The organism is Planococcus halocryophilus (assembly GCF_022489025.1).
GTDB classification, from domain to species: Bacteria; Bacillota; Bacilli; order Bacillales_A; family Planococcaceae; genus Planococcus; species Planococcus halocryophilus_A.
In genome coordinates this window covers 173015-265686 of sequence record NZ_JAKVTG010000004.1, presented here as the reverse complement: position 1 = coordinate 265686, position 92672 = coordinate 173015, and the positions used below count along the sequence as shown (strand labels likewise).

Genomic DNA, 92672 nt, shown 5'->3' with positions numbered 1-92672 from the left:
AAAGAAGGCTATTCTTATAAGTTACTTCAGAAAAGTGCTTGATTTATTTCGTATAACTGGTCACAAAAGAAGAACGCGGGAAAATATTTGGTTGCTTATCGATACCTTCTTCAGTACCGCGTTTTGCATGTGCTTGACCGTATGCTTGAGACTGTTGCCAATCTATGAACGATTGTTTGTCTTCCCATAAAGTAAGGATGACGTAAACATCCGAATCGAGTGGGCGCAATACACGAATTGCTGCGAACCCTGGTTCTTTTTCCACCATGCCTGCTCTGTTTTGAAACCGCGATTCAAAAAGCTCACGACCTTCGTCTGCTACCGGAATATTGTTAAATACCGCGTAATGTCCATCAGCAAAATCACCAACAGTATTTAATACTTCATACGCTTCAGACGCTTTTAAGCCTGGGCCCCCGTCTGTTTCGTAGAGCAACACGGTTTCGTCATCGTTTTTCAAGTAAGTGAATTGAGCATTCGACAAACTTTCTAATAAGGCTTCAGCTTGATCTTGTGGACCTGTCCATTTATACAATTGCATTGTCAGCACCTCTTCCTGATAACTCGTTTCTTTTATCTTATCGTTTTTAGAGAGAAGATTCTAATTTGGAGGACATGTGTTATAGAAAAGAATAAAAAAGTCGATCTGGATTTCCCAGACCGACTTTTAAAGATTTCAGTTGTGCAATAAAGTACGCTTATGCTTTTCTTATTGTCTAGCTCTAGCGGCCAGATTCTAGGGTCGTAAGCCACTCTAACTGTGCGGTAGAAAAACGCCACTTCGTCAGAGCGGCTTACGCCCGTCGAATCTACACGGCCGCTTCCGCTTTTTTATTTAATCCACCCGAGTATCATTTCACGCATTAATTTGCTTGCTGTGTTCGCTGTTTGGTCAGAATGGTCGTAAACTGGTGCTAGTTCTACAAGATCAAAACCAACTACGTTAACGCCTGATGCTGCGATGGCATGGATTGATGCAAGCAACTCACGAGACGTGATACCGCCTGCGTCAACTGTTCCAGTGCCTGGTGCGTGTGCAGGGTCTAATACGTCCATATCAATCGTAATGTAAACGCTTCGACCTTCAAGCGTTGGCAAAACTTCTTTTAAAGGCTCAAGCACTTCAAATTTCGAAAGGTGCATGCCGTTTTCTTTTGCCCAGTCGAATTCTTCTTTCATCCCTGAACGAATACCAAATGAATAGACGTTTTTCGGTCCGATGTGATCTGCGATTTTGCGAATTGGTGTCGAATGTGAGTATTCTTCGCCTTCGTAGTTTTCGCGAAGATCTGTGTGTGCATCAAAGTGAATGATTGCCAAATCGTCGTATTTGCTAGCGACTGCTTTCATTACTGGTAGTGACACTAAATGCTCGCCGCCCATACCCATTGGAATTTTTTCGTCCGCTAAAAGTGTGTGTACATACGTTTCGATTTCCGCTAAGCTTTTTTCCGGATTGCCGAATGGCAATGGAATGTCACCTGCATCAAAAAACTTAACGTCCCCTAGTTCGCGGTCAAGGTACGGGCTATATTCTTCTAGTCCAATTGAAACTTCGCGAATTTTGTTCGGGCCAAAACGAGAACCTGGACGGTAACTTACTGTCCAATCCATCGGCATGCCATAAAGAACCGCTTTTGATTCTTCGTAATTCGGATGACTTTTGATAAATACTTTTCCTGAATACGTTTCGTCAAATCTCATGTTTTATTCTCCTGTCAAATCTTTCACGAATTTCGGTAAAACAAACGCAGCGTTGTGTAACTCTGGCGTGTAGTATTTCGTGTCGATTTCATGGAAACGTTCTGCTGGTACTTCTAGTGGGTTGTACTTTTTCGAACCAATCGTGAACGCCCACAAACCACTAGGGTATGTTGGAATATTCGCCAAATACAAGTTTGTGATTGGGAAAATTTCTTTTACATCACTTTGAACTTGTTTGATCAAATCTGCTTTAAACCATGGGTTGTCAGATTGCGCTACGAAAATGCCGTCTTCTTTTAATGCTTTTGAAATCCCTGCATAAAAGCCTTTAGAGAACAAGTTTACAGCTGGTCCAACGGGTTCAGTTGAATCTACCATAATCACATCAAACTCGTTATCTGATTCTGCGATGTGCATGAACCCGTCTCCAACGATAACTTCCACACGTGAATCTTCTAAGCCTGACGCAATGCTAGGTAAGAATTTTTTCGAGTACTCGATTACTTTTCCATCGATGTCGACAAGTGTCGCTTTTTTAACAGACGGGTGCTTTAAAATCTCACGGATTACGCCACCATCACCGCCACCAACTACTAATACGTTTTCTGGGTTTGGGTGTGTAAACAATGGAACGTGTGCGACCATTTCGTGATAAACAAATTCGTCTTTTTCAGAAGTCATGACCATGCCATCTAAAAACAACATATTGCCCCATTCAGCTGTTTCTGCCATTTCAAGAAATTGAAATTCTGTTTGTTCTGTATGAAGGGTTTTATTGATTTTCATCGTAATCCCAAAGTTTTCTGTTTGCTTTTCTGTATACCAAAATCCTGCCATCTATAATCAAACTCCTTTTCATTCTGAATAAAATCCACTTAAAAAAGTATAAGTGTTTTCAAAAAAAGTGCAATATTTATTTCATACTCCTCTTTACCCGCTCAACACCGCACTACACTAAAAATAAAAAGGTTTTCTGCACAGGGAATCTTTTCCCTTCACAGAAAACCTTTTTAAATCCTGATGGTGCGGAGAAAGAGACATGAGGCATTGGGCTTGGGTTTTATCGCAATGGCTCACGGCACTTGCTCGCTATCAGGTGTCCTAGCTTTCTATTGAAAAGCTGTAGTTCTAGTGTACTGCCTTTTATAGACAACTTCAACTATCCGGTAGACGCAATTTGAAATGTCACATTCTGTTCAAAAAGCATTTTTTTATTACATAAACACGTTTTTTTATTATCTACCTAAATCTTGGTGAAGTTGCTCTGAGCTGTTGTTCCACATTTCTGCGTTATGCGATTCCAAATAGTCAGCCAGTATGCGTTTTGATGGCTCATCCATTTGTTCCACAAGAATTTTTCGTTTCATTGACTTGTCCATGCGGTTAACATGGTCAGCCAAAATCTTGTAGCCTCTTCGTTTTTCACGTTTAACCACCATTTCACACGCTGCAACTCCAGCGTAATAAGGTCCTATTGGATTAAAATCGATGGTGATCCACACAAGCCAATAATCTTTGCCACCTGCCGAATCTTCTCGGTTAGTTGTAAATTTAATGCCTCGCTCTACTTCACTGCGGGCATGCATTGCGCCGATATCGATAAAAGCTTCTTGCTCTTCTACGTCTATAAATAAGGGAGAAACGTTTTCTAAGGATAGAGAACCGATGCCGTACCCTTTATGACCACCCGTCGGATCATTTTTTATAATGGTAAATCCTACTTTTTGTTTTGGTTTTTCTTCATTCGCCATTGTCTGAATCCTCCGTTCTGCTATGATGATAGTATTCTTAAGAAAAAGGAGCTGCATCCATTATGCCATACGTCACTGTAAAAATGCTCGAAGGGCGCACAGAAGATCAAAAACGCGCGCTAGTCGAAAAAGTATCTGAAGCTGTTTCTGAAACAACTGGTGCACCTATCGAAAACGTCACTGTCTTTATCGAAGACATGAAAAAAAGCGATTACGGCACAAAAGGCAAACTCTTTAGCGATCAATAAAGAAAAGTGAAAGTGCCTGTTCAGCTCCGACAGGCATAAGACAGACCGGCAGTGTGGCGCTCTTTGCCACACAGTTGGGTTGGCTTATGTCCCGAGGAGCTAGGCACTTGCAACTGGATCAAAGAAAAGTGAAAGCAGCCGTGTAGATTCGACGGGCATAAGACACGCTGGCGAAGCGGCGCTTTTCAGCCGCACAGCTAGAGTGGCTTATGACCCTAGAATCTGGCTGCTGGAACTAGACAACTAGAAAAGTGAAAGTGCTGTTCCTCATTCAATATCCGAAAAACTCCCGTTACGGGAGTTTTTTTAAGTCCTTAATTCTTCAATAAAAGCAAAAGCTTCGTCGATTTCTTCTGCAGTAAAGTTCAATTTCCCTTTGACCACATGCAATTTATCGATTTGTTCTTGTTTATTCAACTGATCAAAATAAAGAAGTGTTGCGGTCAATTCCAAAAATCGACCACTTTTAGAATTAAGCTTTTCTGCAGTGAGTGGGTTATCTAAAATAGATTCTCCTAAAACTTTACGGAATTCCTGACCTTCTTCCGTTACGCTATATTTATATTGAACATACGAACCTTTGTCCTCTAATGCCTCCGACAAAAACCCCATGTCGCATAATTCTTCTACACGAGCAGTTAGTTCTTCTGAATACGGTCCATAAATATGAAACTCATACTTTTCCTGGAATGGAATGTCTAGCTTCTTCATGATGTAAATCATTTTCTGTAATTTTTTGCGGCCGGTTACGCCTTCCGCAGTGGCAATAAAGTCCACGATTTTTGCGTGTCCTTGGAGCAACTATACCCCTCCTTCTCGAAGCATTTCCAAAATTTGTTGCTTGATAGCGGTTTTCTTGCCGTCAATTAGTAACTCAGCTGGAAAATACAATTTATAATCCGTTCTGCGTTTACCGGAAATAGCATCTACGATTTGAGACAAACGCGATAATTCTTTAATATCACCGTTTGGCATCAATAAATGAATCGGCAAACGCTCCTCTTCTTCTCCTGGTCGGTAAAAATCATATGGCAAATCAGATGTAGAGTCATCGATCAAATAATATTCTGGGTCAATGCCAGCAGACTGGAACAGTTCGGCCAGTTCTCCAAGCTTTTTATAATCTTTGCCTGGGTCAAAATCGACATACTGGAACAAGCGACGATTCACAAAACGGTCGCAAAGATCCGCTAAAATTGGATCACGTTCAGTCATCCACAATTGGAAATACGTCATTAAAACGCCTTCGTCTAACGCCAAATACTCTTTCAACGTAAAGCTTTGATCAAAAAAAGACAGGAAATGAGTTGGCGGCTGTTCAAACTTATAGCCACTTGCACTCAACTCTTTTGCTCGTTGAAGAATTTTCCGCAAAATAACTTCTGCACTACGGGCAACCGGGTGGAAATACACTTGCCAATACATTTGGTAACGGCTCATGATGTAATCTTCCACTGCATGCATACCGCTCGACTTGATGACGACTTGATCATCTAACGGACGCATCACGCGAAGAATCCGCTCCATATCAAAATGGCCATAAGATACCCCTGTATAATAAGCATCTCGCTGAAGGTAATCCATACGATCCGCATCTATTTGACTGGAAATTAATGAAACGACTTGTTTATTTGAGTACGTTTTTGCAATCACTTCCGCCACTTTTGTCGGAAAATCTGTAGACACTTTTTGAAGGATTTCATTGACCTCTGTCTCTCCTAATAGAATTTTCCGCGTATATTCTTCGTGGTCAAGTGCAAAAACTTTTTCAAATGAATGCGAAAACGGACCATGTCCTAAATCGTGCAAAAGTGCTGCACATAATACAACCAGACGCTCACTTTCATCCCATTCCGGACGCCCATGAAAAATATCATCCGAAATACGGCGTACGATTTCGTACACACCAAGTGAGTGATTAAAACGGCTATGTTCCGCGCCATGGAATACTAAATAAGAGGTGCCCAATTGCTTAATTCTACGCAAACGCTGAACTTCACGCGAATTGATCAAATCCCAAATCACTTGGTCGCGCACATGGATATATCGGTGAACCGGATCTTTAAAGACTTTTTCTTCAGCTAATTTTTGTGTGGCGTAGCTCACTTGCGCACCTCCATTTTTTCATGTACCAGCTATTCTACACTAGGGTCTCTCTTCTATTCAAGGGGACGTTCTAGCATTTTACGGTTGCGTTCAACAACGCGATTCAAATAAAATCCGTATAACTCTGTCTCATCAGGCTGCAATGACATCGGTGCGGGTCCTCCCATTAAATCATGTAGGTCAATTACTACTTCTTGAACCGTAATTTTTCTACCGAGCAACTCACTGAGCGATGCCATCGTTTCAGGTTTTATTTCTGGGTAAGCGAATTTAGTTTCTTCGTCTTGTAGTCCCACATTGTAAAAATCACGAATAATTTCAGCACGTTTTGCACCGCTGCCTTCGACACATAAATACACTTGCACCGCGATTCCGCGACGAATTCGGCGTTGTGAGATGCCAGCGAATTTCTGGCCGTTAATGCTGAGGTCATAAGAACCTGGGCAATACGAACCGACAATTTCATACGCTTCTATAGTAGCTTCCGGGAAAAGTTCACGCACCAAATCGAGCATCAAGTCGTAACCCGCTGAGATATCGATGGCGTTGTCTTTTTCCGATAGCACGAGTGAGATGTTTAAAACGCCGGCATCCAGCACAACTGCCAGTCCTCCTGAATTCCGTACAATCGGCGTAAAGCCATGGTCTTTTAATACATCCATGCCTTTTTCAATATGCGGCAAACGATGATCTTGGATTCCTAACACTACCGTATCGTCGTGCACCCATGTTCGAACGGTTGGCGCGCTCTTTCCTGATCCCACCAATTCGCATAATGTGTCGTCTGCTGCAAATGATTCAAGCGCAGAGCGACTTTTCGCGCTTAGCGACTGATCCCAAAAACGCCAAGCTGTTTCTTCAAAAAATAACGGCATGCCCACTTCTCCTCTTTCTGCAATTCCTTATCTTCAGTTTACCCTTTTCATCATGCGCTGAAAAGCCGTGTGCGCTATGTCGAATTCGTGACAGGCGCTAGTTTTAAAGGAAGTTAGATGCTTGTTGTGCTAAACTGAAAAGTGAGAGATTTATATTAAAAGGAGTGTTTGAATAATGAATGAAGCAGCAATTACATTAGACGGCTGGTACGTTCTCCATGATTTCCGCTCAATGGACTGGGTTTCGTGGAAAATGCTAACGGACGAAGAGCGCCAATTTGCGATCGACGAATTCCAAGCATTTATGGACAAAATCAACCAAGCCGATGAAAATAAAACCGGCGCACATGCATTGTATTCAATTGTTGGCCAAAAAGCCGACGTGATGCTAATGATGTTGCGTGAAACAATGGACGAATTAAACGAACTTGAAACAGAATACAATAAGCTAACATTAATCGCTTATACGGTTCCTACGTACTCATACGTTTCAGTTGTTGAACTTTCTAACTACCTTGCTGGAAAATCTGATGAAGATCCTTACCAAAACCCGCATATTCGTTCGCGTCTATATCCAGAACTTCAACGTTCGCAGTATATTTGCTTCTATCCAATGGACAAACGTCGCGATGGCGATGATAACTGGTACATGCTACCAATGGATACGCGCAAAGAGTTGATGCTATCTCACGGTAAAATTGGCCGCGGTTATGCTGGCAAAGTAAAACAGATCATTTCTGGATCTGTCGGCTTTGATGACTACGAATGGGGCGTTACATTGTTCGCAGATGACGTTCTTCAATTTAAAAAATTGATTTACGAAATGCGTTTTGATGAAGTTAGCGCGCGTTACGCAGAATTCGGTTCATTCTATGTAGGTACACGCCTAGATGCTGAACGAACTGCTAAATTTTTAAAAGTTTAATTGAGTAAAGTCGCCTTCTGGGCGGCTTTTTTATTTGATTTGTGTGTGTCTGCAGTTCCTTTTTTTGGATATACTGTCGGGATGTAATGAAATACTGTCCGATTTGACCCAAATACTGTCGGAATCACATGGAATACTGTCCAAATCAACACATTTACTGTCCAAATGCTAAAAAAAGGGCAATCCGCGCAAAGCGGATTGCCCTTTTCCATATTACAGTGCTTTCACTGCCGCAACTACGATCATTACCCAAGCAGCGATAAACGCAACGCCGCCAATTGGGGTAATCGCACCAAGAATGCTAATCCCCGTTAAGCTTAGTACATACAAGCTACCTGAGAAAATGATGATTCCGGCAAGCATTAAATAGCCAGCCCAGTTTAATGAACCAAGCGAACCGAGTAGTGATGAGCTCATTAAGATTGCAACGACCATCAATCCAATCGAGTGGAACATTTGATATTGTACAGCGGTTTGCCATGTATCTAAATATTTGTCTGCCACACGACCTTCTAATAGATGCGCTCCGAATGCGCCAAATGCGACAGATAATAGAGCATTAACCGCTCCAGCAATTAAGAAAAACTTCATAGTCGACTTCCTCTTTCCATTTAAAATTCAAACAGCGAATCACCGTTTGCGTCTTCTTCTTTCAGCTTGTTGACGGCAGTTACTGTCTGCGTTTGCGGCTGAGGGGAAGAAAGCGGCACGGCACGTGGTGCTTGGATATCGCTCATTGGTTGATCGTCTTCTAACAACAAATCACACAATGCGCGAATGGCAGCGACCGAGTCACGAGCTTTTGCCACATCACCGCTACGAGCACGAGTTGTATGTTTGTCAATTTCATTTAAAATCCGCATAGTGTCGATGGCCATGTTACAGCCCCCCTCTCCGTTTTTGATTTCATTTCATTTTAACACGCTACTCTTCTACAGGTCAGTCTAAACAGAAATCGATTGGCGTTTGGCCGCTGCTTTGTAACAGACTGTTCACTTTTGAATACGGACGACTGCCCAAAAATCCGCGATGCGCGCTAAGTGGACTTGGATGGGGTGCTTCAAGTACATCGTGTTTATCCACATCAATTAAGCGTTTTTTCGTTTGCGCAGGCCTTCCCCATAATACAAAAATGATGGGCTCGTCGCGCTCAGATAATTTGCGAATCACCTCGTCCGTCAGCGTCTCCCATCCTTTATTGCGATGAGAATGCGCTTCGCCCGCTCTCACTGTCAAAACGGTGTTCATCATTAAAACGCCTTGGTCGGCCCATTTTGTTAAGGTGCCGTCTTTTGGATGGACGCAGCCGATATCTTCTTGTAATTCTTTAAATAAATTCCGTAAACTCGGTGGATGCTTTACTCCTGGTAAAACAGAAAAACTAAGCCCGTGCGCTTGGTCCGGGCCGTGATAAGGATCTTGTCCGAGAATAACGACTTTCACATCGCGATAAGCTGTATGTTCAAAAGCTGACCAAATATTTTCCATTGCTGGATAAATCGTTTGCTCCGCGTATTCTTTTTTTAGAAACTCGCGCAACTCGGTATAATACGGTTTCCCGAATTCTTCACCTAGGACGTCTTGCCAGTCGTTATGGAAAATTCGTTTTTCCAACGCTCTCACTCCTTAAATTTAACAGTTACATCGTAGTCGACTAAGCCAAACATTTCTTGAACAGAACGCACCGCATTGGTTTCTGCAGTTTGCAGTACCCCTTGACCTTCTGTTTCTTCAAGCATCATTTTCTTGGCTTCCTCAGCCAAATCAAACGCTTCAGAAATATCCGTACCACTACGGAACAAGCCTTCGTAGGAATACACTTCTACTTGGTCCATGAACAATTCCGGACCTCCTAAAAATTCCGCTGCTGGCAACGTTAATGTTGCTGTTTTCGCTTCCTCATCTACCACGATATCGCCTTCTGACACTTTGGAAAAATCAATTCCTGCACGAACCGACCCTGGAATGACAACCAATAATTGGCGTTTCGTGCCTGGCAAATCAAGTCCGATTTCTTTTCCAAATAATGCATTGTCTTCCCGTTCAATAATCACTTTTGAAAATGCTTCAGCTGTCGACAGTTCATTAAGTTCTTGAATTTGCTCTAAAAAAACGCCTTTGCTTTCAGTAGCTGTACTGCCTTGAATCATCCAAAAAGTACCGAGTGGCAATGCCACCAATAAGAGCAATAAAATCGCAATTAAGACTAGAAACGTATTACGCCATACTCCCACCAACAATTTCACGCTTTTCCAGAAGCCAGATTCTTTCGTTTCTCCTTGCTCTTTCATTTCTTCTAATAAACGTTCGATCTCTGTCAACTTTGGATCTTTCGCCATTATTTCCCCTACTTTCATATATTTTATTCGGCTCGGCTTCATGGTACGATTGCTTAAAGGAGCGATGAAGATGGCCGATTGGCGTGAAAAGATTACGAGTGTTTCAAAAACAAAAGGCACAACAGCTTCAGAAAGTGCTAAACGCGCAGGACTCGGCTGTCTCGGTCTTGTTATTGCAGTTGTTTCCATTCTAACATTACTTATTACGATTGGCCTTTTCAAAAGCGGCTTTGTTTTGATGGGCAGTTTCGCAACATTATTTTTACTTATTAGTATGGCTACTACGGTCTTACTTCTTGTGCCTCGCAAGCACAATCCGTTGTAAATGCTCGAATATTTGTTAAAATAGTGGCAAAGACAATCTCATTAGAGGAGCTAACCCAATGACACTCAAAAAAACATTAACTATCGCTGGATCCGATACTTCTGGCGGCGCAGGCATACAAGCAGACTTAAAAACGTTCCAAGAACACGGAACTTATGGCATGAACGCATTAACAGTAATTGTTACGATGGATCCTGAAAACGGTTGGAGCCACGGCATTCACCCGATTGCATTAGACACATTAGATGCCCAGTTAAAAACAGCATTCTCGACAGGCATTGATGCTTTGAAAACTGGGATGTTGCCTACTGTCGACATTATCGAAATGGCCGGCAAAGCAATTGCTGACTCTGGAATTAAAGATGTCGTTATTGATCCTGTTATGGCATGTAAAGGTGAAAATGAAGTCTTATTCCCTGAAAATGTTGATGCGATGATCAAGCATTTATTGCCAAACGCGAAAGTCGTTACGCCAAACTTAGTCGAAGCAGGTCAATTATCCGGTCAAGGCGCATTGCAAACAGTTGAAGATATGCAATCGGCTGCCGAAAAAATTCATGCTCACGGCGCTGAGTTTGTAGTTATCAAAGGCGGCAAGCAATTAAAGCACGAGAAAGCTGCTGATTTATTGTTCGATGGAGAAGAGCATTATTTGTTAACTTCAGATAAAACGGATACTACTTATAACCACGGTGCAGGCTGTACATTTGCTGCTGCGATCACTGCTAACTTAGCAAATGGTCAATCGGTTAAAGACGCTGTACTCAACGCAAAAGTTTTTGTTGCGACAGCAATTCAACACGGTTGGAAATTGAATGAATATGTCGGTCCAGTTATGCATGGCGCCGCATCGAAATTTACAAAAGCTGAAGTTGAAGTGACAAAATTATAAAATAAAAACGGTCATAGGAGGGGTTGAATTACTCTCCTGTGACCGTTTTTTATCGAAATTTGCTAGTTGGTTAATCTATTAGAGCAAGCTAATCGCATTCTCTCGCGCATTTCCTTATACTGATAGAATACCGATTTTATAGGAGGAACATCATGGAATTAGTTGAAGTGAAAAAATTACAAGTCCAACTGGATGCATTTGCAGGCAAAGATGTTTACCTTCATTTGGAAACAACAAATGGCTCTTACGCATCGCATTTTAACGAAGGTTTTTTCAACGCCGGTGCATTTATCCGCAACGTTGTGATAAATTACGAACTTGGAAAAGTTGTCGGTGACAGCCCACATCGTGTCGGACTGAAATTGCCACATGGTTGGGTATATGCGCAAGGCATCACCCATTACGAATTAGATGAACAAGGTCGACTGTTATTAGCAGGACACGATGGAACTGGAAAACTGGCGGTTGCGCTCGAAATTAGCGAAACACCGTTTAGTTATTAAAGGAGGAAAATGATAATGACAATTCAACAAGAACGTCATGTGTTGGTCGTCTTTCCTCACCCTGACGATGAAGCGTTTGGGGTTTCCGGAACGATTACCACACACATTCAACAAGGAACTCCCGTAACATATGCGTGTTTAACACTCGGCGAGATGGGCCGCAACCTTGGTAACCCGCAATTTGCTACAAGAGAATCATTACCCGCAGTTCGTAAAAAAGAACTTCTCGCTTCTGCAGAGGCGATGGGATTAACGGATCTTCGGATGATGGGATTACGTGATAAAACCATTGAATTTGAAGACGATGAAAAAATGGTTGGCATGATGACGGATTTAATCGAAGAACTAAACCCATCGAAAATCATCACGTTCTACCCTGGCTTTGCCGTTCACCCTGATCACGAGGCAACTGCTCGTGCAGTTGTTCGCGCAGTTCGTCGTATGAAAGATCGACCAACTCTTCATGGGGTGGCCTTTGCTAACGACACATTGGACAAACTCGGCAAGCCTAATGTTGTTTACAATATTAGTGAAGTACGCGAACAAAAAATGAATTCAATGAAAGCTCACATTTCTCAAACTGCTTGGATGCTTGAAGAAATGGAACATAAACTTCAGCAAGGTGACACTGAAACCGAAAACTGGCTAACACAAGAGCGTTTTTATAATTATCGCTGGGACGAAGATTTTGAAAAGTCCTTTTAAAAACACCCCTCAACTTTTTTTAAGTTGAGGGGTGTTTTTTATTGTCGTTTTCAGATAATATAAACATTGGCGATAAAGCGTTTTCACGGGGAAAAGCGCTGTATAATCAGTTATTATCGCGTGTAATCATGCATAGAGAAAAGGGGAATTAGTGATGAAAAAGTATTCAACTTCAACATGGTTATTGTTCTTGATTCCTTCTTTACTCGGAATCCTATTGTTCTTGGTTCCAATCCCAACTGAAGATGGTTGGCTGGTAACAATCGCAGTACTCGCTAACATCATGGCCGGAGCTATCGAATCCTTCGTACCGTGGATTATGATGGGCATTTTAATCGTGGCCGCACTTGGATCATTGCTCTTTAGCACGAAAAAAGTTAACGAAACCGAATATGTTTCATTTTTCGACAAGCTTTTTAACGTCAATCTCTTCTGGACGTTCGTTCGCGTTCTCGGCGCAATTTTCTCGATCATGGTCTTATTCCAAATCGGTCCAGAGCCTGTATGGAATGAAAATACCGGTGGACTTCTTTTATCTGGAAGTGGATTGCTTTCTTTCCTTTTCACCATTTTCTTTTTTGCCGGACTTTTCCTTCCACTACTCATGAACTTTGGATTACTTGAGTTTTTTGGTACGATGATGGTCAAAATTATGCGCCCACTTTTCCGTTTGCCTGGCCGTTCATCTATTGATGCTCTTGCTTCGTGGGTTGGAGATGGCACAATTGGTGTACTACTTACAAGTAAACAATACGAAGCCAATAAATACACACAACGTGAAGCAGCTATTATCGGAACGACTTTCTCCGTTGTTTCCATCACATTTGCGATTGTTGTTATTCAAGAAATTGGTCTTGGAACATACTTCCTTCCGTATTATGCAACTGTCATTTTAGCAGGCATAATCTTGGCATTAATCATGCCACGTATTTATCCTTTAACTAGCAAGCCAACTACTTTCATGGATGGTACGCCACAGGAATCTCAAACAGAAGATGTTCCAGAAGGCTATAATGTTGCGACACACGGACTTGAAAAAGCCTTATCAAAAGCTGACGACAACCGCTCACTCAGTAATTTCTTTAAAGACGGTTTTAAAAACGTTTTAGATATGTGGATAGGTGTTGCCCCAGTTGTTATGGCATTTGGTACAATTGCATTGATGTTAGCTGAGTACACACCAGTATTTTCAATACTTGGTATGCCTTTTGTTCCTTATTTGAACTTACTAGGCGTTCCGGAAGCTGCTGAAGCGGCTCAACTAATGGTCGTTGGATTTGCGGATATGTTCTTACCCGCTATTCTTGGCGCAGACATCGAGTCTGAACTGACTCGTTTCGTCGTTGCTACAATGTCTGTTACACAATTGATTTATATGTCTGAAGTTGGTGGATTATTGCTTGGATCTAAAATCCCTGTAAACATTTTAGATTTAGTTATTATCTTCATACTTCGTACAGTAATTGCGTTACCGATTGTTGTCGGTGTTGCACATTTATTGTTCTAATCTATAAAAAATGCCATCCGCAAATTGCGGATGGCATTTTTTTAATTTGATTTTGTTACACTAGTTGAAGCTTTTTTTTTAATTTTTCGAGCATATCGAAAGTCATTGCATCTAAGTCGTATGAAGTTTTAAAGCCCCATTCCGCTTTAGCAGCAGATGCATCGATACTATCTGGCCAGCTATTCGCAATTTCCTGTCTCACAGGATCAACCTCGTAAGACATTTTGAATTCCGGAATATGCTTTTGAATAGACGCTGCGATTTCTTCAGGGGTGAAACTCATTGCCGTTACGTTAAAGGCATTGCGATGAATTAATCGATCTGAATCTGCTTCCATCAAGTCAACGATGGCTTGTAACGCATCTGGCATATACATCATATCCATAGCTGTACCTTCTGCAATATAAGACGTGTAGCTGCCTTTTTCAATTGCTTGGTAATAAATATCGACTGCATAATCAGTTGTGCCACCACCTGGTTGTGCTACGTTTGAAATTAATCCTGGGAAACGAACGCCGCGTGTGTCGACACCAAATTTAGTGTGGTAATAATCACATAACAATTCCCCAGCCACTTTATTGACGCCATACATCGTTGTCGGACGCTGCAACGTATCTTGTGGCGTGTCTTTTTTAGGTGTTGAAGGACCGAACGCTCCAATAGAACTAGGCGTGAAAAATTGCATACCAAGTTTACGAGATGCTTCAAGTGCATTTACAAGACCACCCATATTTAGGTTCCAAGCAAGCAAAGGTTTTTCTTCAGCAGTTGCCGACAATAATGCGGCCATATGAATCATCGTATCAGCTTCAAAGTCTTCTGCTAAATCATGCATTCTCTGCGCGTCCGTAACATCTAAAATTTCAAAAGGTCCTGATTGATCGTCAGATTGACGAATATCCGTTGCCAATACGTTTTCGTTGCCGTATATGCTGCGCAATTTCCCGACAAGCTCCGACCCTATTTGTCCTAAAGCACCTGTAACCATAATTCGTTCCATTTTCAACACTCCTTTTCCACAAAAACATTTGTCCACTCTAAAAACACAAAAAATACGCTATAAACCTTGTTAATTTAAGCTTTAACATAAAGTCATTATAAGTTGTTCTCTTTAAAAACACAAATATTTTCTTTGGAAAAAGAACACTATTTGCTTATTCACTTTGTTAATTAGCCCGTTAATGTAGCTCTATATCAACTTCTATAAAAAAATTATATTTTTCTGTATATGCGGTTTGAGACTTAGCGAAATGCGTGCTATAATAAATCAGCTTTAGGATTCCTAGCGCTTTGCTTAGTAAACGCCATTTTTTTTATTTGTAAAACCAACTAAACAAGTAGGTAATGTAAACTATCGAATTTAGTTGATCGATTTACTTTATGGCAATAAAGGGTATAGAGCTAAAAAAGTAGAATAAAAGACAAAATACTCAAAGAAATGAGGAGATTTTCATGAAGAAATTTAATTTAACATTTTTATTAGTAGTAACAATGTTGGTGTTAGCAGCTTGTGGCGGGTCTGAAGAAACAGACACTACTAAGGATGAAGCTGGCGGATCGGATCTATTAACGACAGTACAAGAAGAAGGAACTTTAGTTATTGGGACAGAAGGTACTTACCCGCCATTTACTTTTCACGATGCCTCAGGAGAGTTAACAGGATTTGATGTGGAAATTGCACGCGAAGTCGCAGATCGTCTTGGTGTTGAAGCTGAGTTTCTTGAAACACAATGGGATGCTATGTTTGCAGGATTAGATGCCGGTCGTTTTGACATGGTAGCCAATCAGGTCGGGATTAATCCAGAGCGTCAAGAAAGCTATGAATTTTCTTCTTCTTATATCACGTCTACTGCTGTTTTAGTGGTTGCCGAAGACAATACAGACATTAAGACCTTTGAAGATTTAGAAGGCAAGCTTTCGGCACAGTCGTTAACGAGTAACTACGCGGAAACGGCTACTTCTTTTGGCGCAGAATTAGAAGGTGTTGAAGGATTTAATCAAGCGATCGAATTATTGAACTCAGGTCGTGTAGATGCGACAGTCAATGATAATTTAACGGTGCTAGATTTTATGAAACAACGTCCAGATGCAAAAGTAAAAGTAGTCGATAAATCAGAAGACGCTGCACAAAGTGGATTGCTGTTTAGAAAAGACAGTGGCGCAATTGTGGATGAGGCCAACAAAGCTTTGGCTGATATGATCGAAGACGGCACGTACGATGAAATTTCCGAAAAATGGTTTGGTGAAAATGTACTTGAATAGTATTTTTTCCGATCCGGTCAGAATGGAACGGCTTGTGGATATTGCGCAATCCTCATTTCTTCCATTGATCGAAGCTACGCTTCAATTCACTTTGCCATTATCCATCATCTCGTTTATTTTCGGATTGGCATTAGCGGTTTTGACAGCTTTGGCAAGAATTTCTACGGTTAAGATTTTCCAAATTATCGCTCGTGTTTATGTATCGATTATTCGAGGCACCCCTTTACTGGTTCAATTATTTATTCTGTTTTACGGACTGCCGACACTCGGCATTACGATTGACCCATTTCCAGCCGCTGTAATTGGATTTTCATTAAATGTCGGAGCTTATGCTTCTGAAGTTATTCGTGCAGCAATCTTGTCGATTCCTAAAGGTCAATGGGAAGCAGCTGGCACAATTGGTATGTCCTATACACAATCATTGCGACGCGTTATTTTGCCGCAAGCATCTCGTGTGTCGCTGCCTCCTTTGTCAAATACATTTATCAGTTTAGTGAAAGATACATCTCTCGCATCTCTTATTCTCGTGACTGAAATGTTCCGAGTCGCTCAGCAAATTGCCGCGACTAATTACGAGTTTTTGTTATTATACGGACAGGCAGCATTGCTTTACTGGGTCATCTGTTTTGCCTTGTCCTTGGTTCAAGGCAGGCTGGAAAATCGTTTTGACCGGTATATTTCTAGATAATAAAAGCAGTTTACTGATTGCAGTAAGGAGTCCACTATGATTTCAATAAAAAATTTGCATAAGAAGTTTGGCAAGCTTGAAGTATTAAAAGGTATTGATACGGAAGTAAAAAAAGGCCAAGCGATTGTTGTAATCGGTCCATCTGGTTCCGGAAAAACCACTTTTCTTCGGTGTCTTAATACATTAGAGACCCCTACTTCCGGTTCCGTCACGATTGATGAACAAACGGTTGATTTTTCTAAGCCGTTGTCAAAAAAGCAGATTATGGCTTTTCGTAAACAATCAGCGATGGTATTTCAACATTACAATTTATTTCCTCACATGACCGCTCTTGAAAACGTCATGGAAGGCCCTGTTACGGTACAAAAACAAGATAAAAAGTTGGCGAAACAAAAAGCCGAGCAATTGTTAACAAAAGTTGGACTTGGCGAAAAGATGAACGACTATCCGTTTCAATTAAGCGGTGGCCAACAGCAACGCGTCGGCATCGCCCGTGCTTTAGCACTTGAACCAAAAGTGATGTTATTCGATGAGCCAACTTCTGCGCTCGATCCTGAGCTCGTGGGTGAAGTGCTACAAGTTATGAAAGAACTTGCGGCTGAAGGCATGACGATGGTCGTCGTGACGCATGAAATGCGCTTTGCTAAAGGCGTAGCAGACGAAGTATTGTTTATGGACGAAGGTCGCATTATCGAACGCGGCAAACCAGAAGACATTTTCAATCACCCTAAAGAAGAACGAACACAACGCTTTTTGAGTTTGATTCAAGAGACAGAAGTTTGAGGAAAAGCGGAAGCTGCTAGTAGCAGCTTTCCGCGGGTACGGCCTCTGCTACTTCCCTCGCACTGCTCAGTCCAGTAGCTCCGGCCCGTACTGTTTCCGCAGGAGTCGAGTTCCTGCACTTCAAGCTAAAAGTGATATCGTCGACGTCTCCAATTTTTCATAAGTCTCTTCCAACTAAAAAAACTCGCATTCCTTTTTAGGAATGCGAGTTTTTTCAATTTCTATTCAATTACACATGATTTCACTGTTAGTTTGTCTAGCTGTGCTTGGTCTACTTCTATACCTAATCCTGGTTTTCCTGATAATAATACATATGGATGTTCGTAAGTTAAATCACCGATTTCTTCGCTGAATAATAGTGGCCCAGTCAATTCTGTGCTTTCGATATTGATGCGTGACATAGCCACATGATAGCCTGCTGCTGAGCCGACAGACGATTCAACCATAGAACCGATTTGGCACAGCATGCCAGCTGCTTCGGCTGTTTTTGCCATTTGGATGGCATGGAAAATGCCTGCGCATTTCATTAGTTTGATGTTGAGAACGTCAGCCGCTTGCAGACGAATAATCTCTAATAGATCTTCCATCGATTGAATGCTTTCGTCAGCCATAATCGGAACAGCTGTCTTTGAACGAATTTCTGCTAAGCCGCGAATATCTCCCATACGAATTGGCTGCTCGATCCAAGTGATGTTGGCTCTTTCAAGTTGTTTTATCGCCGCAACTGCAATACCTGGTGATTTCCATCCTTGGTTAACGTCGACGCGAATGGGCATATCTTTACCTACTGCTTCACGAACAGCTAAAATTCGATCAACATCTTCTTGCGCTTGCCCTTTTCCGACTTTAAGTTTTAATGATGAATAACCCATTTCAACGGCTTTTTTTGCTTTTTCCGCCATAACCTCAGGTGCTTCAATGCTCAGCACTTTCGGGTAATCCAAATGAGTGGTTGCTTGCCCGCCAATTAAATTATAAACAGGCTGGCCAACTGCTTTTCCCATCAAGTCGTAACAAGCAATATCAACAGCCGCTTTAGATGCTGGATTTCGGGACATTAACGCATTCATTTTCGAATGAATGGCTTCAATATCAAATGGACTCATTCCGATAATTGCCGGAAGAAATTGTTCTTTTAAAATTTCATAGGCAGAAGTGAAATACTCTCCTGTGACATGCTCATCCGGAACAGCTTCTCCGTAACCAACAAGCCCTGTATCCGTTTCCAACGCAACAATTAATGCGGGCATATCTGGATAAGTTGCATAGGAAATGATAAATGGTTCGTTGAGCGGAAATCTGACTGCATGCAATGTGGCTTTTGTGATTTTCATTTGAGTGCCTCCAATGGATTTAACTTATTGTATACTTATACTATAGTGAATTTTATGACAGATTAGTAACTTAATTTTAATTTAGGGAGTTTTGAATATGACAGTAACGAAACAGCTTGATTTATTGTATGAAGAAATGGTCGAGATGAGAAGACATTTACATATGAATCCTGAATTATCGCATCAAGAAATTGCGACGCCTGCTTTTATTGCAGACCGCTTGGAAGAAATAGGTGTTGAAGTTCGTCGCGGTGTAGGCGGACGTGGTGTTGTTGGTACGATACGTGGTGGTAAACCCGGCAAAACGATTGCGTTCCGCGCAGATTTTGATGCCTTGCCGATTGACGATCAAAAAGATGTTGCTTATAAATCTACTGTACCGGGGGTTATGCATGCCTGCGGACATGACGGGCATACTGCTGCGTTGCTTGGCTTTGCGAAAGCGATGGTCGCGATTCAAGACGACTTGCCAGGTACGATTGTACTGATTCACCAGTTCGGGGAAGAAGTATCTCCTGGCGGTGCCCAGGCGATGATTGCAGATGGCTGTTTAGATGGAGTGGATGAAGTTTATGGCGCTCATTTGCAGAGCACAATGGATATGGGGCGCGTTTATTTGCGTGACGGTTTTTTACAAGCTTCTGAAGATATCATCAAAATTGTGGTTCACGGTTCGGGAACGCATGGCGCTGAGCCACATCATGGCGTTGATCCGATTTTGGCGGCGAGCCATATTATGGTGGCACTGCAATCGATTGTCAGTCGCAATGCGGATCCGCTAAAAGAACTCGTCGTCACGATTGGTAAATTCCATGCAGGCGATGCGGATAACGTCATTTCGAGTAAAGCTGTGCTTGAAGGGACGATTCGTGTATTCGATCCTGAAATTCGCAAACTCGCGAGTCAACGGTTGCGCATAATTGTGGAGAATGTTGCAATTGCGATGGGAGCTACTGCAGAAGTCAGTATCGAAGCAGGTTATGACTCTCTTTGGAATCATCCCGCGGAAACGAATATTGTTCGTGCAGCTGCAGGGAGTGTGTTAGGTGCAGATCATGTTGTGGAAATCAACCCGGTTATGCCGGTTGAAGATTTTACGTATTATACGCAAGTAAAACCTGGTGCTTACTTTTTTGTAGGTGCAAAAATGGACAATCACGCATTGGTTTATCCACATCACCATGAAAACTTTGATTTTAATGAAAATGCTATGTTGGTGACGGCAAAAGTGTTCGCTGCGATTTACTTTAAAGCGCAAGAATCTGCTTCGGACAGTATTTCTGTTGATTTGGACAGTATTTGAGAAATTTGGACAGTATTCTACACGAATCCGACAGTATTTCACCCAATCTCGACAGTATCGCCTATATTTGGAAATAAAAACACGCCAAGCGGCATGCCGCTTGGCGTGTTTCATGTTTTATTAGTTGATGACGCCTAATTCTTTGCCGACTTTTTCGTAAGTCGCGATGGCTTCATCTAACATTTCTTTCGTGTGAGCCGCTGTTGGCATGTTGCGTACGCGGCCAGTGCCTTTTGGAACCGTTGGGAAGACGATTGATTTTGCATATACGCCCTCTTCAAATAAACGCTTCGAGAATTCTTGTGTAAGCTTCTCGTCGCCAATGATACAAGGTGTGATTGGCGTTTCTGAATGACCAATATTAAAACCTAAAGCGTCTAAACCTTTTTTCAAGTAGTCGCCGTTCTCCCATAGCTTGTCGTGTAATTCAGTTGAGTCGATAATCATTTGAACCGCTGCTGTAATAGCTGCAACGTCTCCTGGAGTTACCGCTGTTGAGAATAAGAATGGACGTGAACGAACTTTCAACCAGTCGATCAAGTTTTTCTTACCAGCTACATAACCGCCAACAACGCCGACTGCTTTAGATAAAGTTCCCATTTGCATATCGATTTCTTTTTCGAGGCCGAAATGTTTTACAGTTCCTTTTCCTTTGCCCGTTACGCCTGATCCGTGTGCATCATCCACATACGTAATCAAATCAAATTCTTTTGCGATTTCAACGATTTCTGGAAGTTTGGCAATATCCCCATCCATCGAGAAGACACCGTCTGTGATGACCATCACTTTATTGTAAAGGCCTGATTCTGTTGCTTCTTTTGCTTTCATGCGCAAATCTTCCATATCCGAGTGTTTAAATGCGATGATTTTTGCTTTCGACAAACGGCAACCATCAATAATTGAAGCATGGTTTAATTGATCTGAAAGAATCGCATCGTTTTTGTCCATTACTGCTGAAATTGCAGCCATGTTGCAGTTAAATCCTGATTGATAGGAAATTGCTGCTTCTGTTCCTTTGAATTCAGCAAGCTTTTCTTCTAATTTTACGTGTAAATCAAGTGTTCCGTTGATTGTACGAACCGCACCTGCTCCAACGCCATATTTATCAATTGCATCTTTAGCTACTTGCTTCAAGTTTTCATTTGTTGCAAGTCCTAAGTAGTTATTTGAAGAAAGGTTGATTAGGTCTTTGCCGCGCACTTTGATGATCGCGCCGTTTGGTCCTTCAACCGGGTCAATTTCATTGTAAAGACCTTGCTCTTTTAATTCTGTTAAGTTCTCATCTAAAAATGCATCTAGTTTTTTTGACAATGTCCTCTTCCTTTCAAAACGAAATTCTGTATCTATCTTAACATACGGCCATTTTTTCCAAAAGAAAAAGCGGACCGCGGTCCGCTTTTAACTTATTTCTTATCTTTGCTTGCTTTTGGATTTTTCGTTTTGTACTGTACTTCATACGTAAATTCTTTTGCTTCCCGTTGTCCAGCTTCTGCAGCATATGAAGTAATCATTTTCACATTGCCCTCGCGCAGAACTTGTTGAAGATCGAGTGCTTGTTTATCTGTCACGTTGTATGGGTCGACGTGGAAAACACGTTCTTTGCCATTTTTCTTCGTTTGAATGAATGTCGTTGTGAAGTCCACGTATTCACCTTTTAATTGGCCAAGAGATTGAAAGACATCTGTTGATGTTCCATCTGCCGAGAAATCACCTAGTTGAATATCTTTAACAAACCAGCCAGCCTCATTCGAACCCCAGTCCGTTAAGTTACGGAATGAAACTAGGACATCTTGTCCTGCATAAGCTGATAAATCAAAGGTTTCAGTTGTCCAATCCCCATTTGTGCCCGTAAATCCAGGAACGTTTTCTTTAATGGTCGGATAGCCCTCTTCAACTACATCACTGCGTGTATTTTCATTTTCAAGAGAAGTCCACGTATCTCCATTATCCGTTGATACTTGAACCATACCGTAATCCCACTGTTCTTCAATATCGTAGAAATGGTCAAATGTTAATGTTGCGTTGTCAGCAGGAACCGTTGCGCCAAAGATTAACGCTTGATCTGCTTCATCGCCATTATTGGCATGCAACACTTGTTCACCAGAACCTTTAGGGTCTGCTACTGATTTCCACTGTAAAGGAAGGAAGTCAACGCCATCAAATTCTAATCCTCGGACATCTTTGCCAAAGTTAAACTCTTTAAAGTCGCCACCCCATGCCGGAACGCCTTCTTTTTCAAATGTTTTTGCTTTTTCAAAGTCTACTGTTTTGCCTCTTACTGCTCCCTCGTTACCGACTGGCAGCTTACGTAAGTCAATGCTATCAAAATTGTAATCGCTGCTGACATTTGAATTATCTAATGTCAAAGCCGTCATGAAGTTTTGATACACTTCTGTAAACGTTTTGTTCGTAGCGTTATCTTGTAATACTTTTTCGACACTAGCAATTCCCTGACTTGTCCCGTCTGTAGCCAATTCACGGATAAATTCTTTACCGAACTTATCGTACATATAAAGCATAAACAAGTAGACTTGACCGTAGTCTGCAATCGTTTCTGGTCCTGTTGCTGCTGTTCCGTGTTCATCCCAGTTTACTAAGGAGTTTTCTGGGTGATCCAAATAAAAGTTGATAGACCCTTCTCCGTGTCCGTAACCTCCCAGATATTCAGAGAATGTGGACATCCCTTCATTTACCCAACTTTCTTCTGCACCGTCGTTATCGGCTTGGATCAAATGTTGCAATTCATGGATTGTCGTACCGTAGAATGTATTTTCTAAACGCGTATCCCATGAATTTGTATCGATTGTAACAATGTTGCGATCGATGTAGTTTTCGAGTGTTTGCCAAAAGAATCCGGCAACGAAAAATGGATAACTCGGATCATTCCAACCTTCGTCTTGCACATTATCAACTAGCATAATGACTTTGTCTGATCCTTCATAATAATCATCAGGAAGCCCTACCAGACCAGGAAGCGGTGAATTTGAACCATCTAATTGCTCTGGTGTTCCGAAAAATTCAGTGGCTGTTGGATAAATATTGCTGTCGAATTCGTCACGTAGTTTATCTACTTGTACTTGTGTAACTACGTCAGCCGGTTTCGGGTTGTCTGGTCCGTATGACAAATCATTAGCCACCCAAATTTCTACATTGTCTCCAACACTTCGAAGTGTAAAATCTTTAAAAGATAAGTTGCGATTTAAAAACTTTTTTGTACCGCCATTGTATGTAAATGTTCCATCAGCCTTGGCATCAGCGTCTCCGTTTCCTACTTCATCTGCTTGCGCTTTTATCTTTTTCTCTGCTTCTTTTTGGAAATCAGCATCTTGTGACAATTTATTTAGATTTCCGTCAATATCGATTCTTTCCCCATATCTTTCGCTGTTCCAATCATTTATTGATGGTACGGTCTCGCTTGGTGCCGCTATTGCTGCTGGTGCCATTAAAGATAACGTTAAAGCACTAGCAGATAAAATTGATACCCATTTGCTGTTCTTCATCGTATTTCCCCTCTCGAAATGTCAGAATATTATTACTATTAAAATCATAACATGAGAGCTTAACCAGAAAAATGAGAAATAAGATATATTTCGTGTCGCGAAATTACCTATAATATGTTTACATCTTTATCCATATAGTGGTCTTAAAAAGTCTAAATTTATTAAAAAAATAAAAAAACCGCCAATCATGGCGGTTTCTACTTATTTTAATGCATTTTCTAGATCTTCAATTAAATCTTCTACATCTTCAATCCCTACTGAAATTCTAACTAATCCTTCTACGATTCCTAGTTCTGCACGGCGTTCAATTGGAATGGATGCGTGCGTCATTTGTGCTGGCACAGAAATCAAACTTTCCACAGCACCTAAGCTTTCTGCCAATGTAAAGTATTTTAGTTTTGCTAGTAATTCTCCAGCTTTTTCTTTACTGCCGACATCAAATGAAATCATACCGCCAAAGCCCGTCGCTTGTTTTTGCATTAATTCGCGCCCTGGATGGCTTTCGAGCCCTGGGTAAATTACTTTCCCAACAGCGTCGTGTCCTTCCAAAAACTCAGCGATTTTTTGTGCATTTGAATTGGCTTCTTCCATGCGCAAACCTAACGTTTTCAGACCGCGTATCAATAACCAAGAATCTTGTGGTCCTAAAATAGCGCCGATTGAATTTTGCACAAAGTGAACTTCTTCAGCAAGCTCAGCTGAATTAACAACAACCAGTCCCGCCACAACATCACTATGTCCACCGATATATTTCGTTGCGCTATGTAACACGATGTCTGCGCCTAATTTAATTGGGTTTTGCAAATAAGGCGTCATAAATGTGTTGTCTACAATCGTCAACAAGTTTTTCGATTTTGCGAAAGCTGCAACGGCTTCGATATCTGTTATTTTCAACAATGGGTTGGTCGGCGTTTCAATGAAAATTGCTTTTGTGTTTTCTTTCACAGCGGCCTCTACTTCCGCTAGGTTTCCAGTATCCACAAAGGTAAATTCCAATCCGAAACGGTTTAATACTTTATTGATCACACGATAAGTTCCACCGTACACATCATCTGTGAGAACGATATGGTCCCCTGCTGAAAACAACATCATAACCGATGAAATAGCTGCCATCCCTGAGCCGAATGCAAATCCAGCATGACCGAATTCGACATCTGCAATCAATTCTTCCAGTGCATGACGAGTTGGGTTTCCGGTACGTGAATATTCGTAGCCTTTAAATTTTCCAACCGCTTCTTGCTTGTATGTGCTGACTTGATAAATTGGTGTGGATACGGCACCTGTTGCTTCGTCTCCGAAAATACCACCGTGTATTAATCTTGTTTTTGGTTTCATTGTTGTTCCTCCTCAAAACTTCTATCGTAAATTTGTTGACTCATATAGCGTTCACTTGAATCTGCAAACACCGTAACAATATGACTTCCGGGTTTAGCCGTCTCGGCTTCGCGTAACGCCGCTATAAATGCCGCTCCCGATGAACTTCCGACTAATAAGCCTTCTGTCTTGGCTAGTTCTCGAACAGCCATAAACGCTTCTTTATCGGTGATTGTGTGGATCGCTCCAAAATAGCTTTTATCCATGTAATCTGGCAAAAATTCCATGCCGATGCCTTCGGTTAAATGAGGTCCTGATGGTCCGCCGTTTAATATCGAGCCTTCCGGTTCCACAATGACCGTTTTAACAGCTTGCTTTTTGGATTTTAAATAACGAGCAGTCCCCATGAAAGTTCCACCCGAGCCTGCTCCTGCAACGAAAACGTCGATTTCTCCATCCAACGCATTCCATAATTCAGGTCCAAGCGTTCGGACATACGTATCCGGATTGGCCGGGTTGGAAAATTGAGAAGGCGAAAATGCATTTTGTTCTTTAACCAATTGCTCGGCTTTTTTGATGGCACCTTTAATGCCTTCTTCCGTCGGTGTGTTAATGACTTCCGCACCTAATGCACGCATCAAACCTTGTTTTTCTTGGCTGAACTTTTCTGGTACGACAAATTTTACGTGATAGCCTTTGCCGATTGCAGCAACTGCCAAACCAATACCGGTATTGCCAGCAGTTGGTTCAATTATTGTGCCACCTGGTTTGAGAACACCCCGTTTTTCAGCATCTTCAATAAGCGAAACGCCTAATCGGTCTTTGACGCTTCCGCCTGGATTGAAATATTCAAGCTTAGCAAAAATGCGGCAGCCGTTTGGGATTTTACTATGCGTTAATTCTATTAATGGTGTATCACCGATCAATTGCTGAATGTTCGTTACGTAATTCATCGATATTCTCCTTAGTTCGCTGTTTCAGCGAATACTTGAGTCCATTGATCTTTTTTCGCTAGCATTTCACGCGCCAATTCTTTTGCGCCTTCTAAACTATGGCTTGCAGCCCAACCACATTGAACTTCATTGCACGCCGGTACTTCGTCTGCTTCTAAGACATCTTTTAATGTATTTTCTAAAATGCTAAGAATTTCATCGTAATTATCCAAATTAATAACAGACAAATAAAATCCCGTTTGGCAACCCATCGGCCCGATATCGACGATGTCATCAGAATGATTACGGCTATGTTCAGCCATCATATGCTCTAGAGAATGTAACCCAGGCATGTCCATATGCTCTTTGTTTGGCTGTTTGAAACGGATGTCGTATTTTCGTATCGTATCGCCTTTAGCTCCTGTTTTTTCTCCTGCTAAACGGACATACGGTGCCACTACTTTTGTGTGATCTAAGTTAAAGCTTTCAACATTCATTTTTTTCATCTCTATCGCTCCTTATATTTTAGTTGCTTCTATCAAAAAGACGTAGTTGTTCATCTTCGACAACTTTACGATAAACCCTGCTTTTGTAATTAACTCTTTTAATTTCGGAACCGTCGTATAGTATTCACGGTTCAAGTCTTCTACTAAATTGATATGACCTCTTGCTTGTTCAAAAGCAATCATTTCTTTCTTACTTTGTTCTGAATTAAACACGGTATCTGCAAAAATCACTTTACCACCAGTTGACAGTTTTTCGGCATAAATCTGAAACGCCTGGGCTTTTTCAACATCTGTTAAATGATGAAATGCATATGAACTTACAAAACTTTGCGGGAAAATCGATGTTTCAAATTCTAAAAAATCGCCGTCTACCACTGTTAAATTCGGCATTTTTTGAGCGGTCACTTCCCGCATCGCTTGATTTGGTTCGACTCCGACTACCTCTAGATTTCGCTCAAGTAATTTTTTCGTCAAATTGCCCGTACCAACGCCAAATTCTATGACAGGTCCAATAGCTGCCTCGGCAACTGCCTGTAAGATTTCGTTATATTTTAAGAAGACATCTTTATACTCTTCGTCATTTCCATTTACTGATTCATCATAAGTATGTACCCATTCATCAAATATCTCTACAAATTCACGTCCCATAAAAATGCCTCCTTAGGGTTTTATACAAAACCAATAGACTTACTAGGTTTTATTAAATCATATTGCTTTGAAGGTTTCAAGTATTGTGGAACAAGTCGTTTACTCTTTTTCCACGAAAAAAAGCCTGGCTCATATGCCTGGCTTTGATTTTAAACTTTAAGAACGTGCGACTGATTTTCTTTATCGCCGATTAATATTACGAGCAGTTTTTCAAACTGAGGCAACGATTGCTGGACGATTCGGCCAGTCAATAATGCAACGGCAATCGTACCAATGCCAACAGGACCTCCGAGCAACCAACCAAGCAGGGCCACGCCTACTTCAATCCCTGCACGAACGACACTTATACTCAGACCAGTTTTATGAACGAGCAACATCATCAAACTATCTCGCGGACCCGCACCGATTTTGGGTGATACATAAAGACCAACGCCATAACCTGAAATGACAATACCCGCCGACAAAATTATTATTTGTCCAACTAGCGTATGAATATCTGGAATTAAAAAATTAAAAATATCGATAAAGATACCCACTAACACCATGTTCAAAAAAGTACCGATTTGTGGAACTTGTCGTGTGAAGAAAGCTGTGATCGCAATGATTGTGAATCCAGCAATCACCGACCAGGTACCAATCGTCAGTCCGAAATTCAAGTACAAACCAACATGTAAAACATCCCATGGACCGATGCCTAGTTTGCTACCTTTGATGGTCATCGTAAACCCAAGAGCGAGAACGATCAATCCAACAATAAAAAACAACCAGCGATAAAATAACGAACGCTTCATCCAAATCCTTCTTTCTATATGTTGATATGAAAAATCCATCCATTCACAAAGAATGGATGGAGGCATTATTGAATTGATGCGGTCAACTCAGCAAAATGGCCTTTTGTTACAGACACAAGTTCGGTTGGAGCAAGTTTTATTTGCATCCCGATTTTACCGGCAGAAACGATCAGTTCAGACAATTTCTCGGCTTCTGCAGAAACAAACGTTGGAAATGATTTTTTCATTCCGACAGGTGAACAGCCGCCTCGGACATAACCTGTTAAGGACAAAATATCTTTCACAGGAATCATCTCGATTTTCTTTTCACTGGCAGCTTTCGCTGCTTTTTTTAAGTCTAATTCTTGTGCTACGGGAATAACAAAGACATAGGCTTGTTTTGATGCACCTGATGCGACAAGAGTTTTGTAGACAAGTTCTGGAGGATAGCCGATTTTGCCAGCTACAGACACTCCATCCACTTTGCCGTCTTCCACTGTGTAGTGAAGCAATTCATAAAGAATTTCTTCTTTATCAAGCATCCGAGCAGCGTTCGTTTTTGCGATTTTCTTTGCCATGACATCTTCCCCTTGCGTTGAAAAGATTCGTTAATCACAGCATACCATTATCTGTAAGGGGATTCTATTCGCTTTGCCCTAATAATTTTTTTAGCGCTTCAGCCATTGCTGTATTTTGAGGTGCCTCGTCTTGTTGATTCAAGTATTTATTGACGTCTTTTTTATTGGCTTTTGATTGGCCTGATTTTTTGCGTTTTTCAAATGCCGATAATTTTTCGCGATGACCGCATTTACAAACGAAAATTTTGCCGTCTCCTTCGCCTTGTAGTTCCAATTTTTTATGGCAATTCGGACAGCGTGCATTGGTTTGCATCGCCACTTGTTTTTTATAGCCGCATTCGCGGTCTTGGCAAACATTCATCTTGCCGCGTTTACCGTTGACTTCAAGAAGCGGTTTCCCACAATCCGGGCACATTTTGCCGGAAATGTTATCGTGCTTGAATTTCTTATCGCTTTTTTTAATATCCGAAACCGACTTTTCAGCGAACGCGATCATTTCTGTAATAAACTGCTCTTTTTTCAATTGGCCTTTGGCAATTTTCGTTAATTGCTGCTCCCAATCGGCAGTAAGTTTCGGTGATTTCAAATCTTCTGGAACTAATTCAAGCAATTGACGACCTTTTGACGTAATCGTTAAATCTTTGCCTTTTTTCTCAATTAAGAACGTATTGAATAATTTATCGATCACGTCAGCTCGTGTTGCTACTGTACCAAGTCCGCCTGCTTCACCTAATGTTTGAATCACTTCTTTTGTTTCGCCGCTCATAAACTGCGCTGGATTTTCCATAGCCCCAAGTAGCGTTCCTTCATTGAAAAAAGCGGGCGGTTTGGTTTTGCCATCTGTTAACGCAATGCCTTTAAGCGTCAATTTTTGATCTTTTTCAAACGCTGGTAACGTCGTGTCGTTGCTATCGTCTTCGTCTTTGTAAATGCGTTTCCAGCCTTCATTGCGAACGGTATTGCCTTTAGCTTGGAACGTTTCTCCACCAGCCGTTAACTTGACCGTTGTTTGATCAAATTCGTATTGTGGATAAAATACAGCGAGGAAACGTTTGACGATCATGTCGTATAATTTATGCTCTTTGTCTGATAAATCGTGTAATGGTGGCGTTTCTTCCGTCGGGATAATGGCATGGTGATCGGAAACTTTGGCATCATCGATCACGCCTTTTTGCGGTGCCACTGGATTTTTCAATATCATTGAAGCTGCGCTGCGGTATGGTCCCATTTGTACCGCTTTGATGCGGTCTTTCAGTGTATCGCGCATATCGCTCGTTAAATGCTTCGAGTCAGTCCGCGGATACGTTACGATTTTATAACGCTCGTACAAATTTTGCAGCGTGTTCAGCGTCTCTTTCGCTGACCAGCTATAGCGTTTATACGCTTCTTTTTGCAATTCCGTTAAGTCGAATAAAGGCGGTGCGGGCTGACGTTTCGGCGTAATTTTAATATCCGTTACGGTGCCTTCATGCGTGTTTTCGAGTTTATTGAATAGATTATCGATTTTTTCTTTATCAAACGATTGGGTCGAGTTGCCATCTGTCCATGTAAATGTTGCTTGGTCGGTAATGGCTTGCATGCCGTAATAAGGCTTCGGCTGGAAATTGCGAATTTGTTTTTCCCGTTCGGCAATCATGGCGAGCGTCGGCGTTTGCACGCGACCTGTTGATAATTGCGCGTTGTATTTAACCGTTAGGGCACGTGTTGCGTTAATACCGACAACCCAATCCGCTTCTGCGCGCGCTACAGCTGCTGCATATAGATTTTCATAAGCGCGACCGTCTTTTAAGTTATTGAACCCGTCTTTGATGGCTTTGTCGGTAACTGACGAAATCCACAACCGTTTTACCGGTTTACGTGTATTGGTTTTCTCTAAAATCCAACGTGCGACAAGCTCGCCTTCGCGGCCAGCATCTGTTGCGATGATAACTTCTTTGACATCACCGCGCTGTAATTGAGATTTTACCGCATTAAATTGTTTCATCGATTGTTTGATTGGCACTAATTTGAATGGCTTTGGAATGATTGGTAACGTGTCCATTTTCCATTCTTTAAAGTCATTATTGTATTGCTCCGGCTGCGCATGCGTCACTAAATGGCCGAGTGCCCATGTGACGATATACTGTTTGCCTTCTAAATAGCCGTTGCCTTTTTGTTCGCACCCTAAAACACGTGCAATGTCACGCGCAACAGATGGCTTTTCTGCTAAAACGATTGATTTCATTTATATTCACCCTCATTTCTACTGTGATTATTGTAACATTTTCTGCTTGGACTGGCTTTTGAGAGAGGTTTTGGGCGTTGGACAGTATTTTGGTGATTTGGACAGTATTTGATGGAATTCGGACAGTATTCTAACCAATTCCGACAGTATTTCACCCATTCCCGACAGTACTTCCATTAACTTCAAATTCCTCTTGCACAGCACGCAAATTCTAGCTATATTTAAAGTAATTTCACATAAAGGAGAGGATCGATTGATCATTAAAACACGCACGAAACCTTCTGAAATTTTCCAGCTGGAAAGTTTGCTTCAACGAATGCCCACCGTCCACCCCCAATATCCCCACTGGACTGAAAAGCTCCGTCGCATCACCGCCGGATATCACGGCGAATTGCGCGTAGACTCCTTTTGGCACGAAATCGACCTCTCGTTACCGCATTATTTCATCCATGACTTATTCATCCAAAAAGAGAAGTCTTCCCATCAAATTGATAGTGTTCTTGTGACTAGTCGATTTGTATTGGCTTTGGAAATCAAAAGCATTTCCGGCTTACTCAATTTCGATCCTACTTTGAGGCAATTTTCCAGAACCAATAAAGACGGCAGCATTGATGGCATGAACAATCCAGACGATCAATTGCGCCGCCACGAAAAATGGCTGGAACAATTTTTACTCAAGCAACGCATCCAGCTGCCTGTTGTCGGCGCCATCATTTTTACGTACCCATCGTCTGTGATTCAATCTCGCGCAGGAAGTCGCATCATGATTCAGTCATCTGGACTACCACACCTCATGGAACAATTATTGATTCTTCACCCGCACGATGTATTATCTCAGAGAAAAACAGAGTCACTGGCCCAAAACTTACTTGCGCTTCATTCAATAAAACCATTTGCGTCACTTGGACTTACGGATTCATTTCCACCTGGCGTCTTATGCCCCAATTGTCCAAATTTCTTGCTCCATTATCGTGGTGGGAAATGGCGTTGCAATGCTTGCCAGCACTTTGATCCTCTCGCGCATCTTGATGCGCTGAGGCAATATCGCACTTTGGTCAAAACGACTATCAGCAGCAGAGAATTTCGCGACTTTACAGGAATTATGTCTCCCTCAATCGCTTCAAAGCTATTAGCGAGCTCGAAAATGGCATATCACGGCAGTTTTAAAGATCGGCAGTATGTGATTCCGGAGGCGTTTTAGCGCTCCGACAGTATTTTCGTGATTTGGACAGTATTTGATTGAATTCGGACAGTATTTCACCCGATTCCGACAGTATTTCGTCTCATCTCGACAGTAAGCCCTATTAATGGAATAAAACCTAAATCCATTTCAAATAAAATCCAAAAAGAAGAAACCTCCCGCATCCGGGAGGTTTCTTCTTTCATCAAATTAATGATTATCCAATGTTTCTTTCGATAAATGCTTGCTCATTTCAGCGTATTGCACGAAAACACGGGCCAATTCGCGCAGGCGGTTGTGAACGTCTTCGCTCACAATTGTATTAGTTCCATCAAAATGGCTCGTATGCGTGTAAACATAGTTTGGCGTTACGAGACAGCGGAAGTAATCTAGAATTGGCTTCAACTGATTTTCGATGACTAAGTGATGCTGATACGTGCCACCGTTTGCGACAATCGATACTGGTTTGTAACGCATCGTGCGTGGGTGAAGCATATCAAATGTATTTTTCAGCACACCCGGAATAGATCCTTGGAAAATCGGTGTTGCGATGATATAGCCATCTGCTTCTTCAAAGCGACGAACGATTTCTTGCATGCTGTCATTGTATTCACCTAGCGGACGCCCATCAACAAACTGATGATCGTAATCAGCTAACTTCATCAATTTCAATTCGATTTCGGGATTTGTTTCATTGATATAAACTTGGATCTGTTCTAGAATGGCACCGGTTTTGCTACCGATGATCGTGCCGTCTACTAATAAAACTTTCATACTCTCTTGTCCTCCTCAAAATACGTTCTTGCTATTAACTGCATTCTTGCAAGCAGCATCGCAATACCCTGTTTGTCTTCATCATAACAAACCCTGTTTCACAATACGTACCGAAATTACTTTTGAGAGAGAGATTTCATTCTTTAGTCTGAGAACCGTTTTTCGTACGCTTGCTTTCTAGACGTTCCTGAGTCCGCTCAGATTCTGGAGCAGTTGCAGTAAAGCTGACAATCGTGTCTCCAGCTTTTGGCTCGAGTTTATTGTTTTCTGCAAAAAATTCAATTTTCCCCTGCGAATAGTATACAAATAACGGAATGGTATCTTCCGCCCATTTCACTTTGAAATCTTCGTAACTAAATTGTTCCGTCAACTGGGTTTTTCGCATCGTGTAGCCTTCTTCTGCTTTCCACTCTAGCTCATGAATATTCCACTTTTCGCCAAATAAAGTTCGTCCGCTTAACGAAGCATGAAAATCATCCGGATCTCCTTCATGAATCGCAGTTTGATAAAGATTCGCACGCCCCATTTCTGGAACAAAGTTATTGACGACAAGTGCATTATAAGAATCCGTTCCTGTAGCAACAAGCATCGTCTCATACGGCGTTAAATCCACTTCATAATCCGTATGCTCTGAGAGAATATCTCCCGCATACGTTTTCAATCCATTTTGGCGCGCTTCTTGTAAACGACCCCAAGAAGAATCGATGATCAAGACGCCTTTTTCAAATTCTGCTAACACTTTTCCTAGTCTCGTTGCAAATCGGCTCGCTCCAATAATGATAACGCCTGGATCTTCAGCTGCAACAAGACCGAGTTTCTTGCCTACCCATCCAATTGTGAAACTATGAACAACTACTGTTGAGAAAACCAGTGCAAAAGTTAAAGCCGTCAGCAGTTCTGCATCCTCAAATCCAGCTTCAAGCAAGACACCTGCAAAATAACCTGACACTGTTAATGCCACAATACCGCGTGGCGCAATCCAACCAACTAAGGTTTTTTCTTGTATGGTCATGTCGGTACCAATTGTTGATAGCCAAATCGATAGTGGACGAACAATAAATAACATCGCCAATACGAATGAAACAATCTCCCAATTGAAAATTCCGATCAATACATCAAGACTTAAAGAAGCCGTCAGCATTACGAAAATACTAGAAATTAACAACACTGAAATATTTTCTTTGAAATGGCGCATGTCATTGATCGAAGCAATTTTCATATTGGCCATGACCATCCCCATTGCGGTTACCGCTAGCAAGCCTGTTTCGTGCATAACAATATCGGAAATAACAAAAATCAGCAAAACAATGCCAAAAACCATTGGCGCTTTTAGAAATTCAGGCACTTGCCCTTTCTCGAACATCATTCCCATTAACATTCCTGCCCCGGCCCCTAGTGCTACAGCAAACAAAGAAGCTAAGAAAAACAAGCCAAATGCGGCTGCGGTTTCATCGCCAATGGCAAACAACACAAACTGAAATGCAAATAATGCAAGCAAAGCGCCAAAAGGATCGACTACAATGCCTTCCCATTTCAAAATAGCGGCTGGACGTGATTTTAATTTTGCTTGACGCAGCATTGGTAAAATGACGGTCGGTCCTGTTACGATAAACAAACCACCAATTACAAATGCTACACCAAGCGATAATCCTGCGATGTAATGCGCGGCAAAAGAACCGGCAATCCAAGCGATAAATGCACCTAAGGTGACGATTCGTAAAATCGGCTTCCCAAACGTGCGGATTTCCTTAAAGTTCAAATTTAAACTACCTTCAAATAGAATGATGGCAACTGCTAATGAAATAAAAGGATTAAATAATTCACCGAAACTTTCAGCGGGGTGAATCACTTCAAAAATTGGACCAACAAGAAGTCCCGCAATCGACATCAGAACAATGGCTGGAAACTGAAGACGCCAGGCGATCCATTGGGAGAGCACTCCCAGAAAAATTATTAGCATTAAGTCGAACAATAAGCTGTCGATAGCGCATCACTTCCTTTAGTTTCTTTTATGGAATTATACAGGTATTATATACTGAATGAAAATCGTAAAGCATTCAATTTTTACGTTATTGTGTTACAATGATAGAAAATTAAGGGTGATTTTGTGAACAAACAGGAATTGGAGTATGCGATTGCTGAACTGAAAATGGATTACGTGCGCCATCAAGGTGATATCGAGAAACTAGAGACGACTGGACACGCCGGCATGGTGGAGAAAGCAGAATTACGGTTAGAAAAAATGGAACTACAACTTGCGGAATTAAACAAAAAACTCGCGGATCTGTAACCGCGGTTTTTTTTATGATAATGGAGGAATTTATTAAATGAGTTTATTAACAGTAGAAAATTTAAGTCACACTTTCGGGGATCGGACACTTTTTAACGATGTCTCGTTCCGTTTAGTCGAAGGTGAACATGTTGGATTAGTTGGAGCTAACGGCGTTGGCAAATCGACAATGATGAATATTATAACAGGCAAAATCATTCACGATGATGGACGCGTAGAGTGGCAGCCACGGACACATTATGGTTACTTAGATCAGCACACCCAGCTGCAGCCAGGACGCACGATTCGCGAAACTCTTCAAGATGCTTTCTTGCCTCTTTATAAAAAAGAAGCTGAATTGAATGATATCGCAATGCAAATGGGCGATGCGGACCCTGATCGTTTAGAAGAATTACTTGAGCAGATGGCTGAAGCGCAAGACGCTTTGGACGCTGGAGATTTTTACACATTAGACGGCAAAGTTGAAGAAATTTCTCGCGGTTTAGGTCTCGATGCAATTGGACTTGAACGTAACGTAGAAGCTCTTTCGGGTGGACAACGTACTAAGCTATTACTAGCAAAGTTACTTCTTGAAAAACCAAAAGTTTTGCTACTAGATGAGCCGACTAACTATCTGGATGAAGAGCATATTCAATGGCTCGTCAATTACTTGAAAAACTATCCGCATGCATTCTTATTGATTTCACATGATACAGAATTTATGAGCAGCGTTACTGACGTTATTTTCCACTTGGAATTCTCACGCCTAACCCGCTATACGGCGACGTATGAAAAATTCATAGAGCTTGCTGAATTGAGCAAAAAGCAACATTTAGAAGCATATGAAAAACAAGAAGACATGATTAAAAAAACCGAAACTTTTATCGCGAAAAATAAAGCTCGTGCGTCTACTACTGGCCGTGCTAAGTCACGCCAGAAACAATTAGACCGTATGGATCGCATTGAAAAACCCGAAATTGCAGCAAAACCGCAATTTGCTTTTAAAGAAACACGCAGCCCGAGTCGTTATGTTGTAGAAGCAGAAGCTCTATCAATTGGCTATGACAAGCCACTTTTACCACCGTTGACGTTTATGATAGAACGCGGTGAAAAAATTGCGCTTGTGGGCATGAACGGTGTTGGTAAATCGACGCTCCTTAAAACAATGCTTGGCAAAATCAAACCTCTTGAAGGCGATGTTCTTCGTGGAGAATATTTGACGCCTAGCTATTTTGAACAAGAAGTAAAAGCACCAACGCATACCCCACTTGATGAAATTTGGTCAGCTTATCCGAGTATGGACCAAGGTCAAGTCCGAGGGGCACTTGCTCGCACAGGATTGAAAAATGAACATATTTCTCGTCCGATGACACACTTGAGCGGCGGGGAACAAGCTAAAGTTCGTCTTTGCAAATTGATGATGGAAGAAAGCAATTGGCTAATTTTCGATGAGCCGACCAACCACTTGGACATCAATGCAAAAGCTGAACTTAAACGTGCAATGCAAGCTTACAAAGGCACGATTGTTATAGTAAGTCACGAACCTGATTTTTACGAAGGACTAGCAACGAAAGTCTGGAATGTAGAAGAATGGATTGCAGCTGGAAAACCAGAAGAAGCTTAAACTAGAAAAGGGCTATTCCTAAAGGTCATGAAAATGACTTTTGAGGATAGCCCTTTTTTTATTAATAGGTCGTCAATTTGAATAATTTTTGGAAACCGTAAATTCCACGTTGCCAAAAAGTAAAGTCATCTTGATATTCTTCCACATCTAATGTGTAAAGCGCATCTTCATTGTTCCACAGTCGGTCAAAATAAGTCGTCATCTCTCCTGTTAATTCGCTGTCATTCGGAGCTAAAATACGAATCGTACTTTCCATATTGTAATCATTAAATGCTCGTTCTGTGTAGTTCGTCGATCCACCCATAACCACCGTTTCGTCTGATGTTTGAATCATGATTGATTTGGTGTGGAATTGTCCAACGATTGCATTATACCAACGCACTTGTATCCGATCTTCTGACTCTGCTAACATTTCATGAACTACTGGTCGATTTGGCAAACCTGTTTTTTCAGTACCAAAGGCATTTTCATTGGCATCTAGTATTAGACGAACGTCCACTCCGCGATTAGCTGCATCCGTCAAAGCACGGACAACACTGCTTTCTGCAATATAGAACATAGCAAGGCGGATTGAATCGCCTTCTGCTGTTTTTTCGATATCTGATAGCAAGGCATCTAATACTTTGCGTTCGGTCAAGTATTGTACTTGATAGTCTCCTTGTTGTTCTGCAGCTTCAATTCTCGGGAAATCCGGTCCACCTGAATAGCGAGATACCGCTTCTTCAGCTTCAAGAATATCATTGATCACAGGTCCACTAACTTTAAATGCCATATTGCCATGCAAACCACTCGCATTATGAGGATTGGCTGAACTGATGATGGCTTCTTTTTCAGTAATAACTGCTTTTCGGTGATTGGCTTTAATGTTCATCATTTTGAGATAAGAAGATAAAGTTAAGTCAGATGCATCACTCGACATGCCGTTTGGTATCCACCCGTTACCTCCTGCATCAAACCATTGGAAAATGACACGGTAGAGACCGGAATACAGCGGCGTAGAATCACGCAATTTGTCCAAATCAGTAATGATTACCTCGACGCCTGCTTGTTCTAATGTATCTAAAAACTGGCTTTCGTAAGAGCCATAGCCGATATTAATGGGATCTGTAATAAAGTAAATTGGCATATCTGGATTTCCTGCTTTTTTGTCGAGTAGATGATTCGTCAACGTTTCCGCTACTGCAGGGAAATCCGTGTCCAAGTCGTTATAATTATCAAAAAGAAAAAGATCGATGACGATAAACTCTTCAGCTTGGTCGATCATGTTATAGATTTCTTTAAATATCCGCAATTCACTTTCAGTTTCTGTACCTTCTCTATCTTGTGCATAAGACAAATCATAAAACATGTCCACTTGTTCTACTTTATGAAGATCACCTTTACTTGAAACCCCTTCAGGCAAAGGTTTAAAAGTTTGCCAAACGATCACTAAGATATAAAGGAATGCAAGAATCCCAATAATACCCATAATAACCCTCTTTTTCTTACTCCAATTTTGAGATTTTTTCTTTTTCATAATCCTGCCCCCTTCAGTCCATTATAACCAGTAGAAGAACAAAACCGTCATAAAATTTTTAACACAAAAAAAAGACGAAAAATAGTTTTTTGTTAGAAACGAATCGCTCCTGCAAGAAGCCAGGAAGACCATTTATCTTCTAGCTTCGCCTACCCTATGGACGCGTCTCTGCTAGTGTAGAGTTCTGTTATCTCAAGTTTGGAAACAGCTTCTTATATTCTCGCCATAACCTTACCTAAAGCTGTGAGTTGATGAACAAGATTACAAAATACACTTCATTTATTCAAAAAAGAGGTATTGGAATAAACTCATTCCAACACCTCTTTTGTCTATGTTTTAAAGCAGCCGAAAAATCGGTTGCTTTTTTTACATTGCTACTACATATTCACGAGTTCGGTCATCGTCCATTAACATATCTTTTAACCGTTGTTTGCCTCGGAACAAGCGCGATTTCACAGTGCCAATCGATACTTTCATGACATCTGCAATTTCAATTAATGAATATTGATGGACATAAAAATACAAAATTGTCGTACGGTAAATCGTGTCTAGCTCTGCAATTTTATGGCGAATCATAACAGAGACATCTTGTGTTTCTAGTATTTCAGATACACCTGCTGAATCTGAAGGAATCAAGTCTAGCAACGAAACATCCAAGCCTTCTGGCTGTTGAATCAAGTGCTTGCTACGTCTTACATTTTTACGGTAACGATCACGGAATGTATTCATACAGATTGTTGTTAACCACGCTTTAACATGATCTACTTCGGCAATAGAAGACTCATATCGTACTACTTTCAACCAAACTTCTTGCATCAAATCTTCAGCTTCCGCTTTATTGCGCGTTAGTTTTAAACATAAATGGTAGATATAGCGATTGTATTCTGTATATAACGTTTCCATGATCGTGCCTCCGTCTATTATATTTATCGAGCGAAGCCAATGTCGCTTCCGCTTTCTCTTATAACCTTATAGTGACGGAGTTGCACCTTTCACTCTATCGCTTCTACTTTCATTCCCCTTACAATTGTGTAATAAAGGGAACTTTTTATTATTTACCAAAAAAAAATACCTGTCCGGAGACAGGCAAGTTACTAAGCTAATACTTCTTCTTCTTTTTCATCTTTTTTGGTAATGGTTAAACGGACAATTCGGTTTCGGTCCATTTCGTTGATTTCTACGTGAAGGTTTTCGTATGTGAACTCTTCACCTTCGTCTGGCACATGCCCTAACTGCTGCATGACAAAGCCGGCGATGGTATCGTGGTCATTAGGCACTTCTACGTTGAACATGTCGTTTACATCCTCGATTTCTAGACGACCGTGACAAGACAATACTTCGTCCGTCATTTCAAAAACTAGTTCATCATCTTCTTCATCGGTTTCATCTTCGATATCTTGACCAATCATTTCTTCAATAATGTCTTCATGCGTGACAATTCCGAGCGTGCCGCCGTATTCGTCGAGAATAACAGCCATATGTTTTTTCTTCGCCATCATCATTTTAAAGACTTTTTCAACGCTTACAGATTGCACAACGAATAATGGGTTATCGTCCATCAATTCTTCTAAGGTCAAGTTTGGATTCATCGACCATTCAATAAGTTTCTTCGAATAAAATAACCCAACGACATTGTCCATGCTTTCTTCATAAACAGGATAACGGGTATAAGAAGAATCCAAAATTAAATCCCGAACTTCCTCATATGTTGAGTCAATAGAAATCCCTACCGTATCTGTACGGTGAGTGGACATAACGTCTGATACATCTTTATGAGGAAAGTCCAGAACCCCTTTAATGCGTTCCGACTCTTCTTCTTCAAACGTACCTTCTGTAGAGGCAATATCAACCATCGTACGCAATTCTTCTTTTGTCATGGTCGCTTCTTTTACTGTACCTTTGGAAATGATGCGAATAAACACATTGGTGAATTGCGCCAATAGCCAAGTTAACGGCAATAAGATCACCACTAAAAAGCTGATGACTGGGAAAACGATATAAGCTACTTTGTCGGCAAATGTTGCTGAAATTGTTTTCGGCAAAACTTCTCCAAAAATAATAAGCACCACTGTTAATATGGCAGTGGCAACACCAACTTCCCATCCTCTCGAAATGGCAATCATCGTTACCAATGTCGGTAGCATGATGTTAGCAATATTGTTACCGATTAAAATTGTCGTAATCATTCGGTCCGGCTTCGCAATTAACTTCTGCAGTTTCTGCGCCTTGGCATCACCCTGCTCCGCGCGAAGATGGACCTTCATCCTATTTACCGCAGTTAATGCCGTTTCGCTTCCTGATAAGAAAAACGACATGATTAAAAAGATTCCTAATGCTATAAACAATTTTATTTCCTCCAGTGTCATAAACACATAATTTTACGAACTCTTTCCGTAGTAAACACTATACCATAGCCAATTTCCCCTTGTCGAAAACCAAAACCTGGTATGTTATAATTTTTTCAACCACAAATATACCGAATCGAGGGATCTTGATGAATGCTCAAGCAATAGACCAATATTTTAAAAACAACCGGGAAACGCATCTAGAAGAGTTAAAAACATTTTTACGCATTCCTTCAGTTAGTTCTTTATCCGAGCATAAAGAAGATATGCAAAAAGGTGCAGAATGGTTAGTCATCGCCTTAGAAAAAGCAGGACTAGAAAATGTGAAAATCGATGAAACTGAAGGACATCCAGTTGTTTATGCGGACTGGCTCCATGCAGAAGGCAAACCGACAGTACTGGTATATGGCCACTACGATGTGCAACCCGTAGATCCTCTTCACCTATGGGAGTCCGCTCCTTTTGAACCGCAAGTGCGCGAAAATAAATTGTATGCACGCGGCGCGAGTGACGATAAAGGACAAGTCTATATGCATGTTAAAGCAATTGAAGCGTTATTACAGTTAAACGGGGAATTACCGGTTAACGTTAAATTTATCATTGAAGGTGAAGAAGAGATCGGCAGCCCGAACCTTCCAAAATACGTAGAAGAAAATCAGGAATTATTAAAAGCTGATGTTATCGTTATTTCTGATACAGGGATGCAAGGTCCTGGTCGTCCTGCAGTATGTTACGGGTTACGTGGTCTTGCTGGTATCCAAATCGATGTTAAAGGACCAAAAGGCGATTTGCACTCTGGCTTATATGGTGGTGCTGTTCAAAATCCATTGCATGCCATCGTAGAAATTTTGCAATCGTTCCGCGATCAAGAGGGATTAATCCAAGTAGAAGGTTTTTATGACGACGTACTAGAAGTTTCCGACAAAGAACGTGAAGAATTTGCAGCGCTTGAGTTTGACTTAGAACATGAGAAAAAAGAAATTGGTATTTCTGAAGACTTTGGCGAAACAGGGTATTCCTTCGTCGAACGTACTTGGATCCGTCCAACACTTGAAGTTAACGGCATTACCGGTGGATTCTCAGGAGAAGGCATTAAAACTGTTTTACCTGCGGAAGCCAGCACAAAAATCACTTGTCGTTTAGTACCAAACCAAGACCCAGATGATATCGTCGCAAAACTAAAAGCACATGTTGAATCCCATAAACCTGTTGGTGTATCTGTTGAAATCACTGAGTTTGATAAGGGCAAACCGTTCTTAACACCTTTTGACCACCCTGCTATTCAAGCAGCTGGTCGTTCTTATGAAAAAGTATACGGCGTGCCGACTGCATTTACACGAATGGGTGGGTCAATTCCGATTGTTGCTGCATTCGATGAAATTTTAGGTTTACCTGTTGTCTTAATGGGCTTTGGTTTAGCATCTGAAAATTTCCATGCACCAAACGAACATTTCCACCTTGAAAATTTCGATAAAGGCCTTCGTGTTATTAGCGACTATCTTTTCGAAGTAGCTGAGTTAAACTAATCTTTCCTATAAAGGCCTTCCCATATGTAGGGAAGGCCTTAAATTTTGTTGTGATTTTAAAACTGGAGGCTCTTTATGATTGTTTACTGGTTAGTATCCTATTTTATCGGCAATTTACTGACGGCTTGGTGGATTGGTAGATGGAAAGGTGTTGATTTGCGGCAACAACGTAGCGGCAATCTTGGCGCCAGAAATGCGGGTGCCATTCTTGGAAAATCGGCCTTTCTTCTGACTTTTCTTGGAGACGCAGGAAAAGGAGCATTAGTTGTCTGGATTGGCTTCTTTTTCGACTTTTCCATTTGGGCAATAGCGGTTGCCGGTTTCGCTGTTATTATCGGCCACTTATTCCCTTTTTGGCTTAAATACCGCGGCGGCAAAGGAATTGCTACTTTTATCGGTGTAAGCTTTTGTTTAACGCCTGATCTGTTTTTAGCTATGTTCATCTTATTTTTCGCCTTTTATCCTTGGTTAAAAAGCGCAACCTTATCGATGTTAGCAAGTTTTGCTGGATTTATCATCATGGCGTTCATTCTTCAAGTTTGGATTGTCGTCTGGCCGCTTGTTATGGCAATTATTATTATTGTTATTAAACATAAATTCGACATCCAAGAATCATTCAATAGCCGGTTTCGTTGATTTCCCATTAAAGATAAACCGTTTACAAAGCTCACACTACCGCTAGAATATTATCCGTGGTATAGTTTTTGTATTCTAATTATTCTAAAAGATAGGGGTATTTTATGAAAAAACCAATTGCTTGGATTATCGATACGACCGGTTTCGTGACAGAAGAGTTTAAAGCTCATCCGGATGTGTATGTTGTTCCTTTGAACATTCATTTTGGTACAGAAGAGTTTATAGACGATGGTGTGGATTTAACGAACGAAGAACTTTATAAACGCATTAAAGCATCTACTACCTTTCCTAAGACCTCCCAGCCTTCTGCAGGAAAGTTTGCAGAGTTGTATGATCAACTAAAAGAAGAGTATGAATGTGCAATTGCTGTCCATGCTTCTGCAAAACTTAGCGGAACTATCGCTTCATCTACTGCTGGTGCTGAAATGAGCGAATTCAAAGTTTATACGATCGATTCACTAGCCTTGTCTTACGGCTTATCTGGCTTGATTGAACGGGGGCTTAAACTTCAAGAACAAGGACACTCAGCAGAAGAAATCGCGCAAAAGCTGGCGAAAGAAACGGAAAATTTCCGGAATTATATTTTAATCGGCAATTTGACTCAACTTTATAAAGGTGGACGCATGAGCGGTGCTCAATATTATTTAGGAAGTTTGCTGCAGATTAAACCTATTGTTCAACTTACTCCTGAAGGCGAGCTACAGCCTATCGATAAAGTTCGTTCACATAAAAAAGCCATTCAGTATTTAATCAATCACGCAAAAAAAGATCATGCAGAATTTGGAGTGCAACGCTTTCAAATTATGCATGGTAATGTATTGAAAGAAGCTGAAAATTTAAAACAGGAAGTATTAAAAGAAATTCCTGAAGCAGATATTTTAATCGGTGATTTAAGTTCTTCACTTGCCGTTCATGCAGGAGAAGGCACAATCGCATTTCTTTGGAGAAAAGAAACTTTCTAACACATATTAGAGACTTAAGACATATCACTTATTTTATTTTTCAGACTTTCAGCACGAATACAATGGTCCCAACGGATATTCTCGTTTTGTTCTGATACAATAAGAGGAGAAGATTAACCGTGAGGTGGATTTAATGCAACATGTTGAACGAGAGCTTACTGAATTTGTAAAACTTTGTGATGCAAAAGGCCAATTAAATCCGAATGCTATTGGGTATGCCAAGCAGCCATTGGTAGAAAGCAATTTGCGTGGAAACTTTATGCGTAAAAAGAAGTGGAATTATTGGTGCGTATTTGGAGATGAAATTTTGTTTTCGGCCACCATTTCTCACTTAGACTATGCGACCGTCTGTTTTGTTTATTTCTTAAATTATGAGACGCAACGTTTTTATGAGAAAACCGTTGTGCTTCCATTTACGAGACATGTGAAACTATCCGAAAACGTATTGGATCCTTGCTACTTCCGAAGTGATACAATGACAATCGAATCTGTATATAGTCAAGACGCCACACATTTAACTGTTAGTGTAAAAGAATTTGATGGTGAGGATTTAGAAGCCATACTGGTCATTTCTCACCCTCCAGATCACGAATCTTTAAATGTCGTTGTTCCTTGGAATCGTCAAACCTTCCAATTTTCCGCTAAGCATAACTCTCTTCCTGTAAGTGGCATGGTAAAAATCGGCACCCAACGTTTTGAGTTTGAGAAAGTCGATAGTTTTGCCGTATTAGACTATGGGCGAGGCGTTTTGCCACGAGAATCTCATTGGAATTGGGCCATGGCTTCGCAGCGTTCGCTTGGAAAAGTGATTGGTTTAAATTTAGGTGGAAAATGGACCGATGGCACTGGCATGACAGAAAACGCTTTTTTCGTTAATGGTAAAATGACAAAGATTCATGAAGATGTTTTGTTTCATTACGACCGGGAAAATTATAAAAAACCGTGGCTGATTCATAGCAAATTCTCTGATGATGTTAGACTGACTTTCTCTCCCTTTTTTGAGCGCACATCAAAAACCGATGTCCGCCTTATCAAATCAGAAATCCATCAATTATTCGGCTACTATAATGGCTATGTTCGTTATTCTGATGGTAAAAAGCTGAAGATTACACAGCTTCTTGGTTCTATCGATGATTATTATGCGAAATGGTAAAACAAAAAGACGCGTCGGAAACTCGACGCGTCTTTTCTATGCGAAATGTGCCAGCATTTTTTCTGGATAATCTGTAAAGATGCCATGAACACCAATTCTTTGTAGTTCTTCTGCATAATTAACGTCATTGACCGTGTAAACATAAACAATGGCGCCTTTTCGCAAAGCGTCAGTTGTCATTTTTCTAAAAGCTGATGGCAAAGAAACATGAATTCGCTTTGTCCCAATGACGCGTGCATAATCATAGACATCTACTAGCACTTCAAAGGTTAAAATAGCACTTTCCACTTGTTTGCCTTGTACGACAGATTGAATATCTTCGTGATTAAAAGAGGACAGTAAGATTCGATTTCTAAACCCGCGCTTTGCAGCCAAGTCGATTACCTTATCAGCCAAGCCATCGTACGGAAAGACATCTGATTTTATTTCGATGTTTAAACGATGGTTGGTATTTTCAAATACATCGAATACTTCATCTAGCGTAGGAATCCTTTCCTCGCTCCATTCTTCAGAATACCAGGAACCACAATCTAGTTGTTTTAACTCTTTTAATGTTAATTCTTTTACATAGCCTTTTCCATTAGTTGTCCGATTCACTTTTTCATCGTGCATAACGACAATTTCACCATCTTTAGTTAAGTGAACATCAATTTCCACACCAGTAATTGGCAATTCTGCCGCTGCACGAAAGGCTGCTAGTGTATTTTCAGGGTATGACCCCGAGCAACCTCTATGAGCATAAATTTTCACAAAACCCCTCCTAAATATCCGTTCGTATTTCCCATAGTTCCGGGAAGAAATATTGATCAAGCACTTTTTTCAAATAATTCACGCCAGAAGAGCCGCCCGTTCCTTGCTTAAATCCGATAATCCGCTCTACTGTTTTCATGTGACGGAAACGCCATTGTTGAAGCCAATCTTCAATGTCCACTAGCTTTTCTGCTAGTTGATACAGCTCCCAATACGTATCTACATCACGGTAAACGGTTTTCCAAGCTTCACGGACACTTTCATTGGATTCATAAACCATGCTAACGTCTCGCTCTAAAACGTCTTTATCAATAGTAAATCCACTTCTCGCCAGTTTTTGAATCGCTGCGTCATACAGACCAGGTGCATTAAATGCTTTCTCCAATTCTGCGTGAAGCGGGGCATCTTTTTCATAAATTTTCAAGACATGTTTTGTTTTATAGCCAAGCGCAAATTCAATCATTCGGTATTGATAAGATTGAAATCCACTAGCATTTCCTAAATCATCACGGAATTCCATATACTCTGCAGGTGTTAATGTCGACAAGACATCCCAGCCTTGAATAATTTGTGACTGAATGCGCGATACTCTTGCCAATTGCTTGAACGCGGGCTGAAGATCGTCTTTTTCAATGTGATCAATTGCCGATTGCAGCTCATGCAAAATCAACTTCATCCATAGTTCTGATACTTGGTGAATGATGATGAATAAAGTTTCATCGTGATGTCCGCTAACACCGTCCTGTGCAGTTAATAGCTTATCTAGATGAAGATAATCACCATACGTCATGCTTTCTTTAAAATCAGTACGAATGTTTTTTTCTGTTGCTGCAGCGATATTTTGACCATTTTCGTAGTTGTTCATTAATGTCACTCCGTTTAACCTCGGCTTTGCCTCTGCTAATCTCACTTTTACCTATTCTGCATACGGTTCATTTTGTTTAATCAATACTAGTTTGGTTTGATCAATCCGTTTTAGACTTCCAATAAGAAACGGTTTGTATTCGGACAAATCCAGATTTCTCGTATACGTGCAATGCTTGGTTATCCGTTTCAACATCAAGATACACCGAATTTAGTGCGCGTTCATGTGCCAATTCTCGGCACCATTTCAGTAGTTGTTTGCCATACCCTTTGCCTTGATGATCCGGGTGAACTGCAAATGCGGTAATCCATAAAACTTTCTCTTCTTCAACGAGTGTGGCCGTTGCGAGCAGTTGTTGATCTTTTTGAAGCAGCCATATCTCTCTTTCGGGGTCCACCATATTATGTTCTAAAATCGGTAAAATCGTGTCATCAAATGCAGATGTTAATAGCTCAGTTAATTTTTCAGCTTGTCCTGCGAAAGGAGCGATTGTTAAATCATTCGGCAGTTCGCTTTTTGATAACGGTTCTGCTGACAGAAGAATTTCATGAAAATCAAGATCGTACGCTAAACTCTCCATGAAACCTGAAATTTCAACATCATTAACAAACGCTACTAATTCACTTTCTGCCTGACGTTGCGCTAAGCCATGCGAAATGCCATCTGCTAAAGCCGTGCCAAGTGACAAACGTCTGTAATCTGGATGGACATATAGTGACCATTCGTAATGATGCAACCCCACCATATCTGCCGCTGATGCAAAACCGATTAATTCATCTTGTTCTGTATAAGCAAGTACCGCAAATCCTCTTGAATCCGCTCCTCTCCAAAGAGACGGATGCAGCACTGTTTTAGATTCAGCGGATAGCCCTACTAGCAATTCTGTCATATCGTTAACTGTTTGCTCATCTATCGGAAATGAACTGATTGATAAAGATAAATCCATTTTGCTACCTCCTATTAACTTGATCTTGTTCGAATACGTTTTTATCTACACGTTAAAATCATTCGGTATTTTTATCCTATCATACCGCATGAAAGAGTGGCGCTAAGAAAATAAAGAAAAAGGTCCGTTCCATATAAACTGGAACAGACCTCATATTATAATTTAGCTTCAGCTAGCATGGTAGCGTAAATCCCTTTTTTATCTAGTAGTTGTTGCTGCGTACCAGACTCTACTAATTTCCCCATCTCCATCACAAGCACCAAATCAGCTTTTCGAATAGTATTCAGTCGATGCGCGATAACGAAACTTGTCCGCCCTGCCATAAGTCGTTCTAATGCTTCTTGGATTTTCAATTCTGTGACCGTATCGATGCTACTCGTCGCTTCGTCTAGCAATAGAATAACCGGATCTGCGATAAGTGCGCGTGCAATAGACAGCAGTTGCTTCTGACCTTGACTAATCATCGAACCATCGCCTGTAAGAATCGTATCGTAACCATTTGGTAGCTTTTCGATAAATTCATGTGCGTTAGCACCTTTTGCAGCCTCTATCACTTCTTCATCCGTTGCGTCTAGTTTACCGTATCGAATATTTTCACTAACTGTCGCTTCGAACAAGAATGGATCTTGTAGCACAAAAGCAATTTGTTTACGCAATGTTTCACGTGGCATGGAAGCAATCGGCAAACCATCCAACCGAATCTCCCCTCTATTGGCGTCATAAAAACGTGCCAATAATTGCATGATGGTTGTTTTTCCCGCTCCGGTTGCTCCAACTAATGCCGTTGTTTGACCAATGCCAACCGTGAAACTAACATCGTGAATAGTCCAGTCTTCTTCTGCCCCTTCGTATTTAAATGAAACCTGGTCGAAAACCACTTCACCTTTCAATTCTTTTTCAACATTCAACACTTGATCATCTTTTTCTTCCGTTTCATCCATAATGGCAAAAACGCGTTCCGCCCCTGCAATAGCTGACAATACCGTATTAAACTGGTTCGCTAAATCATTTAGAGGACGTGTGAATTGGCGTGAATACTCCGTAAAAATAACGATAACGCCAATGGACACCGAGCCATTCAAAGCGAGGATCCCACCGACACCCGCGACAATTGCAAAGCTTCCGTTATTTAGAAAATTCATGACTTTTGGTATAAAACCAGCATAGGTCCACGCCCAAAATCCTGCCTGTCGAAGGTTTTCACTTTTTTCGCGAAACTCTTCCATCACACGCGGTTCTTGTGAAAAAGCTTTCACAATTTTTTGGCCAGAAATGGTTTCTTCAATCATGCCATTCAATTCACCAATGGCTTTTTGTTGTTCTTTATACAGTCTACTCGTACGTTTTGTAATCCATTGGATGGATACATACATGAGTGGAATAATAATTAACGTTAATAAAGTCAACAACGGACTCAGTGTCAACATGACGATCGCTGTACCTGTTAAAGTTAATATACTTGAAAACACTTGAATGAAAGATGTATTCAATGTAGAAGAGACGTTTTCAATATCATTGGTCATGCGACTCATCAACTCACCGTGCTGCCGCTTATCGAAAAATGTCACAGGCAATCGTTGAAGATGTGAAAAAAGCCGTGTCCGTAAACGGTAAATCACTTGTTGGGCAATCCCAACCATCCAAAAATTTTGCAAATACAAAGAAGCAGAATGGACAATATAGACGACAATTAGCCAGAGGATGACAATTCCCATACCATTAAAGTTTTGCGGAACAATATACTCATCAATGATAAAACCGATTAAATACGGTCCAAGCAATGCCATTGCGGAGCTGACAAATACGAGTGCTAAAACGACAATCAATAAAAAACGTTGCTCATCGACTAATTTCCAAATTTTGAGTAGTGTTGATTTCCAATTTTGCGCACGTTCGTCTTTTTTATCTTTCTTTTTTATTAAATCTTCCTTAGTCAAAATGGGTTCATGGCCAAATGGTCGGCGGATGGCATCAAACATATTCATCAACCTCCTCTTCTTGTTGAGACATTGCAATTTGACGATACAGTTCTGAATTATGCACGAGTTGTTCGTGCGTACCATACGCAGATATCTGTCCATCTTCTAGCAATATAATTCGATCGGCTCTCATCGCTGTTCGAATTTTTTGCGTAACCACAAGCATAGTCGCATGTTCATGTTCGAGTTCTTCCCACAATGCACCTTCTGTTTTAACATCTAACGCACTGGTGCTATCGTCTAAAATTAAAATTGACGGATTGCGAACTAAAGCTCGTGCAATGGATAAGCGTTGCTTTTGCCCACCTGATAAATTCACACCTTTTTGACCAACACGTGTGTAATAACCTTTCGGAAAACGCTCAACAGTTTCATGAATTTGCGCTTTAATCGCGGCATCCGCTAGCTCGTCTTGGACGACTTCATCTTTCCCCCAAGATAGGTTATTGGAAATCGTTCCTGTGAAAAGAAGCGATTGTTGAGGAACAATACCAATCGTTTTCCGCAGTTCACGCATTGACCATTCGTTCACATCACGGCCATGTAAAGAAACGGTACCTTTTGTTGCATCATAAAAACGTGGCAGCAATTGCAGTAAAGTAGATTTCCCGGATCCGGTCGCTCCCATAATTGCTAGTTTTTCATTTGGTTTTAATTCGAAGGAAATGTTTTTTAATACCGGTTCATCTGTACCAGGATACGTAAAGGACACTTTGTCAAAACGAACTTCTCCTAATTGAATAGCCTCTTTTTCTCCCACGTCTTCTTGCTCATGCCCATCATCTGCAAGTAGCACTTCTTCTAGGCGTTCAGAAGATGCTTTCGCTCGTGCAAAAATCATGATGATAAATGAAAACATAGAGAAAGCACCAGTCATGCGCATCGCGTAGTTGACGATTGCGACCAATTCACCAATTTGCGCTCCCCCTGCTCGAATTTCAAAAGCACCAAACCACAAAACTGCGAGCAACGAAACGTTCATTCCAAATAATAAAATCGGCAAAATAATTTCCATAATCCGAAATGCTTTAACAGTATCCATTTTTAAATCTCCAGCGACTTCAGAAAAACGGTTTGCTTCGTATTTCCCACGCAAATATGCTTTGATCAAGCGTACAGCTTGAAGGTTTTCTTGGACAATTCGGTTGACGCGATCGAGTCTTTTTTGAACAAAGCCAAAATACGAGACGCCTTTTTTAACCATGATATATAAAAATGCGAGCAAAAATGGAAAGACAATCACTAAATATAAAGCCAATTTTGGATTGACCACAAATGCCATAATCATACTTCCCACAACTAGTAGTGGTGCCCGCAACATAATTCGTAAGCCCATGTACAACACTTGTTGAACCAATGTCACATCACTTGTTAGCCTTGTAATAAGTCCGGACGCTGGAAACTTATTGAACATCGCCAATGAAAAAGACTGGATTTTCCCATAAACAGCTTGCCGCAAATCAAATGAAAAATTTTGAGATGCGTGAGCTGCAAAATAGGAATTGACGATTCCTGAAATAAAAGCTATTACCGAAAGAGCCATAAGGACAATCCCTAATTGGATGATGACGTCTTGGTCTCTTGCGACAATTCCTTTGTCGATGATACTTGCAATAACTAACGGTTGCATTAACTCTACCATTAGCTCTAACAGCATTAAAATAAGTGCAATCACAATATAAAATTTATATGGTTTTGCATAAGAGAAAACTGTTTTCATGAGCATGCCTCCTAAATGTTTCGAAACCCGAACCTTTGTACTAAATAGTATGCCACAATTTTCAGATATCGAATAGCATTTCTATCTCAATTCAAAAAAAACGACACCTGAATAAGGTGTCGCTTTTCTTCAAATCTTTATTTTTTAGTTGATAACTTGAGGCACTTTACTTCTCTTTTTCTTCTTTTTTGGATTTCCAGCAAGGGACAGCCACCCAACAAATACTAACATTGCCAGTGCGCCCACTAATTGAACTGGAGACAGGATTTGGCCAAACCAAAACATGGAGATGACCATTGCCGTCAATGGTTCAAAAGAGGACAAAATACTTGTCTCCACGGGTGTAATAAAGCGCATACTACTAAGGAACAATACAAATGCGGCAGTGCCAAAAATAATAATTCCTAAGATCGAACCACTGACTGCAGGTATTGCTAAAATCGCGAATTCATTAATAAATGTGGATGGATTTATCAATCCTATGAAAATTCCGCCAAAAAGCATAGACCATGCAACAATTAGTAATACGCCCCACTCCTGCATAAGACGCGCAGGATATAGCGTATAAAAAGTGAAAGCTAACCCCACCAGAACTCCCCAAAATAACGCTTCTCCGCTAATAATCAGTTGATCTGGTTTTCCATTCGTCAGTAGTAAAAACAAACCGGCCAACGTTCCTAACATTCCAACAACTTGGTAGAGAGGTGGTAATTTCTTATGCGTTATGGAAACAAAGACAATAATGTAGACCGGCGCTAGAAATTGCATTAATGTGGCCACTACAGCGTTACTTGCTTCGATCGCTGCAACAAAGCTGTATTGGGCACCCAACATGCCAAACAAAGAAAAAATCAGCAATGGCCGAATCCAAAATTTATTGCGGAAAATAGCTGTAATACGGACTCCTTTTAGCTTCAAGAACAAGAGTAAGAAAGCTCCCGCCACCGTTAGACGCAACGTTATGATAAATGGTACCGAAACAACGTAATTATTCATAACCCACTCCATTAAAGGTCCTGTGGCTCCCCACATGATAGCTCCAACCAATATCATAGAAACTCCTTTTAAACGCTCCATTCCCACACTCCTTCCTATAGAAAAACCAACCTTCAAAAGATTGGCTGGTTCTTTATTAAAATGAGAGATTCATCATCAACCCTATATAAAAGCAACAAATAAAGCCAATACTGAAAATGAGAGAAAACCAAGCATTTGCTTTTTTGAAAAAAGTTACTAGCATGACAATTAGTAGTAAAATACTTAGCGTCATTAGTAAAGTTCCGTTTAATGTCACATCTAACTCAGCAGTGATGGGAATATAGAAAGGTCCCGATAGCTTATCAATAAGCCAGCCACCACCTTCGATCCGCAGTGTATCGTTAACGTCATGAGGTGGTGCTTGTTTACTCATAAAAGCCGTGAAAACAAAAACAAAAAGTAACAGCAAACTTTCAATTTTTAACCAAGTTTTTTGAAATTCTTTTTGCTTATTAAGAAATCCGTTAATCATCGCCGCCAAAAGAACTGGAATAATGCTGATATGCTTTAACAACAGTAACTGACCATAAGGCAAGACCCATGAATTTGCATAATCTGCAGGCGCTACGAAAAAAAACATAATGACAATCCCGCTAGCAATTACACCTGCAACACAGATTACAGCCAGTGGGGTAAACCATGTTAAAAAAGGACGCCAATTGGCTTCGTTTTTTGCAAACCATGCGACATGAAGCAAAACGCCTGTCCAAATCGACATGAAAAGGATATGACTCGAATGAAGAGCAAAACCAACCCATAGATCAATAGTCGAAATGTGACTATAAAATCCGACAGTTAAAATAAGGAGTAAAACATATAATGCTTGGATGTATCGATTTCCGTTCAAGTAAATTGTAATTGCTAAAATAACGCTAAGCAATAAAGTAATCATCCAACCTTGTCCTATACGAAACTCCATAATCGCCGTTTGATACGCTTCGATTGGGCTTTGGCTGCTTTGTAAAAACACAACCAGTTCATAAACAGGGACAAAAGATAGCAAGACTATACTAGCAGTGCTGATTAACAGCAAAACTTTAGAGCTAGATAACAATGGTTTTCGGTTTTCCGGTATAAATTGCAATACAACAAAGCCTGCTAAATAAGAAAAAGCAATATATAAAAGAACGTCTGCAAATGCTGTAAAGAAAATCATTTCTTCTTCAACATTAGTTTATAAATTCCATAAACTATTAAAACAGCAGCTAACACAAGTAATATCGTGACTGATAAATTGCTGTTTTTTTCCTTTTGAAGTTCTACTGATTTCTTCTCAGATATAACCATTTTTTCATCTACAGCCGGAACTGTCTCTGCTTTTTCTTTCTCCTTAACTTCGTTTAACATACTGAATACAATATTGCCTTCAATCGGATGTCCATCTTCTCCAATAATATTCCATAAAATACGATAAGAACCGTTTGGTAATGTTTCACTAAATTTCCCAGTCATCACATTATTTTTTATCGCAATATCGTCAAATTCGTACGAGCCTGCTTCTCCTTCAATACTCACTGTGCTGCCTTCTTCAATTTTCGTACCAAAAACCAATTCTACTTCGGTTAACACTTCTGTTACATTTTGACCTTCAGTAGGTGTTGAAGACAGTAAAGTTGTATGGGCTTGTGCCGAAAAAGGAAAAGTGAACATTAAAAAAAATAATAGTAATAATTTTTTAGACATGTATTTACCTCAATTTTCATATGATTTATGCCTATTCTCTCACGATTACCAAGGAAAGGATAGAAAAATTCCATAAATCTAAGTAGAGATTATTTTGAAAAGGATGACGATAGACCTTTTCTTCTCTATAATGAAAGTAAACTACGGTTAAGGAGCGTCAATGCATGAGCGAAATAAAAGAAAACCTAACTGACACCCTTGTTTTCAACCATATTCCCTTCCCAATCATCATACTCGATAAAAACGGCTTAGTTACTTGGTGCAATCAGCACGCTGAGCATGTTTTTCAAATAGAAGCCGAAGCGGTCATAGGTCAGATCTCTTCTTATATGAATCCCGAAAAAGCAGCATTAAACAAGCATTCTTGGGACAAGCTATTACATACTGAAGAATCCGTGAGATTTGAAAACATTGAAATAGAGTTAGGCGGGGGAATTACAACTTACACGACAGTAGTAGCTAAACCCTACACATTCGATGGTGAACAATACGTTATGACTATTTATGAAATGAACGAAGCAGACAAAGATGGCTCTTCTTCTATTGAGTTAAATCATTTGCGTAATGGTTTAGATGACTCTTTCATGCTGCTTTATTTTGATCAAGAATTCTTGATTACGTACGCCAATCCATTATTTTTAAAGTTGAGCAAATGGACACCTAAACGAATTTTAGGAAAGCCTGTATGGCATATGTTCGGAGACAGTGATGAGGACGTTCAATTTGTCGACTCGATTTTGTCCACTTTGCGACAAGGGGAAGTTTGGAACGGCGAAGCGAAAAAAGTGAAAAAAGATGGAGAAATTTATTGGGTCGAACTAACGGCTATTCCGATGCAGTTATCAAGTGAAGATACGTATTATATTTTCCTTGAAAAAGACATTACAGCTAATAAACAAGCTCAAAAACACCTTGAAGAAATTGCATTTATCGATCCAGTAACCGGTTTAGAAAATCGCCATAGACTGGAACAAATAGTCAATGAATATATAGAAGAAGGTCGCCATTTCTCCTTTGTTTTTATGGATATCGACCGTTTCTATACATTGCGTGATGTCTCGGATACAGATGTTGAAAATGAATTACTTATTGAATTTACAAAGCGTCTTCGCATGTATTTTTCTGATTCCATTATTACGCGTGCCGGTTTACATGAATTCGCTTTAATCACTCCATTAAGCAATTGGTTTATTGAAGGATTCCTTCATTATTTGCAACAACATCCTATCTACTTGCAAGGCACAGCCGTTCCATTAACAGTTAGTGGAGCTATCACCAAGTACCCTGAAGACCAACACAGCTTTATGCATTTAATCAAAGCTTCCTATGCAACCATCAAAAAGGTAAAAGAGCGTGGAGGCAGCGAGATATCGGCATTGACACCTGATGACCATGAACGATTAAGTCGTAAAGCATCTATTGAAAAACACTTAATCTATGCATTAGACCGAAAAAATTTACAGCTTTTGTACCAGCCAATCGTCAACTTAGCAAACGGTAAAGTTGAACGTGTAGAAGCATTTGTTCGTTGGACTGATTCAGAAATTGGTGTCGTTACTCCAGATGAGCTGATACCAATTGCAGAAGAAAACGGATTGATCAATAAAATTGGTAGCTTTGTCGTCGAAACGGCTTGTCTTCAATTAAAAGACTGGAAATCCAAAAACATCGATCTCCAAATTAGCATTAACTCATCGATTCATGAATTTAGAGATAAAGATATGGCGAAAATGCTGCTTGAAAATTTAAAGCTTAATGATTGTCATCCAAGTTCTCTAATGATTGAAATCACTGAAAAATTTGCACTCGAAGCTGAAGCCGAACGTTCAATCATGACACAAATGAAGAATCTTCATCAAGAAGGTATCACATTTGCATTAGATGATTTCGGAACTGGATATGCTTCGTTCCGCTATATGCTCTTATTGCCAATATCTTCAATAAAAATAGACCAAATGATTATCCAATCCATTACAAAACAAGAAAAAATTCAAAAATTAATTAACGGTATGATTCAATTTGGTAAATCACTCGATTTCCAAGTAACTGCCGAAGGCGTCGAGACAAATGAACAATTTGAACTTCTACGCGCCATGGGATGCGACAGCCTACAAGGCTACATCATCGGACACCCGATGACAGCCGCAGACCTAGAAAAATGGCTGGGGTAAAAAGAAAAGCGCAAGCTGCCATGTAGATTCGACGGGCATAAGACGCTCAGGCGACGTGGCATGTTTTCAGCCACACAGCCGGAGTGGCTTATGACCCTAGAATCTGGCAGCTGGAGCTAGACAACTTAGAAAAGCGCAAGTGCCCGTGGAGCTCTGACGGGCATAAGGCACATTGACGAAGCGGCGTTCTTTGCCGCACAGTCGATTTGACTTATGACCCTAAGAGCTGGGCGCTGGAGCTAGACAATTAAAAAAGCGCAAGCTGCCGTGTAATCCCGACAAGCGCTGGAAGCCTTGCCGTTAATGGCGCTCTTCAGCCATTGGCGGAAAGGCTGAAGCGACTCGAGGGACTGGCAGCTGGAGCTAGACAACATAGAAAAGCGCAAGCGCCCGTGGAGCTCTGACGGGCATAAGGCACATTGACGAAGCGGCGTTCTTTGCCGCACAGTCGATTTGACTTATGACCCTAAGAGCTGGGCGCTGGAGCTAGACAATTAGAAAAGCGCAAGCTGCCTAAACAAAAATTTCAAAAGAACGATATAAAAAATGGGTCTGACAAACAAGAAATTAGTCTTGTGTCAGGCCCATTTTTTTCTGTATTCTTTTTGCTTGTCGTTTAAAGAATAACTGCATTATCACTTCTGCAAATACTAATCCCATGGCAACAGCTCCTGAAATCATCATTGCTTCTGAAGCAAATGCGATGGCTTCCAAATAATTATTTTCCACAATTTTTCGCATAGCATTGTACGCTTTACTCCCCGGTACTAAAGGGATAATTCCAGCGATACTGAAAATAATCATGGGCATTCGGAATTTTTTAGCTAGCAAATGGGCCACGATTGAAACTACAAACGCGCCTGCAAAAGATGCTTGTACCGGATCGTCGAAAGTCAGAAAGAATATGCGATAAATGAGCCACCCACTCATACCAACTAGACCACAACTGATTAATGTGCGACGTGGCGTATTGAAGATAACGCCGAATGCGCCTGCAGCCATAAAGCTGAGAAATGCTTCTAATGGCCAGTTCATCTGATCTCCTCCTTAAAATGATAAAACGACCGCAATACCTGCTCCAATTGCAAAAGCAGTTAAAAAAGCCTCTGCTCCTTTAGATAAACCAGACATAAAATGACCTGCCATCAAGTCGCGCACCGCGTTCGTAATAAGTAACCCTGGAACAAGCGGCATAATTGATCCGATGATTAAAGTATCTAAATCTGATGCAAAACCAGTATAGACAGCGATAGACGCTAAAATTCCGATAACAAACGATCCGGTAAATTCTGCAAATATTTTAACTCGTGTTTCTATCAAAATAGTTTCTACAATGATAAACCCTGTGCCTCCAAAAACAAATGCAAATGGAAGGTCCTTCCAATTTCCGCCTAATAAAATAAAGAAACAGCCACTTGCTACAGCAGCAGCTAGAATTTGAATCCATATATGAAATCGATAATTGGTTTGATCGATAATCAGCATTTCGTCATAGGCTTGTTGTAAGGTATACTCTCCCGCTACTAACTTTCGAGAAACCGAATTAATCAAAGCTACCCGCTCAAGATCCGTGCTTCGGTTATTAATCCGAACAAATCGCGTAGCTAGCTCTTCACTTGGAGAAAACATGATACCCGATGGCGTCACGAAACAATGGGAGTTTATCATATTTTGCGACACAGCCATTCGAATCATTGTATCTTCAACACGATACGTTTCCGCGCCACTTTCCATCATGATTCTTCCGGCCAATAGAAAACAATCCAAGGCAAGTTCACGTCTCGTCTCTCCTATTTGCGCCACATGTTCCTCTCCTTTCACAGTCGATATCTTTTCTTATCATAACGCAATTTAGCAAAAAACTAAACGCCCCAATAAATCGGAGCGTTTCATAAGTCTTGCTATAGGCATATTAATAGCTAAGGTTTTAATACGACTTTTGTACAATTGTCTTGATGATCATTAAAAATTTGATAGGCATCACTCGCATTTTCCAAAGGCATAATGTGCGATATAATTTCACGTGGATCAAATTCACCGTTTTCGATTTTTTTGTAAAGCATTGGCATCAAGTGGATGACTGGAGCTTGTCCCATTTTCAAGGTAACATTCCGCTCGAACATATTTCCGAGTGGAAACTGATTATAAGTCAAACCATATACACCAGTCAATTGGATGGTTCCAAATTTACTGACAGCATCTTTTGCGATGTCAATTGCGCTGAGTGTACCGCCTTGTAACATCAGTTTTTGCTGAACAGCCTCTGCCGGCGATTTTTTCCCATCCATTCCTACACAATCAATTACAATACGAGCTCCTCCTTGAGTGATTTCATGAATCAAAGCCCCGGTATTATCATGCTGGCTAAAGTCGACAATCTCAACATTGTTTATTTTTTTAGCAAGTTCCATTCGATAAGGAATTTCATCAACTGCAATAACGCGGCTCGCACCTTGCATCCACGCAAATTTTTGTGCCATAAGGCCAATCGGACCGCATCCTAAAACAACAACTGTATCACCTTTTTTCACTCCTGAATGTTCCACACTCCACCAAGCCGTTGGCAAAACATCCGACAAGAACAACAACGATTCATCTTCTAGTTCAGAAGACTCTGGAATCACTAAAGGAGTAAAATTTCCATAAGGCACACGCAAATACTCCGCCTGTCCGCCGGAATAATCTCCATAACGTTCCGTTAAACCAAAATATGCGCCCGTATCAAAATGAGGATTGCTATTTGAGTTGTCACACTGGCTCTCCATCTCATTGCTACAATAGAAACACTGACCACAACTAATATTAAAAGGCAGGACAATGCGATCACCTTTTTTCACTTTAGTAACATCTGGTCCTACTTCTTCTACAATTCCCATCGGCTCATGTCCAATAACCGTGTCTTTTGTGGTTGGCAATGCTCCTTGATAGATATGTAAATCTGTACCACAAATAGCTGTCGATGTTATTTTGACAATAATATCATCTTGTTTCTGAATTTCAGGATCTTTCACTTCTTTAACTCTCATATCTTTTGTGCCTTGAAATGTCACTGCCTTCATTATTATCCCTCCAGTAGTATTCAGAATATTCCTCATCTTCCCTTTTTTTCTTAATTAAAACCTAAAAAAAAGAAGCGAAGTTTATTCGCTTCTTTCTTATTTATCAAATTCCAACGTACCAGTCGGTTCGAAAGTTTCCAATCCATAACTTTTGATTTCTCCATTTGCCACGGTATACAGTTCTTCATCAATATAGAGAATACGTTGAACAGCTTTATTCCAATCGCCGTATTGATCTGTGGTTTGTTCACTCAAATTGGCTGCTAGAGAAATACCGTCCGGAGTAATCGAGTAAATTAAAGCACCTTCCCCTTCAAATCCTATATAATCTTTTTCAGTTTCGTCATATAAACTTGCGGGGAAACCAAATAGATTTTTTTCTTGATGTGTAAACAACGCTTTGTGATCGTATTGCAGCGCAGAGTAGGTTCCAGGCCCACCGATAATCTCAGTGTCTTTCTCTAATGGATTTTCAAAGTCACTAACGTCAAACAACGAAATCTTCATACCTCCTGTAACAACACGCGGTTCTCCATTTTTTACGGGCACTAGCTTCGTATCATAACCAAAACCGATTAAATGATCTTCATCCAAAGGATGCAAGTAATTTGAGAATCCCGGTATTTTCAACTCCCCGAGTACTTTCGGAGAAGATGGGGTCGAGACATCGATAACGAACAATGGATCTGTTTCTTTAAAAGTCACCATATAGGCTTTATCTTTAATAAAGCGTGCCGAATAAATTCGCTCGCCTGGTGCCAAATCTTCTACTGATCCTACTTGATTCATCTGCTTGTCTAGAACAAATAAATGATTTTTTGACGGAGAAGTTAAATCCCATGCAATTCCTTCTGTGGTTACGGCTCGGAAATAGCCATCGTATTCATCCATGGAAAATTGGTTGAGCAATGATCCTGTTATTTCTGCAGAAGCCATAAATTCAACAACTGTGCCATTTAATCCGAATTTAAATACTTCCGTATTGGCTTGTTGCGGAAACCAAATGTCCATTCTTCGACCGTCACGCATTTCTTCATCATCCAAAGGTACATATGCGAGAGCCGTTAAATATAAATGGTCTTCGTTCATATACAGTTGTTCACTGCCGCCTAAAAAACCATCTGTTGAGATCTCGTTGGTTTCTGGAGCTGTCAAATCAATCGCTGTAATCACGCTATAACTGCCTTCCATTGTTCCTGGAAGAATTGAAATGCTGTCATAAGGGACTGGCTGAAGCTCTCCCCCTTGTTTCGAATCGTACTGATGAGGACGAAGTTCCGGCTCATCTTGTTCTTCCAACATCCAATAATCTGGATAAACGTTCGTTACAAAATAAAGGATATTGTTCGTCAATCTAGCACCATTCAAATACCCTTCAGTACCAAACTCCCGAATCAACTCAGGAGATTGGGGATTGCTAACATCATATAAATAAACAGAAGTAACGCCAATCTGTGGCGTCCAACTATGAGGCATCCGAGCACTCATATTCGGATAGGCCGAATAACGACTGCCCATAACAACGAGCGTATCATCTGTTAAGAAAAGTTGTTCCGGGTACGTGTTTTCTGTAAATGGTAGTTCAGCGGCGATCACCATTTCCTGTGGGTTTCGCACATCTGAAATCACGACTCGTGATTCACTAATCGAATAAATGTACGAGCCATCCGTTTTTACCAAATCCGCTTCATCTACACCTTCCACTTGGTTGTTGGTAGTTGAATAATCACCTTCTGCGCCGGCACCATCACTTTTACTAGCTGCAGAGTCTGAGGATTCGGCTGTTTCTTCCGTACTCACATCGTACCGTTGATTATTTTGGTACATCTCCATCAATCGGCCAAAATAATCCCGCAATTGTACTTCACCTGATAGTTTTTCTAATTGTTCCTGCACAACAAATGAAATTTCCGTATCCGTTAAACTTTTAAAAAACCGATTTTTCAATGCTGCTTTTTTAATATGCAAACGATATTCACCAGTAGTGATGCCTACTACTTCCAGTGTTTTGCCATTATCTTGGATGTACATTTCGGTTTCTACACGTTTGTTCTGTGCATCCGTAATGTACACGTCACCTTTCTCTACAGCTTCTTGCTGGAGAGATGAAGAGAAATTGGCTTTCCATCCCTGTTCCGTCAAAGCGATTGGTGAAGCACTTACTGACACTTTGTTATTGAGCACAACAAATACTAACCCTATTGCTGCAACGGCCATGATTGCAATAACCCAAAACTTTTTCTTCTTCATGACGCTCACGCCCTTTCAGACATCCCTTTTTCTATTAGACAGGAGAGCACTGGAAAAGTTACACATTTTACATGAAATTTTTTAAAGCCTCTTGGAATACGGTTAGGAATGCTATTGGAGACTCAGTTGTTTTACCTCCCCCTTGAGCAAATTGGGCGTTCCCACCACCTTTGCCATCAGTCAAAGCAAGAAGCTGTTTTAATACTTCTCGCATATCTCCAGGTGCATCTATTCCTTTTGCACAGACAAAACGCATGTCGTCTTCTGTACTACTGATAAACAAAGCTGTTGCTGCAGAATGCTGAGTTATGACAAGTCGGGCAAGCTGTTGCAATTCTTTTATCGACCGATTTTCGAAAATTTCTTGTATTAGATGATTTTTTGGAACAATCGTTTTTGCTTCTAAGTTCAACAATTGCTCTTGAAGGTTTTTTATCGTCTTACTCGCGGCTGTTTTTTCAGCTAGCAAAGTTTCCGCCGCTTGCGTCAATTCAGTAGCTGGTGCATTTAATTGAACGACCAATTGATCGGTTGTTTCCACTAAGAAGTCGAAGTACTGCATTGCTCGGTTGCCACATAAAAAATAAACCCGCATACCGCCTTTGTTTTTTTCTGTTGAAATGATTTTTAGTAAACCAATTTCTGCTGTAGTTTTTGGATGGGTTCCCCCGCAAGCATTCAGATCAATTCCTTCAATTTCAACTAAGCGAATGTCTCCATCCACCACTGGGGGTTTCCTCAAGTTCAGTGTGTTGGCTTTTTCTGAAGTTACCCAACTCGTGGAAATCGGAAGTGCTTGACCGATAAGTTCGTTAGCTTTTTTTTCAATTTCCTGAAGCTGCTTTTTTGTTGCTGTATCCAAATCCAAATCAATGGTCACACGTTCTTTGCCTAAATGAAAACTTTGAGTTTTCAAACCTAAAGTATCCTCAAACAAAGCACTCAACAAATGTTGACCCGCATGTTGTTGCATATGATCCCATCTTCTCTGTTCGTCCAATTGAGCAGAAAAACGTTCTTTTGGTAGCTCTGTATCTGTATAATGACGAATTTCGCCATTGACTGATTGTACAGTCCATACTTTTGCAGGTCCTATTTCACCTGTATCTGCAGGCTGACCGCCCCCTTCGGGATAAAAACAGCTTTGATCTAAAATAACATAATATCCGTTTTGGTCTTTCCCGCTGTCAATTACTTGTACAACGGCTGAAGAAATTTCTGAATCTTGATAATACAATTTCGTTGTCATATCGAACCTTCTTTCTTTACTAAATGCAGTTACGTTGATTCTATTGTTTACCGAGTTTCTTTTAGTGGAATTACAAAAGTAAATAGACTTACAGGAGGACAGCTGACATGCCTAAGTTCAATCGTTCCGTATTATTGTATAACGGCAATGCAGGACAGTCTACGGTAGACTCTGTTCTAAGACTAGCCGTTCCGCATATTGCACAAGCATCGCATTCACTCGAAATTATTCAAACCGCTTCACCAGAAGAATTCGAGCGTGCTTGTCAAATCGCCGCAATGGATGCAGACATTCTATTTATCGCAGGCGGTGATGGAACCGTCCATTCCGCAGTCCGAGCTTTAGCTGAGATTGCTGATCCTGCTCCGATTGCCATATTACCAAGTGGTACAGCCAATGATTTTGCCCGCACTTTGAATATTCCACTAGATTTAGATTTAGCAGCGCCAGCACTGATAAATGGCGATATTAAAAAAATTGATACAGGAAAAATTAACGGCGGTTCATTTCTCAATTTTGCAGGAATTGGTGTAATTACTGATGCTTCTTCTAATATCGATCCTACGTTAAAAGAACGCTACGGAAAAATCAGTTACTTTATGAGCGCCTTGCAATCGATGCGGCAAGCTACTCCGTTTTCAGTCCAGTTGAAAATTGATGGTATTAGCTATGTTGAAGAAGGTGTACTCGTCCTAGTTATGAACGGCAAATCGATTGGCACTCATAATTTCCCGCTCGCGACAATTGACCCAGCAGATGGCTTGCTCGATTTATTTGTTATTCAAACCTCGTCTTTAGCCGCCATACGGGAATGGTTTTCACTCGCCCAACCTGAAGTGGTGACTGAAGAATTGGAACATATTACGCATTATCAAGGTCAATCCATCTCAATTAGCACGGATGAAGAGTTAGATGTAGATACAGATGGCGAAATCTATTTAAAAACTCCACTCGATATTGAAATACAGCCTGGTAGTTTGAAAATGTTGATTCCTAAACAACCTGAAGATTTTATTTAAAGAAAAAGGACGGCTCCTAAGGGAACCGTCCTTTTATCATTGATTTACTTAGCCGAATCTTTTAGTTTTGAAAAGCCGAGCGGTGAATGGTTTCTTTAATTTCAACTCCACGCTTTGCCATTTCCGCAATATATTCTTCTCCCGGGACAATCATCTCAGGAGGATAGGCTCCTCGCTTATCGATAATCCCCTTACCAATCATTTGTGCTACTACGGAAATAGTATAGGCTGTCGCACGCGCCATCGCAGTAACACCTGTTTCTTGGTCTTTTATCGTCACCATATTGTATTCGTACGTAACTTCCTCTCCTGCCTTCACACCTGACACCATCACTCGTAAAACAACAGCGTCTTGTTTATCTCCGAGTTCTGTTATGGGCTCAAGTACAGCTTTTAAGACCGCCCGAAGATTTACTTCTCGATTATCGACTATCACTGTTTTTGTTCGATCCGTCAGACCTAGTTCAACCAACAATTTAAATTTCTCGGCATGTCCTTTATAACGTAGAGTTTTGTATTCCAATGAATTGATGTCACTAAATGTCTCCGTTAACGTCGATGTTCCTCCAGAAGTATGAAAAGCTTCTAGTTTTCCAAAATCTTCAAATTGTACATGTTCAATTTCCGATAAAGATTCAACTTCGAGCAACTTTCCGTCACGAATAACATGCGATTTGTCAGTGTAGTGATCAAACACCCCTTCTAATGAAAAGACATGATTGTATTCTAGTGGAGGTTCAGGATGAACCGGAATGCCCCCAACAAACAAGCGAATATCTGACACTTGGTCAAGTTTACTTGCACCATATCCAGTCAAAATGTTGATCATTCCGGGAGCTACTCCTAAATCAGGGATGAGTGTCACACCTTTTTTCTGCGCTTTTTCGTGCATTTCAAGTACTGCGTCTGTAGCTCCACCTATGTGGCCACCTAAGTCGACCGAATGCACGCCACATGAAAGTGCAGTAGCCGCCACTTTTTCATTAAATGTGTAAAATAATGCATTGATAACAATATCTCCTTTGGAAATTGCTGCTGCTAAAGCCTCGTCATCACTGGCGTCTAACTCTAAAACTTCTAACTTACTATCACCTAACTTATCTTTGAAAAGCATCGTTTGATCTTTGTTTCGATCGGCTAAATAGACCTTTTCAACATCTTTATCGGCAACTAAATCTCTAGCCGCTTGTTTCCCCATTAACCCTGCACCTAATACAACGACTTTCATCTCCCCATCCCCTTTCTATCATGTTTCGTTATCGATTTGAGCACGTTGCAATTTCCCACTGTAATCAACATACACACTTTTCCATTCAGTAAAGACATCTAATGCTGCAACTCCTGAATCGCGATGCCCATTTCCCGTCCCTTTAGTTCCGCCGAAAGGCAAATGAATTTCTGCTCCTGTTGTCCCCGCATTAATATAGACGATACCCGTATCTAAATCGCGCTGTGCTTTAAATGCCCGGTTTACATCCGCGGTATAAATCGAACTGGATAAACCGTAAATTACACCATTGTTCACTTCAATCGCTTCATCTAAACTTGCTACTTCAATAATTGAAACGACTGGACCAAAAATCTCTTCCTGCGCTATGCGCATGTCTGGTTTTACATCCGTAAACAATGTCGGAGCGTAATAGTTCCCTTTATCGTAGATGCCACCTGTTAAAATTTCTCCCCCGACAAGCAGAGTTGCACCTTCTTGCTGACCGATTTCAATATAAGAATGAATTTTTTCGATAGCTTTTCGATTGATGACTGGACCAATTTTAATGCTTTCATCGGCGCCATCTCCAATTGTCAGTGTGTCCATTTTCGTTAACAATCGTTTTTGAAGCTCTTCTTTAACGTCTTTATGCACAATTACACGGCTACAAGCCGTACACCGTTGTCCCGCTGTACCAAATGCGCTCCAAAGAATTCCTTCTACAGCTAAATCCAAATCAGCATCTTCCATGACAATTACGGCATTTTTCCCGCCCATTTCAAGTGACACTTTCTTCAAATTGCGCCCACCCGCTTCTGCCACTTTGCGACCGGTTTCGGTTGATCCAGTAAATGAAATCACTCGCACATCTTTATGTTCTAAAAGTGCGGTCCCAACTTCTGAACCGGCTCCAAACACAATATTCGCCACACCTTCTGGAAGCCCCACTTCTTCAAAGATTTTCGCCATTTCATAGGCCATCATTGGTGTTTCCGTTGCTGGTTTCCATATAAATGTATTGCCTCCTACAATTGCGGGAAACGATTTCCACGTTGCAATTGCTACAGGAAAATTCCAAGGAGTGATTAATCCGACCACTCCAATTGGCGACCGAATACTCATCGCAAACTTGTCTCCTAGTTCTGATGGTGTCGTTTCACCAAACATCCGTCTTCCTTCTCCAGCCATATAATAAGCCATATCGATTCCTTCTTGGACTTCGCCACGACCTTCTTCAATAACTTTACCCATTTCTTTCGTTAGTACTTGAGCTAAATGTTCTTTTCGCTCTTTCATCAATCGACCTATTTCATATAAATAATCTGCGCGTTTTGGCGCCGGTACTTTTGCCCATTTTTTCTGTGCGATTACTGCAGCTTTCACTGCTAAATCAACATCTTGTGCTGTAGACATTCGGACTTGTGCCAGCTCTTCTCCATTTGCCGGATTCAAAACAGGTCTAAATTCCGCCTGTTCTGTTTGTTGCCATTGGCCATTCACAAAATTAGTTAATTTCATCGTCATTGCCCCTTTCATGTACTAGCTTTTGATAACGCTTTCACCTTCATTATTTCATAGTTTTCTAGAAAATAGTAGGAGATATCTGAAATTTCTGTATTTTACTATTAGAATACTCAATTTATATAGAAAAATAATTTTTTAGTTGATTCACCAATTTTAAATAAGACAAAAACAATACATTTTAACGTCTTTTTCACTAAACTATTGACACTAACGGTGCGTTATAGTGTATTTTAAAGAGAGAGGTGATTAGATTGTACAAAGTACAAGAAGTAGCAAAAATAGCGGGTGTCAGTGTTCGTACTCTCCACCACTATGACAGCATTGGTTTATTAAAACCTTCAAATATTGGAACAAACCGATATCGTTATTACAACGGAGAAGATTTGAAATTGCTTCAACAGATTTTATTTTTGAAAGAACTGAATTTCTCATTAAAGAAAATTCAAGAACTTGTGGCGGATGGCTTTGATCGTGAATATGCATTATCGCAGCATATCGACTTGTTGGCACAAAAGCAGCAGCGTATTGAAGAGCTGATCAAAAATGCAGAGCGTACTCAGCAAGAGTTACAAGGTTTTAACAGTTTGACAGACCAAGAACGTTTTTCTGCTTTTGCTAGCAGTAAAGCTGAAGATTTAATGGAGAAATACCAAAAATCTGAAATAAGTTCTATTACAGACCCTCTTGAACTACAAAAAGAAAATTCTTTTGCAACTGCTGAAATTCATCAGGAATCAGCAGTCGCTGTTGCCGTTGCGCCGGTTGAAACAGTTATATCTGAAGAAATTGTGTCAGTAACAAGCGAACCAGTAGTAGAAAAAGAAGAAGAAGATTTAGAAGAAATCAATCGTGAAGGGGATCGCATTTATAATATGGTCGCTAGCTTGATGCATTTGCCTCCACAGACAGCGGCAGTTCAAAAAGAAATGAAAGCTTATTATACTTTGTTGAACCGTTTTTACGAATGTTCACCAAAAATGTTCCGTGGACTGGGTGATTTATACGCATCAGATAGCCGCTTTGCAAGCAACATCGATCAACATGGACAAGGTTTGGCTAAATACTTAAAAGACGCCATGTACGTCTATGCAGAAGGTTTGCAAGATGCTTGAACTCATCGGACCGTGCAGTAATTGTGGTAAAGACGTTTATTGCCGTGATGGTTTTTTAGATGGGGTTTATGTGGATGGAGAACTGGTCTGTTTTGAGTGCCAGGAAGAAGTTGAAAAATAATTGAATGAAAAAAGAAGGTGTTGGAATAAATCTATTCCAACACCTTTCGTCTTATACTCTAGTTGTTTCTTTTAATGCATCCAGACGCACTTGTACTTGTTCTCCCGTTAAACCATGTTCAAATGCATAACGGTTACGTGGGTGTTCGCGACATTCGTCTGAACATGAACGCATATATTTATGCTCATTTTCTTCAGATGTTAAGATTTTCGCATTACATTCTGGATTTGCACAGTTTACGTAGCGTTCGCAAGGTTCGCCTGTAAAATGGTCTTTCCCAACAATGACGTGCTCAACTTGGTTTACCGGTACTGCAATTCGCTCATCAAAGACGTATAATTGGCCGTCCCATAGTTCACCTTTAACTTCAGGATCTTTACCGTAAGTAACGATACCCCCGTGAAGTTGAGAAACATCTTCAAAACCTTCTTTTTTCAGCCAGCCAGAGAATTTTTCACAACGGATTCCGCCTGTACAATAAGTCAAAATTTTCTTACCTTCAAATTGTTCTTTGTTGTCACGAATCCATTCTGGAAGATCGCGGAAGTTTTCAATATCAGGACGAACTGCATTACGGAAATGCCCTAGGTCATATTCGTAATCATTTCGTGCATCTAATACAATTGTATCTTGCTCTTGCATTTGTTTATAAAATTCTTTCGGTTCTAAGTAAGTACCTGTTAGCTCGTTCGGGTTGATGTCGTCTTCAAGTCCAAGGTGAACGATTTCCGCTTTCGCACGAACGTGCATTTTTTTAAACGCATGTCCTTCAGCATCATCGATTTTAAAAGAGATGGCTGAGAAGCGCGAATCGTTTTTCATCATATCCATATAAGCTTCAGTTTGTTCAATTGTTCCTGAACATGTACCATTGATCCCTTCTTCTGAAACAAGGATACGGCCTTTCAACTCTAACTCTTTGCATGCTGCTAAATGCTCAACTGCAAAAGCTTCTGGATCTTCAATCGGTGTATATAGATAGTAAAGTAAAACATTGTGTGTATGATTTTGCATGAATCATACCTCCTATTTTCTCTATTTGGTTCTGTTACAAAAAAGCAGTAAAAACCTCAATCATTTTATAACAAATAGCTGCAAACTTCAACTCTTGCAAGATAAGCGTGTTTTACACATATGATTTTTAAAACTAAAAAAAGCAGCTATACAACTGCTGCTCATAGGTCTATATTTAGCAAACTCTGTTTTTAACTGATTTGTTTTCAAAGCAAGCTTTAATTGCTTCTGCGTTTAATGCCATCATTTCAAGACGCGTTTGGACTGTAGCACTGCCGATATGTGGTAATACCGTTACATTGGGTAATGTCAGCAAAGGATGATCTATAGGCACTGGTTCTTGTTCAAACACATCCAAACCTGCACCCCAAATTTGTTTTTCTTTTAAGGCTTCATATAATGCCATTTCATCAACGATGCCACCTCTAGCTACATTGATCAAACAAGCACTCTCTTTCATCATTGCCAATTCTTTTGCACCAATCATGCCTTTTGTTTCAGGCGTCAAAGGCGTTAAAATCACAACATAATCTGAGGTTTTCAACAATTCCTCAAATTCGGCATAACGAACGTCTTCTAAATTTCTTCGCGTCCGATTGTGATACAAAATGTCCATCCCGAATCCTTTGGCACGTCGAGCTACAGCTTCACCGATACGACCCATTCCGATAATCCCAAGCGTAGCCCCACCCACGTTTTGTCCCGTCATTCCCATTGGTGTCCATGACTGCCAATCTCCTGAGCGAACTGCTTTTTCTGCTTCTATCACTCTTCGAGCAGTGGCCAATAATAAGGCAAAGGTCAAATCTGCAGTCGATTCCGTTAATACATCTGGTGTATTCGTAACCGTCACACCATGTTTGTGTGCGGCTTCTAGATCGATATTATTGTAGCCAACCGCTAAATTACTAACAATTTTCAAGTTAGGGGCAGCTTCAAAAACCTCGCTATCCACTCGATCAGACAACATGGTCCAAAGCGCATGCGCTTCTTTAGCTTCTTCAAGCAATTTCTCACGCGGAGCAGGTGTATTTTCTTCCGGCCACATTCGGACTTCGTATTGTTCTTCTAATTCGGCTACTGCTTGATCTGGTAACTTTTGAGTAATGAATACAATCGGCTTCATAACCATCCTCCGTCCCTTATTGTTACACAATTATAACAATTAAAAAAACTCCCGGCAATTGCCAGCAGTTTTCTACTTATTACTTAATCTTGTTTTTCTAATGTAATACCAAACAGCCGCTATAACGCTAAATGCGATTAAGACATAAACTGCGTTCGAATAAAGCGATAATTGGCGCATAATTTGTTGTCGGTTTTCTCCCACCGCTTCGCCCACGAACACTAAAATAGTATTCCATAGCAAAGTGCCAAGTGTACTAAAGATAATAAATAGCCATACTTTCATATTCGACATTCCCGCTGGAATCGAAATCAAACTACGTACTAACGGAACTAACCTTCCGAAAAACACCGTCCAAACACCAAAGCGGTCGAACCAACTATCCGCTTTATGTATATCTTCTTTTTTCACGCGCAGCCAATTGCCATACTTATCAATAATTTTCTCCAGTCGTTCTACATCTAAAAGTAATCCAACGCCATACAACATCATCGCTCCACTCACAGAGCCAGCCGTTGAAGCTGCTATTACTCCTGGAATGGTCATGGTCGTAGTGGTCGTCATAAATCCGCCGACCGTCAAAACCACTTCTGACGGAATCGGGGGAAATATATTTTCTAACAGAATGAGAAAAAAGATACCAAAATAGCCATAATCGGACATGACCGAAGTAATCCACTCTTCCATCTAAACACTCCTTTTTAAGATGGTGATCGAAAATTCATTGTGACCGACCATAATTCTGAGCGACTCCCGATACGAAGTGGAGGTCCCCAAAAACCAAATCCAGAAGACACAAGAAAATGCGTCCCTCTCAATAAACGATACCCATAATCTAATTCAAAAATGCGCTTTGTCAATAAATGATTGGGCCACATTTGGCCTTTATGCGTATGACCTGACATGTGAAAATCCACACCAAGTTCACTTGGTTTTTTTAAGTCTGCTGGCGTATGATCCATCACAATCCAAGGCAAGTTATTTCCTTCTGGTTTCAATTCAGCTAATGAAACCCGGTTATTATTCGTCCGGTCCTCACGTCCTGTTAAATAAAAACGATCTGCAATCAAAAGGGTTTCGTCTTGCAAAATTTTCACACCTGACTTTTCCATCATTTTTACTAACAACGGAATTTTCTTACCGTAGTACTCATGATTTCCCAAAACACCATAAACGCCCAACGACGGTTTTAGCTGTTCCATCACTTCAGACATACCGTACCGTGCATACCAAACTGGATCATCGTCTACTAAATCCCCTGCTAGAAACACAACATCTGGATCAAGCGCATTTGTTTTATTTACAAAACGCTGCAAATGCCGTTTTCCTGACAAAAATCCTAAATGAAAATCAGATCCGATTACCATATGGAGGGGCTCCTCTGATTTTCCTGCTACTGTAATTTCAAGTTTTCGCACAACCGGACTGTACGCTAAATATGTACCCACTATGAATAATACTAGTAAGATAAGTGCTGTTGCCAACCCAATAAAAAATACATCATTTTTAGTTTCTACTAGTAATGCAGCGATATTCGCCAATGGAATCAATAAAATAGCGTATTGTAAAAATGCAAACCAATAAGAACCAAGCACCGTAAAACCAAGCCATTTATGACCGATTCTGCCAATAACATAACTATACGCAATCACAAACCACAGAGCCGAAAATAGCCACGGATTAACACTTTCTATAAAACTTGTGAGCCAGACATAAACTGCCCAACCCAAATACGCAACAAGCGTAGAATAAATTAATAACGTACTCCCAATGCCGGCTACTATCTTCATATACACGCCTCTTCCTTTTCCTAAAGTGTCCGCTTTTAATATGAAAGGAACATTTTTTCCATATCACAAAAAATAGTATAGCATTTCAGTTCACAACCTTCGCAATTGAACTCTTTTTCACTCTATAAGTGTCCAGGTTCAACTTTCTCACCTACCCGATTCAACCGAACATTCATTTCCCACCCCTGTCCCAAGCCTCCGGCACGACTAACGCCTAGACTCTTCTACGCCTCAAGACCTAGTGAAAGATGCAGTCAGAGACCGTATTGGAAAAACCATTCTCTTAGTATGATTAACTTACAAATTAAAGAGGAGGCAAACACCATGAACAAATTTTGGTTAGTAACACTCGGCATTATTGCCGGAATCGTCGCAGTTTCCAATGTCGGTGCTTTATTCGCATTAGGAATATCTGCTGTCGTCGTCTACGTAGGTGTGCATTATTACTTACGCAGCTTATCCACTTGGTCAAAAGTATTTTGGGCAGCAGTCGGCGTTGTTGGTGCAGTTTCTGCCATTTCTAACGTACCTGCATTGATTGGTCTCGCTGCACTCGCAGGACTGTGGATGATTTACCGTAAATGGAACGGTCAAAGCGTTTCGGTTAATAACTTAAAAGAAAGTGACCCATTTACAAATTTTGAATACCAATGGAACAAGTTAACTAAATAGGGAGGTAATAAACATGATAACTTTATGGGAACGTTTAAAATTTGCAGTAACAACTGATGTGGATGCCATCGTCGCAAAAAAAGAAGAAAAAAACCCACTGGCCTTGCTCAATCGCTATATAACAGAAGCAGAAAACCAAACAACGGCTACAGGAAAATGGGTCGAACGCCAAGCCCAGTTAAATGATAAACTAGAAAAAGAATTGGCTGAAGCTTCTGCTATGTTCGATAAGCGCCAAAGTCAATCCGACTTGGCACAAACATCAGGTGAAGAAGATCTTGCTGACTTTGCAGCGATGGAAGTTCAAACTTATGCTGCACGTGTAACGACTTTGCAAAACAACCTCGATGAAAACATCGCGGAACTAACAGGTTTAGAACATCGCTACGAAGAAATGAAACACAAAGTAAAAGACATGAAAGTAAAACAACTTCAATTAATGGGCAAAGAAAACGCTACTCGAGCACATTACCAAATGGACAAACTACTGAGTCCTGAACTTGTTGCAGAACGCATTGGCTCTTTTGAAGATATGACTTCGTACATTACGACACTGGGTACGAAAGTTGAAGAACGTCATGAACGCTCAGCGATGGAACGCCGTCTCGAATCTTTAGAGAAAAAGAGCGTAAATCAAAAAGAACTTGTTTAAACTAGAATGAGGAGAAGGTTTCTTCTCCTCATTTTTTCTGATACAAAGAAGGAGGCAAAATCATGCCGCATTTTTCAACAAACAAACAAGCGTTTCTTATTTTGAGTGCCTTATTTTTAATCTTTGTAGAAGCTGCCTTTTTTGAAAATGGCAGTGTGTTTTTGATTCTTCTTGGTATCGGAACCATCTACTATGCATTAAAAAACAAAGTAAAATACCGCCGTTCTTATTTTTGGGCAGGTACTTTTCTAATCGGGATTTCCATTTTGTCGATGTGGAGTTTACGCTTGATGGTGTTTAGCCTGGCCGTATATTTGTTGCTTCGTTTATGGAAAGGCAATGACTGGCTTCAAACAGCTCCTATTTACGAAGCAACTGATAAAGGACTTATTCAAAACAAAGTGCTATCTACACAAAGTACACCAATAGAAGCATATGAATGGAAAGACATACATGTCCAAGGATTTGTCGGGGATATTTTAGTGGATACGACGCAAACGGTACTGCCTAAAAAAACATCACTCATTTCTATTCGTCAAGGTTTCGGGAAAATCCAAGTTGTTGTTCCTTATGAAGTTCCTGTACGTGTTTTTTATTCAACACTTCTCGGTGAATCCCGCTTTTTCAATGGGGACAAAAAACGCATTATTAACGGAACCCTTCATGCAGAAGATGGCTATCCACTAGACGAGGGCAGTAAAGTTGAATTGATCGTCTCTGTGACTACTTGGATGGGAGATGTCGAGGTGATTCGCCGATGAGACAAATACTTCCGCGCAGCTTATTCTTTATTACGCTGTTTGCTTTAATTGTTTTTAGCATTTTATTTGCTTTACTTGGCTTGCCTTCACTTAAGAGCTGGGCTGTTTTATGGCAAGATTTTATCGCGGGACTGCCGCTTGGCATTTGGTTATTGGTTCTTATGCTTGCTTTGTCTGTTGGTATTTCGTGGTGGACTGAATCGTTATCACGTTCAAAAGTACAAGAAATCGAAGAAATTTTCCAAGCACTTTTACGTAATGAAGACAACACCGTAGTTCAAGCAGCGAACATGAAAACTTTGCCACGGAATTTATCTAGTTCTATTTTAAAACTGCAAAAGCTTCTGGAAACGCAGCGTAAAAGTTTAACGCGGATTGCTAACGAACGTGCCGAAACACAAGACCAAATTATTCAAGAGCGTTTGATCATGGAACGACAACGACTGGCAAGAGAATTGCATGACTCTGTTTCGCAACAACTTTTTGCTGCTTCAATGTTGTTGTCGTCTATGACAGAGAGCGAAGATGCACAACCCGGGCTGTTGCAAACAGAAAAAATGGTGCAACAAGCTCAACTAGAAATGCGTGCGTTGCTTTTGCATTTACGCCCGGCTGCTCTTCACGACAAGAGTTTGCGTCAAGGTTTGTTTGAATTGGTTAGTGAACTGAAAGAAAAAGTGTATTTTACGATTGATCACAAATTAGAAGAAGTGCCTTTACAAAAAGGGGCGGAAGATCACTTGTTCCGTATTGCACAAGAAACTTTATCAAATACATTGCGCCATTCGAAAGCCACTGAAGTTCATATTTTGTTTGTCGAGCGAGATAATTTCGCAATCTTGCGCATACAAGACAACGGCGTTGGATTTGAAAGCGAACAATCCAAATCGACTTCTTACGGCTTAAAGCATATTGAAGAACGCGCTATCGAAATCGGGGCGACAAGCAAAATTGTTTCTGTCCCTTCTGAAGGTACCATTGTAGAAGTAAAAGTTCCGATTGAAAGGAAGAAAACTGATGATTCGAATCTTATTAGTGGATGACCATGAAATGGTACGCATAGGTGTCTCAGCTTACTTGCAATCTCAAAAGGATATGGAAGTCGTAGGAGAAGCTACAAACGGTCAAGAAGCTTTCCAAATGGCGTTAAATTTAAGACCTGATTTAATTTTAATGGATATGGTGATGCCCATTATGAACGGGGCAGAAGCGACAAAAGCCATCATTGACCAGTGGCCAGAAGCTAAAATTATGATTGTCACAAGTTTTCTCGATGATGACAAAGTATACCCAGCACTTCAAGCGGGAGCGGTCAGTTATATCTTAAAAACGTCAAAAGCTTCACGGATTGCCGATTCGATTCGAGAAACTATGAACGGTACACCGGTTCTCGAACCAGAAGTAATGACCAAAATGATGAAACAAATGCGTCATGAACGAGTTCTTCATGATGAGTTAACTGAACGTGAAATAGAAATTTTACTGCTACTCGCACGTGGTTTAACCAATCAAGAAATTTCCGATCAATTGTTTATTGCGGTCAAAACGGTTAAAACGCATGTCAGCAATATTCTCGCGAAACTCGAAGTTCATGACCGAACTCAAGCCGTAATTTATGCATTTCAGCATAAACTAATTGTCCCTCCTAAATAAAACGAAAAAAATGCCGGACAGTCTAGATGCTGTCCGGCATTTTTTAATTATGCATTTAGTTTTCGCAACTCGACGCGGCGAATTTTGCCCGAAGCGGTTTTTGGCAGTTCTTCTAGAAATTCAATGACACGCGGATACTTATAAGGCGCTGTGATTTCTTTCACATGGTCTTGTAATTGTTTAACTAACGCATCTTTATCCGGAAAATCTTGAGCATTTCGCAACACAACATAAGCTTTAACGATATTGCCCCGAATTTCATCAGGTGCAGCAACCACAGCACATTCTTGAATTGCTTCATGCTTCATTAATGCATCTTCAACTTCAAAAGGTCCAATAGTATAACCTGAGCTGATGATAATGTCATCACTTCTTCCTTCAAACCAGAAGTAGCCATCTTCATCGCGCGATGCTTGGTCTCCCGTTAAGTACCAATCACCACGGAAAGCAGCTTGTGTTCGCTCAGAATCACGGTAATACTCACGGAATAAAGCCGGACAATCGCGGTGAACAGCAATATCTCCTACTTCACCTACCGCTGTCGGATTGCCTTCATCATTAATGATATCAACTGGATTACCTGGTGTTGGCTTGCCCATCGACCCTGCTTTCACTTCCATGTCTTGCAGAGTTCCAACGAGTAACGTGTTTTCTGTTTGTCCATAGCCATCGCGAACATTTAAATTAAATGCTTGTTGGAACGCTTCGATTACTTGTCGGTTTAAAGGCTCTCCAGCAGACACGGCAGATCTTAACTCTGGCAATTTGTAAGAATCGAGATTCTCTACTTTTGCCATAATCCGATATTCTGTTGGCGTACAGCAAAGAACGTTGATTTCTTCAGTTTTTAGTAAATCTAAGTATTTTAATGCATCAAACGGTCCGTTGTAGACAAAAGCTGTAGCACCTAATGTAATAGTTGATAGGAATGGACTCCAAATCCACTTTTGCCAACCCGGAGCTGCCGTTGCCCAAACCATATCGCCACTTTTAACGCCAAGCCATTTTGTTGCTGCTGTCCGTACATGGGCATAACCCCAACCATGAACGTGTACTACGCCTTTTGGATTGCCGGTTGTTCCTGATGTATAAGACAAGAACGCCATATCTTCACGATTTGTGACGACAGCATCGAAATTTGGCGACTCTTTTTCTGCTAGCTCCTCAAAAGATTGCCAGCCTTCTTCTTTGCCGCCGATAATCAGTTTATTGTTTAATGCTTCAAGTTCTTCATCAATCGAATTGGTTTCAGCAGTCGTTTTATAATGTGCCACAATTCCTTTTGCTTCCGAATGATGCATCCGGTAGACTAAATCTTTTTTGCGGAGCATTTCAGAACATGGTATCGCTACGATTCCCGCACGTAAGCAAGCTAAATACGTAATGTACGCTTCCGGAATACGCGGAAGAATAATTAGCATACGGTCCCCTTTTTCAATCCCCAGCTTTAGCAAAGCTTGAGCGTATTGATTCATTTTATCGATGAGCTCTTTATAAGAAAGATCTTCGCGATTGCCTTCGCTATCTAACCATCTAATGGCCAATCGCTCACTGTCTTCTTTGTACTCTTCCAATTCCGAAGTAATATTGTACTGCTCCGGTGCAATTAAATCTTTGAATTCCATAAGATAGCCCCCATTCTAATTTTCTTCATGCTGGCGGTATGATTAAATAGTAAACACTCGCTAAAAAAGCGAATGCCGCCAACGCTGCCAAATAAGCTTTCGCTGATGTGAAATTTTGAGTTGTTTTAATAATTTTAACGGATACGAGATACATCCAAACAATTCCTATTACAAGTAGTACATAAACCAGCGGATGACCGTTCCCAGCTCCGACTAAATATGGGGCACCAAGAAGACCTGGTAGTAAAGCTACAGGTGCCGATTGGTTAATATCCCGTAATAGCCCTTTTCCACCAAAAGCTTTCGCCCCTGCCCACAATAGCAAAGCGAGACCAATTTTCGTAATAAACGCCATGAGCAATCCAAACAAAAGAAAAATTGCTGGTACAAAGAAATTTTGCAATACAGCTGAATCGAAACTTGCTATGTATGAGGCATTTGACGCGATTGAAATCGCGCCATAGCCCAAACCAACGATGAACAGCAATAGATTACTCACCCATTGTGTTTTCGGTAATGCTAAAAATGACCGAAAAGATGAATCATTTAAGGCAACCATTTTCCCGACCATTTTACTCACCTTCTCTTTCATCTTCTACATTCCCCAAGGCATCAATGCCCATATTGCAACAGCCGCTGAAACGACCACTGTTACACCAGCACCAACCGTACTGTTATAACGATATGATTTGATATCTCTCCACCCGTGAATGCGTTCAATCAATTCGATATCAGATTGCTTTGTCAGTTTTCCTTGTAAACCTGGCATACGGTTCGTAATATACGAAACGACAATTAGTAAAATGAAACTGATCGGTACAGCAAGCATTGCACCTGATAATCCCATCCCATCTGTAACTCCGTGCCCAGTCAATACAATACTTGGAAAAACGAATGGCGATACGATGATGTAAACCGCACCACCAACGATCGAAGCGGCAATAGCTCCAAATTTATTGGCTTCTTTCCACCAAACTCCAACAATAATTAGCGGAGCATTTGTGACTCCAGCTAAACCGAATGCCCACAAAATACTAACTACTAAGAAAGCCGGAGGTTCGATTGCTAGCAAAATACTAACCAACCCGCCCGCAAAAATTGCAATAAAGCCGATACGTAGACTTAGGCGTTGAGGAATATTTGGCTTTAACGTTGCGATAATATCTTGTGAAATCAAGGCACCAATCGCTAACAAATTACCGCTCAATGTTGATAGTCCTGCTGAAATAGCTCCTGCAATGACAAGTGCCGTTACCCATTCCGGGTTATAAACCAAGTTCAAAATAATCGTTAACTTATCAGCATCACCTTCTGAAATCACTAAACCTTCAGTAGTTGTGGCAAAAACGCCTACAAAGCCCATGGCATAAGTTGCTGAGAAAACTAATCCAAGGATAAAAGCGAACCAAACCATTGCAGAGCGCGCACTTTTCAAGCTAGATGCAGTATAAACACGCATCGCTAAGTGGGGTAATCCTAAAGCTCCAATGGTTAAAGCTGGAATAATAGAGAAATACCATTTAGGTGAAAATTGATAGTCAAAGAAAGTTGGCAACGAGTCCAGCATCGCCGGAACCATGTCCGCATAAAAGAGTGGCGGGAAATACCATCCGGATGCTCCAATTGCTTTCATAATGGCACCAAGCGGGATGATAAACATTAACGCGATAATAACCATTTGAATCGCAGCATTGTTTGTTGCTCCGGCCATACCACCAATTGTGATATATCCCACAATAAGTAGCCCAAAAACAAAAAGTCCAGTTAAATAAGGAATTCCAAGTAAGGTTTCAAATGTAATCGCGATTCCAATCATTTGTCCTAAAGCATACATAACAGAAACTAATATCATGAAAAGAGCAGCGATAATAGAAGCCGTTACACCATATCGATCACGGATAAAATGAGTTGGCGAGAAAGCACCCATTCGACGAAGGCTAGTCCCATAAATAATAGTGATTAATGGAATCGCTAAAATCAATTGAATCCATAGCATGATAAATGGCACCTGTAATTTAAGAATTAATGCTGTAATCCCAAGAAATGTTGCCAAACTCATGTAAGTCGATGCCATCGCTAAGCCATTAGTAAAAGCTCCAACGTTCCCGCCACCTATGTATAGGTCTTTAGCTGATGCACTTTTCCGATTGGATACAAATCCAACGATATAAAATAATAAAAAAGTTGCTCCTACAACTGCTAAACCGAGAATTGGATTGGATAATTGCCAGTTTTGTGCTTCCATCATCTACACATCCTTTACTTCGCCTGAAACTCCAAGCGCATCGTTTTCACTATCGATTTCATCATCAATACGATTTCCAATTTTCCCAGCTACTATGGTTAATATGAAAACACCAAACCAGCCCATTAAAATCGGAACAATATACATGACCGGAAAACCGAATAGCATAGCATCTACAGGAAACACTGAGAATATTAATCCCACGTTACCCACTAATATAAAGGCGGCTGTCATCCAAATTGTAAACTGAACTTCCTTTTTATACGCTTTCATCGTATCCCCCATTTCAATTAAATTCTAATTTCCCATCCCCCAACTGAGCGTTCGCTCAGTTTTAAAAAATAAAATCCCCCTTCTTTTATTATATGAAGAATAACTCTCTTGATTGTAACCGCTCTCATAAAATCAAGTCAACTGAATTTTTTAATTATTTAAACTACTATATCAGGAGCATTTATACATTGAATACGCCTTTTCTTCCTCGTTAATATATAACAGCCTATAGTGTACGTGTATAAATTATGTATATGATTAAAAAGAATAGGGGAATATTTTATATTTCAATATAATTTCATTTTTGCTTCACTTTACATATTCTTCTTCGATATATGCTAGTACTTTTTCCAAACAACAAAAAAACCCCTTAGGTTGATGAAAACCTAAGGGGTTAGGGAATGAATTTAAAGGTTCGGCTTATCGTTTTCTTTTTCCATTTTTGCTTCAAACTTTTCAAGTTGACGCTTAGCGAAGTCACGCCCACCCATGCCGAAGGAAATTGCAAATGCTACTGCAAGTCCAGCGATAATGAATAGGAAGGCCAAGTTAACAATGTTTGTCGCAAAGTTTAATTGGTCAAGCGTCATGAATACGGCAATGATAATAATTACGTACTTCACAACAGCTCCCATAAGGCGATTGCCAGAAGCTTGTTTTACATAGTTTCCAAGCAAACTACCGCCAATTAATCCTAGACCAAGAATAATTAATGAACTAATGAGAAGTGGCAAGTATGCAATTACTGCTTCACCAATTCCATTTAATACGTCTAGTTGCAGTACGTTCATCGCTTCAACAGTAAAGAAGATGATGATGATCGCTTGCACGACTTTACCAATGATATTGGCAATATCGAAACTTGGTGTTTTCGTTTTATCTGTGTTCAAATATGTTGAGAAACGGTTAATTCCTGTTCCATTCAATAAGCTAATCAACAAATCTCCAACGAATTTAGCGATTAAGACACCCACTAGAATAAGGATGATCGCTACAAAGATGTTTGGAATCATGTTCAGCACTTGATTGAGCATGTTTACAATGGGTTCCGAGATAGATCGAATGTTCAATGTTTCTAACGCAATTGTCAAAATTGGAATTAAGACAATGACAAAGACTGTATTAGCTAAAACATTTGCTAATGTCGCCTTGTCTCCAGCGTCCATTCTCGTTGTTCCTGTCGTGCCACTTGGTTTGTTAGTAAACTTATTAAACCACTTATCAATGTTAATGGCTGTTAAAAGACTAAACACAAGATTTTTTACAAACTTAGCAACAAAGTAACCAATTACGAGGATAATAATAGCCATGAAAAGATTTGGCAAGAACGCCAACAGCTTATCCATCATGTTTGAAATTGGCTGTGCTACATTGTTCATATCCAAAGCTTGCAGAACGCTCGGAATAAACAAGATGAAGATTAGGTAATAAAGAATTTTCCCTATAGAATCCAGTATGCTGTCTGCGTCTTCTTTTGTTTTTGCCATATGGCCTTTGACCATGGCACGATCTGCACCTGCTTTTTTCAAGCCTTTAGTAAAAATAGCCCGTACAACCGTTGCAACAATCCATGCGACAAGTAATAATAATAATGCCCCTAAAACGTTTGGAATGTAATCAATAATCGTGTTTCCAACTCCTCTAAAAGAGTTGCCAATGTCATTCATAAACTCGTCCTCCTTTTATTTTTGCACATTCTATTATTATTATCCCCTTACTTCTATGAAACTAAACGCCCAGAAAATAAATTGTAGGTAATTAGTTGAAAAATTAGATAAAAACAAACCGAGTCGATTCCATGATAAATTTTTTTTACTATTAACACTAGGACGCTAATGGTTTGAGATGACTGTCTTCTTCTATTATAATAAAAGAAAAGAGGAGGCGATCCTATGTATATGACAGTCCAGGAAACTGCTGCTTTTTTGTCGATGCCTGAAGAACAAGTCAACCGTTATGTGTTAGAAGGCCGTATTCGCGCAGTTCATGATGGAGAGCAATACATGGTCAACACTTCTCAATTCGGAACGCATTTTCAGCAGTTGGAGCAGGCTAAGTTAGCGTTAGAAGAATGGCGCGCTACGCCGATTCCAGATGATGTGGATATTAAAGATGAAGACTAACTAACAAAAAGCATCGAGGGCATAATAACTGTCCTCGATGCTTTTTCATATCATTTTCTCCGTACTCTCAAATTCAATACATTTATTTACCGAATAAGCTCCGGCACTATAAGGCTTTTTAACTTTTCTTCTATAAAGCCTCCCCATTTTTCGAATTCTATCAAAAATCCGTCATGACCAAAATCAGTTTCAATGATTTTCCAAGCAGCATTAGTTTGTTTTTCAAGCCATGGAACCATCAGTTCATTCGGATAAAGTAGATCCTGTGTAAATGATAAAGAATATACCGGAACTTCTAAAACCGCATCATCAATGTCATGCGTATTCATCGCTTTTAACAACACTAAATAACTATTCGCATCGAAACGACCTGCTAATTTTTTTCCTTGATAATTTAAATATGACTGGACATTGAATTCGCTATCATTACCGCTCCGCCCAAATCGCTGATTGAACATTCTGCCACTCCGATAAGTAACCATACCAGCCATTCTAGCTACTTCGAATCCTTTTAATAAACTAGCGTCTTTGTAATTCCCGCCATTAAAATCTTTATCATTTTCAATTGCTACTATCCCAATGTGGTTAAATGCTACTCCATAGTCACTATAATACGGTGTAACAGCTAATGGGAAAATCGCTCCGACAAACTCTGGGTAAGTTCTTCCCCACTCTAGAGTTTTCATCCCCCCAAGTGATCCGCCGATTACTGCAGCCAATTTTTTAATGCCTAGTTTTTTTAATGCTAGATATTCTGCGCGCACCATATCACGTATTGTCAGGGTTGGGAAATCAGCTTTGTATGGTGCCCCACTTAAAGGATTTACCGATAAAGGTCCCGTCGATCCATGACAACCGCCTAACACATTAAAAGTAATCACTTGAAAAACAGTCGTATCCACTGGCATCCCCGGACCAACTAGTCCCGCCCACCAACCTGGATTTTGCTCTGTGCCAACGGTATGTTGATCTCCAGTTAGCGCATGACAAACCAGAATAACAGGAGCATTTTTATCTCCGAGACGTTCATATGCAAGTTCTACATTGTTTATCGTCTTAGTTGAGTCCAAGGTTAATGAGCCAACGGATACTGTTTTCATGCCGATTCCTCCTTATACGTTTTCTAACACGGTTACTTGGATTGCCTGCTCTAAGTCAGCAATTAGATCTTCTGCATTTTCTAATCCCACAGACAGTCGGATTAACTCTTCTGTTACGCCTGATGATTTCAGTTCTTCATCGTTTAATTGTTGATGTGTAGTAGAGGCAGGATGGATGATAAGCGATTTCGCATCTCCAACATTGGCTACATGAGACCAAAGCTTAATGTTGTCGATTACTTTACGTCCGGCTTCTCGTCCACCTTTAATACCAAAATTGACAATCGATCCATAACCATCATTTTTCAAGTATTTCTTCGCAATTTGATGAGAAGGATGATCTTCAAATCCTAGGTAATTGACCCACTCAATTTGCGGATGTTGTTTTAAGTACTCTGCAATAATTTGAGCGTTGCTATTGTGCTTTGGAATCCGCAAATGTAAAGTCTCTAACCCTTGCAACAAAGCATGGGCGCTATCAGGGCTTAATGACGGGCCAAAGTCACGCAATAATTGAACGCGTAGTTTTGTCGCAAAGGCAGCATCCGGTACATCAATGCCATAACGCAATCCATGGTAAGTTTCATCCGGTTCTGTATAGTTCGGGAAACGTGGATTATCCCAATTGAATTTCCCAGCATCTACTGCCACTCCACCAATTGTCGTCCCATGTCCACCAATCCATTTTGTAGCAGAATGAATGACTACATCTGCTCCAAACTCAATTGGATTGCTACCGTATGGTGAAGCAAATGTATTATCAATCAATAATGGCAATCCGTGTTCATGAGCAATTTCTGCTACTTTTTCTACGTCAAAGACATTCAGACTAGGGTTACCGATAATTTCACCAAACACCGCTTTTGTTTTATCTGTAATGGCTGCTTTAAAATTCTCTGGGTTCGTCGCATCTACAAATTTCGTTGTAATGCCATAACGCGGCAATGTATTGGCAAATAAATTATAAGTTCCCCCATAAAGACTGCTATCTGCTATGATTTCATCTCCAGCTTCTGCAATGTTCAAAATAGAAAAGGCAATTGCAGCCATTCCTGAAGATAGAGCAACTGCTGCAGTCCCGCCTTCAAGTAATGCTACTCGCTGCTCAAATACGTCAACGGTTGGATTCATAATACGGGAGTAAATATTCCCGACATCTTTTAAACCAAATAAATCTTGTGCATGCTGCGTATCTCTAAAAACATAAGAAGTTGTTTTATAAACCGGTACACCTCTCGATCCAGTTGTTGGATCTACTTGTTGTCCACCGTGTAATAATAATGTTTCTGGTTTTAAGTTTGTCATTTTCTATTCCCCCTATTTTTTGTTTTGTTGCTGCGAAGAGGACGAAAAAAGCCCCCTTCGCTAAGAAGAGGGCCGCATATACGGAGTTTTCCTCCTCTTATCTATCAGAACCTCTAACTCCGGTTCTGTAGGAATTAGCACCTTTCCAGACAAAATCGTCTGTTGGTTGCCGGGCATCACAGGGCCTATCCCTCCGCCACTCTTGATAAGAGTATTAAATTAAATTTTTATCTTGTTTTGTAGTATAGGAACTTTATTTTCATTTGTCAACCCTATTAGTCAAAAAATTTTGAAACCTTCGTCTTTTTCAAACGTTATCTTTAAGTAGAAAGGAGGGCCAAACTATGTTTATTTGGATGTTTCTATTGTTTATTGTCAGCTATGGCATTGGTTGTTGTCACGGCACTTTGGCAGCACAACTGATTTCGGGTGTGAACGTCAAAAACGCTGGTGTGAAAAATTCTGGCGCCTCTAATGCGGCCATTGTTTTAGGTTGGAAATATGGATTGCTCGTTGCTATTATTGATATTTTTAAAGGATTTGCGGCAGTAGCTGGTTTACGTCTGCTACTAGGTTTAGGTAATTTCTCTCCTGAGCTCACGTGGTCGATGCTGTTTGTGGCAGGTGCTGGAGTTATTTTCGGCCATAATTTTCCGTTCTATATGAAGTTTGACGGAGGTAAAGGAACTGCTTCTGTCATTGGGGTCATGCTTGCACTCGACTGGAAGCTTGGTTTACTTGGATTATTGTTATTGATTGTCGTTTCGCTGGCAACAAACTACCTCGTTATTGGCGTACTTGTACTATATGCTATTTTCTTTGTAATAGCATTTGTCCCAGCAATTGGACCTTGGCCACTACTGATCTCCACATTACTTTTTGCAATGGCCGTTTGGAAGCACCGCGAAAATATTATACGAATAAAGAATGGTACTGAAACAAAAGTATCTGCAGTTTTTAAAAAGAAACCTTCAACTCCAATTTAGTTAGGAACTTGAGCATATTTTAAAAGTACTGAAATAAAAACTAGTATTCTTCTTGACTTTTTTGTTATTCCGCCATAAAGTAGGAATCACGAATCGAATAGCATACATCACTTTCTTATCCAGAGAAACCGAGGGACAGGCCCTATGACGTTTCGGCAGCAGATTTGTTTAACCACAAAAACTGTGCCAACTCCTGCAAATGCACTCGTGCATTTGGAAGATGAGAATTAGATGGTTTCTACAGGAGCCCTCTTTTTTCTTATGGTTTAAGAAAAAGGAGGGCTCTTTTTGTCTAGTTTCTCAACGGATTGTGAGCATTAACGATTTGAAAAAAACGCAGCATGGGGAGGTCAAGTCAACATGATTCAATTCGAAGGCGTCGCCAAAATCTACCAATCAGGTAAACAGGAAATCCATGCATTAAATGGCATCGATTTAACTGTCGAAACTGGCGAAATCTACGGAGTTATCGGCTTTAGTGGAGCCGGTAAAAGTTCATTAATCCGCACAGTAAACTTCCTCGAACGTCCTTCTAAAGGACGTGTATTAATTCACGGAAAGGATATTTCGACGCTATCTAGCAAAGAAATCCGTACCATCCGAAAAGATATCGGTATGATTTTTCAGCATTTTAATCTACTGAATTCTAAAACCGTTTTTCACAATGTGGCTATGCCCCTGCTACTGGCAAAGACGCCTAAAGCAGACATTGAAAAACAAGTAAAAGATTTGCTCGACTTTGTAGGACTTGCAGACCAAGCAAAAAAATATCCAGATCAATTGTCGGGTGGACAAAAGCAACGGATCGGTATAGCTCGTGCTCTTGCTACAAACCCTTCTGTTCTGTTATGCGATGAAGCGACGTCAGCGCTTGATCCTCAAACCACTAAATCGATTTTGGATTTACTCAAAAAAATCAATAAAGAATACAATATTACCATTTTGCTTATTACTCATGAGATGGGTGTTATTCGAGAAATTTGTAACAAAGTGGCGGTTCTTGAAGACGGGAAAGTCATTGAGCAAGGTACTGTTTTTGAAGTCTTTTCAAATCCACAACAAGCTACAACAAAACGGTTTGTCCGCTCGGTCATGAATGATGAATTACCTGAATCCTTGCTAGCCCAAATTCATGAACCGCATAGCGATAACACCATTTTTCGTTTGCAGTTTACAGGGAATTCAGTTGGCACACCCGTTATGTCTCGTGTGTCACGCGACTTTAACGTAGATTTAAATGTGTTATTTGGAAATATTACCGAATTACAAGGGGTTCCATACGGCAACTTAATTGTGGAATTTTCCGGCGAACTAAAAGAAATTGAACGCGCAATAACCTCTATTCAAGACAACAATATACACATAGAGGAGGTTACTCATTATGTCAGTTAACTATGATCAAATTTTAGAAGCTATATGGGAAACCATTTATATGACTGGCGCAGCATTCGGCTTTTCCTTATTGATCGGCTTTCCACTGGGAATCTTTCTAGTAGTTACCCGAAATGGTCATTTATTAGAAAACGAGTCGGTATCTAATGCATTAAACATAGTCATCAATATTTTCCGCTCGATTCCTTTTATTATTTTAATGGTCGCTATTATTCCGTTGACACGACTTATTGTCGGAACCTCTATTGGAACTGCAGCAGCAATTGTTCCTTTAGTATTTTACGCAGGACCTTATATTGCTCGGTTAATCGAAAACTCGCTCCTAGAAGTCGACAAAGGAGTTATCGAAGCGGCGCAAGCAATGGGTGCTTCACCGGCGCAAATCATTTTCCGGTTTTTGATCCCTGAAGCTCTCAGCTCACTCGTTCTTGCATTAACAATAGCTGTAGTCGGATTGATCGGTGCATCTGCTATGGCTGGCGCTATTGGCGGCGGCGGTCTTGGAGACTTAGCCATTACATACGGATATCAGAGATTCGATACCTTTATTATGGTTATCACAGTCGCTATTCTTGTCGTACTCGTGCAAGGAGTTCAATCTTTCGGCAATATACTATCAAGACGCGTAAGACGCAGTTAATACTAATAAAACCATCAAAAATTGGAGGAATTATTCATGAAAAAAATTATAGCAACAGTATTACTAACATTACTTGCATTGGTTTTGACCGCATGCGGAGACGATAGCAACGCTGAAGGTACCACGAAAGTAACACTTGGCATTAGTGGTTCGGATACGACCATTTGGGATTATATTGCTGAAAAAGCTGAAAAAGAAGGCATTGATTTGGAAATTCAAACTTTTTCTGATTATGTAGCACCTAACTTGGCTCTAGCTGAAGGTGAATTGGACTTGAACGCTTTTCAAACGATTTCCTATTTTGATGAATTTGTAGACGAACACAATATCGATATTGTCCCAATTGGCTCTACAGTCATCGCACCAATGGGCTTGTATTCCGATAAATACGAATCTATCGAGGAACTTCCAGAAGGTTCGCAAATTGCTGTACCTAACGAAGCAACGAACATGGGTCGTGCTCTTTTACTGCTGGAAGAAGCTGGTTTAATTACTCTTTCTGAAGATGCGGGACTAACTGGAACAGCTGAAGACATTACTGAAAATCCAAAAAATATCGAAATTGTCCCAATGGTTTCTGGTCATACACCACGCGCTATGCCTGATGTTGCAGCTTCGATTATTAATAATGGGATTGCTGTAGATGCTGGATTGAATCCGACAGAAGATCCTATCGCACGTGAAAGTGACACAGCAACACCATATATTAATTTGATTGCAGCAAATGCTAAAGATGCAGACAACGAAGCTTATTTGAAAATCGTTGAATTGTACCAACAAGAAGACACGACGGAATTTATCATTGAACATACAAAAGGAGCTCAAATTCCAACGAACGTGACAGTTGAAGAACTAGTCGACTACCAATAAAAATTCACATTATAATTTTACGTAATATAGATTACTGATTAACAAGTACAACTCTTTTACCATAAGTAAAATCCCTGAAACGATGTCCGTAGCGGGCATCGTTTTTCTTTTGCGACAGAATTTTCTTGCTTCGTGTTAAAATAGAATCAAGACTGATTTTAGGGGGATTTATAGATGATTGAAGCTTTAATTGAACGATTGGTTCGTTATGCAAAAATTGATACACAATCTGATTTCACGAGTGAGTCAACACCTTCTACACCAGGGCAATGGGACTTACTCCATGAATTAGAAAAAGAAATGACAAGCATTGGACTCACAGAAGTTGGCATGGATGATGCCGGGTATCTTTTTGGTACTTTGCCTTCAAATATGGATAAAGAAATTCCAGTCATCGGCTTTTTAGCACACGTTGATACCGCGACTGATTTTACTGGAAAAAATGTCAACCCAAAGCGGATCGACAATTATGATGGACAAGATATTTCGTTAAGTGACAGCATTCAGATGACGGTATCGGATTTTCCTGATTTAAAAAATTATGTGGACCATACGTTAATCACAACCGATGGCACGACACTTCTTGGTGCGGATAATAAAGCGGGTATTGCAGAAATCATGACAGCAATGGAATATTTAGCTCAGCATCCAGAAATCGAACACGGAAAAATCCGCGTTGCTTTTACGCCCGACGAAGAAATCGGTCGCGGCCCTCATAAATTTGACGTTGAGCGCTTTGGCGCAGAATATGCCTATACAATGGATGGTGGTCCTCTTGGCGAACTGCAATACGAAAGTTTTAATGCAGCGAGTGGTAAATTAGTTGTTCAAGGGAAAAGTGTTCATCCGGGGTCGGCAAAAGATAAAATGGTAAATGCCCAAACCGTTGCGATTCAATTTCAACAAGAAATGCCGAAAAACGAAGTTCCTGAATTAACGGAGAACTACGAAGGATTTATTCATTTGAATAATTTCGAAGGTACTGTGGAGTCTGCTGAGTTAAGCTATATTATTCGTGATTTTGATAAAGAAAAATTCGAAGATAAAAAGCGTCATATGCAAGCCGTTGCAGAAAAGCTTCAAAAACAATACGGCAATGACGCGATTCAATTAGAAATTGAAGATCAATATTACAATATGCGTGAAAAAATCGAACCAGTGATGAACATTGTCGACAATGCAGAACGTGCGATGATTACGTTGGGTATCGAACCGAATATTGTTCCTGTTCGCGGCGGTACGGACGGCTCTCAATTATCTTATATGGGACTTCCAACACCGAATATCTTTACAGGCGGCGAAAATTACCACGGGAAATATGAATTTATTTCTGCTGAAAACATGGAAAAAGCCACACAAGTCATTATCGAAATTGTAAAATCAGCTAAATAAAATTCAAAAAAGACGTATTGGATCAAGTCCAATACGTCTTTTCATCTTATATAATACTTCTGCCATTTTGAGCTAAGGCATAATGAATGCCATGTTGCAAAGTTTGGAAACACTCAAATTTTGATAAATTGATAGTTGCTTCGGTAATAGTTTGACTCATCTTCGCTGAAATACCAACCAAAATAGTCTGTGTACCAATTAATGAAGCTGTCGAACCAAGTTTTTCAATCAACATAGCAGCATGCTGTGTGAAATTGGTGTTTAATCCTGTCAAATCCAAAATTAAATACTTGGCTTTGTGCTTCGGCATATTTTGCAAAGTTTTCACTAATAGTTCTTCTGCACGTGCCTCATCATAAGTTCCGAGTAGCGGGACGACGACGATGCCTTCAAGAACCGGAATCAGTGGTGATGAGATCTCTTTAATCATTTCACTGAGTTCTTGAGTTTTTTCATCTACCAATCGTTCCAGCTCATTGATTTTTTCCGCTTCTTTCAAACGGGATAAACGATGAATATTTTTTTCAATGGTTTCTTCCGAAGGAAAATACTGAATTACACTTTCTTCATAACCGTCTAATTGGTGATGCACGACCTTGTACCAAATGTTTTCATTAAACAACGAAGAAAAAATTCCTGCGTAATGGGCAGGTAAAAAGCTACCTCCCTCCTTTTTCTCTTGTGCTACATTGATTATATGCTCCCAGCTGTTTTTCAAATGTACTTCTAGCGTACGTGCTTCCATATTTAATTCTTTAATTTCTGCTAGTCCCCATCCTGCGGAAGCATATGTGTTGGTAATTAACCCTGCTGCCTTTTCTACTGAAACATCTTCCATGCCATGGAAATACTCTCCCACTACAAGTCCTTGACGATATCCTGTTGATTCCAATACAACATTTGCTGCATCTTCCCCAGAAATTTCTTCTATAGAATCAAAAAACATTTTCATGGCTGTTGAAGTCCAAAATAGAACAGATTCCTGCCCTTCAAACAAAAAGCGTCCATTGGCCAAATCCCATTCGAAACTTAAGCCACCTACTGTTATTGCTGGTTTAGCATTCATTATAAAGCTCCTTCCGTTCATTGATTTTATCTTATCATATTTGCTATTTTCTTAAGAAGAAACTTCATGTTTTAAAAATTTCATTTAAGGAATACAAAGAATAATACGAAAAGGAAGAGGTGCACAATATGTCAGAAAAAGAACAAGAACGTAAATCAAGTGATCATGCTTCTATGGACAATCCCGAACAATATAAAACAGATAAAAAAACATTGACCGAAATGCATGAAGAAGAAATGCATGTCGATCCTATCCCAATGGAAGATTTAAAACAAGAAAAACGAGAAGAAAAAGATAAACGTGGCACGAAAGACAGTTCTTCAAGTGAAGAAAAATTCCCCGAATAAATAAGATGAATTTTCTTAAAAGTTAATCCTTTTATAAAAGACCGCAGAGGGTATTCTCTGCGGTCTTTTTGTGCTATGATTCTCATTTGAACAGGAGTGAAAAGAAATGAAAAACTGGATTTATCCACTTATGGTCGTCGTGGCAGCAAGCTGTTATGGAGTCCTCTCAACTATTATAAAGGTAGCCATGAAAAATGGTTTTACCGCTGCAGAAGCAGTCACTAGCCAATACTTTATCGGGTTCGCAATGGCGGCTCTTTTATTTTTTGTTACACAACGGAAAATGCCTCAAATCAAAGGGTGGAAAATATTAGTTCTTTCCGGTAGTCTCACCGCTGCTACAGGATCGGTTTATGCGCATTCACTTAATTTCCTACCGGCTTCATTGGCGGTTGTCCTGCTTTTTCAATTCACCTGGATTGGAATGTTCTTAGATTGTATTGTCAACCGTAGATGGCTTAAAAGGACAGAGGTTTTTTCATTGCTTATCCTGTTTGCAGGTACTTTACTTGCGGCCGGTATTATCGGAACCGACTTGAGTGGAATTCCTTGGCAAGGTTGGGCTTGGGGAATAGGCGCTGCTTTTTGTTTTTCGGCATTTATGTTCGTTAATGGGAAGGAAATCCATGGTATGGATACTTCCGCGCGCCTATTTTACGTATCCTTTTTCGCAGCCATTGTAGTCGGACTTTTTCAAACACCTGAAATTGTTTGGAACGGGCAGTTATTCAATGAAGGCTTATGGATTTACGGCGTATTATTGGGCTTTTTCGGCATTATTATGCCCATTTATTTCTTTTCTGTCGCCGTACCACGCGTCGGCTCTGGCCTCTCCTCAATTTTAAGTGCTATGGAGTTACCAGTAGCTGTATTAGCATCTGTCCTTATCCTTCAAGAAACATTATCAGTTCTTCAAATTCTAGGAATCTTCATCATCCTGATTGGGATGATCCTTCCGAGTGCATTTGATCGAACCCCTAAAATAGTCCAACGGATTTAACGACCTGCTACTCTAGCAGGTCGTTTTATGTTTAGTTCGAATCAAAAAAGGAATAGATAACTACAAAGACATAAGGAGTGGTATTGGATGAATCATGAAGAAGTGAAGAAAGAGGCATTAAAGATACTCGAAAATAGTTATGTGGGGACACTTGCAACGATTAAAGGAGATAAACCCCATTCACGCTATATGACTTTTTTTAACGATGATTTCACACTCTATACAGCTACTAGTAAAAAAACGCAAAAAGTTGATGAATTGAAGGCCAATCCTCATGCCCATATTCTTTTAGGCTATGACGGTGAAGGTGTTGGCGATTCATTCCTAGAGATTGAAGGAAGCATGTCATTAAATGACGATCGCGAAATGATTGATAAAGTGTGGAATGAACATTTAGAAGGCTGGTTTGAAGGTCCGGATGATCCGAACTTAACTATTCTTGCCATTAAACCAACCCGTGTACGGTTAATGAATAAAAAAGGGCAAGAACCTCAATCATTAGAATTGTAAATGCAAAAACGGCTCAGAATTCTGAGCCGTTTTTTATGTCTTCAAAATTTCACGAAGCCCTTCTTTATTGAACATAAGATCTTCAAGCGTATATTCATCGAGTACTGCCAAGTAAGCATGAAGCGCTTTTCCTAAAACACCACGAAGTCCGCAAACCGGTGAAATTGGGCAACGGTTGGTAGCCGGATCAAAGCATTCTACCAAATGAAAGTCGTCTTCCATTTTTCTAACGACGGTCCCCACGTTAATGTTTTGCGGAAGGTCTGCAAGACGAATACCGCCACCTCGACCTCTAACAGTTTGAATAAAACCCGCTTTTCCAAGTTCAAATGTAACTTTTGTTAAATGATTTTTAGATATATTGTATGCTTCCGAAATTTCTTGTATCGTTGTCAGCTTATCTGGTTCTTTTGTGCCTAAATAAATCAACACACGTAACGAGAAGTCTGTATACATGGTCAACCTCATTTTTCTCACCTCTTCTGCATGTTCATTATATCGACTTTCACGTTCTTTCGAAAGTAAATGAATCTCAATATCCCATCTGTGTTGGATTCGAGTATAGATCATGAAGAAATAGGTGAAGCGCCTAGCGTTCGCCGGGCTTATTTATGCGTTCGGACAGTATTTTTATTGATTCGGACAGTATTCCTTCGATTTGGACAGTATTTCATCGCAAACGGACAGTATTTGAAAGAAATTCGATAGTATCGCCATTTACTGGAAA

Annotated in this window: 91 protein-coding genes and 2 riboswitches; of the genes, 36 read left to right on the top strand and 55 right to left on the bottom strand. The window is 40.4% G+C overall.

The window, feature by feature from the left end; translation table 11 throughout:
• Window positions 1–43 precede the first annotated feature (43 nt).
• From MLE13_RS07530 to MLE13_RS07515, 4 genes are all read right to left on the bottom strand, one after another.
• Window positions 44–541, bottom strand: a complete 498-nt coding sequence (locus tag MLE13_RS07530; protein WP_240749101.1) for an antibiotic biosynthesis monooxygenase family protein — start codon at window positions 539–541, stop codon at window positions 44–46.
• A gap of 290 nt (window positions 542–831) precedes the next feature.
• Window positions 832–1704 carry an agmatinase gene (gene speB / locus MLE13_RS07525; RefSeq protein WP_240749100.1) on the bottom strand — a complete coding sequence of 291 codons (873 nt, stop codon included), beginning with the start codon at window positions 1702–1704 and terminating at the stop codon, window positions 832–834.
• Between the two features lie 3 nt (window positions 1705–1707).
• Window positions 1708–2541 (bottom strand): spermidine synthase, encoded by an 834-nt coding sequence (speE, locus tag MLE13_RS07520; protein ID WP_240749099.1) that lies wholly within the window; start codon window positions 2539–2541, stop codon window positions 1708–1710.
• A 398-nt stretch (window positions 2542–2939) separates the two neighbouring features.
• Complete coding sequence (locus MLE13_RS07515) at window positions 2940–3455, bottom strand: YwhD family protein (protein WP_240749097.1); 516 nt, start codon at window positions 3453–3455, stop codon at window positions 2940–2942.
• Window positions 3456–3517: 62 nt separating this feature from the next.
• Here MLE13_RS07515 and MLE13_RS07510 point away from each other — a divergent pair, with 62 nt between their 5' ends.
• Entirely contained in the window at window positions 3518–3703 is a 186-nt protein-coding gene (locus MLE13_RS07510; RefSeq protein WP_065525484.1) for a 2-hydroxymuconate tautomerase, read from the top strand.
• A gap of 306 nt (window positions 3704–4009) precedes the next feature.
• Here the strand turns inward: MLE13_RS07510 and MLE13_RS07505 are convergent, their stop codons facing one another.
• Genes MLE13_RS07505 through MLE13_RS07495 form a run of 3 tightly spaced genes read right to left on the bottom strand, consistent with a single transcriptional unit; the run spans window position 4010 to window position 6684 of the window.
• Window positions 4010–4504 (bottom strand): YwgA family protein, encoded by a 495-nt coding sequence (locus tag MLE13_RS07505; protein WP_240749096.1) that lies wholly within the window; start codon window positions 4502–4504, stop codon window positions 4010–4012.
• Window positions 4505–5809 carry an HD domain-containing protein gene (locus MLE13_RS07500; protein ID WP_240749095.1) on the bottom strand — a complete coding sequence of 435 codons (1305 nt, stop codon included), beginning with the start codon at window positions 5807–5809 and terminating at the stop codon, window positions 4505–4507.
• Window positions 5810–5862: 53 nt separating this feature from the next.
• A complete protein-coding gene (locus MLE13_RS07495) occupies window positions 5863–6684 on the bottom strand; it encodes a lipoate--protein ligase family protein (RefSeq protein WP_240749093.1) in 822 nt (273 codons plus the stop codon).
• A gap of 175 nt (window positions 6685–6859) precedes the next feature.
• On the opposite strand from MLE13_RS07495, the gene hemQ reads away from it, so the two are divergent.
• Window positions 6860–7609, top strand: a complete 750-nt coding sequence (gene hemQ / locus MLE13_RS07490) for a hydrogen peroxide-dependent heme synthase (protein ID WP_240749092.1) — start codon at window positions 6860–6862, stop codon at window positions 7607–7609.
• A 213-nt stretch (window positions 7610–7822) separates the two neighbouring features.
• On the opposite strand, the gene MLE13_RS07485 is transcribed toward hemQ, so the two are convergent.
• From MLE13_RS07485 to MLE13_RS07470, 4 genes are all read right to left on the bottom strand, one after another.
• The gene (locus MLE13_RS07485) at window positions 7823–8200 is read right to left on the bottom strand and encodes a DUF423 domain-containing protein (RefSeq protein ID WP_240749091.1); all 378 of its coding nucleotides are present in this window, start codon (window positions 8198–8200) and stop codon (window positions 7823–7825) included.
• A gap of 20 nt (window positions 8201–8220) precedes the next feature.
• Window positions 8221–8487: a YwdI family protein gene (locus MLE13_RS07480; protein WP_008496845.1), complete on the bottom strand. Its 267-nt coding sequence runs from the start codon at window positions 8485–8487 to the stop codon at window positions 8221–8223.
• A 61-nt stretch (window positions 8488–8548) separates the two neighbouring features.
• Window positions 8549–9223 carry a uracil-DNA glycosylase gene (locus tag MLE13_RS07475; protein WP_240749090.1) on the bottom strand — a complete coding sequence of 225 codons (675 nt, stop codon included), beginning with the start codon at window positions 9221–9223 and terminating at the stop codon, window positions 8549–8551.
• A 5-nt stretch (window positions 9224–9228) separates the two neighbouring features.
• Window positions 9229–9948, bottom strand: a complete 720-nt coding sequence (locus MLE13_RS07470) for a DUF4230 domain-containing protein (protein WP_240749089.1) — start codon at window positions 9946–9948, stop codon at window positions 9229–9231.
• A gap of 70 nt (window positions 9949–10018) precedes the next feature.
• Here MLE13_RS07470 and MLE13_RS07465 point away from each other — a divergent pair, with 70 nt between their 5' ends.
• The 5 genes from MLE13_RS07465 (at window position 10019) to MLE13_RS07445 (ending at window position 13880) form a co-directional block, all read left to right on the top strand.
• Window positions 10019–10273 carry a hypothetical protein gene (locus MLE13_RS07465; RefSeq protein WP_240749088.1) on the top strand — a complete coding sequence of 85 codons (255 nt, stop codon included), beginning with the start codon at window positions 10019–10021 and terminating at the stop codon, window positions 10271–10273.
• 58 nt (window positions 10274–10331) lie between these two features.
• On the top strand, window positions 10332–11165 hold the full coding sequence (gene thiD, locus MLE13_RS07460; RefSeq protein ID WP_240749087.1) for a bifunctional hydroxymethylpyrimidine kinase/phosphomethylpyrimidine kinase: 834 nt from the start codon (window positions 10332–10334) through the stop codon (window positions 11163–11165).
• A 152-nt stretch (window positions 11166–11317) separates the two neighbouring features.
• The gene (locus MLE13_RS07455) at window positions 11318–11668 is read left to right on the top strand and encodes a YojF family protein (RefSeq protein ID WP_240749086.1); all 351 of its coding nucleotides are present in this window, start codon (window positions 11318–11320) and stop codon (window positions 11666–11668) included.
• 15 nt (window positions 11669–11683) lie between these two features.
• Entirely contained in the window at window positions 11684–12373 is a 690-nt protein-coding gene (gene bshB2 / locus MLE13_RS07450; protein WP_240749085.1) for a bacillithiol biosynthesis deacetylase BshB2, read from the top strand.
• 154 nt (window positions 12374–12527) lie between these two features.
• Window positions 12528–13880, top strand: coding sequence for a YjiH family protein (locus MLE13_RS07445; RefSeq protein ID WP_240749082.1), 1353 nt, complete (start codon window positions 12528–12530; stop codon window positions 13878–13880).
• A 55-nt stretch (window positions 13881–13935) separates the two neighbouring features.
• On the opposite strand, the gene MLE13_RS07440 is transcribed toward MLE13_RS07445, so the two are convergent.
• A complete protein-coding gene (locus MLE13_RS07440) occupies window positions 13936–14880 on the bottom strand; it encodes an L-threonine 3-dehydrogenase (RefSeq protein WP_240749080.1) in 945 nt (314 codons plus the stop codon).
• Window positions 14881–15332: 452 nt separating this feature from the next.
• On the opposite strand from MLE13_RS07440, the gene MLE13_RS07435 reads away from it, so the two are divergent.
• Genes MLE13_RS07435 through MLE13_RS07425 form a run of 3 tightly spaced genes read left to right on the top strand, consistent with a single transcriptional unit; the run spans window position 15333 to window position 17613 of the window.
• The gene (locus tag MLE13_RS07435) at window positions 15333–16142 is read left to right on the top strand and encodes an amino acid ABC transporter substrate-binding protein (protein ID WP_240749078.1); all 810 of its coding nucleotides are present in this window, start codon (window positions 15333–15335) and stop codon (window positions 16140–16142) included.
• Entirely contained in the window at window positions 16129–16830 is a 702-nt protein-coding gene (locus MLE13_RS07430) for an amino acid ABC transporter permease (protein ID WP_065528570.1), read from the top strand. Before MLE13_RS07435 ends, MLE13_RS07430 begins: the two co-directional genes overlap by 14 nt.
• Window positions 16831–16866: 36 nt before the next feature.
• Window positions 16867–17613, top strand: a complete 747-nt coding sequence (locus MLE13_RS07425) for an amino acid ABC transporter ATP-binding protein (protein ID WP_240749076.1) — start codon at window positions 16867–16869, stop codon at window positions 17611–17613.
• Window positions 17614–17834: 221 nt separating this feature from the next.
• Here the strand turns inward: MLE13_RS07425 and MLE13_RS07420 are convergent, their stop codons facing one another.
• The gene (locus MLE13_RS07420) at window positions 17835–18947 is read right to left on the bottom strand and encodes a mandelate racemase/muconate lactonizing enzyme family protein (RefSeq protein ID WP_240749074.1); all 1113 of its coding nucleotides are present in this window, start codon (window positions 18945–18947) and stop codon (window positions 17835–17837) included.
• Window positions 18948–19044: 97 nt separating this feature from the next.
• Here MLE13_RS07420 and MLE13_RS07415 point away from each other — a divergent pair, with 97 nt between their 5' ends.
• Window positions 19045–20250 (top strand): M20 metallopeptidase family protein, encoded by a 1206-nt coding sequence (locus MLE13_RS07415; protein ID WP_240749072.1) that lies wholly within the window; start codon window positions 19045–19047, stop codon window positions 20248–20250.
• Between the two features lie 120 nt (window positions 20251–20370).
• Here the strand turns inward: MLE13_RS07415 and MLE13_RS07410 are convergent, their stop codons facing one another.
• The 9 genes from MLE13_RS07410 to MLE13_RS07370 all read right to left on the bottom strand — a co-directional run bounded on the left by MLE13_RS07410 (window position 20371) and on the right by MLE13_RS07370 (window position 30722).
• Window positions 20371–21561 carry a glycine C-acetyltransferase gene (locus tag MLE13_RS07410; RefSeq protein ID WP_240749069.1) on the bottom strand — a complete coding sequence of 397 codons (1191 nt, stop codon included), beginning with the start codon at window positions 21559–21561 and terminating at the stop codon, window positions 20371–20373.
• Window positions 21562–21653: 92 nt separating this feature from the next.
• Entirely contained in the window at window positions 21654–23750 is a 2097-nt protein-coding gene (locus tag MLE13_RS07405; RefSeq protein ID WP_240749067.1) for an immune inhibitor A domain-containing protein, read from the bottom strand.
• 201 nt (window positions 23751–23951) lie between these two features.
• The gene (locus MLE13_RS07400) at window positions 23952–25085 is read right to left on the bottom strand and encodes a bifunctional cystathionine gamma-lyase/homocysteine desulfhydrase (RefSeq protein WP_240749065.1); all 1134 of its coding nucleotides are present in this window, start codon (window positions 25083–25085) and stop codon (window positions 23952–23954) included.
• Window positions 25082–26017 carry a PLP-dependent cysteine synthase family protein gene (locus tag MLE13_RS07395; RefSeq protein ID WP_240749063.1) on the bottom strand — a complete coding sequence of 312 codons (936 nt, stop codon included), beginning with the start codon at window positions 26015–26017 and terminating at the stop codon, window positions 25082–25084. Before MLE13_RS07395 ends, MLE13_RS07400 begins: the two co-directional genes overlap by 4 nt.
• An 11-nt stretch (window positions 26018–26028) precedes the next feature.
• Entirely contained in the window at window positions 26029–26502 is a 474-nt protein-coding gene (locus tag MLE13_RS07390; protein ID WP_240749061.1) for an S-ribosylhomocysteine lyase, read from the bottom strand.
• A gap of 12 nt (window positions 26503–26514) precedes the next feature.
• The gene (locus MLE13_RS07385) at window positions 26515–27150 is read right to left on the bottom strand and encodes a class I SAM-dependent DNA methyltransferase (protein ID WP_240749059.1); all 636 of its coding nucleotides are present in this window, start codon (window positions 27148–27150) and stop codon (window positions 26515–26517) included.
• A gap of 149 nt (window positions 27151–27299) precedes the next feature.
• Window positions 27300–27941, bottom strand: a complete 642-nt coding sequence (locus MLE13_RS07380; RefSeq protein WP_240749057.1) for a YczE/YyaS/YitT family protein — start codon at window positions 27939–27941, stop codon at window positions 27300–27302.
• A 65-nt stretch (window positions 27942–28006) separates the two neighbouring features.
• On the bottom strand, window positions 28007–28498 hold the full coding sequence (gene ybaK, locus MLE13_RS07375) for a Cys-tRNA(Pro) deacylase (RefSeq protein ID WP_240749055.1): 492 nt from the start codon (window positions 28496–28498) through the stop codon (window positions 28007–28009).
• Window positions 28499–28562: 64 nt separating this feature from the next.
• Entirely contained in the window at window positions 28563–30722 is a 2160-nt protein-coding gene (locus tag MLE13_RS07370) for a DNA topoisomerase III (RefSeq protein ID WP_240749053.1), read from the bottom strand.
• A 253-nt stretch (window positions 30723–30975) separates the two neighbouring features.
• On the opposite strand from MLE13_RS07370, the gene MLE13_RS07365 reads away from it, so the two are divergent.
• Window positions 30976–31923 (top strand): nuclease-related domain-containing protein, encoded by a 948-nt coding sequence (locus tag MLE13_RS07365; protein ID WP_240749051.1) that lies wholly within the window; start codon window positions 30976–30978, stop codon window positions 31921–31923.
• A gap of 189 nt (window positions 31924–32112) precedes the next feature.
• Here the strand turns inward: MLE13_RS07365 and MLE13_RS07360 are convergent, their stop codons facing one another.
• Window positions 32113–32676: an NADPH-dependent FMN reductase gene (locus MLE13_RS07360; RefSeq protein WP_240749049.1), complete on the bottom strand. Its 564-nt coding sequence runs from the start codon at window positions 32674–32676 to the stop codon at window positions 32113–32115.
• 136 nt (window positions 32677–32812) lie between these two features.
• Window positions 32813–34636 (bottom strand): cation:proton antiporter, encoded by a 1824-nt coding sequence (locus MLE13_RS07355; RefSeq protein ID WP_240749047.1) that lies wholly within the window; start codon window positions 34634–34636, stop codon window positions 32813–32815.
• Window positions 34637–34783: 147 nt separating this feature from the next.
• Between MLE13_RS07355 and MLE13_RS07350 the strand changes: the two genes are divergently transcribed.
• Both MLE13_RS07350 and MLE13_RS07345 read left to right on the top strand, forming a co-directional pair.
• On the top strand, window positions 34784–34966 hold the full coding sequence (locus tag MLE13_RS07350) for an SE1832 family protein (protein ID WP_008430410.1): 183 nt from the start codon (window positions 34784–34786) through the stop codon (window positions 34964–34966).
• 37 nt (window positions 34967–35003) lie between these two features.
• Window positions 35004–36569, top strand: coding sequence for an ABC-F family ATP-binding cassette domain-containing protein (locus MLE13_RS07345; protein WP_240749046.1), 1566 nt, complete (start codon window positions 35004–35006; stop codon window positions 36567–36569).
• A 61-nt stretch (window positions 36570–36630) separates the two neighbouring features.
• On the opposite strand, the gene MLE13_RS07340 is transcribed toward MLE13_RS07345, so the two are convergent.
• The 3 genes from MLE13_RS07340 to MLE13_RS07330 form a co-directional block, all read right to left on the bottom strand.
• Entirely contained in the window at window positions 36631–38085 is a 1455-nt protein-coding gene (locus MLE13_RS07340) for a phospholipase D family protein (protein WP_240749044.1), read from the bottom strand.
• Window positions 38086–38451: 366 nt separating this feature from the next.
• A complete protein-coding gene (locus MLE13_RS07335) occupies window positions 38452–38988 on the bottom strand; it encodes an RNA polymerase sigma factor (protein WP_240749043.1) in 537 nt (178 codons plus the stop codon).
• A gap of 191 nt (window positions 38989–39179) precedes the next feature.
• On the bottom strand, window positions 39180–40430 hold the full coding sequence (locus MLE13_RS07330; protein WP_240749041.1) for a CNNM domain-containing protein: 1251 nt from the start codon (window positions 40428–40430) through the stop codon (window positions 39180–39182).
• A gap of 149 nt (window positions 40431–40579) precedes the next feature.
• Between MLE13_RS07330 and MLE13_RS07325 the strand changes: the two genes are divergently transcribed.
• From MLE13_RS07325 to MLE13_RS07310, 4 genes are all read left to right on the top strand, one after another.
• A complete protein-coding gene (locus MLE13_RS07325; RefSeq protein WP_430905203.1) occupies window positions 40580–41956 on the top strand; it encodes a dipeptidase in 1377 nt (458 codons plus the stop codon).
• A gap of 75 nt (window positions 41957–42031) precedes the next feature.
• Window positions 42032–42592, top strand: coding sequence for a glycerol-3-phosphate acyltransferase (locus MLE13_RS07320; protein WP_240749038.1), 561 nt, complete (start codon window positions 42032–42034; stop codon window positions 42590–42592).
• A gap of 104 nt (window positions 42593–42696) precedes the next feature.
• Entirely contained in the window at window positions 42697–43554 is an 858-nt protein-coding gene (locus MLE13_RS07315) for a DegV family protein (protein ID WP_240749036.1), read from the top strand.
• A 133-nt stretch (window positions 43555–43687) separates the two neighbouring features.
• Window positions 43688–44707 (top strand): DUF2804 domain-containing protein, encoded by a 1020-nt coding sequence (locus MLE13_RS07310; RefSeq protein ID WP_240749034.1) that lies wholly within the window; start codon window positions 43688–43690, stop codon window positions 44705–44707.
• Between the two features lie 36 nt (window positions 44708–44743).
• Here the strand turns inward: MLE13_RS07310 and MLE13_RS07305 are convergent, their stop codons facing one another.
• From MLE13_RS07305 to MLE13_RS07270, 8 genes are all read right to left on the bottom strand, one after another.
• Complete coding sequence (locus MLE13_RS07305; protein ID WP_240749032.1) at window positions 44744–45457, bottom strand: glycerophosphodiester phosphodiesterase; 714 nt, start codon at window positions 45455–45457, stop codon at window positions 44744–44746.
• A gap of 10 nt (window positions 45458–45467) precedes the next feature.
• Window positions 45468–46322 carry a tryptophan 2,3-dioxygenase gene (kynA, locus tag MLE13_RS07300; protein WP_240749030.1) on the bottom strand — a complete coding sequence of 285 codons (855 nt, stop codon included), beginning with the start codon at window positions 46320–46322 and terminating at the stop codon, window positions 45468–45470.
• Between the two features lie 100 nt (window positions 46323–46422).
• The gene (locus tag MLE13_RS07295) at window positions 46423–47268 is read right to left on the bottom strand and encodes a GNAT family N-acetyltransferase (RefSeq protein ID WP_240749028.1); all 846 of its coding nucleotides are present in this window, start codon (window positions 47266–47268) and stop codon (window positions 46423–46425) included.
• A 155-nt stretch (window positions 47269–47423) separates the two neighbouring features.
• Complete coding sequence (locus tag MLE13_RS07290; RefSeq protein WP_240749026.1) at window positions 47424–49247, bottom strand: ABC transporter ATP-binding protein; 1824 nt, start codon at window positions 49245–49247, stop codon at window positions 47424–47426.
• On the bottom strand, window positions 49240–50967 hold the full coding sequence (locus MLE13_RS07285; RefSeq protein ID WP_240749024.1) for an ABC transporter ATP-binding protein: 1728 nt from the start codon (window positions 50965–50967) through the stop codon (window positions 49240–49242). The genes MLE13_RS07290 and MLE13_RS07285 overlap by 8 nt, the downstream gene beginning before the upstream one ends.
• Before the next feature lie 144 nt (window positions 50968–51111).
• Window positions 51112–52044: a DMT family transporter gene (locus MLE13_RS07280; protein ID WP_240749023.1), complete on the bottom strand. Its 933-nt coding sequence runs from the start codon at window positions 52042–52044 to the stop codon at window positions 51112–51114.
• Window positions 52045–52099: 55 nt separating this feature from the next.
• The gene (locus MLE13_RS07275; protein WP_240749021.1) at window positions 52100–53161 is read right to left on the bottom strand and encodes a copper resistance D family protein; all 1062 of its coding nucleotides are present in this window, start codon (window positions 53159–53161) and stop codon (window positions 52100–52102) included.
• A complete protein-coding gene (locus MLE13_RS07270; RefSeq protein WP_240749019.1) occupies window positions 53158–53688 on the bottom strand; it encodes a copper resistance CopC family protein in 531 nt (176 codons plus the stop codon). Before MLE13_RS07270 ends, MLE13_RS07275 begins: the two co-directional genes overlap by 4 nt.
• Before the next feature lie 164 nt (window positions 53689–53852).
• Here MLE13_RS07270 and MLE13_RS07265 point away from each other — a divergent pair, with 164 nt between their 5' ends.
• Window positions 53853–55859 (top strand): sensor domain-containing protein, encoded by a 2007-nt coding sequence (locus tag MLE13_RS07265; protein WP_240749017.1) that lies wholly within the window; start codon window positions 53853–53855, stop codon window positions 55857–55859.
• 567 nt (window positions 55860–56426) lie between these two features.
• Here the strand turns inward: MLE13_RS07265 and MLE13_RS07260 are convergent.
• From MLE13_RS07260 to MLE13_RS07240, 5 genes are all read right to left on the bottom strand, one after another.
• A complete protein-coding gene (locus MLE13_RS07260) occupies window positions 56427–56894 on the bottom strand; it encodes a threonine/serine exporter family protein (RefSeq protein WP_240749016.1) in 468 nt (155 codons plus the stop codon).
• A 12-nt stretch (window positions 56895–56906) separates the two neighbouring features.
• Complete coding sequence (locus MLE13_RS07255) at window positions 56907–57662, bottom strand: threonine/serine exporter family protein (protein ID WP_240749014.1); 756 nt, start codon at window positions 57660–57662, stop codon at window positions 56907–56909.
• Between the two features lie 116 nt (window positions 57663–57778).
• Entirely contained in the window at window positions 57779–58918 is a 1140-nt protein-coding gene (locus tag MLE13_RS07250; RefSeq protein WP_240749012.1) for a zinc-dependent alcohol dehydrogenase, read from the bottom strand.
• Window positions 58919–59014: 96 nt separating this feature from the next.
• Complete coding sequence (locus MLE13_RS07245) at window positions 59015–61168, bottom strand: beta-propeller domain-containing protein (RefSeq protein ID WP_240749010.1); 2154 nt, start codon at window positions 61166–61168, stop codon at window positions 59015–59017.
• A gap of 67 nt (window positions 61169–61235) precedes the next feature.
• Window positions 61236–62501, bottom strand: a complete 1266-nt coding sequence (locus tag MLE13_RS07240; protein ID WP_346429157.1) for an alanyl-tRNA editing protein — start codon at window positions 62499–62501, stop codon at window positions 61236–61238.
• A 23-nt stretch (window positions 62502–62524) separates the two neighbouring features.
• Here MLE13_RS07240 and MLE13_RS07235 point away from each other — a divergent pair, with 23 nt between their 5' ends.
• A complete protein-coding gene (locus tag MLE13_RS07235; RefSeq protein WP_240749007.1) occupies window positions 62525–63436 on the top strand; it encodes a diacylglycerol/lipid kinase family protein in 912 nt (303 codons plus the stop codon).
• A 61-nt stretch (window positions 63437–63497) separates the two neighbouring features.
• Here MLE13_RS07235 and MLE13_RS07230 read toward each other — a convergent pair whose 3' ends face one another.
• A complete protein-coding gene (locus MLE13_RS07230) occupies window positions 63498–64664 on the bottom strand; it encodes a saccharopine dehydrogenase family protein (RefSeq protein WP_240749005.1) in 1167 nt (388 codons plus the stop codon).
• A gap of 18 nt (window positions 64665–64682) precedes the next feature.
• Window positions 64683–66164, bottom strand: a complete 1482-nt coding sequence (locus MLE13_RS07225) for an aldehyde dehydrogenase family protein (protein WP_240749003.1) — start codon at window positions 66162–66164, stop codon at window positions 64683–64685.
• 257 nt (window positions 66165–66421) lie between these two features.
• Here MLE13_RS07225 and MLE13_RS07220 point away from each other — a divergent pair, with 257 nt between their 5' ends.
• Entirely contained in the window at window positions 66422–67282 is an 861-nt protein-coding gene (locus MLE13_RS07220; protein ID WP_240749001.1) for a MerR family transcriptional regulator, read from the top strand.
• Window positions 67275–67403 carry a hypothetical protein gene (locus MLE13_RS17985; protein ID WP_008496796.1) on the top strand — a complete coding sequence of 43 codons (129 nt, stop codon included), beginning with the start codon at window positions 67275–67277 and terminating at the stop codon, window positions 67401–67403. Before MLE13_RS07220 ends, MLE13_RS17985 begins: the two co-directional genes overlap by 8 nt.
• 51 nt (window positions 67404–67454) lie before the next feature.
• On the opposite strand, the gene MLE13_RS07215 is transcribed toward MLE13_RS17985, so the two are convergent.
• The 4 genes from MLE13_RS07215 to MLE13_RS07200 all read right to left on the bottom strand — a co-directional run bounded on the left by MLE13_RS07215 (window position 67455) and on the right by MLE13_RS07200 (window position 71333).
• Complete coding sequence (locus MLE13_RS07215; RefSeq protein WP_240748999.1) at window positions 67455–68417, bottom strand: rhodanese-related sulfurtransferase; 963 nt, start codon at window positions 68415–68417, stop codon at window positions 67455–67457.
• A gap of 175 nt (window positions 68418–68592) precedes the next feature.
• Window positions 68593–69543, bottom strand: a complete 951-nt coding sequence (locus tag MLE13_RS07210; RefSeq protein WP_240748997.1) for a 2-hydroxyacid dehydrogenase — start codon at window positions 69541–69543, stop codon at window positions 68593–68595.
• A 72-nt stretch (window positions 69544–69615) separates the two neighbouring features.
• A complete protein-coding gene (locus MLE13_RS07205; RefSeq protein ID WP_240748996.1) occupies window positions 69616–70230 on the bottom strand; it encodes a DedA family protein in 615 nt (204 codons plus the stop codon).
• Between the two features lie 14 nt (window positions 70231–70244).
• Window positions 70245–71333 carry a metallophosphoesterase gene (locus MLE13_RS07200; RefSeq protein WP_240748995.1) on the bottom strand — a complete coding sequence of 363 codons (1089 nt, stop codon included), beginning with the start codon at window positions 71331–71333 and terminating at the stop codon, window positions 70245–70247.
• Between the two features lie 324 nt (window positions 71334–71657).
• On the opposite strand from MLE13_RS07200, the gene MLE13_RS07195 reads away from it, so the two are divergent.
• From MLE13_RS07195 to MLE13_RS07175, 5 genes are all read left to right on the top strand, one after another.
• The gene (locus MLE13_RS07195; RefSeq protein WP_240748993.1) at window positions 71658–72005 is read left to right on the top strand and encodes an ABC transporter permease; all 348 of its coding nucleotides are present in this window, start codon (window positions 71658–71660) and stop codon (window positions 72003–72005) included.
• Between the two features lie 13 nt (window positions 72006–72018).
• A complete protein-coding gene (locus MLE13_RS07190; protein ID WP_240748992.1) occupies window positions 72019–72657 on the top strand; it encodes a PspA/IM30 family protein in 639 nt (212 codons plus the stop codon).
• Between the two features lie 62 nt (window positions 72658–72719).
• Window positions 72720–73418, top strand: coding sequence for a cell wall-active antibiotics response protein LiaF (gene liaF, locus MLE13_RS07185; protein ID WP_240748990.1), 699 nt, complete (start codon window positions 72720–72722; stop codon window positions 73416–73418).
• Entirely contained in the window at window positions 73415–74461 is a 1047-nt protein-coding gene (locus tag MLE13_RS07180; RefSeq protein ID WP_240748989.1) for a sensor histidine kinase, read from the top strand. Before liaF ends, MLE13_RS07180 begins: the two co-directional genes overlap by 4 nt.
• Entirely contained in the window at window positions 74436–75071 is a 636-nt protein-coding gene (locus MLE13_RS07175) for a response regulator transcription factor (protein WP_240748987.1), read from the top strand. The genes MLE13_RS07180 and MLE13_RS07175 overlap by 26 nt, the downstream gene beginning before the upstream one ends.
• 47 nt (window positions 75072–75118) lie before the next feature.
• Here MLE13_RS07175 and mbcS read toward each other — a convergent pair whose 3' ends face one another.
• From mbcS to MLE13_RS07150, 5 genes are all read right to left on the bottom strand, one after another.
• Window positions 75119–76696, bottom strand: a complete 1578-nt coding sequence (mbcS, locus tag MLE13_RS07170; protein WP_240748985.1) for an acyl-CoA synthetase MbcS — start codon at window positions 76694–76696, stop codon at window positions 75119–75121.
• A gap of 25 nt (window positions 76697–76721) precedes the next feature.
• Window positions 76722–77288 (bottom strand): hypothetical protein, encoded by a 567-nt coding sequence (locus tag MLE13_RS07165; protein WP_240748983.1) that lies wholly within the window; start codon window positions 77286–77288, stop codon window positions 76722–76724.
• A gap of 3 nt (window positions 77289–77291) precedes the next feature.
• Entirely contained in the window at window positions 77292–78941 is a 1650-nt protein-coding gene (locus tag MLE13_RS07160; RefSeq protein WP_240748982.1) for a sodium:solute symporter family transporter, read from the bottom strand.
• A 3-nt stretch (window positions 78942–78944) separates the two neighbouring features.
• The gene (locus MLE13_RS07155; RefSeq protein ID WP_240748981.1) at window positions 78945–79214 is read right to left on the bottom strand and encodes a hypothetical protein; all 270 of its coding nucleotides are present in this window, start codon (window positions 79212–79214) and stop codon (window positions 78945–78947) included.
• Window positions 79215–79621: 407 nt separating this feature from the next.
• Complete coding sequence (locus tag MLE13_RS07150) at window positions 79622–80881, bottom strand: mechanosensitive ion channel (RefSeq protein ID WP_240748978.1); 1260 nt, start codon at window positions 80879–80881, stop codon at window positions 79622–79624.
• 225 nt (window positions 80882–81106) lie between these two features.
• Here MLE13_RS07150 and MLE13_RS07145 point away from each other — a divergent pair, with 225 nt between their 5' ends.
• Entirely contained in the window at window positions 81107–81337 is a 231-nt protein-coding gene (locus tag MLE13_RS07145) for a helix-turn-helix domain-containing protein (protein ID WP_240748976.1), read from the top strand.
• Window positions 81338–81423: 86 nt separating this feature from the next.
• On the opposite strand, the gene metX is transcribed toward MLE13_RS07145, so the two are convergent.
• Complete coding sequence (gene metX / locus MLE13_RS07140) at window positions 81424–82437, bottom strand: homoserine O-acetyltransferase MetX (RefSeq protein WP_240748974.1); 1014 nt, start codon at window positions 82435–82437, stop codon at window positions 81424–81426.
• Between the two features lie 12 nt (window positions 82438–82449).
• Window positions 82450–83742 carry an O-acetylhomoserine aminocarboxypropyltransferase/cysteine synthase family protein gene (locus MLE13_RS07135; RefSeq protein WP_240748972.1) on the bottom strand — a complete coding sequence of 431 codons (1293 nt, stop codon included), beginning with the start codon at window positions 83740–83742 and terminating at the stop codon, window positions 82450–82452.
• A 94-nt stretch (window positions 83743–83836) separates the two neighbouring features.
• Window positions 83837–83954: riboswitch (SAM riboswitch) on the bottom strand.
• Between the two features lie 132 nt (window positions 83955–84086).
• Between MLE13_RS07135 and MLE13_RS07130 the strand changes: the two genes are divergently transcribed.
• The 5 genes from MLE13_RS07130 (at window position 84087) to pepT (ending at window position 89022) form a co-directional block, all read left to right on the top strand.
• Complete coding sequence (locus tag MLE13_RS07130; RefSeq protein WP_240748970.1) at window positions 84087–84728, top strand: glycerol-3-phosphate acyltransferase; 642 nt, start codon at window positions 84087–84089, stop codon at window positions 84726–84728.
• A gap of 112 nt (window positions 84729–84840) precedes the next feature.
• Window positions 84841–84955, top strand: a riboswitch (SAM riboswitch).
• Between the two features lie 133 nt (window positions 84956–85088).
• Window positions 85089–86120: a methionine ABC transporter ATP-binding protein gene (locus MLE13_RS07125; protein ID WP_240748969.1), complete on the top strand. Its 1032-nt coding sequence runs from the start codon at window positions 85089–85091 to the stop codon at window positions 86118–86120.
• On the top strand, window positions 86110–86760 hold the full coding sequence (locus MLE13_RS07120; RefSeq protein WP_240748967.1) for a methionine ABC transporter permease: 651 nt from the start codon (window positions 86110–86112) through the stop codon (window positions 86758–86760). Before MLE13_RS07125 ends, MLE13_RS07120 begins: the two co-directional genes overlap by 11 nt.
• Before the next feature lie 36 nt (window positions 86761–86796).
• Complete coding sequence (locus tag MLE13_RS07115; RefSeq protein WP_240748965.1) at window positions 86797–87630, top strand: MetQ/NlpA family ABC transporter substrate-binding protein; 834 nt, start codon at window positions 86797–86799, stop codon at window positions 87628–87630.
• Window positions 87631–87804: 174 nt separating this feature from the next.
• Entirely contained in the window at window positions 87805–89022 is a 1218-nt protein-coding gene (gene pepT, locus MLE13_RS07110; protein ID WP_240748963.1) for a peptidase T, read from the top strand.
• Window positions 89023–89068: 46 nt separating this feature from the next.
• Here the strand turns inward: pepT and MLE13_RS07105 are convergent, their stop codons facing one another.
• A complete protein-coding gene (locus tag MLE13_RS07105; protein ID WP_240748961.1) occupies window positions 89069–90088 on the bottom strand; it encodes an STAS domain-containing protein in 1020 nt (339 codons plus the stop codon).
• A 128-nt stretch (window positions 90089–90216) separates the two neighbouring features.
• Here MLE13_RS07105 and MLE13_RS07100 point away from each other — a divergent pair, with 128 nt between their 5' ends.
• From MLE13_RS07100 to MLE13_RS07090, 3 genes are all read left to right on the top strand, one after another.
• A complete protein-coding gene (locus MLE13_RS07100) occupies window positions 90217–90435 on the top strand; it encodes a hypothetical protein (protein WP_008496769.1) in 219 nt (72 codons plus the stop codon).
• Between the two features lie 106 nt (window positions 90436–90541).
• A complete protein-coding gene (locus tag MLE13_RS07095) occupies window positions 90542–91435 on the top strand; it encodes an EamA family transporter (protein ID WP_240748959.1) in 894 nt (297 codons plus the stop codon).
• 87 nt (window positions 91436–91522) lie between these two features.
• On the top strand, window positions 91523–91945 hold the full coding sequence (locus MLE13_RS07090; RefSeq protein ID WP_240748958.1) for a pyridoxamine 5'-phosphate oxidase family protein: 423 nt from the start codon (window positions 91523–91525) through the stop codon (window positions 91943–91945).
• Between the two features lie 33 nt (window positions 91946–91978).
• On the opposite strand, the gene MLE13_RS07085 is transcribed toward MLE13_RS07090, so the two are convergent.
• Entirely contained in the window at window positions 91979–92413 is a 435-nt protein-coding gene (locus tag MLE13_RS07085; protein ID WP_240748956.1) for an RrF2 family transcriptional regulator, read from the bottom strand.
• Window positions 92414–92672 lie beyond the last annotated feature (259 nt).

Coding starts and splice junctions, on each gene's coding strand:
- MLE13_RS07530 (WP_240749101.1), bottom strand. CDS start 541: ATGCAATTGTATAAATGGACAGGTCCACAAGATCAAGCTGAAGCCTTA.
- speB (WP_240749100.1), bottom strand. CDS start 1,704: ATGAGATTTGACGAAACGTATTCAGGAAAAGTATTTATCAAAAGTCAT.
- speE (WP_240749099.1), bottom strand. CDS start 2,541: ATGGCAGGATTTTGGTATACAGAAAAGCAAACAGAAAACTTTGGGATT.
- MLE13_RS07515 (WP_240749097.1), bottom strand. CDS start 3,455: ATGGCGAATGAAGAAAAACCAAAACAAAAAGTAGGATTTACCATTATA.
- MLE13_RS07510 (WP_065525484.1), top strand. CDS start 3,518: ATGCCATACGTCACTGTAAAAATGCTCGAAGGGCGCACAGAAGATCAA.
- MLE13_RS07495 (WP_240749093.1), bottom strand. CDS start 6,684: ATGCCGTTATTTTTTGAAGAAACAGCTTGGCGTTTTTGGGATCAGTCG.
- hemQ (WP_240749092.1), top strand. CDS start 6,860: ATGAATGAAGCAGCAATTACATTAGACGGCTGGTACGTTCTCCATGAT.
- MLE13_RS07485 (WP_240749091.1), bottom strand. CDS start 8,200: ATGAAGTTTTTCTTAATTGCTGGAGCGGTTAATGCTCTATTATCTGTC.
- MLE13_RS07480 (WP_008496845.1), bottom strand. CDS start 8,487: ATGGCCATCGACACTATGCGGATTTTAAATGAAATTGACAAACATACA.
- MLE13_RS07470 (WP_240749089.1), bottom strand. CDS start 9,948: ATGGCGAAAGATCCAAAGTTGACAGAGATCGAACGTTTATTAGAAGAA.
- MLE13_RS07465 (WP_240749088.1), top strand. CDS start 10,019: ATGGCCGATTGGCGTGAAAAGATTACGAGTGTTTCAAAAACAAAAGGC.
- thiD (WP_240749087.1), top strand. CDS start 10,332: ATGACACTCAAAAAAACATTAACTATCGCTGGATCCGATACTTCTGGC.
- MLE13_RS07455 (WP_240749086.1), top strand. CDS start 11,318: ATGGAATTAGTTGAAGTGAAAAAATTACAAGTCCAACTGGATGCATTT.
- bshB2 (WP_240749085.1), top strand. CDS start 11,684: ATGACAATTCAACAAGAACGTCATGTGTTGGTCGTCTTTCCTCACCCT.
- MLE13_RS07445 (WP_240749082.1), top strand. CDS start 12,528: ATGAAAAAGTATTCAACTTCAACATGGTTATTGTTCTTGATTCCTTCT.
- MLE13_RS07440 (WP_240749080.1), bottom strand. CDS start 14,880: ATGGAACGAATTATGGTTACAGGTGCTTTAGGACAAATAGGGTCGGAG.
- MLE13_RS07435 (WP_240749078.1), top strand. CDS start 15,333: ATGAAGAAATTTAATTTAACATTTTTATTAGTAGTAACAATGTTGGTG.
- MLE13_RS07430 (WP_065528570.1), top strand. CDS start 16,129: ATGTACTTGAATAGTATTTTTTCCGATCCGGTCAGAATGGAACGGCTT.
- MLE13_RS07425 (WP_240749076.1), top strand. CDS start 16,867: ATGATTTCAATAAAAAATTTGCATAAGAAGTTTGGCAAGCTTGAAGTA.
- MLE13_RS07420 (WP_240749074.1), bottom strand. CDS start 18,947: ATGAAAATCACAAAAGCCACATTGCATGCAGTCAGATTTCCGCTCAAC.
- MLE13_RS07415 (WP_240749072.1), top strand. CDS start 19,045: ATGACAGTAACGAAACAGCTTGATTTATTGTATGAAGAAATGGTCGAG.
- MLE13_RS07405 (WP_240749067.1), bottom strand. CDS start 23,750: ATGAAGAACAGCAAATGGGTATCAATTTTATCTGCTAGTGCTTTAACG.
- MLE13_RS07400 (WP_240749065.1), bottom strand. CDS start 25,085: ATGAAACCAAAAACAAGATTAATACACGGTGGTATTTTCGGAGACGAA.
- MLE13_RS07395 (WP_240749063.1), bottom strand. CDS start 26,017: ATGAATTACGTAACGAACATTCAGCAATTGATCGGTGATACACCATTA.
- MLE13_RS07390 (WP_240749061.1), bottom strand. CDS start 26,502: ATGAAAAAAATGAATGTTGAAAGCTTTAACTTAGATCACACAAAAGTA.
- MLE13_RS07385 (WP_240749059.1), bottom strand. CDS start 27,150: ATGGGACGTGAATTTGTAGAGATATTTGATGAATGGGTACATACTTAT.
- MLE13_RS07380 (WP_240749057.1), bottom strand. CDS start 27,941: ATGAAGCGTTCGTTATTTTATCGCTGGTTGTTTTTTATTGTTGGATTG.
- ybaK (WP_240749055.1), bottom strand. CDS start 28,498: ATGGCAAAGAAAATCGCAAAAACGAACGCTGCTCGGATGCTTGATAAA.
- MLE13_RS07370 (WP_240749053.1), bottom strand. CDS start 30,722: ATGAAATCAATCGTTTTAGCAGAAAAGCCATCTGTTGCGCGTGACATT.
- MLE13_RS07360 (WP_240749049.1), bottom strand. CDS start 32,676: ATGAAAGTTTTATTAGTAGACGGCACGATCATCGGTAGCAAAACCGGT.
- MLE13_RS07355 (WP_240749047.1), bottom strand. CDS start 34,636: ATGCTAATAATTTTTCTGGGAGTGCTCTCCCAATGGATCGCCTGGCGT.
- MLE13_RS07345 (WP_240749046.1), top strand. CDS start 35,004: ATGAGTTTATTAACAGTAGAAAATTTAAGTCACACTTTCGGGGATCGG.
- MLE13_RS07340 (WP_240749044.1), bottom strand. CDS start 38,085: ATGAAAAAGAAAAAATCTCAAAATTGGAGTAAGAAAAAGAGGGTTATT.
- MLE13_RS07335 (WP_240749043.1), bottom strand. CDS start 38,988: ATGGAAACGTTATATACAGAATACAATCGCTATATCTACCATTTATGT.
- MLE13_RS07325 (WP_430905203.1), top strand. CDS start 40,580: ATGAATGCTCAAGCAATAGACCAATATTTTAAAAACAACCGGGAAACG.
- MLE13_RS07320 (WP_240749038.1), top strand. CDS start 42,032: ATGATTGTTTACTGGTTAGTATCCTATTTTATCGGCAATTTACTGACG.
- MLE13_RS07315 (WP_240749036.1), top strand. CDS start 42,697: ATGAAAAAACCAATTGCTTGGATTATCGATACGACCGGTTTCGTGACA.
- MLE13_RS07310 (WP_240749034.1), top strand. CDS start 43,688: ATGCAACATGTTGAACGAGAGCTTACTGAATTTGTAAAACTTTGTGAT.
- kynA (WP_240749030.1), bottom strand. CDS start 46,322: ATGAACAACTACGAAAATGGTCAAAATATCGCTGCAGCAACAGAAAAA.
- MLE13_RS07295 (WP_240749028.1), bottom strand. CDS start 47,268: ATGGATTTATCTTTATCAATCAGTTCATTTCCGATAGATGAGCAAACA.
- MLE13_RS07290 (WP_240749026.1), bottom strand. CDS start 49,247: ATGTTTGATGCCATCCGCCGACCATTTGGCCATGAACCCATTTTGACT.
- MLE13_RS07285 (WP_240749024.1), bottom strand. CDS start 50,967: ATGAAAACAGTTTTCTCTTATGCAAAACCATATAAATTTTATATTGTG.
- MLE13_RS07280 (WP_240749023.1), bottom strand. CDS start 52,044: ATGGAGCGTTTAAAAGGAGTTTCTATGATATTGGTTGGAGCTATCATG.
- MLE13_RS07275 (WP_240749021.1), bottom strand. CDS start 53,161: ATGATTTTCTTTACAGCATTTGCAGACGTTCTTTTATATATTGCTTTT.
- MLE13_RS07270 (WP_240749019.1), bottom strand. CDS start 53,688: ATGTCTAAAAAATTATTACTATTATTTTTTTTAATGTTCACTTTTCCT.
- MLE13_RS07265 (WP_240749017.1), top strand. CDS start 53,853: ATGAGCGAAATAAAAGAAAACCTAACTGACACCCTTGTTTTCAACCAT.
- MLE13_RS07260 (WP_240749016.1), bottom strand. CDS start 56,894: ATGAACTGGCCATTAGAAGCATTTCTCAGCTTTATGGCTGCAGGCGCA.
- MLE13_RS07250 (WP_240749012.1), bottom strand. CDS start 58,918: ATGAAGGCAGTGACATTTCAAGGCACAAAAGATATGAGAGTTAAAGAA.
- MLE13_RS07245 (WP_240749010.1), bottom strand. CDS start 61,168: ATGAAGAAGAAAAAGTTTTGGGTTATTGCAATCATGGCCGTTGCAGCA.
- MLE13_RS07235 (WP_240749007.1), top strand. CDS start 62,525: ATGCCTAAGTTCAATCGTTCCGTATTATTGTATAACGGCAATGCAGGA.
- MLE13_RS07230 (WP_240749005.1), bottom strand. CDS start 64,664: ATGAAAGTCGTTGTATTAGGTGCAGGGTTAATGGGGAAACAAGCGGCT.
- MLE13_RS07225 (WP_240749003.1), bottom strand. CDS start 66,164: ATGAAATTAACTAATTTTGTGAATGGCCAATGGCAACAAACAGAACAG.
- MLE13_RS17985 (WP_008496796.1), top strand. CDS start 67,275: ATGCTTGAACTCATCGGACCGTGCAGTAATTGTGGTAAAGACGTTTAT.
- MLE13_RS07215 (WP_240748999.1), bottom strand. CDS start 68,417: ATGCAAAATCATACACACAATGTTTTACTTTACTATCTATATACACCG.
- MLE13_RS07210 (WP_240748997.1), bottom strand. CDS start 69,543: ATGAAGCCGATTGTATTCATTACTCAAAAGTTACCAGATCAAGCAGTA.
- MLE13_RS07205 (WP_240748996.1), bottom strand. CDS start 70,230: ATGGAAGAGTGGATTACTTCGGTCATGTCCGATTATGGCTATTTTGGT.
- MLE13_RS07200 (WP_240748995.1), bottom strand. CDS start 71,333: ATGAAGATAGTAGCCGGCATTGGGAGTACGTTATTAATTTATTCTACG.
- MLE13_RS07195 (WP_240748993.1), top strand. CDS start 71,658: ATGAACAAATTTTGGTTAGTAACACTCGGCATTATTGCCGGAATCGTC.
- MLE13_RS07190 (WP_240748992.1), top strand. CDS start 72,019: ATGATAACTTTATGGGAACGTTTAAAATTTGCAGTAACAACTGATGTG.
- liaF (WP_240748990.1), top strand. CDS start 72,720: ATGCCGCATTTTTCAACAAACAAACAAGCGTTTCTTATTTTGAGTGCC.
- MLE13_RS07180 (WP_240748989.1), top strand. CDS start 73,415: ATGAGACAAATACTTCCGCGCAGCTTATTCTTTATTACGCTGTTTGCT.
- MLE13_RS07175 (WP_240748987.1), top strand. CDS start 74,436: ATGATTCGAATCTTATTAGTGGATGACCATGAAATGGTACGCATAGGT.
- mbcS (WP_240748985.1), bottom strand. CDS start 76,696: ATGGAATTCAAAGATTTAATTGCACCGGAGCAGTACAATATTACTTCG.
- MLE13_RS07165 (WP_240748983.1), bottom strand. CDS start 77,288: ATGAAAGAGAAGGTGAGTAAAATGGTCGGGAAAATGGTTGCCTTAAAT.
- MLE13_RS07160 (WP_240748982.1), bottom strand. CDS start 78,941: ATGGAAGCACAAAACTGGCAATTATCCAATCCAATTCTCGGTTTAGCA.
- MLE13_RS07155 (WP_240748981.1), bottom strand. CDS start 79,214: ATGAAAGCGTATAAAAAGGAAGTTCAGTTTACAATTTGGATGACAGCC.
- MLE13_RS07150 (WP_240748978.1), bottom strand. CDS start 80,881: ATGAATGACATTGGCAACTCTTTTAGAGGAGTTGGAAACACGATTATT.
- MLE13_RS07145 (WP_240748976.1), top strand. CDS start 81,107: ATGTATATGACAGTCCAGGAAACTGCTGCTTTTTTGTCGATGCCTGAA.
- metX (WP_240748974.1), bottom strand. CDS start 82,437: ATGAAAACAGTATCCGTTGGCTCATTAACCTTGGACTCAACTAAGACG.
- MLE13_RS07135 (WP_240748972.1), bottom strand. CDS start 83,742: ATGACAAACTTAAAACCAGAAACATTATTATTACACGGTGGACAACAA.
- MLE13_RS07130 (WP_240748970.1), top strand. CDS start 84,087: ATGTTTATTTGGATGTTTCTATTGTTTATTGTCAGCTATGGCATTGGT.
- MLE13_RS07125 (WP_240748969.1), top strand. CDS start 85,089: ATGATTCAATTCGAAGGCGTCGCCAAAATCTACCAATCAGGTAAACAG.
- MLE13_RS07120 (WP_240748967.1), top strand. CDS start 86,110: ATGTCAGTTAACTATGATCAAATTTTAGAAGCTATATGGGAAACCATT.
- MLE13_RS07115 (WP_240748965.1), top strand. CDS start 86,797: ATGAAAAAAATTATAGCAACAGTATTACTAACATTACTTGCATTGGTT.
- pepT (WP_240748963.1), top strand. CDS start 87,805: ATGATTGAAGCTTTAATTGAACGATTGGTTCGTTATGCAAAAATTGAT.
- MLE13_RS07105 (WP_240748961.1), bottom strand. CDS start 90,088: ATGAATGCTAAACCAGCAATAACAGTAGGTGGCTTAAGTTTCGAATGG.
- MLE13_RS07100 (WP_008496769.1), top strand. CDS start 90,217: ATGTCAGAAAAAGAACAAGAACGTAAATCAAGTGATCATGCTTCTATG.
- MLE13_RS07095 (WP_240748959.1), top strand. CDS start 90,542: ATGAAAAACTGGATTTATCCACTTATGGTCGTCGTGGCAGCAAGCTGT.
- MLE13_RS07090 (WP_240748958.1), top strand. CDS start 91,523: ATGAATCATGAAGAAGTGAAGAAAGAGGCATTAAAGATACTCGAAAAT.
- MLE13_RS07085 (WP_240748956.1), bottom strand. CDS start 92,413: ATGAGGTTGACCATGTATACAGACTTCTCGTTACGTGTGTTGATTTAT.